The following is a 115343-nucleotide window of genomic DNA, read 5'->3' on the forward strand; positions in this document are numbered from 1 at the left end:
TGTTTCACGGTAGTCATTCTGGTTTATCTCCTAGGTGGTTTTCACCCTCACACACAAACCATTAGACACTCTCGATGGAGTCTCACGAACCGTTGACAATATCAATCCATACCTCGTGAGCGGAGACAATCAATATGTTTCTAAACGTAGCCATGTACTCTCGAAGCAACTCCCGAAGATGAGTTATGGCTCAAAACCGACCGACGGAGGGAACCTGATTCTCTCCGCTCACGAAGCGGAAGATGTTCTCACGAGACATCCCGAACTGTCCAATGTGGTCAAATTGTTTATCGGCGCAGACGAATTCATAAAAGGAACGGAACGCTTCTGCTTGTGGATTACCGAAGAAAACCATCACGAAGTCGCTAAAATTCCCGAGATAGAGGAGCGCTTAACCAAAGTAGCTCGGATGAGAACCGCAAGTACAAAAATCCCGACCAAAGAATTAGCTTCTATCCCATGGCGATTTGCAGAAGTACGTTACAAACCGACGGATTCCATCACAATACCGAGCCATACTTCAGATCAACGAGATTACATCCCAATCGGCTATCTTGATGCCAATGCGGTAATTTCGAATGCGTCTTTTGCGGTATACGACGCCGAGCCATGGCTGTTCGCACTACTTACATCGAAGATGCACATGGCTTGGGTCCGCGCGGTTGGTGGAAGGCTAGGAACAGGAATTCGATACGGAAATACCTTGGTCTATAACACTTTCCCCGTGCCAGAGTTGTCGGCGTCGTCGAAAGAAGAACTCACGAAACGCGCGCTACGCGTACTCGATGTACGCGAATACCACTGCGAAAAAACACTCGCGGAACTCTACGACCCGGACCTTATGCCACGCAACCTCCGCGAAGCGCACGAAAAAATTGACGAAGCGGTAGATAGACTTTACAAGAGCACCCCGTTCGCATCCGATGAGGAACGCCTCGCGGTGCTGTTCGCGAAGTATCAGCAGATGATCGAAGCAGAAGGGAAATAGCCGTGGCCACCGAAAACGTTGTGGACGTGACCTATGCGCAAACCGGGAAATCGGTTGCCACCGATGAGCTCGGAATGCGGGAAATGCAGGCTCGCGCCTATGAACAGCGCGCCTCCCAGTACCTGCTCATCAAGGCGCCGCCCGCTTCCGGGAAATCGCGCGCGCTCATGTTTATTGCGCTCGATAAGCTCTTCAACCAGGGCCGGCGCAAAGTGATCGTGGCGGTACCCGAACGCTCCATCGGTGCGTCCTTCGCGCCCACCGACCTCACCACCTACGGCTTCTTCGCGGATTGGGACGTCAAAGCCGCGAACAACCTGTGCACACCCGGCAGCAACGAATCGAAAGTCGCCGCATTCCTGCGTTTCCTGGAAGGGCCGGATGCCACGCTCGTCTGCACGCACGCCACCCTGCGTTTCGCCTTTGAACAGGCCAAACCCGAGGATTTCAACGGCTGCGTGATCGCGATTGACGAATTCCATCACGTCTCCGCAGACCTGGACAACAACCGGCTCGGCTCCGTGCTGCACGCCATTATGGAGCAGTCCGACGCGCATATCATCGCCATGACCGGCTCCTACTTCCGCGGGGACTCCGTGCCCGTGCTGGATCCGAAAGACGAAGCGAAATTCACGCCCGTCACCTTCAACTATTACGACCAGCTCAACGGCTACCAGTACCTGAAAACACTCGGCATCGGCCACCACTTCTACCAGGGCCGTTACACCGACGCCATCGCGGAAGTGCTGGACCTCGACAAGAAAACTATTCTGCATATCCCCTCCGTAAACTCCGGGGAATCCACTAAGGACAAGTATGAAGAAGTCGGGAAAATCCTCGACATTATTGGCGAAGTGCTTTCGCCCGAAGAGGTTACGCAGGTAGAGCCGCGTTTCCCTGGAGATGACTGCATGATCTTCGTGCGGCGGCGTGACACCGGTGCTGTGCTGCGAGTCGCGGACCTCGTGGACGATAGTGATGAGAAAGCGCGCGCTAAAACCCTGGTGTATTTGACCGATGTGGCAGCGAAGAATCGTGATGCTGCCGATATCATCATTGCGCTCGGGATGGCGAAAGAAGGTTTCGACTGGCCTTTCGCGGAACACGCCCTCACGGTTGGTTACCGTGCCTCGCATACCGAACTCATCCAGATTATCGGGCGCGTAACCCGCGATAGTCCCGGGAAAAGCCACGCGCAATTCACGAACCTGCTGGCTGAACCGGATGCCACCCAAAACGAAGTGACACTCTCCGTCAATAACGTGCTGAAAGGCATCACCGCGGCGCTGCTCATGGAGCAGGTGCTCGCCCCGAACTACAACTTCCGGGCCAAGCGCAACACCGACGAAACCCCGGATCCCGGCACCCTGGAAGTCAAGGGCCTGGTGGAACCGTCTACCAAGCGCGCCAAGGAGATTATCGCCACCGGTATCGATGATCTGAAGGCCAATATTTTGCAAGATGACCAGGTGGCGCGGGCCGCGGCCGGCGCTGCGGAACCCGAAGTCATTAACAAGGTGCTTATCCCGCGCATCATTCGCCAAACCTACCCGGACATCACCGAGAAAGAAGTCGAGCAAATCCGCCAGCATGTGGTGGTCTCCTCCGTGATCAAATCTGGCGAAGTGCGGACCGTGGGCGACCGGCGTTTCGTGGAAGCGGGGAACAAGTTCGTGGATATTGATGAGATCAACATCGACCTCATCGAATCCATCAACCCCTTCCAGAAGGCCTTCGAAGTGATGTCCAAGCAGGTCTCCAGCCCGGTGCTGCGCATCATCCAAGATGCCATTGCCGCTACCCGCATCACCCTGAAGCCCGAAGAAGCAATGGAAATGTGGCCCGCAATCACCGACTGGGTCAAGGTCAACGGCCGCCGCCCGGACGTGCGCAGCGACGACCCCACCGAGAAACTGTATGCCGAAGGTCTGCTCATCCTGCAACGCGAAAAAGCAAAGCATGATGCTGAGAAAGCGGCAGCTGAAGCGGCCGTTGAAGCTGGGGTTGAAGCTGGGGTGGAGCAGAGCGAACCCGCGGCAGTGCGCAGCAGCGGTAAGCATGCCGAAGATGTGCCGGTGCCGGCACGTTCCGCGAGCGCCGAGGCTTCCCAGGGAGATAAGAACTAATGGCTGATTTCGATTTTGAAGCAGAATTCGCGAAAATCCTCGCCTCGGATACCGAAGGGCTACTTGACGCACCTCCGGCTCCGCGGCGTTTCACCAGCGAAGACCGGCTAGAACGCGCCTTCCTAGAAATCGTGGACTTCCGAGCCAAAGAAGGGCGCGAACCCGATCCGCACACCCGCGCTATCGGGGAACGCAAGCTCGGGGCGCGCCTGGAAGGAATCCGTGCCGATCCTGAAAAGCTTGAGAAGCTCAAGGACCTCGACACTGAATTCGGGCTGCTCACCCGCGACGAAGCCCCGCAGAGCATTGATGATGTTCTGGCATCCGATGAGTTCAACCTCCTGGACGACGGATACGGCATCACCGATGTGTCCCGGCTCCCCGCTACGCCGCCGCGGACTAATGCAGCGCCGGACTACGTGGCTAAACGCGTGAAAGCGAAAGAGTTTGAGAAGTTTGAGCCGCTCTTCAAAGCGAAGCATGCACAGCTATCAGCCGGGATCGTGGAGCAGAAGCCTTATAAGAGCATAGAAACGGGAATCAACGTAATTCGGGACGGGCTGTACTTCGTCCTGAACGGGGTTATGGGATACGTCGAATCTGAAGGAGAAGACGAAAAAACTGTCACCAGTGCCGGCAAAACAATTACCAGGCAACGTCTTCGGGTTATTTTTGAAAACGGAACAGAATCTGATCTCTACCGCCAATCCCTCGCAGGACGAATGGCAGAAGAAGACGGCCGGATCATCACCCAACCCGCCGATGTTGCTTACGATCTTGCCTACGCAGAACCCTCGGCAGATGTTGAGGTGTCTGGTGAAATTACCAGCGAAGCTTCCTCGGACGAAACTCCAACTGGGTGGATCTATGTGCTACGTTCGCTCTCCACAGACCCGCAGATCTCCAGCCTACGCAACCTCCACAAGATTGGATTCTCGCGCGGGCCGGTAGAAAAGCGCATCGCCGGCGCCGAACAATCCTCTACCTACCTCATGGCGCCCGTCGAAATCGTGGACACGTACGTGACTTACGACGTCAATGCCGCGAAGCTGGAGCACCTGCTCCACCAGATCTTCGCGGACGTAAAAGTATCCCTCTCGCAAATCGACAGCGAAGGCAAAAACTACGACCCGAGCGAATGGTTCATCGTCCCGCGCGAAGCCATCGCCACCGCCGTCGACCTCATCCAAAATGGGGAAAACACTCGGTACCGCTATGACAAGGGGAGCGAGAGTTTCGTACCGGTACACCAATAAAGAACAACCGTGGCGGGGCCTGCCCGGTAGTACCCGAACAAGCCCCGCCACATACGGGAGATACGCAACCACTCTTCCGAACAATCCGTGCCGGAGTGTCCAGGAAAGCGGGAATAGCTTAGTTAGCCGCCTTCACCTCCTCTTCCTCCGCGATCTTCAGGTCAGCCTCGAAACGCAGGAACAGCGTGCAGATGAATGCAACGAGGAAACCGACCAAGCAGGAAATAACGAACAAAACGAAGCCGTTACCGAAGAACACCGGTAGCGTGGCAAGCGACGGAATCGCGAAGCCGCCAGCTTGTGCACCCGAAATACCTGCAATAGCGCCACCCACGCCACCGCCAATACACACGGCAATCATGGGAGTCTTCCGCGGAAGATTCACGCCGAACAACGCCGGCTCGGTAATTCCGAACAATGCTGAAATCACCGAAGAAGCACACACCGTGCGTGTCTTTCCGTTCTTCGAGCGCAGCAACACCGCCAAGGCGGCACCAGCCTGCGCGAAAATCGAAGGACCAAACAAAGCCAACACCGTATCGTGCCCCAACGCAGCAACATTATTCATCGACACCAGCATGATGCCCCAGTGCAGACCGAAAATCACCAGAAGCTGGAAACATGCACCCAGAACCAAACCCGCGGCAGCCGGCGAAAGATCGTATAAGAACTCGTACCCAGCCGCCAGGCCGTTACTAATCAGCGTGCCGATAGGCCCGAAAGCCATCAGCGTGACCAGCCCAACCAGAATCACCGAAATGAACGGGGTGAGGAACCCGCGAATCACCTCCGGGAAAATCCTGTCCAGGCCCTTCTCAACAAAGGCCAGCAAGCCGACCGTCATGAGAATCGTGATGACGCTGGAATGGTAGATCGCGCTAAATACCGGGATCCCCAGGAAGTACATCGTTGTGCCGGATTCCAGCGTCTGGTTCAAATCCGGATACAGAAGCACACCCGCGATCACCACGGCCGTATACGGATTAGCCCCGAACTTCTTAGCCGACGTAAATGCCAACAAGACCGGCAAGAAATAGAAAACGGCGTCGCCCATAGCAGCAAGAATCCGGTAGGTATCCGAAGCGTCACTCAACCACCCGGCCGCCACGCAAATAGCTAAAATACCTTTGAGAATCCCCGCGGCAGTCAGCAGATTAATGACGGGCAAGAAAATCGCCGCAACAGCGTCAATGATTTTATCGAAAGTCTTTTTCTCACTCATGGCTGTCCTCCTTTCGGTAGCCCGTGATTAATCAATCTCGCCCCGTGCCCACCGCACCAGGAATTCCCTCAGCTCATCGAAAGCAGGGCTCCGGCCCGCCCGAACATAGAAGCCCGAATTCGCTACCCCGAGAAGCAGCGATTCTTCGCTGGTCAGGCCAAGGGAGCGCCCGGTGAGGAACCCGGAGTTGAAATTATCCCCGCCGCCCGTCGTGAGCGTAGGATCGGCGCAATACGGCCCATCCACAGCCACATCCTCGCGGGCATTGCTGAGAACCGCGCCATCCACCGGATGAATAACAATCTCGCTAATTCCGACCTTTTCCCGCAGGAAACGCGCAAGCTCGTTAAGATTCGCGAAGTCATCCTTCGCTGCCCCGTAGCGGCTAGCCACCTCGTAGGCTTCCTTCTTATTGAGGCCGAGCGTGGTATCGAAGAACTCCTCGTACTTACGGATCGTTGCCATAACGCCGAGGACATCCTCAGTTGTGCGCTTGGTCGGATCAGAAAGATCGAAGAACATCATCCGCCGCTCGCGATTCGTCATCTTGGGAAGAACTTCCTCAGCAATCCCATCCCAGATACTGCCGACGTTAATCAGCAAGGTCCAGTCAGCGAAAGCTACAAGATCCGCACGGTCAAAGACCTCCACCAGGTGCTCAAGCGTCGTCGCCTCAAGAAGATTCTCCCAACTCACCATCTTGAGCGGCTCCAGCTGACTGGAAATCACTTTGCCGTCGGTAAATTCCAGCGCGTCAGAAACCCCGGGATTGGAGAAGGAAATAACCTCCTCAGCCATATTCGCAAAATCCTGGAAAACTGGATTCACTCCGCCCAGACCCAGCGCGCCCATATACGTCACCCGATTACCCAGGGTGGCAAGCGAATTCGCCAGAATCGTTGCCACTCCCCCGAGCTTGGTAGTAACAGGCACCATCTCAATATTCATGCTCAGTCCGGCGGCATCAATAAATTTTTGCCCGTATGCAGTGAGCGTTTCCACGCGCTGGTACTCATCCGGCCCGAGCCGTTTATCAACAACATGGGTAATACGGTCAATGAAACCGTCGTATCCAACTGGAATATTGGCATGAGGCGTCTTTGCCTCTAATTTCTTTGCCAGATCAATGATCGCTTCGTTGCTCATCATCTCACCTTTCTTGTGTTATAAATTTTCTCCGCGGCTGTGGATCACATCGCGGTACCAGAAAAAACTCTTCTTCCGAGTCCGTTTCCCGCTCCCGTGGCCTGCGTCGTCGAAATCCACGTGAACAAAGCCGTACCGTTTACTCATCTGCCCCGTTGATTCAGCAATAAGATCAATGCACCCCCACGTCATATACCCGCGCAGGTCCACACCATCGGCAAGCGCTTCTTTGAGTTGCTCGATATGTGCGCGCAGGTATTCGATGCGGTAGTCATCCTCGATACGCCCGTCTTCTGTCACAACGTCGACGGCGCCGAGCCCATTTTCAACGATGTACATCGGAAGTTGGTAGCGATCCCAGACCAGGTTGCAGGCAATCCGGATCCCAATCGGATCCACGAGCCAGCCCCACTCGCTTTTCTTGAGATACGGGTTGGGAACGCCAGCAAGATTATTACCCTCAACCCCGCCATGCCCTTCGGCGCTGATGCAGCTCGAGGAATAATAAGAGAAACCAATAAAATCAACAGTTCCCGCATGCAGCAGCTCGGCGTCCTCGGGCTCCATCGTGATGGAAATACCCTCCTCGGCCATATGGCGTTTCATATAACCGGGGTACTCCCCACGCACGGCCACGTCCGAGCAGAACCAGCACTCGCGCTGGAGAGACTGGAGATTCGCGAGATTATCTTCCGGTGAGCAAGTCAGGGGATAGCTCGCCGGGCCGGCAAGCATGCACCCCACGTGGTTGTCCGGGTCGATCTTCCGCGCCAGCTTCACCACTTTCGCGTTCGCGATGAAAATATGGTGCATAGCCTGGTATCGAGCCTGGAGGCGCTCGGGAGAATTCGTTTCCCGCGGGAACGGCCCTTCCGGCGGCAGGATGCCAGCTGATGTCGCCTCACCAAAAGCGGTCAGGGTCAGATTCACCTCGACGAATGGAATCCAGTACCGTACCTTCCCACGAAACTCACGCATGATTGTCTCGCAGAACTTCAGATAAAAATCGATGGTTTTCCGGTTCGACCAGCCTCCGTATTTTTGCGCTAAATACAGCGGCGGTTCGTACTGCGTGATCGTGACCATCGGGGTCATTCCACGCGCAATACATTCGTCAATCAGCGCGCGGTAGAAATCTAAACCTGCCTGATTGGGAGTTTCTTCATCACCCCGGGGGAAGATACGCGTCCAGCTGATGGAGAAACGGTAAACGTTAAATCCCATCTCGGCCAGGAGGGCAGTATCTTCACGCCAGTGGTGGTAGTGATCCGCCGCAACATGGCTCGGATAATGCTTGTGCGGATCAAGCGAGAGGGAAAACTCCCGCTTCGTTGTTCTACTTCCTACACTCAGATGATCCCCGATCGAGGGGCCACGCCCGTCCTCATTCCAGGCGCCTTCGCACTGGCTGGCGGACGTGGCCCCTCCCCATAGGAAATCTTCAGGGAAACGAGTGGTACTTACATGAGTCACTTTTCTTCCCTTGTCGAGCTGTCATATCTATTTACCCGCCGGCGGGTTAATACCAAGAACAACCGGCGTGGAGCGATAACCAACGCCCATACGGTCAATGCCAAGATCAATAAGTTCGAGGAAATGCTCGCGAGTGCGAATGCATCCGGCTCCCTTGACGGCGATCTTTCCCTCAGCAGCCTCGATCATGGTTTTCACGACTTCCACCGTCGCACCCTTGTTTTCAGCGCCGGTGAAGAACCCGGTGGAGGTCTTGATGAAGTCTGCGCCGGCGCGGATTGCTGCCTTCGTTCCCTCCGCAACCTGCTCCAAGTTCAGAGAGTCCGTTTCGATAATGACCTTGACCTTGGTATTCCACTTATGGGCCGCGGCGACGACAGGTTCAAGATCCTTGACAACGTCATCGAGACGGCCGGTGCGCAGCCAGCCGTAGTTGGCAACAATATCCAGATCCTCGATATCCCACTTCGAGCAGTAGTGCTCGGTGAGCATTTCCTTTGCCTCGGTTGTGGCGAGCCCGAAGGGGAAGTCTGCCACCACGCACAGACCGGTATCGGTTCCCTCGACCATGGGAGCCACAATCGGAAGGGATGCCGGGTTGATGCAGATCGTCTTGCACCCGAAATCGATGCCTTCCTGGGTGTATTTGCGAATATCATCATCGGTGAATTCGGGTTTGAGCACGGACTGATCGACGTAGCGTGCCAATTCAGCCTGGGTCATATCTGCGGCTTTGCGTGCGGGAATCATTATTTTCCTTTCAGTAGTAACAGGTATTGAACTGCATTGTTCTATACGTACCGTACTTTTATGTTTTAAAATAGCCCCGAAAACATCGCCTGTCTACGAAATTCGCGGTAATGTTAGCTTTGTACCGTACAAAGCTAGGAGACCGTTGGATACCCTCACTGCCATCGCCAGCCAGCCGCTGAATACCGAATCCGATCACCCGCTGTACCGGCAATTACAGGAACGGATCGTGCAGCTGATCGCCACCGGGTTTCTCACCGAGGGAACCGCGTTGCCGACCGAGCAATCCCTATGCGAGTCCTTTGGCCTTTCGCGAGCCACGGTACGTAAATGCTTCGAAGGTTTAGTGAAATCGGGGCGCGTGATCCGCAAACGTGGTAAGGGGACGTTCGTATCCAAGGGCAACGATAGGCCCGGCTTAGATACCGCCCTCAATTTTTCCGCTGAGATGGCTGGTTTCGGTAAGGCGCCGTCGTCCCACGTGGTGAGTTTCCAGCAAGTGGAAGCACCTGACTGGGTCAGCGAGCTGCTCGAATTGCAGGAGAGCAACGCGGTTTGGCAAATCGAACGAGTGCGCCTGGCCGACGATATGCCGCTGCTCCTCACCACCGCTTATATTCCGGTGGAGCTCTGCCCGGAATTGAGTGAAGAGGAGCTCGAGCATTCGCTTTATTCCGCGATTGCGCGCCACTCTGGAACGCTTCCGGAACGTGCGGACGAGGTGTATGAGGCGACGACGCTGAACGCCGTCCAAGCCAAGCAACTTCAGGTGCCCGCTGGTTCCCCGGCCTTAAGGATTCTCCGCCATTCCATCGATTCGCAGGGGCGGGTATTCGAACTTTCGGTCATTATCGCGCGTGCTGATCGCTATAAGCTCGCGGTGACAACCACAAGCCGGGGCGCTCGCCTGCGGAAAAATATCACGTGAGAACAGTGCGGATTATTGTCGCGACAGCAACGGAACTTAACATAACCAAGAGCCCTATCACCCCGCGGAGAATAAAGAGGGGCGACGCTTGCGCGCCGCCCCTCAACGGCCGGATCAAACAACCCGCTCACCTCAGGTTGAGTGATACACATGCCGTGGTGTGCACGCCAATATGGCGACACAGGTCCGTTAATGTAACAACGAGTGAGTACTTGTATAAGTCTAAACGCATGCGCAACAATGCTTGCGGTTTTGAGACACCCGCAGTCGTGCCATTACTCACATTCAACGGCAATTCAACGATATTCCGGCCGTGCGCCCATGCCTACATGCCCCGTGGGCTTCGTTTTCAGTGCGCCATACCGGAACTGAAATAAGCAATGCTACTTCCGCTCAGGAAATAACCGCTCACGCACCCTCGCGCTCACGTCCCTTCACCCTCGCGTTCGCGCTGCTGAGGCGCTCGCAAATCCAGGAAATGCGGGCCGCGTGCATCCAGCTCCTCCATATAGGCCGCACCCCATTGCATCCACGGGTCCTTGGAAAGATGGTCATTGGTGAAACGCAGATCGTCGGAAACTTCGGTGGCGCAAAAATCCGGAATTTTCAGGTCCACCACCGGCGCGCGCCGCTCCACTTCCGCGATAATCAACCCCGCGTTTTGCCCGCCAAAAGCATCGAATTCCCAGCCGTCCTCATCAATCCACAGGGAGAAACGATTTTTGAGGACCAGATCCACCGAGCGCCGCAGAATCTGCACGGCCACATCGGTATCAATTTCCATTTCCTTCTCGTAGCGTTCCGCACTCACCACCGGCGATTTCACCGCCACCGAGGCGCTCGCCGGGCATCCCGCCCCCAGCATCCGCGCGAGCGCACGGCGTTCGTAACCACCGCGGAAGTCGGCGGCGTCGTCGAACTCATCAAAAGGTACGAAAGCATCGGGGAAACGTACCCGCACCCGCACCGCGTAGCCGTCCTGCGCGAAAGTGTAAGCCTGGATGATGACCTGGGTGGAGGCGTGCTCGGCGACGTCGTCGGGGAGTTCGCGCACCAGGAATTTGCGTTCGAATTCGAAATCGGCGTCCGCGTCGACGCCAGGGCCGTGGCCGGGTTCCATCATGCTTCCATCGTAGACGTGCGCACCCACGTGGTGAAACAGCCACGCCATCGCGCCCGCATCCCGGCACAATAGGAGGATGACTGAATTACCTTCACCCGAGCTCATCGCCGCAGCCGCCCGCACCCTCGCGGGCACGGTGCGCCGCACCCCGCTGCAGCTATCCGAGCGCCTCAGCGCCGCCCTCGGCCGGCCCGTTTACCTCAAACGCGAGGATACGCAGGTCGGGCGCAGCTATAAAGTCCGCGGGGCATACAACGCGATTCACGCGCTCGGGGAGAAGGAACGCGCCGCCGGGGTGGTGTGCGCATCGGCCGGCAATCACGCGCAGGGCGTGGCTTACGCCTGCAATCACCTGCGGATTCACGGCAAGATTTTCCTGCCCGCCACCACGCCGCGCCAGAAACGCGAACGGATCCGCGATATTGGGGGCGCGTGGGTGGAACAGATTATTGGCGGGCCTACGTTCGACGCCGCAGCCGGCGCCGCCCTAGCGTACGCCTCTGAGCACGGTGCGACCTTCGTGCATCCTTTCGACGCCGCCCCGATTATCGCCGGGCAGGGCACCGTGATCGCCGAAGCTTTCGAACAGTGCGTGGAGCAAAGCGGGCTGGAGCCCGAGGCGGTGCTGGTGCCGGTGGGCGGCGGCGGGCTGCTGGCCGGCACCGCGATCTGGGTGAAAAATACGCATCCGCACACCCGGGTGATCGGGGTGGAGCCCACCGGCGCTGCGTCTATGCAGGCCGCGCTGGCCGCGGGCGGGCCGGTCACGCTCGATTCCGTCGATAATTTCGCGGATGGCACCGCGGTGGCGCGCGTGGGGGACCTCACCTACGCCGCAGCGCGCGACCTGGTGGACGGCTTTATCACCGTGCCCGAAGGCGCGCTGTGTACCGAAATGCTCAACCTCTACCAGGTGGATGGGATTATTGCCGAGCCGTCCGGCGCGCTCGCCCCGGCCGCGGTGGGGCGCCTGAACACCCTGGTCGAAACCCGCGTTAGTGGGAACGACGACGCCGCTCTCTCCGACAGCAGCGCCGATCCCGCCACCACTCCGCGCCCGCTCATCGCGGTGATTTCGGGTGGGAATAATGACGTCTCCCGCTACGCCGACATTCTGGAACGGTCCATGGTCTACGAGGGACTGCGCCACTACTTCCTGGTGACCTTCGCCCAGAAACCCGGGGCCCTCAAGGAATTCCTCGACCGCGTGCTCGTGGCCGACGAAGATATCGTGTACTTCGAATACACGAAGAAAACCAACCGCGAAACCGGCCCGGCACTGGTGGGCATCGATATTCAACACCCGGAAAACCTGGCTGACCTGCTGGATCGCATGGATCGCTCCGGGATTGATATTCACAAGGTCGAACCCGGCTCGCCCGAATTCCGCTTCTTTATCTAGGGCTTGGCACGTGACCACCGCGCCCGCGTTGCCAGACGGCGCGTGGCCGGCGCTGCGCCGTCGTACTTAAAAGCCCCGTGCAAGAAGCGGGTACAATACCGGCCAGACGCCACCCTCCGCGAAAGGACCCCCATGGCATTCCGTAGCGCCGCCGCGCGCATTTTCCGCGCCTGCTCCCGTTGGACCTTTGTGCACGAACCCATCGCGCCAAAAACGATCGTCATCGGCGCCCCGCATTCCTCTAACTGGGATGGTATTTACGACATTGTCGCGTTTTGGAGCTACGGGCGCTCCATGAAATTCCTGGTCAAAAATTCGCTGGTGCAGACCCCGGTGCTGGGGAAGATTGTGCGCGCCGTCGGCGGAATCTCGGTGGACCGCAACCACCCCAGCGGAATCGTGGGGTCGCTGCTGGACCAGGCCGAACGCAGCGAGGAATTCTGCGTGGCGCTCGCCCCGGAAGGCACCCGGAAGGACGTTCAGTACTGGAAATCCGGGTTTTACCGCATGGGCCTGGCCGGACGCCTGCCCATCACCCTCGGCTTTATTGATTCGCGCACCAAAACTTACGGGTGGTGGAAGCACCTCTACCTTTCCGGCGATGTAGAGGCGGATATGGATATTCTGCGCGAGTTTTACCGCGATTTTGTGGGGAAGAATGGCGTCAAGCGTTCGGTGCCGCGTTTGCGCGCTGAGGACGACGCCGCCGCCCGCGCCCACCTCCTCGACGGCATCGACCTGGAAGAAGCGCGTGCTTTTGCGATTCGCATGAATCGGGAAACCGGCGGGGTGGGGATTACCGAGTAGCGGCCGGCCGCGCGAGCGGGCCACGCGCCCGGGCTACCGCTTTAACGCGCCCCGGGCCACCCGCGCTACCGCCTACCGCTCCCGGTGCACCGCCTCAAGCAGCGCGTTAATCACGGTGTGCGGATCACGGCCCAATGCATCGTGCTGGTAATCGTCGCTGACCAGCGCGGTCAGGCCACGGATGCGCCCGGCGGTTTCCAGGGAAAGATCGGCCGGCACGTACATATCCTCGCGGAAAATCCACGCGGCCACGGGAACCTGGTTGCCGCCCAGCACATCCGGACGATACAGATCGTGCCAGGAGATGCGGAAGGCCAGCTCATTGGCGGCCCCGCGCAGCGGGAGCAGCGCCGGGTCCTGCTCGAATTGCCAGGGGAAAACACTCTCCCCGGAGAAGCGGAAGCCCAGCCCCTCCTTGCGCAGATCAGTTTCACCGACCCCGCCCATCGCGAGCGCGGGGATAGCAAATTCGGGGAATTCCCCGCGGACCCGGTGCGCGGCCCAGGCCAGCGGGCCGGTGCCCGATTGTGCATAAATGGCTTCCTGGAGCGCGAAATAGAGCGGGGCGCGCGCGGCGGACACCGCTTCGCCCACCCGCTGGAGGAAAGCGGGGCGCAGCCGGCGTTGCCCGCGGAAGGACCAGACCGGGTCTTCGAGCAGGTAGTGGAGCTGCTCGAAGCCGTAGGTGAAGCCGAGGCGCTGGCCGAGCTGGCGGAATCGCGCCGGGGTGAGGCGCTCCCCGGTGGGCAGGATTTCTTCCACGTCCGCCAGGTGGGTGGCGATATACCAGGCGGTGTCCTCATCATTCGGGTAGCGCTCGAAGTAGGCGCGGTGCCGGGCGGCCAGGCGCGGGAAAGTCTGCCGGTATACGGCTTGCGGGCCGCTATCCAAACTGGGCAGCCCGCCGGTGATCATGACTTCGCGCAGCCCCGCGGGCGCGTAGGAAAGATAGGATACCGCGGCGAAACCCCCGAAACTTTGCCCCAGCACGCTCCACGGTTCATCGCCTTGGAGGTGGCGGCGCAGGTGTTCGGCGTCGTTCACAATAGAATCCTGGCGGAAACAGGAGAGCAACGCGGCCTGAGCGGCGGGGCTGCCGGCCGCGGTAATGGTGAGGGAATCGAGCGGATACGAATTGCCGGTGCCGCGTTCGTCGAGCAGAACGAGGCGATAGTGGTTGAGCAGCAGATCCTGCCAGCCGCTCAGTCCCGCCGGGCGCGGTGCCGCGTGGCCCGGCCCGCCTTCCAGATACACCAGCCGCGGCGCATCCTCACGGCCAGCCCGCACAATTTCCCGCGCAAACACCGTGATGGTAGCGGGAACGTGGGCGATAGTATCGTCCGGGGCCAGCTGAGTGAACGCACCAAAGTAATCAAGGGGCACCTGGATGCGGTGCTCGATGAATGTATAACCCTGAAAACGATAGGTAACCGCGCTCATACCGTGAAGATTACCCGAGCGAGGGCCCGTTCTCGCCGGCTGTACGGTAGCTCTCATTTCTGCGGGGCCGCGAGCGCACCGGCGCGGATTTGGTTACAGCCAAAAATGCCATCGATTCGCTCTGAGCTGTGAGTAAGCCATCCGGCGCCGGGCGGGTGATTCGGGGCTTCCCAGTAGCTATAACAGCTACTCTCACATCTACTCTAAAGTACTCTAACATCCGGCGTGATAGTAGAAATCCGCGCCATAGCAACGTTTTCTCGGGGTACGCCGGAGCTACTCTAAAGCTACTCTAACAATGTTAGAGTAGCCGGCCGGGTGCCAGAGTGCAGCTGCGCCGTCGTACCTTCTGCAAGAATAGAGCCATGGCAACAATCCCGCTTCTTCCCCTCAATTCCGGCCACTGGATTCCGCAACTGGGCATCGGCACCTACCGCATGGACGATGCCACCGCGCGCCGGTCCGTGCGCGAGGCGCTCGCTATGGGCTACCGGCATATCGACACCGCGCAAATGTACGGCAACGAAGCCGCGGTGGGCCAGGCAATCGCGGAATCCGGCGTGGATCGCGAGGAGATTTTCCTCGTCACGAAACTCGATAATCCCAACCACGCCCCGCGTGCCGTGCGGGAAACCTTCGCGCGCTCGCTCGCGGACCTGGGCACCGATTACGTTGATCTTTTCCTCATTCACTGGCCCATGCTCAGCGGCGATTACGTGGAGGCGTACCAGGTCATGGAGGAATTCGTGGCCGACGGGCGCGCCCGCGCAATTGGCGTGTCCAATTTCGAGCGTCACCACCTCGAGGCCTTGCGTTTCGCCGCGCAGATCCAGCCCGCGGTCAATCAAATCGAAGCGCACCCCTATTTCCAGAACGCCGAGGTCACGCAGTACTGCACCGACGCTGGGATTCGCGTGGAAGCGTGGGCGCCGCTGGCGCGCGGCGCTGTGAACGACGACGCCGTGCTTGCCGAGCTGGCGGCCGCTAAGGGATGCACCGTTGCCCAACTGGTATTGCTCTGGCACCTCTCGCGCGGGAGGATCGTCTTCCCCGGGGCATCCTCCACCGCGCACCTGGCTGAAAACCTGGCCTGCCTCGATTTCACTCTTCTCAAAGAAGAAGCCGAGGAGATCGACAATATGGATCGTTTCGAAGCCGGGCGCACCGGGCGCCACCCCGATACCTTCCGACGCAACGGAGAATAGCGGCTGAGCTGGGCTGTACCGGGATGGACTGTACCGGGATGGTCTGTACCGTGCGGCTCTGAACCGTGCGGCAGCCCGGACGCGCGCACTGAGCTGGGCTAATGCCGGGGCTTTGGTGTCCAGCGCATAAAACGTCCAAAAAATATGTCGTAGCCCTTCGCTAGCATAGAAGTGGTGAAAGGCAGGTCACGCCCCGGTGGATCGGGGCGCAATATCAGGTGAACGTCACCGTGCCAGGAACCCGTAAGGAAAAGGAGCGGAATGTATTTTGCATACACCATCGCCGGGTCTGAAGCTACCGGCGGTGCTGGATTCCAAGTTGATTTGAAAACCTTCCAGCAGCTCGGGGTGTACGGCATGGGCACGCTCACATGTATCGTGTCCTTCGACCCGAAGAATAACTGGAACCATCGCTTCGTGCCCGTCCCTCCGGAAGTGATTAGCGCCCAGATGGAAGCCGCGCTGCGCTCCCAGAATATTCGCACCGCGAAGGTCGGCATGCTCGGCCACCCGGATACTATTGAGGCGGTGCGCGCCGGGCTCGCTTCCCAGGAATGGGACAATGTGGTGGTGGATCCGGTTCTTATCTGCAAGGGTCAGGAACCCGGCCAGGCGCTGGATACCGATAATGCGCTGCGCACTAAGATCCTTCCCTTCGCCACCGTCACCACCCCGAATAATTTTGAGGCCCGCACCCTTTCCGGCCTGGATAAGCTGGAAACCGAGGAGGACCTCATCGAAGCCGCCAAGCGCATCGGTGAGCTCGGCCCGAAGAACGTGGTGGTCAAGGGCGGAATTGATTTCCCCGGCCCGGATGCCGTGGATGTGCTCTGGGATGGCGAAAAGGCCACTGTGTACCGCGCCCCGAAGATCGGTGAAGAACGCGTCTCGGGGGCCGGCTGCACCCTGGCCGCCGCCATCACCGCGGAACTGGCCAAGGGCGTGGAGATCCACGAAGCCGTGCAGCGCGCTAAGGATATGGTGACCGCTGGTATTAAGGCCCGCGTGGAAGCCAATACCCCCTTCGCCACCGTGTGGCAGGGCGCTTACCGGGATCAGGACTAGGCCATGCCCGGCATTGATCCGGCCGTCCCGGTCATTATTGTGCTGGGCGGCCGGATCGTGCACACCCGCCTGGGTTACCTGCCCAGCGGGAGTTTGAAGCGCCGCCTCGCGCGGGCCCTGGCCGAATACCGCTACGCGCGCTCGCGCGGAGCACGCCCCGCCCTCATCTGCTCGGGCGGGCGGGCCTCACCCGGCGTGCCCAGTGAAGCCCAAGTTATGGCCGCCTGGCTCGCCGCCCGCGGGGTTCCGCGCAGTGCTCTTATCGCGGAAAGTCACTCGCGCACCACAGAAGAAAATATGGGAGATTGCGCCGCGCTGCTCCGCGGGCGGGACCCGGTTCCCGGCCTGCTCCCGGATGGCACCATCGCCGCGGTTATCGTGACCTCCTGGCAGCACGTGCCGCGGGCCCGGTACTTCGCGGTGAAATTCGGGTTCACCCCGGTTATGCGCGGGGCCAGCCTCGCGCCGGCCACCACCCCGAAAGCCCTCATCTGGGAATTGGGCGCGGTGGGGATTTACCTGGCACGGGTCGTGGCGCGCCGGGTGCGTAAGCGGCGTCGTCGTAACACTTAAGTACGGAAGGGAGCTAGCGTGGCGTGCCACAATAGAAACGTGACAACGAATCCGTACCTGCGCCCTGCCCTCGCGTTCCTGCGCGAGCACCTGGAAGGCGCCCCGGCCAGCGCGCGTGCCCGCCGCTACCGCTACGAACACTGTTTACGGGTCGCGGCCATCGGGCGCGGGGTGGCGATGTCCGAAGGTCTGGCGGTAGATACCCTCGAAATTGCCTGCCTCCTGCACGACATCGGGAAATTTGATTCCACGCGGCCGGTAGATCACGGGCGAGCCGGCGCGCGGCTCGTGCGCCCCTTTTTGGAAAGCCTAGGCATGCCGGAACCGGAGGTTGTGGAGATCTGCCAAGGCATCGCCATGCATACCGATGGCCACAGCGAATATCCCGAAGATTCCCCCGAATATCGCGGCCAGCGCGAATATCCGGCGGAGGCCAGCGTGCTGGCGCGGTCGGTCGGGGACTGCGATAACGTGGACCGTTTCAGCGTCTACCGCATCCATGACACCCTGCTGTATCACAATATGGACGCCATGCCGCTGCCCGAGCAACTCGATTTTATTGACGGATACCTGGCGCGCCTGGGGCGCGAACGCCACTACCGCTGCGCCACCCGCAGTGCGCAACGCCTGTGGATTGAAGCGCTGGAATTTCAGGAGTATTACTTTTCCCGGATGCGTGAGCAGCTAGCCAGCGCGCACCCGTATATGGACCTTGCCGAGGGAGAGTCCGTACCCTCGGCGCACTCAAGGAGGAATCCATGACAACATTCACGCAGGCGCGCGATTCCATCCGCGGCTCCTACGCCCCGGAATTCGCACGGGTGGTCGACGCTTTCGCCGCCTCGATTGCCACCAACCAGGATCGCGGCGGGCAAATCGCGGTGCTCTGGCACGGCGAACCCGTGGTCAATATTTACGGGGGCTGGAACCCGCCCGCCGGTGCAAATACCGGGGGCGGCGTGGCCGACGGCGCCGTCGTTGAAGACCCTATTAACGAGCGTACGCCCTACCCGGATAACGCGGTGCAGCTTATTTTCTCGCAAACGAAGGGCCTGACCGGGATCTGCTTCGCGGACTGCGTGGCGCGCGGGCTTATCGATCCGGACGCGCGCGTGGCCGAGTACTGGCCCGAATTTGCCGCCAACGGCAAGCAAGATATTCGGGTGAGCCAGCTGGCCAGCCACTCCGCCGGCCTGCCCGGTTTTGACCATATCCTGCCCGCGAGCGCGCTCTTCGATTGGGATCTTATTACCTCCGAGCTCGCCGCCCAGGCCCCGCGTTGGGAGCCGGGCACCAAGCACGGCTACCACGCGCTTTCCATGGGCTATCTGGCCGGGGAGCTGGTGCGGCGGGTATCCGGCCTCACCCCCAAGCACTACCTGGAAGAAAACTTCCGGGCGCCCCTCAACCTTTCCGTGTGGATCGGCTGCCCCGAATCTGAGCGCTCGCGCATCGCCAAGCATTTCTGGGGCCCGCGCACCCAAGGCTGGGGCGGGGCGCTGCGCCAGGCCCAGGCCGACCCGAACTCCACAACCTCCTACGCCTACCAATCCCCGAAGGATACCGATTCGGCCATTACCGACCCGCATTTCCTCGATGCGGAAATGCCCTCTATTAACGGGCATGCCGACGCGCTCTCCTTGGCGACCCTCTACGCGATGTTCTGCGATGGGCGCTATGCGCGCTACGATGCCGAGCTCATTACCGCGGTATCGGCCACCCGCGCCGAAGGCTTCGACGAAGTGCTCTGCGATTCGACCTCCCGCTACGGGCTGGTCTTCCAGCTGGGCAGCCAGCGCGAACCCATGCTCTCCCGCGGCAGCTTCGGGCACAACGGGCGCGGCGGCTGCCTTTCCTTCGCGGACCCGGGCACCGGCATCTCCTTCTCCTACGTGGAGAACCAGCTCTCCTCCGAGCCGCTCCCGCAGGCGCGCGTCTGTCGGCTGCTGGCCGCGGTGCGGGACAGCCTTGAGTTGGCGTAAAGCCACGGCAGAGTGCTGATGGTAGAGCGCCGGCGTTAGAGCCGGGCTGTAGAGCCCGGTGGTAAAGTGCCGACGGTAGAAAATAGTATTTTTGCGCGGGGGTGCGTTGCATATCGGCAGCGCGCCCCCGCGCTTCAGCCCACCCCCGCGGTTCAGCCCACCTACGCGGTTCTTTGGCGTTTAGTTATTGTCCGCGAGGTTCGCGAAACGCGCGTAATGGCCCTGGAAGGCCACTTCTACGGTGCCGGTAGGCCCGGAACGCTGCTTGCCAATAATGACTTCCGCCAGGCCGGCCTTCTCAGAATCCTGGTGGTACATATCATCGCGGTGGATAAGAAGGACGACGTCGGCATCCTGCTCCAGCGAACCTGATTCACGCAGGTCAGCCACCTGGGGGCGCTTATCATTACGCTTTTCCGAATCACGGTTGAGCTGCGCCACCGCAATAATAGGAATTTCCAATTCCTTAGCGAGCAACTTAATCGAGCGCGAAAACTCCGAGACTTCCTGCTGGCGCGATTCGGGAACTTTCCCGGCCGAAGCCAAGAGCTGGAGGTAGTCGATCACGATCATCTGAATATCGTGCTGCTGCTTGAGACGCCGCGATTTCGCGCGGATTTCCGGCAGGGTAAGATTCGGCGAGTCATCCACAATAAGCGGCGCGGTAGAAATACGTTCGACGGCGCCGGCGACCCTGTCCCAATCCTGCTGCGTCATCTCACCTTTAATCATGCGATCTTGGAAAACTCCCGCTTCGGCAGCGAGCAAACGCATGGACAGTTCCGTGCGGTTCATTTCCAGGGAGAAGTAGACCACCGGTTGGTGATCATGGATGGCTGCCTGCCGGCAAAAATCCATCGCCAGAGTGGACTTACCAGCGCCCGGGCGGGCCGCCACAATAATCATCTGCCCGGCACGCAGGCCGTTGAGCTTGGCGTCCAGGTCAATGAACCCGGTGGCCACACCCTCTAATTTGCCCGCGCGTTCTGCGTTCTTCTCGAGTTCGTCCAGGAGTCCGGGAACGATTTCCGCCATCGTGGCGTAATCTGTGGCCTCACGCGATTGCCCGAGGGAAAACACCTCCGATTGGGCCATATTAATGAGGCCCATAACATCCGCACCGTCGGTGGTGTAGCCGAGCTGGGCGATGCGGGTACCCACTTCCACCAAGCCGCGCAGCTGGGATTGTTCGCGCACAATATTCGCGTAATAACCGGCATTCGCGGCCGTGGGCACCGAAGCAACCAGGGTGTGCAGATACGGCAGCCCACCGATCCGCTCAAGATCCCCGCGTTTCTTGAGTTCCGCACCTACGGTAATGGCATCGGCCGGCTCGCCGCGCCCGAAAAGCTCCAGGATGACCGTGAAAACCGTGGCATTGGAGGGATGATAAAAATCATCGGCGGTCAGCACCGTCACCACATCGGCAATGGCATCTTTGGAGAGCAGCATTCCACCCAACACAGATTGTTCCGCCGAGAGATTTTGGGGAGGGGTACGTTCGAAAGATGACCCCTGCATCTTCGCACCGTTATTGACGACGGACATAGCTTCCCTTTCTCGGCGATAGTTCTCCACTGGCTTTCGTAACGCGTTTACGAGGTGAATTTCAAGTTAATTCTCCTGTGCGGATGTGTAAACACGCCGGTGGATCCGTGCATAACCGGTGGACAAACTGTGGATAGCTTGGGGATTGTTCACCATTTATGCCCAGATTCATCCACAGCTGTGGATGGAGTGGGGGAAATCCCCGCCATCCCGTCCCCAAGTTTGTCCACAACTGTGGATATTGTTCGGGAAAGTTCTCCACATCTTAACTACGTGACGTCACTCACGTTGAGGCTTTCCTCAAGTAGTCGCGGCCATGGGGTGAGGGGCCGCTGCGCGCCGCCGGTTCCGGATGTTATTGCCTGGCACCGCCGCGCCCGGCGGCCTCACCCGGGCTCGGCTAAGCTAGCGGACGTGACGACACCCGAGAAGCATCCTGACGGCCCCGCTGGGGACCACACCGGCACCACCGACTCCGGCACTCGCAGCGAGAACACCCCCACCACCAAGCACGCCATTGACCGCGAGATCGCGCGCCTGGCCCTGCCCTCCCTCGGCTCCCTGCTGGCCGAGCCGCTCCTCGTCGCCACAGATACCGTGATGGTCGGCCACCTGGGCACCGGGCCGCTCGCCGGCCTCGCCCTCGCCTCCACCATCCTCACCACCCTCGTGGGACTGTGCATTTTCCTCGCCTACGCCACCACCTCAGCCACCGCCCGCTACGTGGGAGCCGGGCGCATGAAAGCCGCCCTCTCCCAGGGCATGGACGGCCTGTGGCTCGCCGGAACGCTGGGCGTGCTACTCGGAGCGATCTTAGCCATCTGGGCACCCCAAATCCTCGCGCTTTTCGGCGCCGAGGGAGTCGTTATCACCGAAGGGGCACGCTACCTGCGTTTTTCTGCCGCGGGACTGCCCGGCATGCTCGTCGTCCTCGCCGCCACCGGAACCCTGCGCGGGCTCGGAAACACCACCACACCCTTCAAAGTTTCGGTGCTCGGGGCACTCGTCAATATTCCCCTCAACTTCGTTTTCATCTACCCCGCCGGGCTGGGCCTGGCAGGCGCCGGAATCGGTACGGCGGCGGCACAAACGGTCATGGGCGTGGTCCTTACCGGCGTCGTCGTACATCATGCACGCGAGCACCACGCGCCGCTCGCTCCGCGTGGAGTGGGTGTGCTACGCGCCCTCCACGATTCCGTACCCCTCATCGTGCGTTCCGCGGTGCTGCGCGTCCTGATCCTGCTGCAAATAACCGGGGCGACCCAACTCGGCACCGAAGCGCTGGCCGCGAACCAAATCACCATGACCATCTGGAATTTCGCCTCCTACGGGCTGGACGCCCTCGCCATGGCCGCCCAAATCCTCGTGGGCCAAGCCTCCGGGGCCGGCGACGAATCACGCCTGCGAACGGTACTCGGGCGCTGCCTGAGCCGCGGCATGAGCGTCGGCGCGGTGCTGGGCGCGGCTACCGTTCTAACCTCGCCGCTGATCGTGCGCATCATGAGCACCGCGGGGGACGTGCGCTGGCTGGCTTTCTGGGGCCTCCTCGTCATTGCGGTATTTTTCCCCATCGCCTCGGTGGCATTTATTCTCGACGGCGTGCTCATTGGCGCGGGCGACCTTAAAACACTGGCGTGGATGATGTTTATCCCCCTCGCCCTGTACGGGCCGATGGTGCTCGGGCTGCTGGAATGGACATCCGGGCAGACGGGATTCATCTGGCTGTGGATCGGCTATGCCGGGGTGTGCATGAGCGCCCGGGCGCTACCCATGTACCTGCGGGTACGCGGGGACAAGTGGGTGCAGCTGGGGAGCTAACGCGGTACCCCCGCAGCTAGCGCGGGCAGCACAAAGGCGGGGGAGACCATCAAGGTTCTCCCCCGCCTTCGCGTGCTGATCAGCTAGCTATCAGCTATTACTTCTTGGGTGCGCGCAGCACATCCACCTGGAGGGATGCCGTGACATCCTCATGCACCCGCACCTTAGCGGTGTAGCTGCCCAGGGACTTGATCGGCGAGGCAAGCGTGATCCAACGCTTGTCCACCGGCTTGCCCACGGTTTCGGTGGCGGCTTCGGCGATGTCCTTGGAGGTCACCGCGCCGAAGAGGCGGCCGTTTTCACCGGCAGCCTTCTTCACCTGCACCACGGCTTCGTTGAGCGCATCGCGCAGCGCGTGCGCGGCTTCCAGATCGGTGATGGAGCGCTTGCGGCGCGCTTCGGCCATCTGGTCGATCTGCTTCTGGGCGCCCTTGGTCCACGGAGTGGCGTAGCCGCGCGGCAGCAGGTAGTTACGACCGTAGCCGTCCTTGACGGTGACAACATCACCGGCGGTGCCGAGGCGTTCGACGTCGTGCGTAAGAATGAGCTTCATTATGTGCCTCCTTAGCGAGCGTTGCTCGAGTAGGGAAGCAGAGCCATCTCACGGGCGTTCTTAATCGCCTTGGCGATCTTGCGCTGCTCCTGAACGTTGACACCGGTCACGCGGCGGGCGCGGATCTTGCCGCGGTCCGAAATGAACTTGCGCAGCGTAGCGGTGTCCTTGTAGTCAATATTGCCGACCTTGATGGCCTTCACCGGAGCGGTCTTCCGCTTCAACGGCTTGCGAAGATGTCCCTTCGCCATAGTTTTCTCCTAATGTTGCTGCGACTCGTGCCTAACGCAATTCCCGCGAATCCCGCGCTTTTCCTGCGCGGCGCGCTGCGGGGCGGCAGCCCGAGTCAAAATGTCACTTATGGGGGTGTGCGTAGTCCCGAAAATCTAGAACGGAAATCTAGATGAAAATTTAGAACGGGGGCATATCGTCGAAAGCGGAACCGCCCTGCGGGGCTTGCGGCTGCTGGCTCCACGGATCGTAAGCCGAGCCGCCCTGCGGAGCGTTGTAGCTGGCCTGACCCCCGTAGGAGCCCTGCCCGCCCTGGCCGCTTGGCGCGCCCTGACCACCCGGGTTCTGGCCGTAGCCACCCTGGTTGCCGCGGTTGTAATTACCGCCGCCGCTGGTTTTGGTCACCTGAGCCTTCGCGTAACGCAGCGAGGGCCCAATTTCATCAACCTGAAGTTCCAGACCTTCGCGCTGTTCCCCGTTCTGGGTCTGGTAACGATTGACCGTGAGCCGGCCAGTTACCAGCACGCGCATGCCCTTGGACAGCGATTCGGCGACATTCTCCGCGTAGTCACGCCACGCCGAGCACCGCACGAACATTGGCTCGCCATCTTCCCACTGGTCAGTTTGGGCATTGCGCTTGCGCGGGGTGGAAGCAACCGTGAAGCTCGCGACCGCCACACCACCTGACGTGAAACGCATTTCCGGATCGGCGGTGAGGTTACCGACGATCGTAATGACCGGTTCGTTTGCCATAATCGCTCCTTTTACCCCGTTGTTTTCTCAGATTCGGTTCTTACGCTGGTGGTACGTTTACTTTTCGTCGCGACGCAGGAGCTTGATGCGGAGCACATCCTCATTGAGGCTGAGCTGGCGGTCAAGTTCGCTTGCGGTTGCGGGAGTCGCCTTCATATCGACGACGACGTAAATGCCTTCCGAGTGCTTGTTAATGTCATAAGCAAGCTTCCGGCGGCCCCAAATATCGACCTTTTCCAGTTCGCCGCCCTCATTGGGGACAACCTGGAGCAGCTTCTGAACGTTGGTCGACAGATTACGTTCGTCAACGTTCGGAGAAAGGATGATCATCATCTCGTATTCACGCATGTCTACCCACCTCCTCTGGTCTAAACGGCCGCGGTCCGTCCGCGGCAGAAGGGTTATGCGTTGACCCGCCCGTTCGCATGCTTGCGCCCGCGAACAGATAGGTCAGTCCCTCAGTCTAGCCGGTGCCGGCACTGTTTTCCAGATGGTTAAATATGGAGCGGCCCACGCCTTTTGGCCCGTATTTCCGTGAGAATCCCGGCCGAAACCGGGAGGTGACCGGTAGACTTTCCCTAGGTCGCTCCCCAGGTCGCTCCACCGCGATTGAGGCGGCCTACCGGGCACAAACACAGGAGCGAGCTATGAGTGAAGGTGAAGCACCCACCACGCGGGACAAGCTGCTGGATGCGGCCCGCGCGCAGCTTGACCGCGCCGGTGCCGAACAGCTTTCCATGCGCGCGATTGCTCGCTCCCTTGAGCTTTCCCCGGGTGCTCCCTACCGCCACGTGCGCTCCCGCGAAGAACTCCTCACCGCCCTGGCGGCCGAATCCTACCGTGATTTGGCCGGGGCGATGCGCCGGGCAGCGGACCAGAAAATATCGGGACGGGAACGCTGGGTGGCAGCCTGGCGCGCCGCCCACACCTGGGCCCTCGATTACCCGAATCGCTTCTCCCTTATTTACGGTGCCAGCGCTATTGATTTTTCCAATCCGGAAATGACCACGGCCGCGGCCCTGCGCGTGCCCCTCGAATTGGCTCGCATCGCCAAAGGCGGGCGTAACAAGGCCCTGACCGGCCCGGAAACCCGCGCGCTCGGGGTGGACCTGTGGCGGATCCGCATGACTTTCGGTTCCCTCGACGCGGAACTGGGCGACCTACCCGACGGCCTCATCGTCTCCGTGATCCGCGCGTGGACGGAACTGGTAGGCACCATCACCCTGGAGATGACCGAAAGGTACGCCGGCCTCTTCGACGACCACCTCGGCTACCTCGATACCGTCGCCAACCAGTGGGCGGGCACCCTCCAGCTCTAAGTCACCGTTCAGACCAGCGGCGGAGGCCGCCTCTAGGCCAGCAGCAGGCCAAGCAGCACGGGTCCAACTTAGGCAAGCGGCAAGCCGGACTCCGCTCCGGTCACGCGCGCGTGCAGCTCCACCACCTGGGCGGCGCGCCCGGTAGGAGCGGGCCCGAACGCAGCAAGGAAGCGCGTGGTGGCGTGGCCGGCGCGGGCGTCGTCGTACTGCGTCAACCACCGTTGCATGTTCTCGCGCGCAACCGGATCGCATAGCGCCGACGACGCATCGTACTCGGGCCAGCGCACGCTGGGCGCCGCCATCCCGACTCGCCAGGGTTTGGCGGTCAGGCGCGCCCGGTAGGATTCGTACACCTTGCACAGGCGCATATAAAGCGGGTCGGAACCGAGCTGGTTGAGGATCATCTGCGCTTCCCCGGAGTCCGCGGCGATGCCCTCCACCGCCACGATAACGCGGAAGCCTTTGAAGGTGCGGTAGACGAAAATCGGCCAGGCGGCATTGAGGCGCGCGAAGTGTTCGATGCGGTCGAAGGCGATGAGTTCGGCTTCGATCATGTACTGGCGCACCGGAGCCGTTTCGGTGATGAGCCCCGGGATGGCAGCGGGATCCGGTTCCGGTGCGGCGAGCGACGCGGTAGTCGGCGCGGGCTGCGGTGTGCGGGCCGGTTCCGGCGCGGGATCGAAAGCGGAGCCGGCAGTCCTCTCCTGCTGCTTCGCACCGAAACCGAAAAGCCGGGCAAAAAACCCGGGCTTGCCGGAGCCTGCCGCGCGGGCGCCGGCCAGGTTACGGCCGCGGCCGCGGGCGCGGGCCGCTTCTTCTAATTCGGGAACATCCACGTCCGCGATGAGGATATCGGAGGTGTTGAGGACTTCGGCTCCGTAGCGGTTCCGAGTGATCGCGCTGGTGGGGGTGCCGTTCGCTTCGCTGAGCACGGCGAGGATTTCTTCGCGCAGCGGGGTGCCCGGGTAGTATTCCGCGCGGGCTTGGCGTTCGCGCGGAAAATGACCGAGTTCAGCAATGCGATCAACAAGGCGATGCAGCCGCGCCCGCGCGACTTTGCGCGCTTCCTCTTCCGAGTTCGCGGACCAGCCCCATTGCGCCACCGTGGCCGGCCCCGAGGCGGTAGATACCGGGGCGCTTTCCCGCGCCCAGAAGGGATAGATCTTCATGGATCCAGTCTAAAACGCGGGTGGGTCACACTTCGAGAGTGCGGAGCGAACTAGCCCACTAGCCCGCACCGGAACCCCACTAGCCGCACTTACCCAACCGCACCGGGAACGCGCTCGCGTTCGGCCGGCTCGGTGGGCAGCGGGATGGTTTCCGTGGGCGGGGCGGGCATCCGGGTGGGCCGCAGCTCCGGGGGCACTGTTGCGCTCGGTTCGGGCTCCGGCTCCTCGGTGGCCGGCGCTGGCTGCTCGGTCGGCTCCGCGCTCGGTTCTGGCGTCGTCGTTACTTCTTCCACCGGTTCGGGGCGCGTGGGGCGGTAGCTGGGGCGCTTGTCCCCGATAAGTTCCGGTTCGGGGAACTTCGGCAGATCCATCTCGCCCGTCACAGCCTTCATGAAGTCCACCCACATATCCACCGGGTAGCCGTTCCCGCCGATACCCCACGGGTAGGCGCCCCAGCCGCCCAGCGATTCTTCCTCACCGTTCGGCCCGATCTGGAACATATTGACCGTGGTAATAATCTTCGGGTTGTAGCCCACGAACCACGCGGATTTCAGATCCGTGGAGGTGCCGGTTTTCCCGGCCACCTGGAAGCCGAGGCGCCCGGCCCGATCCGCGGTCCCGCGCGGGCCGGTGGGCTCCTGGAGCAGTTCGTTGAGATTATCGGCAACGCGCTGATCAAGCACCCGCTTGCCGGCGGTATCCGCGCGGTACACCACGGCGCCCTGCGCGTCGCGCACCTCGCTGACCAGATGCAGGGGCACACTCACCCCGCGGTTCGCGAAACCGGCGAAGGCCTGGGTGAGTTCCTTATTGGTGGGCGAGGCCGAGCCGAGCACATTCGTGAGGGAATTATCCAGGCCCGGCGTAGTTTCCGGGATCCCGGCTTCAATCGCGGCGGCGCGGGTATTACGCGGCCCCACTTCCTCGTTGAGCTGCGCGTAATACGTATTCACCGAGTTCGCGGTGGCGGTGCGCATATTGATCGTGCCCATATTGGCGTCGTCGAAATTACTGATGGTGATATCGCCAATTTTTAGTTCCGCGGGGGAATTGTAATAGGTGCCGTCGATGGATTTGCCCTGCTTGAGGGCCGCGAGCGCACCGAAGGGTTTGAATGTTGATCCGGCCTGGGCGCGATCCTGCGTGACGGTATTGCGCTGGCGTTCCTGGTAGTCCGCGCCGGCGTACATCGCGTAAATACCGCCGGTGGACGGATCTGCGGAAAGCATCCCGACGTAATTGTTTTCCGGGCGATCCTTGGGGAGCGCATTGACGACGTCGACCGCGGCCTGCTGCATGGTCGGGTCAATTGTGGTGACAATCGTATAGCCGCCCCGGTTGAGGCTGTCCTCGGTGAACTTCTCCGTGGCAATGAGCTCCTGCTGGGCGGCGGCCAAAAGATACCCGTTCGTGCCGCTGAATTGTTTGGCGGCAACGTAGTCGATGGTTGCGGGCATAGTGGCGGCCGCGGCCTGCTCGGCGGTGATATAGCCGTCCTCAAGCATGCGATTAATGACCCGGTCGAAGCGCTGGGCGGCCCGCTCCGGATCCACCGCCGGATCCCAGGCCGAAGGCGCCGGAATAACCGCGGTGAGCAGCGCGGCCTGGTCCAGGCTCAGCTGCGCGGCGGGAATCCCGAAGTAGTTCTGGGCCGCGCTTTCAATCCCGTAGGCCCCGCGCCCGAAGTAAATGGTATTGAGGTAGTTTTCCAGAATGTCCTGCTTGGAGGAGTTGCGGTCCACCTTGACCGCGAGCACGGCTTCTTTCACCTTGCCGATGTAATCGGTGGTGGTGCCCAGGTAGTAATTTTCGACGTACTGCTGGGTGAGGGTGGAGCCGCCCTGCCGCGCCCCGCCGCGAATATTATTAACGACGGCGCGCGCGATGCCACCCAGGTCAATCCCGGAATTGGAGTAGAAGGTGCGGTCTTCGGAAGCAACCACCGCATTCCCTATGTAATCCGGTAGAGATTCCAGCGGGACCGGGGTGCGGTTCACCTCGTACATGCTGCCCAATTCGGTGCTGCCATCGCGGTAGTAGAGAGTGGTTTTTTCCGCGGTCGCAATATCATCGGGGCTGGGCACGGGCAGGAAAATATAGAGGGTAACCAGGGCAACCAGGCCGCCGAAGCCCAGGGTGAAGAACAGCCCGAGCACGAAACGCCACGAGGGAATCCAGCGGTGAATCGGCCCCTTGCCGCGGCGCGGGTAATTCCATATTGACCGCTTGCGGCGCGTACCGCCCGGCCGCGTGCCGCCCCGGCGAGCCTCGGCCTGACGCGCGCCGGCGCGCCCCGCGGGAGCGGCGTTACGCCCAGTTTGCTTGCGTGCGCGCCTCTTCTGTGTCCGACCCGTTCGCGTTCCAGCCATCGTTACTCCCTACCGGCGCGTGGTCGCGCCGCGTATCTAGTCTGCCTCAGGTCACGCGCTCGTGGCTAACCCGCGTGGTCCAAGCTACCCGCGGATCCCTTTCTTACGACGCCGCGAAATCTTCCGCAGGTCCCGCATCTTGGTTCGCACCTCGGAATCCCGCGAGGTGAAATCCCGGTAGATCTCCCGCACCGGTTCATCAAGATCGTAAATGCCGCGTTCCGCCCGGGTTTTCGCATTCGATTCGGGCACCAGGAAAGCCTCCACCCAGCGCGAACGCGACGATGAATCCACGAAAATCGCCTTGACAAACAGGGTGAGCGGCACCGCGAGGATCGTTCCCAGCGGCCCGAGCACCACCGCCCAGAACAGCAGCGATAGGAAGGTCACGGTGGTGGACAAGCCCACCGCATCCCCCACGATCTTCGGCTGCAGCACGCCCTGAATCGTGACATTGAGGAAGGTGAAAATCACCAGAATCCACAGCGCGGTAGCTGGACCGCTATCCACCAGCCCCATAAGCGCCGGCGGGATCACACCGAGGATAAAACCAATATTCGGAATGTAATTCGTGACGAAGGTCCACAGCGCCCAGGCCAGCGCCAGCGGAATCCCCAGCCACATCATGACGAAATAATTGAGGGTGGAGACCAGCAACCCGAACAGCGTGGCCACCAGCCAATATTGGCGCACCCGGCCCTCGAAGGAGGCCAGGGCGCGGTACAGATCCGGGTCGTGATCACGCACAATATGGGCGCGCGCCGGCACGGAAAGAGTGTCAATGGTGATGAAGAAAATCGCGAGCGCCAGCACGAACATGAGGCTGCCCACGCTCATGAGCGCCCCGGATGCCTGGCTGAGCAGCGAAATAATCGTGTCCATATTGAGCACGTCGCCCAGGCGCTGGCTGAGCTGATCGGTGCTCAGCCCCAGGCTTTCCAGCCAGGTCATGGTGTCCTGGAAAAGCTGGGTGAATTTATCTTCGTAGCTCATGAGGGTGCGCGGCAGCCCGCCCAGCGACCACGCCGTCAAACCCACCACCGCGAGGAGCACCACCACAATAATGGAGACGGTCAGCGTTCCGGACAGCCACCGCGGCACGTGATGGCGCAGCAGCAGGCGATGCACCGGGCGCACCGTCAGCACCAGAGTGAGAGCCAGGAACACCGGCCCCACAAAATCGTGAATGAGGTAGAGGCCCACGCATACGATGGTGAGGAGCGCCGCCGCGTGCAGCAGCTTCACCCCGAAATCCCCGCCGCTACTCGAATCCGCGCCGCGGCTGGCTTCCGAGTTCCCGGAGCCGCCGTGGTCACCGCCACCGGAATGTTCCGTATCGCTTGCCTTGCCCAAGGCCGACGACGCCGCCCCTCCCGCGCTCTCCTCGCCACCGCTATCGCTACCCGCCCGGGAGCCCGCAACCTGAGTGGGCAGGGTGTTAATAGCCTGGGCAATGCGATCACGTGGAATATCACCTGGTCGAGTGGCGGCCATAGGATCCTCCGTCCTGGTGGGAGTCCCGGTGGCGGATGCGCGCCGGGTCGTGTACGTCTTTATCTTGCCAGTTTTCCGCGGCTCGCACGGATTCCCGCGCCCCGCGGGGAAAGGAGCACGCGGGCCGCGGTGGCGGCGTCGTACCACAAACGCGGCGACGCGAGCTAAACCGCGGCAGCTAGAACGGAACCACCGCAGTTAGCGCGGAACCACCGCGGCTAGGGCGTGACCGGGGCGGGCCGGCCGCCGCTGGCGCGCACGAACAGCGCGTACGCGCCGGCCACGCACCACACCATCACGATGAGGGCGAGCTGCACCTCGCGCGACCACCCGATGGTCGGCAGCACCAGAATCGCCACCCCGGCGGCGATGCATTCCGAGATATTGAACAGCACGTCGTAAATGGAGAAGGCGCGGCCGCGGAACTCATCCGCGGTATCGGATTGCACGATGGTATCCACCGCGATTTTGGCGCCCTGCACCCCGATCCCGAAAATAAAGAGCCCGGCCATCACCCAGGTCAGGTTCGTGGTGGCCGCGATGATTGTCTGGCCGGCGGTGCCGCCCACCAGCGCGCATACCACCCACCAGCTCGGGCTCATGCGTTCGTGGGCGAGGGGCGTGAGGATAATCGACACCCCGTGCCCGAGCACCATCATGCCCAGCAGCATCCCGAAATAGGCGATGCCGGCGTCGGCGTTGGCCGGGTCGGCGTAGAGGTTGCGGCCGGCCAGCACGATGGTGATGAGCTGCATTCCGTAGACGAAACGATGCAGGGACATGGTGGTGAGGGCCGCGGCCGGGGTGCGCCGGGCAATGAGGTAGCGCAGCGCCGCCACTAGATCGCGCGCCGCCGCCAAAAGCGCGGTGCCGAAAGAACCGCGCGGGCGGGTATGCGGGCCTAGCTCGTCGCGCCCCAGCAGGCTCGCCACCCCCGATCCGCCCAGGTAGAGCGCCAGCGCACACACCAGCGCCCCCACTTTTTGCATTTCCTCCCCGGGCAGGGCCAGCCGCAGGAAGAAGGCCAGAATCGCGCCCAGCGCGGTGGAGGCACCCCCGAGGGTCGGCACCAGGGAATTCGCCACCAGCAGCCGCTCGCGCGATTCCACCACATTCGGCAGCCCCGCGCTCATGCACGCCAGCAAAATCCGGTTGAGCCCGAGGGTCACGAGGGCCAGCACGTAGGTCAGCCACACAATATTGGCCAGCGTGGTCACCACCAGCGCCGCCGTGAGGGCGGCCCGGATCTGGTTGCCGTACACCAGGATTTGGCGGCGGCGCCACCGGTCAATAAAGGGACCGGTAAAAGGCCCCACCAGGGAGAAGGGCAGCAGCAGCACCACGAGGGACAGGGCCACCCCGTGCACATCCGCGCTCGCGGCCGGGTTGAAGAAGAAAAGCGAGGCCAGGCCGATTTGGAACATGCCGTCCCCGCACTGGGTGACGAGCCGGACCGAGAGCAGCTTGAGGAAGCCCCGCGAGCGGGCCAGGGAGCGCAGATCGCCAACGAGTTTCACTGGGCGTCCCACCATTCCAGCAGACGCTTTTCGGCTTCCTCCACACCCAGCGGGCCTTCGTCCAGGCGCAGGGAGAGGAGGTACTGGCGGGCTTTGCCCACCTGCGGACCGGGCTCGAGGCCGAGCAACTCCATAATGCGGGTGCCGTCAATATCGGGGCGCACCGCCTCGAGTTCCTCGCGTTCACGCAGCTCAATAATGCGGCGTTCCAGTTCGTCATTCGCGGCGTGCAGGCGCGCCACCCGGCGCCGATTCTGGGAGGTGATATCGGCGCGGATGAGGCGCAGCAGGCGCGGGAGGAGCTCCCCGGCATCGCGCACGAACCGCCGCACCGCGCTATCGGTCCAGTCGTGTTCGCCAAATCCGAAAGCCCGCAGGTGCAGCTCGACCAGCCGCGCCACGCTTTTCGTCGTCGTTTTATCAAAACGCAGTTCACGCATGCGCGCGCGCGTCATTTTCGCGCCCACCACATCGTGGTGGCGGAACGTGACCGAACCATCGCTTTCGAAACGGCGGGTGGCCGGCTTACCGATATCGTGGAACAGCGCGGCCAGGCGCAGGATGAGATCCGGCCCGGGCACCTCCTCATCCTCCAGCGCGATCGCGTTATCGACCACCTGGAGGGTGTGCTGGTAGACGTCCTTGTGGCGGTGCTGGGCGTCCACGGTATCGGTGAGCGCCGCGATTTCGGGCAGCACGCGCTCGGCCACTCCGGTGTAGACCAGCAGCTCAATGCCGCGGCGCGGGGCGGGCGCGGTCATGAGGCGTTCCAGTTCGGCGCGGATGCGTTCCTGGGAGACGATCTCCAAGCGCTCGGCGTAATCGGCCATGGCCCGCAGCACATCGGGAGCCACGTCAAAACGCAGCTGCGCGGCGAAGCGCGCGGCCCGCATAATCCGCAGCGGATCATCATCGAAAGACTGCGCCGCGGTCACCGGCGTGCGCAATTGCCCGGCGAGGAGGTCATCCACCCCGCCGCACGGGTCCACCAATTCGAGGCTGGGCAGGCGCACCGCCATCGCGTTCACGGTAAAATCGCGCCGGGTGAGGTCACCTTCAAGGTTGTCACCAAAATCCACATCGGGTTTGCGTGAACCGATGGTGTACGTATCGGAGCGGTACGTTGTTACTTCGACGACGACATCACCGCGCCGCGCCCCCACCGTGCCAAATTCCCGGCCGATATCCCAGGTGGTTCCCCACTGGGCGAGGAGTTTTTCGGTGGTTTCCGGGCGGGCGGAGGTGGTGAGATCGAAGTCGTGAATGGGGGCGCCGAGGAAGGCATCACGAACCGGCCCGCCCACGAGGGCCAATTCTTCGCCGTGATCTGAGAAGATAGAAGCTAGTTGCAAGATGTCGTCCGGGATATTCGCCAGGGCGCGCTGGCCTGCCAGGAGCAGGAGGGCGCGGCGCTGGCCCGGAGGCATATCGTCCGTTGTTGGAGTCTTCGGAGTCTGTTGAGAAGTGGTCACCCTTAAAGGTTGCCACATCTGGGGGCCCTGACTGTTAGTTGTAGTGTTAGAGGTATGTCGAAGTCAGCACCGTTGCCCTCCAAGTTCGGGGGCCGTAGATCCTGGAGGCGCGCCGCTGCCGTGCACCAGGCTTCTGCGCGGCGCCACTCTCTTCCGGTGGTGAACGAAACGAGTGCCGGGGGAATTGTGATCGGGGTGCGCGGCGGGAAGGCCTACGTGGCGGTGATCGCGCGGCGTAACCGCGGCGGGCGGCTGGAGTGGTGCCTGCCCAAGGGGCACCTAGAAGGTAATGAAACACCCGAAGAAGCCGCCGTGCGGGAAATCGCGGAGGAAACCGGGATTACCGGGCGGGTTCTCATGCATTTGGCCACCATTGATTACTGGTTCTCCGGCACCAACCACCGCGTCCATAAAGCTGTGCACCACTTTTTATTGGAAGGGATGTCCGGGCATATCACCGTTGATAACGACCCGGATCACGAAGCGGAAAAGGCCGAGTGGGTGCGCCTGGATCGGGTGGCCTCCCGCCTCGCCTATCCCAATGAACGCCGTATCGTGGCCTCGGCCCGCGCGATTCTCGCGGGGGAGGAATGATGTGGCGGGGCGCGCTGGCCGGGGCCGTGGCGGCCTGGGTTCCGCTGGGTGCTGTTGGGTTGGTGGGTGCGCAAGGTCTAGCCGCGCAACCAGAGCCCGCGCAGGTGGGGCCCGCGCAAAATTCGCCCGCGCACGTTCTTCCGGGTCAGGTTCTTCCCGCGCGTCCGGCGGCCGCACCTAGCGTAGACATCGTGGACGTGGGCGCCCCGGTTCTCGGTAAGGACGCCACCCTCACCCTCACCGCCACCGTGACGAATTCCACCACGGAAACCCGCCATCTCAATTCGGTTTCGCTCTATATCCAGCGCTATGTGCCGTCCTCGCGCAGCGCGGTGCTCAGCTTCATGCGCGCGGAACCCGCCGGCCTGGCCCTGTATGACACCCTCACCCCGGATGCGGATATTGCGCCGGGCACCTCCACCCGCGTCACTTTTTCGATTCCGCGGGAGCGGATTCCCGCCGAGTGGGGGCCGCGCGGGGTCCAGGTGAGTGCCGTGGTGGACGGGGAAACTGCCACGGACCGTAGTTTTATTGTCACTGCTCCTGGCGACGACGCCGCACCTGCCCCCATCAGCGCGATTGTGCCGGTCACGCGCTCCCTGAGCGATGTGGGCAGCGCCCCGGCTCTCGAGGAGCAGGTCTACACCAGCCTCACCGCGCCCTCGGCCAGCCCGCAGCCGCCGGCCGGCACACCTACACCGAGCACTCCGGCCGGCACACCTACGCCGAGCACTCCGGCCGGCACGCTCGCTTCGCCGCCGGGCGGACCAAGCGGCACCTCCACCACCGCGGGGAGCTCCGCCGCGCCGAACGCTATCGCACCGAACGCCACATCCGCTGCCGACCCGGCCGCGAGCGCCGCGCCTTCCGCACCGTCGGTTTCGCAGGGGGCGAGTTCCCCAGCTGCGCCGTCGGCCCCACATAAAGCCCCCACGGCTTCGGCCCCCTCTTCGCCTTCGGGTTCCGCGGCGGAGGCCGGGCAGTTGCCCCATCGCTTGCAGACTTTGAACTATTTCGCGCATCCGGGGGTAAGTGCCGCGGTTGATCCGCTGCTCATCGCGGGCGATCCGGAGCGGGCCGCGTTGCAAACTTTTGCGTCCGCGGCCGGGACCAGCGTGTTCTTCGGTTTGGGGGCGGACGTGGATGCCGCGGCGCTCACCCATGCGGGGCGCGCGGATAAGCTCGCCCTGGCGCGGCAGGATGCGGTGCAGGCGGCGCAAACGTCCGGATTTGCGGCGCGTTCCGATATTGCGGTTACGGCGCTCGGGGTGGATCGGGCCACCGCGCGGGCGCTGCGCGATGCCGGGGCCGCGGCGCTCATCACCACCGATGTGGATGCGGCGCACGCCTCGTGGCTCAGCCCGAGCGGGCGGGTGAATATTCCGCTCGCCGCGGACGGGAGTGATACGTGTTCGCTGAGCGAGGCTCGCGGTGATGAGGAGGATTCCGGGGCGGGTGCCGCGGGAAGCGCGGGTGCGGATGGCGCGGCCGATGTCAACGAAACCGCCGGTGCGGATGAAGCCGCGGCGCTGCGCGCGGACGGCGTGCTCTCCGCCCTGGTGCAGGGCTATTTACCCAGTTCAGACGAGGCAAATGTGCTGGCCTCCGGGGGTGGGGAAGGTTTGCCGGAAGCTGCCGGGAGCCGGCTCTCCGCCATCGATGCCCGCCAAACTGCCCTCGCGCTCTCGGCCGCGACCTACCGGGAACTGCCCGCCGCGCCGCGCGCCCAGGTGGTGCTGGTGGATCGGCCGGAAAGTGGGGCGCTGGCCCGCACCGGGGCGCTGCCGGATCGCGATATCGGGGCCGCGCTCGGGGCACTCACGAGCGCGCCGTGGTTGGCGCCCACCGCGGCCGGGGATCTTCTGGAGACGCCCGCGGCCGGGTGTGCCCAGCTTCCCGAGGAGCGCGTGCTGCCCGGGGAGATTTCCGCGGCGATGCTTGCCCGCGGCGATGCTCATGTCACCACAATTTCCACTACCGCTGCTCTTACCCCGGCACCCGCTACTATCACCGGGCCGGTCACCCATCACGCCGCGCAATTGGCGGGGGTGGCGCTCCGCGACCACCACGCGCAACGCGAGGAGCTATCCGCGCAGCTCACGCAACTCGCCGAGGAGATGGCCGGAGCCGTCACGGTCCAGCCCTCCTCCACGATTAACATCATTTCGGAAAACGCGGATCTGCCCGTGCACGTGCATAATTCGCTGCCTGTTCCGGTGGGCGCGGTGGTGGAATTGCGCGCCGAGGATTTCCGCATTGTGCCCTCCGATCCCGTTGCGGCAACGATCCCGCCGGCCGCCTCCGTCACGGTGGCGGTGCCGGTGCAGGCTTCCGGCTCGGGGAATGTGACGGTGACGGCCGCGGTCACCGACCCGGTGGGCACCGCGATTGGCGCGGTTCAAGATATTAATGTGCGAGTGCGCGCCGGCTGGGAAACCACGGGGACGTATATTATTGGCGCGCTCCTCGGGGTGCTCTTGCTCGGTGGGATCGCACGCAGCCTGCGTAGCGGGCGGCGTTCGGGCGGCGTCGACCCTGAAAAACATCTCCACAATTTACGTGAGGCTAGCGCGGCGGAAGAAGCCGGGCCGCGCGCCGTCGATAAACTGCGCGAGGAACACGAAATACCATAGGAGTAATGTGGCCGCGAGGCACGGCAAGGAGGAACTGTGAGCGCCATCGGAACCAGGGGCATGACTCTCGCCGGTCGCTACCGCCTGGAGAATTTGTACGAGGAGCAACTCGATATTGCGGGTACCGAGCAGTGGTACGCCGTGGATGACGCGCTCGGCACCGCGGTGCGGGTGCTGCTCATCGGGGATATTCCCACGCGCGCGGATGCGTTGGACGCGGCGCGGCGCACCGGGTTGCTCGACGATGCGCATATCGTGCGCACGCTCTCCGTCGGCGAAAATTTCGTGGTGAGCGAGATTCCGCTGGGCACCTCGCTGACCGGGTACGTGCACGGGGAGGGTTTTGCGCCCGAGCAGGCCAAGGCCGTGGTGTGCGAGCTCGCCGCGATTCTCACCCAGGTTTCTGGGCGCGGTATGCGGCATTTGCGTATTACGCCCTCGCGGGTGCGGGTGGGCGATGCCGGGGATGTGTACTTGGACGGTATCGGTATTGACGCAGCTCTAGCCGGTGCGCGCACGGATGAATACGATCCGGCCAGCCTCAATAACGCCGAGGCCGCGGACCTGGTGCTATTCCTGGCGACCCTGCTCGAGGGCGCCCAGGCGGATGAGACCACCCTCGAAGCCCTGGCCCGCGATGATTCGCTGCCCGATGATATTCGGGAAGTTTTCCGGCGCACACTTTCCCCGGAGCGCTTGCTTTCCCCCGGGGAGGTGTTGCGCAGCCTCGTGCCCTTCAACCGGCCTGACCTGCGGGAATTCCCCGATCCGGTGCTGGTGGCGCCGCAGCTGCCCGGCGGTGGGGATTCCCGTTTCGGTTTCGACCCGTTGGGCGGGCACGTGCGCGGGGGCGCGATTGGCCGCGTCACCTTGGGCTCCAGTCACGTTTCCTTCGGCGCCGAAGATTCTGAGAACGACGACGCCGCAGCTGCCACCAGTGCATCCGGCAAGGTGGGGGGCTTGAGCGAGGCTGGTGAAGCTGGGGACTTTGGCGGGCCGGGTGACTTTGGCGGGCCGGGAGAATCTGGTGACTCTGGCGAGGCTTACGAAACCGGCGAAAGATCTGATGATCTTGGTGAGCCAGTTGAAGCCGGCGAACGATCCGAAGCCGATGAAACATCGGAAGCTGATGCGATGCCCGTGGCGCCCTCCGCAGCATCGGCCTCCTCCGCTATCGGATCCCAAGAATTGGATCCCGAAGGTGTATCCGGGGCGAATTTCGAAGGCGATGTTGATACCGAATTAGGCATTACCGCAGCTCCGGAAGTGGAGCTTCACCCGCAGTGGGTCTCCCCGGAGGAATTCCGTGATGAGGAAACGGAGCGGGATGCCGAGGCAAGTTCCGATACTAGCTCCGAGGGTGATTCCGAAAGCGATTCCGAAGGTGGCGCTGTGCCTGGCGCTGACCTTCATGCCGAGCAATCTTCGGCACAGGATTCCCCCACTGAGGAATCCGAGGTAAACACTGTTTACGCTGATCGTGGTGAAACCAAGGCTGAGGAAACTCCCGCGATCAACATCGATAGCCACAGTGGTCATGCTGCCGGTGGCGGCGTCGTCGCTCAAGATGCTGCAACGCCGCGGTTCCAGCCGCACTTCCCCTCGCTACGCGAAGCGGAACGTGAGCTGGAAGAATGCGAACGTGAGGCGGCGGAACACGAAGCCGCCGCGCGTGCCGCTGCTGAACGCGAAGCCGCTCGACACGAAAGCGCAGAACGTGAAGCTGCCGCACCAGAACGCGAGCGCGATTCCGCTCCCACGGTTGCGATAAACAGTGTTCACAGCGGGGCGAGCCCGCAGCGGCGTTCTATTATGAACGTCGGTGATGAGGAGGATGCGCGCCAATCTGAGCGGGCGAATATAACCACCGCGGCGGCCGGAGCTGCTGCATCGGCCGTTCCCGCGTCCGCCACGGCTGCGTCCACCGCACCTCAGGCAGCGCCCCATATTCACCCGGTTTCGGCGGCCGCGCGCGCGAGCGCAGCTCCGGCGAAAGTCGCCGCCCGCACCCGCGGGGATCGCAAGCCGGCCACTCGGCCGCCCGCTCCTTCGCGTCCGATTATCGCCGACGAGGAAAACGGGCGGGCTCTCGGATCGCGCATTTTCGATTCCTCCAAGCTCATTGTTGCGGGCGCAATTGGCCTGGTCGCAGTGGCTTTGTACTTCGCGGTGACCACCTTCTTCCGCCCCACGGATGTGTCCACCCGCCCGCCGGTTATTTCCGCTGCGCCTTCTGCCTCGGCCGATGCGCAGGGTTCGGAGGCCCAGAGCGCCCAGCCGGGTGCGAGTGCCGCGCCCTCGCCCAGCTCCGCAACGCCGCAGATCGTTTCGGCGAATCTTCTCAACCCGCAGAAGAGCGAGGCGGATGAAGATTATCCGAAGACGCTCCCGCTGGCCATTGACAAGAATCCGGCAACGGAATGGGCCAGTTGGGAATACCTGCGCAATCCGAAGTTCGGCCTGCTCAAGGACGGAGTCGGGATTGAGCTGCGCTTGGCGAAACCGTCCACAGTCAAGGAAGTAACCCTGCAGCTGAGCGGCCAGGGCGGGAATGTGCAGTGGCGTGATACCACCGCGGATCAGCCCAGTGGTGGCACTGTGGTGACCGAAGGCCCGATGAGCGCGAAAACAACGCTTACTGCACCAACACCAGTAAACAGTGATCACGTAGTGTTGTGGTTCACTGAATTGCCGAAGAATGCGGCCGGGCAGTTCAAGTTGCAGATTTCTGAGATCACCGTGAAATAAACGGTGTTTACAGCCGGCGTTTATGGGCAGTGTTTACAGACAGCACTTATATGCGGCCGGGAATAGCCATGCACCCCGGGACGTTGTACCCAATGATGTGCCCGATGGGGAGCGGTGTGCTCGCGCAACGCGGCACGCTCACTCACAAGAACACAGGAGAAATATGACCGAGAGCGATATTCGTGACGTCATCATCGTCGGATCGGGGCCGGCGGGCTGGACCGCCGCGCTGTACACCGCACGCGCGGGCCTGAAACCGCTGGTGATCGGCGGCGCCATCGATGCCGGCGGCGCACTCATGACCACCACCGAGGTGGAAAACTACCCCGGCTTCCCGGATGGAATTTTCGGGCCCGACCTTATGGCCAATATGCAGCAGCAGGCAGAAAAATTCGGTGCCGAAATGGAGTACGACGACGCCCTCTCCATGGACCTGAGCGGCGATGTCAAGATCGTGCGCACCGATGAATCCGAATTCCGGGCCCGCACGGTCATCCTGGCTCTCGGGTCGGCCTACAAGAAGCTCGGCTTGGATGGCGAAACCATGTTCGCCTCCCGCGGGGTTTCCTACTGCGCCACCTGCGATGGCTTCTTCTTCAAGGATCAGGAAATCGCCGTGGTGGGCGGCGGGGATAGCGCCGTCACGGACGCCCTCTTCCTCACCCGTTTCGCGACCAAGGTACACGTGATCCACCGGCGTGACGAACTGCGCGCCTCGAAGATCATGGCGGACCGGCTCCTGGCCGACCCCAAGATCGTCATGCACTGGAATAGCGAAATCACCGATATTCGCGGGGAAGACGGCGGTTCCATGAACGCGCTCACCCTCCACAACAACGTGACCGGAGAAGATTCGAACCTCGATGTGACCGGCCTTTTCGTGGCCATCGGTCACCTCCCGCGTACGGAAATTCTTGGGGGGCAGCTTAAATTGGACGACGGCGGCTATATCGTCGTGAACCACCCGCACACCGAAACCTCGATTCCCGGAGTTTTCGCCTGCGGGGATGTCGTGGATCGGTACTACCGCCAGGCCATTTCCGCAGCTGGCACCGGGTGCCGGGCGGCTCTCGACGCGGAACGCTACCTTGAAAACCTCGCGGCTCAGCAGGCCGCCGCAGGTGGGAGCGCTGCCTAATTCCTTCTGTGAGGGTGCTGCGAGACTAGCGCTGTGTAACTCCTTTGGTGCGAGCGCTACGGGACTCCCACGGCGATCACCTCGTGCAACTCAGCGCGGGGTACCGCTCATTTATATATGTGGAACCGGCGAGGTGGATCAGATATCCACCTCGCCGGTTCGTGTTTAGGATGGTGGAGCTAGGGTTCCTACCCGCCCGGCCGGAAGGAGGTTCCATGGCCATGTATCGACCTGAGGTTCCAACTTTGCTCCTTTATACAGCTTCGTGGGTTCCCTATGATCGGCCAATGCGCGTGATTTTCGAGGAAAGCGTCGTCGACCTTCATCGTTTAATCCCGGACGTCAGCTTCGACGCATGGTGCGTGAATCTGGACGTTCTCACCCGGCCACCCGTGGGCCCGCGGCGCAACTCTGAAACCACCGCTGCTACCGGGGCAGATGCCGAGATGCAGCACATTCTGCCCGGTGGCGCTCCGGAACATCAGATCGACTTTTCCGAACTCACCGCGGAAGTCACCCGCGCAATTCAGCGGGCCCTGGGTTATGGCCGTATTGATCCGCTGGAGGATGAGCCGGCCGGTGGTGACCTCGCTGATAGTGACCCCGCGAATAGTGATCCCATCGTTAGCGACCCCGCACATACCGATTCCGGCGACACTCGCGCCACTGATACTGGTGCTTCGGATTCTGGTGCTTCGGATTCTCGCCCTGCGAATGGTGACGTTCCAAAAATTCGCTCGGCGAATCCGTGGGAGGAAGTCGCTTCTTTTATCCCGCGGCTCGAATGGCTGCCGACACTGCTCCTTGTTTACGAGGGCACGGAATATGCACGGTTTGCGGGGCTGGTTCCCAAACTTGAAATCCGCGCTGAACTTATGGCCCAGCTCCCCGGCCTCGCGAGACTTGCGAAAGTCGGGAAACTTGGGAAACTCGCGGCTTCCGAATAAACGCGGTGCTGACACGGGCCTTTCTTTGCGGGTACGCTACTACCCCATAGGGCTCACACGCCCGGGCCGGCGATAGTTCCGCGGGAGCACCGCGATAGTCCCGCGGTTATCTCGTGGTAATCCTGTGGTTGCCCCGCGATTGAGTGATGCGTGAAGCACACCGGCGGAGATTGTTTTATCGCAGCCCCGAGCGTGGCACACTTAGTGTGTTAAAAGAGAAGGAGAACGTATGGGCGAGCAGCACGCCGGTCCCGGATTTACCAGACTTGATCCATGGTACAATGTCTATGCTGATCGAGCTTTAGGAATGAAGCAATCTGAGGTTCGTCAGCTTTTCGCAGTTGCAAATCGCCCGGAAGTTGTATCTCTTGCAGGGGGAATGCCTAATATTAGCGGGCTACCTCTAGATTTCCTCGCGGATATGACCGCGCGCCTCATCCGGAATAATGGCGCTAAAATGCTACAGTACGGCGGTGGCCAGGGTACTGAAGAGCTGCGCGAAATGATCGTGGAAGTCATGCGGCCCGAAGGTATTCGCGCCCATCCGGACGATATCAATATTACTACCGGCAGCCAGCAGGTCCTCGATCTTGTTTCCCAAATCTTCATTAACCCGGGCGATGTTGTTATTGCCGAAGCTCCTTCCTATGTTGGGGCGCTGGGAACTTTCCGGGCTTACCAAGCCCATGTGGTGCACGTGGAGATGGATGCCAATGGCCTGATTCCCGAACAGCTTGAAGAGACCATCAAGGACCTGGAGGCCATCGGGAAGCCGATCAAGTTCCTGTACACCATCCCCAATTTCCATAACCCGGCTGGTGTGAGCCAATCCGAGGAACGCCGCCGGCGCATTGCCGAGATCTGCGATGAACACCATGTTCTTATCGTGGAAGATAATCCCTATGGCCTGCTTGGTTTCGACGGCGATCCGATTCCGGCTATCCAGACCTTCAACCCGGACGGTGTTGTGTACCTGGGCTCTTTCTCCAAGACCTTCGCACCGGGCTTCCGGGTAGGCTGGGCATTGGCCCCGGCTGCACTGAGCGCGCGTCTCACCCTCGCCGCGGAAAATGCGATCCTGTGCCCGACCACCTTCGGTCAGCTCGCTATCGCGGAATATCTGCGCACCTATGACTGGTATCAGCAGGTCAAGGAATACCGCGGCATGTACGCCGAGCGTGGGCAGGCCATGCAGGCCGCGCTCGAAAAATACATGCCCATGTGCAGCTGGAATAAGCCGCGCGGTGGCTTCTATACCTGGGTCAAGCTCCCAGGCGGCCTCAATGCGCACGAGATGCTCCCCCGCGCGGTGAAGAACCTCGTCGCGTATGTTTCCGGAACTGCTTTCTTCGCCGATGGCCAGGGTTCTGACCATATGCGGCTGTCCTTCTGCTACCCCACCCCGGAACGCATTACCGAGGGCGTGCGCAGGCTTGGCGAAGTTATTAGCCAAGAAAACGACTTGGTCCAGATGTTCGGCGTGGATGATTCCTCGCCACAGGCAACGAAATAATTCGATTGCTATCGGTTCTCATCAGTGATGAGTAGAGTGAAGTCCGGAGGGAAAATGGACAATATTCTTACCGTTGCTATTCTTGCCGGTGGTCTCACGCACGAACGCGATGTGTCGCTGAGTTCGGGGCGTCGGGTCGCCACGCTCCTGCGGGAGGCGGGCGCGCAGGTCAAGGTTCTCGATGTTGATGCAACTCTGCTTCAGCGCCTCAGCTCCATGAATCCCACGGTGGTGTGGCCTTTGGTACACGGCGCGACCGGAGAAGACGGAGCTCTTCAAGATCTGCTCTCTCTCAGCGGGTACCGTTTTGTAGGGTCGACGGCGAACGCCGCCCGAATCGCCTCTAATAAAACGGTGGCACAATCGCTTTTGCGCCACGCAGGGTTCGCGGTGCCGTGGTCAGTCAGCTTCCCGGAAGCCCTTTTCCGTGAGGTTGGGGTTGCACCCATTCTTGATCTTCTCGGGGAACGCTATGAATTCCCACTAGTGGTGAAGCCGAATTTGGGCGGATCAGCACTGGGAGTGACCATCGTTGACAAGCCGGGGGACCTTCCCCGCGCGATGGTCGATTGCTTCGCCTACGGGGAAGAAGCGCATGTCGAAACCTTTATCGACGGAACGGAAGTTTCCGTTTCGGTTATTGACGGGCCGGAAGGGCCTATCGCGCTTCCTCCGGTCGAAATCGAAACAGATGGGCCTTATGATTACGACGCGCGCTACTTCGCCGGCCGAGCTAAGTACTATGTGCCCGCTCGTCTCTCCGACGAGGAAAAGGCACGGGTTACCGAAGCCGCGCTCACGGCGCATACCACCCTCCGACTTCGCGATGTTTCCCGGACTGATCTCATCGTGAAGGAAGGCACTCCGTATATCATCGATGTAAATATCGCACCGGGAATGACGGAGACCTCGCTGCTTCCCCAAGCTGTTGAAGCATATGCGCGCGAGAATGGGACTAGCCCCGAATCGCTCTACCTGCAAATCCTGCACCGCGCAGCGGATCGGGACGTCAGTGAGCCGGAAGACCTCCCCGAAATGACGAAGTAGCAGCATAGGAAGTTCAGGCAAGTCTCCACCCAGCGGGCAATGTTTCACGTGAAACATTGCCCGCTTTTGTTTCCGCAATGCTAGGTGCACGTTCAATCTGCGCGATTAGCTCGGTGGTAATGACGCGTTACTGCCGGCAAAAATGCACATTCGACCTACCTTTCGCGCAATGCAGTATTCGCTGTAGTAGTCACTCAATCCGCTCGGATTCGAGCTACGTAGATGTGTGCGCCAGGATGTTTCACGTGAAACATCCTCCGCAGAACTTCACCTATCCAATTCTTCTCGGTTGGGCTACTTTTCGACCATTGGTCCTGGGCTACTTTTCGACTGTCGGTAACAGCACTGCAAACCGCCGCTCCGATCACTCCCCAAACCCACGAAAACCAAAAAACCGGGTCACTAAAGTTGCACGAGTCATGCGTTGTTTCTCCGTTAGTTTTCAGCCAGGCCTAACAGTAGCGACCCCGCATAAAGGATCTCTGTTTAAATAAGGAAGCGGGGCAATGTTTCGGGCTATAGGACAAAATGTGTTGGTTACGATACCGTAGGTATCCCTAGATTTAGCCCGCCGCGCAGGCCCCGACCCGAGTCGTACTCCCGTGCGTACACCGTTTCCTGCGCCCCGCACCGTTCGCATATGCAGCGGATTGACCCTCGGCAGGGTCCACCGTCAAGCGTGCGAATCCGTTGGTCTGCGGGCCAAACTGCGGCGGACGCCCCTCTGCGTACCCTGCCGCATACGGAGGGCGTGGGGGCGGCGAAACGCTCGTATACGCGGACGACGGCGCGCTTTGCGTACGCGCAGGGCTTGGGAGAGTGCTGAGCGGGAAAATGGGTGGAAAGCAGATCTTCAATCCGGGCTTTTCCGCGTCAGAATGCGGGAAAGTCGGGGTTGAACCAACACGTTTTGTCCATCCAAAAACTCGAGTCAAACCGAGTTTGAACCCGACTTTAGCCTGCTAGCAAGCCGAAAAGTCCGGATAAAACCAACACCAAGTGTCCTATAGGCCAATGTTTCACGTGAAACATTGCCCCGCAATTGAAAGATTCGCAGCCTATTCCTTGCCACTTTCCTCTTCAGGAATATCTACACCAGCAACATCCGGCGCCAGCACGCTCAAAATACGATTGAGATCCTCGAGGGAACCGAAGTCGATGCGCATAGTTCCCTTGGTTCGGCCCATATCGACCTTCACACGAGTATTGAGCCGGTCGCCCAATTGTGTTGCTACCGAAGTCAGTTCGTTTTCATAGCGCTTCACACGAACTCGGCGGACCGAAGCTGGGGTCGATTCATCACCAAGAGCAACGATCTCCTCAACAGCTCGGACAGATAATCCTTCTGCCACAATCCGCTGCGCCAGCCGCTCCATCGCACCAGCGTCGGCAAGACCGAGAAGTGCACGCGCATGCCCGGAAGACAGCACGCCCGCTGCTACCCGGCGCTGCACCAAAGCGGGAAGTTTCAAAAGTCGCAAAGTATTAGTGATCTGCGGGCGAGACCGAGCGATTCTCTTTGCAAGCTCGTCTTGCGTGCATTGGAAGTCTTCAAGCAACTGCTGATAGGCAGCTGCCTCTTCCAAGGGATTGAGATCAGCTCGGTGTAGATTCTCAAGAAGTGCATCACGAAGCAGATCCTCGTCCGAGGTGCGCCGAATAATGGCAGGAATACGCGTCAAGCCCGCCCGCTGGGTCGCCCGCCAGCGCCGCTCGCCCATAATGAGTTCGTATCGAGCCTCCGGATGGTTATCCAAAGGCTCACTAAGTGGGCGAATAACAATAGGTTGAAGAATGCCCACTTCCTTAATGGACTGCGCAAGTTCCTCTAAATCGTCATCATCGAAATTGGTACGGGGCTGCGCACGGTTGGGCACGATGACATTGACATCAATCTCGCCGTAGGTGGCACCCGGTACTGCAACAAGGTCATCTTCCGATGTTTCACGTGAAACATTGCTTGCCTGAGCTGCATCCGTTCCCGCGACACCCTTAGACTCCTTCGCACCGCCAGTCGCTTCAACAACGGAAGTTCCCTCGGTTACCGTAGTGTCCTTAACACCCTCAGCTTCACCAGCCTTCGCCTCGCTTATCACAGCCGGTGATTCGCCTACACCGTCCGGTGTCTCGACCGTTCCACTACTGGCCTGAGTCTTCTTGCCAACCACCTTCTTCTTAGGTGAGGCAGCCGATGGTTTCGAAGCCACACGCTGAGAACCGCCCGATGTTTCACGTGAAACATTCTCTCCCGCCGAGCCATATCCAAGATCGAGGGGATTAGCATCATCCTGCTGAGAATCGTCGTGCTGCCGCGAACCCGCAGCCTCCCGCGAACCCGAGTCCTTCTTCTTCACCGTACCGAAAAAGATATCGATGGGACTCTCGGTATTCTCTGCCTGTTCCGGTGGAATGAGGGCACCGAGTCCACTTCCTAAACCACGCCGTTTACGAGTTGCCACGATGGCTCCTAACTATGAGAGAGCTGAAAATTCTTTTGCTGCCGCAAGATAGGCAATAGCCGCCCGATTCCGGGGATCGTGGGTGAGCACACTCTTCCCAAAAGACGGCGCTTCCGCAGCAGCCACCGACCGAGGAATCTCCGTATGAAGCACCCGGTCACCAAAGTGTGAACGCACTTCTTCGGATACATCCTTCGCCAGATTTGTGCGGGTATCCACCATCGTCACAATAAACGCCGAGATATGTAGCTTCTCATTGCGAGACGAGCGCACATCCTCAACCGTCTGTACCAATTGGGCCACACCCTGGAGAGCATAAAACTCCGCCTGAATCGGTACCAACACCTCATCAGCAGCCACCAGCGCACTCACTGGCAACAGCGCCATACTCGGCGGGCAATCAATAAATACAAAGTCAAAAGCCTTGCCCTGCGCCGCGAAACTATCCATCGTTTCCCGGATCGCGTCGCGTAAAATAGAGTACCGCCCCGGCACCTGGCCTAACTCAAAATCAACGGCTGCTAAGGTAATACTCGAGGGAGCCACATAAAGATTCGGAATATCCTCGAGTTGAATAAGAACATCCTCGAGCCGTGCCTGGCCCTTAAAAACTTCGTAAACGTCGTTGCGTTCTTCCTGTGGGCTAATACCCAAACCGGTAGAAGCATTACCCTGTGCATCCGCATCAACAAGCAAGACCCGCATCCCGTTGAGAGCGAGGGCAGCCGCCATATTCACGGCAGTGGTGGTTTTACCGACACCGCCCTTTTGATTCGTCACTGCAACAACGCGGGTATGTTCCGGCTTCTGGAATTTACTCGCCTTCACCTTCTTGAGGCGCTTAAAATCCTCTCGAAGTTCGCGGGCGATCGGAGTGTCCCGATCCTGTGGTGCAGGCGAAGGTGCCGAACTCGGCGCAGCACGACGTCCAACTTTTTTACGGGGATCACTCATAAATAACGCCCTCCTTACCTCAGAACATTCTAGCCGGTATCAGGCCATCTCTGTGCCGCCGTCATCTGCATCACGCACGTTATCCACAAGCACCACCCACTACGAACACATGTTCGATACATGCGGCCAAACCAGACTGCGTCCCTTATAAAACCGGCACACGTCCTTTATGAAACCGGGCCACAGGGTCACACGACTAAGCCATGGACAGCAAAATCACGAACAACCAAGTTCAGAAGCCCAGTAACTCAGTAACCCAGCAACACGCCCGCCTGACTTACGAAGCTTTCTTGAGCACCTCGACCACCCGAGTAGCCTCGTCTGTTCCAAAGGGCACCACAGTATGAACCGCAACCTCCGCAGCTCCGTAACGCTGCAACTGCGCTGCGGCGTCGTCAATTTCTTGGGCGGCACGCTCGCCCTTGAGGGCAACCAAACGCCCACCGGGTTTGACCAGCGGCATCGTCCACGGTAGTAATTTCTTGAGTGCCGCTACCGCGCGGGCGGTCACAATATCAGCCGCGAACCGGCCTTTGAGTTGCTCGGCGCGGGCGGTCCGCACCTTGACGTTCCGCAAACCCAGCTCGCCCACCACGTAGCGCAGCCATTCGGTGCGCCGCTCCATGGACTCAATCAAGGTGACGGTCACGTCCGGCCGCACAATCGCCAACACAATTCCGGGGAAACCAGCACCGGAACCCACATCACCCACCGTGGCTTTCACCGGGATGAACTCCTCGATAGCGAGGGAATTGAGTAGGTGCCGGGACCATAAGCGGCCCAGTTCGCGCGGCCCTACGAGCCCGCGCACTTCGCCTTCTTCTTTGAGCAGGCGCGCAAAATGAAGCAAGGTTCCCCATGTCGCCGTGCCGAAATGCTCAGCACCGGCGGCAGGAGGAACCTCGATCATCGGATGTTCTTCCGCCATATATGCGTATTAATCCTCGCCTTAGTCTTCGTCCGCGGGCTTGATGACCACGTGACGCCCGGCGCCCACGCCTTCGGAATCGGAAACGAGCCCGGCGGCAGCAGCGGCGTCGTGCACAACCTTGCGCTCGAAGGGATTCATGGGATCCAGCTCGATTTCATCGCCGGTTTCCTGCACCTCGCGGATGGCTTCCGCGGCGATTTCCTCAATCTTGGCGCGGCGTTCATCGCGATAGCCCGCGATATCCAGCATGAGCCGCGAACGTTCCCCGGTCTTTTCCTGAACCGCGAGGCGGGTCAGATCCTGGAGCGCGTTGAGAGTGGCACCGTGCCGGCCCACCAGGCGGCGCAGCCGCTCATCGGCTTCACCCTCGGTGACAATGGCGATCGTGGCACGATCTTCGTCAATCGAGATATCAATATCGCCGTCGAGATCAGCAATATCCAGCAGTTCTTCGAGGTAGTCAGCCGCAATATCGCCTTCGCGATCAAGCTTCTTAATATCCTCAGACGTTTCGCTCATTCTTTCTCCTGGTATCCGGGGGATCCCCTTCTGGGGCTGCCAAGATTTTGCACAACCCGTCCGTTCCTTTTCTTTGACTAAGTTTAGCTTGTTCTACGCCGGTCGCCGGGTGTTATTTCCCGCGGTTTTTCTTATTCTTCTTGGCGCGGGCCCGGGCCCGTTCGGCCTGGCGGCGTTCGTAGCGCTTGCGGGCACGTTCTTCATCCGTCAAACCATCTTTGCCGACGACGGGCTTATCGTCCTCGCCGTCATCTTCCGGGCGCGGCATATACGCATCCGGACTCAGCCCGGCTTTCTTCGCGCGTTCCTTGCTCATCGGCTGGTAGCGCTGGCCGCCCTTCTGCTCCTGCTCTTCCAGTTCGGCAATTTCCTCATCGGTGAGACCCTTGCGCTTGCGCTTTTCCAGGATCCGTTTTTCCCGCTCAATATAGGCCCGCGAACCGGGCGTGGGATTATGGCGAATGAACCAGCTCTGCTGACCCATATTCCACAGGTTGCCAGCGCACCAGTAAATGAGCACGCCCACCGGGAACACCGCGCCGGAGAACACATAGATCAGCGGCATGCCGTAAAGCATCATGCGCTGCATGCGCAGAGCCGCGTTATTCGGATCCTTCTGTTCCGGCATATTCTTCGTCATGAGCTGCCGCTGCGTCCAGAACATACTGAGGATCATGATGATCACCAGAACGACGGCGACAATCCGTACCTGCGTGGCATTGGCAAATTGGCCCGCGGTTGAAATGGTGGCCGACATGGGGGCGCCGAAGAACGTGGTCTTCTCGAAGGACTGCGCCACCGACTGGGTGATCGGCCCGATGGGGCCGCGCTTGCCATTAGCGATGGAGGGGAAGTTGATAAGCACCCGGTACAGGGAGAAGAGAATCGGCATCTGCACCAGCATCGGCCAGCAGGATGCCATGGGGGAGGCCCCGTGTTTGCGGTAGAGCGCCTGCAGTTCTTCCTGCTGGCGCTGCATGGACACCTGGTCCCGCTTCCCCTTGTACTTCTTCTGCAGCTTCTGAATATCGGGTTGCAGCACCTGCATTGCCCGCGAAGCGCGAATCTGCCGGTTATACAGCGGCAAGATGAGCAGACGAACCACAATGGTCAGCCCGATAATGGCGCAGACCCACGCGGGCCCGGCGCCCTGGTTCATTCCCAGGAGTACGAGTCCTTCGTGGATGCCGTACATCACCCACGAGACCGCCCACATAAACGGAGCGAGAATTGTATCCACTTAGTTTCTCCTCACGCTGCTGGGTGTTCCCGCTGGGGATTGCCCGTAGCGTTGTTCGTATCGTCTAAGGCGTCTTCTTTGGCGTAAAGCTCGAGAAGCTCATCTTGGTCCAATGGTTTGCTTGGCCACTGACCCGGCGGTGGCACTCTATCTACGCCGCCCTTCGTCAACGGGTTGCACCGTAGCAAGCGCCACACGGTTAAAAGTGTACCTTTGCCGGTCCCGTGAATCTGTATGGCTTGTATCGCATAGGCCGAACAGCTCGGTGCGTAGCGGCATCGCGGGGGGCGTGCGGCTGAGATCGTGCGTTGATACCAGCGCACCGCCCGTACCAGCAGGCTTTCTTTGCCGTGCCGTTCCGGTTGTCCGCTTGCCGGCGTGTGCGTCATAACGCGTTCACCGCCCGCGTTTCTTGCGTGCCTGCTGTTCGCGTGTGCCCTGCTTGATCCGCACTTTGGTGCCCGCGTATTTCGTGCGTACGCACTGCTTGCGCCCGTGCCTTGGCAAGCGCGCGGTCCAGGTCCTCACCGAGTTGCGCGCTGCTGCTTCCTGCCGCGGCGGGAAAAGCTCGAACGACGACGAGATCGCCGTCGTCGAAAAAACTTAGGCGCGCACGCATGAGATGGCGCAGTTGCCGGTATACCCGATGCCGCACCACGGAATTTCCCACAGCTTTGGATACGACAAAACCGACCCGCACAGGGTGAGGGCCGGTTAGGGTCGATTCCGACTGGGAGCCGAGGATGACTTGGACGCGCCGGGCAGAGCCGCGCGCTCCGGAAAAGGCCGAGTCGAAATCCGCCGAACTCCGCATGCGGTGAACGGCTGGAAGCATTTACTGAGCCGAAATCTTGGCGCGACCCTTGCGACGGCGAGCTGCCAGAACAGCGCGACCCGCGCGGGTCGACATGCGCTTGCGGAAACCGTGTACCTTAGCGCGACGGCGATTATTCGGCTGGAAAGTCCGCTTAACCACGGTGATCCCCTCCACTAGATATTGACGGGCTTATCCACAAGCGGTGGCGGCCCTTCTTGACAAATAACGCGCGGCTGAACCACGCATGGACTAGATGACTTTACGCGAGATCAGGCCGGTGAGTCAAAGGTTTTTAGCGCGCGGTGACCGTTATCTCAAGGATGATCACTGTGAGAAAACACGTACCAAAGCAATTTTTTCGGCCTATACACATCTGTGGAAAAATCTGAGGATAGGTTTTTAAGGCTCCACAGCGCGTAAGTGACCTGTGAATAACAGAGATGTAATTTCCACAGGTGTGGAGAATCCTGTGGATAACTCGTTAGCGTGTTGCGCGTCATTCACCTACGATAGGCAGACAGATAGGGCATGGCCTCACCAGATACCGTGAAACTTACAGTCGTGATCATCAACGGCGCTCGGATCACCTGGCTGCGAGGCTCGCCCCCTTTTTCTTGAAAGAGTCCTCAGGAGGATGTCATGGCGGAGATGAACCCCGCGCGCGATGCTTGGCTTGCCGCCTTGGAATTGCTGCGTATGCAGGGCGATCTCTCCGATTCGCAATCCGCTTTTGTGCGTATGGCCCACCCGCTGGCCACCGCCGAGGACATTTTTATGATCGTGGTGGGATCCGAGTTCGTGAAGAACTGGATCGAGGAGCACGTTGCCGATCTCATGACCGGGGCGCTCTCCAATATTCTGGGCCACAGCATTCGCCTGGTGATTTCCATTGATCCGAGTGTGAATGAATCCCCGCTTCCGGCTACTGAGCGCCGCGAAACTCGGCCCGTTGAGGCTGCTCCGGCTCCGCGCCGGGCGGAAACTCCCACCGCGCTTTCCCCGGATTCGGAATGGAATAAATCCGCGACCTACCGGGATTTCACCCTGGAGGAACCGGGAGCTTTTCCTGATGCGCCGGGCGAGCCGGTGGCTCCAGCTGCGCCGTCGTCCCTCACTGCCACCCACGCAAGCGCGCCACATACACCGACATCGCACGTGCCGGCACCACACATAAACGCACCACATGCGGCCGTGCCGGTTGAAACAACCGAGCCGACCTCGCTCGCCACCCAAACGATGGCTTCCGGGGAAGAAAAGATTTACGGGAATTCGGCCGATCCTTCTTTCGCGGCGATGTCCACGGCTGCCGGGCTCAACCCAAAATACACTTTCGATAATTTTGTGATTGGGGATTCGAATCGTTTTCCCACCGCGACCTCGCTAGCGGTCTCGGAAGCGCCTGGGACTACCTATAATCCGCTGTTCCTCTACTCGGATTCCGGGATGGGGAAAACGCATCTTATGCACGCGATCGGGAATTATGCGATTTCGCTCTACCCAAATATTCACGTGCGCTATATCAGCGCCGAAGAATTCACTAACGCTTTTATTAACGCTGTGCGTGACGGGCGACAAAGCGAATTCAAGGATTCTTTCCGCAAGGTCGATATTTTACTGATCGACGATATTCAATTCATTGGCGGGCGCGATACCACCGTGGAGGAGTTCTTCCACACGTTCAACGCCCTGACGAATTCCAATAAGCAGATTGTTATTACCTCCGATGTGGCACCGAATCTGCTCAACGGTTTCGAAGAGCGGATGCTCTCGCGTTTCAATTCCGGGGTGGTGGCCAGTATTGACCGCCCGAATCTGGAAACTCGTATCGCTATTCTGGAAAAGAAAGCGCATGTGGATGGCATTAGCGTGCCGCGCGAAGTGCATGAATATATCGCCACGCATATGACCACGAATGTGCGCGAAATGGAAGGGGCGCTGCGCCGAGTCACCGCCTTCGCGGATCTGTCCAAACAGCCGGTGTCGCTCACGCTGTCCGAGATGGTCCTCAAGGATCTCATCACCAATCCGGACTCGGTGGATATTAAGTCGAGCCTCATCATGGCGCAGACCGCGAATTACTTCTCCATCACCATTGATGACTTGACCAGCGCGGATCGTTCTCGGATCCCGGTGACCGCGCGGCAGATCGCCATGTACCTGTGCCGGGAAATGACGGATCTGTCCCTCCCGAAGATCGGTTCGCTTTTCGGCGGGCGCGATCACACCACCGTCATGCACGCGTATCGCAAAATCGATAAGCAGATGGCCGAGCGGCAGACCACCTATAACCAGGTCTCCGAGCTCTCCGTGCGTATTAAGCAAGCCGCCAGCCAGGCGGAGTAGCGCTGTATCTTTCTAGCTCGCGTTTCGTCCGTGCGACATTTGTGGTGCGCCTTATTTATTTAGTACGACTTTAGTACGACGACGCCGCCACCTGACTAAACGGACTCCACGCCTCGAAGCGACTTTTCGGCTTATTCCAGCGCTTTCCCCGCGCTTTCCTGTACCGATCCGACGCGCCCGCCCGCGAAAACCTGACTAAATGAGCCAAGTCATGTTTCAAGTCTGGCACCTCATATGCCACGTGCGGCTCACAACCCGCTCACAGCCCGCTTCACCAGTACCCCTGTTTCCTCACCCACATTACCTGGGCGAACGCTATCCACAGGGCTTGCGGATAAGCTGTGGACACGGGCGTAAATTAAGCGGATCGGCGAGATCTAGCGGTGGATAGCCGAAAGCTCAAAGTGTCTCATCCCCCGAAAACCCATATTATCCACAGCACCGTCCACAGGCTCATCCACGGCCCAGATCCGCATGCTCACGCCGTTTCGAACACATTTCCACAGTGTCCACAGCACCTACTACTACCACTACCTATTAACACCCGCATGAACAACAAACGGTCGCCGAGGGCCGGTGCACCCGCACGCCGTAAATTACACTGGTGTAATTACAAAGCCGCTAAATTCTTTTCCTTCCGGGCCCTCCCTCGCGTAAAGTAGCCCTAGACGTTTCTTGTTATTGGGAGGAAGGTTCGCTGTGAAATTGCGGATTGAACACGATGTCTTCGCGGACGCCGTCTCGTGGACGGCACGCACTATCCCCACCCGCCCTTCGCTGCCCATCCTCTCCGGGATCAAAATCGAAGCCAAAGACACCGGCGTCATTGCGCTTTCCTCCTACGATCCTGATATTTCCTCCTACGCCGAAATCACCGGCGATGTGGAAGAAGCCGGCACCATTTTGGTGCACGGGCGCCTGCTGGCCGAATACGCCCGCGCCTTGCCCAATAAGCCCATTGACCTCACGGTTGAGGGCACCAAACTTGATCTGCAATGCGGTTCTTCGCGCATGGTGATGACCTCGATGCCGCTGGAAGATTACCCGGCCGCCCCGCCTCTCGATGGGGTTTCCGGCGTGGTGGACGGCGCCGCCTGGCAGCACGCGGTGGCCCAGGCCGTCACCGCCGCCTCCACCGATGACACTCTCCCACTTCTCGTCTCGGTCTGCATCGAAATCAACGGTGAAAATATTGCTCTCATGGCAACGGACCGCTATCGCCTGGCCATCGCTAACCTCACCTGGGAGCCGGAAGATCCGCAGATTTCCGCGCGTATCCTGGTGCGGGCCAGCCGCCTGTCCGATATCGCTAAGTCCCTCGGCTCGGTGGGTAATGTGCGTATGACCCTGGATACCAGCGGCCGTACCGGCCTCATTGGTTTCCGCGCCGCGGACCGCCAGAACGTGGCCCGCCTTATCGACGGGGATTACCCGCAGGTGCGGGCCCTCTTCCCGGATACCGTCAATGGGTACGCCGTGATTGATCGCCTTATGCTGCTCGATGCCATCAAGCGTGCGCGGCTCGTCGTCGAAAAAAATAGTGCGGTGCGCTTGAGTTTCAGCGAAGGCAGCGTGGTTTTGGATGCCGGTCAAAACGATTCGGCGCAAACTAGTGAAGCCCTGCCGGCCACCCTCACCGGGGAAGATATTGCGATGGCTTTCAACCCGGCCTACCTGCAAGATGGCCTGACCGCGGTGGATACGCCTTTCGTGCGCCTGTCCTTCACCAGCCCCACGAAACCGGCGGTTATTACCGGCCAACCCGAAGAAACCGGCTCCGATACGGATGAGTTCCGCCTCCTCCTCATGCCGATTCGCACCTACTCCTAAGGCGCGGGTGTGAGTGTACATCTCTGACTTAGCGCTGGCGGATTTTCGTAATTACCGGCGTGAAGTGGCTCGTTTCCGCCCCGGGGTGACCATCCTCGTGGGCGAAAACGGCCAGGGGAAAACCAATCTGGTGGAGGCCATCGGCTATCTGGCCACCCTCACCTCCCACCGGGTCTCCTCCGATAATGCGCTGATCCGCCAGGGCGCCGCCGCCGGCGTGGTGCAGGCGCGGGTACTGCGCGGCGAATCGCCCACCACCGTGGAAGTGGAAATTTATGCCGGGCGCGCCAACCGGGCCCGCCTCAACCGCGGGAACGTGCGCCCGATAGAAATCCTGGGCACTATCCGCGCGGTGCTTTTCGCACCCGAAGATCTCGCGCTTGTGCGCGGCGAACCGGCGGTCCGGCGCGCTTTCCTGGACGACCTCATGGTGCAGCTGCGCCCGCGCCTCGCCTCCGTGAAAAGCGAATACGAGCGGGTTATCCGCCAGCGCGCCGCCCTCCTGAAAACGGCCGGAGCCGCGCGCCGCCGCGGGAAAGCCGTGGACCACGCCGCGATTGATGTGTGGGACGAGCAACTGGCCGCGCTCGCCGCCCAGATCGTGGCCGCCCGCGCCGAATTGGTGGCGCGCCTGCGCCCGTACGTCACGGAAATGTACAACGTGGTCTCCGGAAACCGCGGCCACGCCCGCCTCGATTACGCGGCGAATGCGTGGCGCGGTACCTTCACCCTGCCCGATGCCGCCGCGCTTTTAAACGACGACGACGCCAGCTGCCACGTCGTCACTTCGCAGGAAGAAGCACTGCGCGATGTGGAAACCGCCCGGGCTTTGCTGCGCTCCCAGCTGGATGAACGCCGGGATCAAGAAATTGAGCGGGGCGTGAACCTCGTGGGCCCGCACCGCGATGACCTGCGCTTATCTTTGGGAACCCTGCCGGCCAAAGGCTATGCCAGCCACGGCGAAAGTTGGAGTTTCGCCCTCGCGCTGCGCCTGGCCTGCTGGAAATTACTGAGTGAGGACGGCGAACCCATCCTCCTCCTCGACGATGTTTTTGCCGAACTCGATGCCCGGCGCCGCGAACGCCTGGCCGAGTTGGTGGCCGGCGCCGAGCAGGTGATTGTGACCGCCGCGGTGGGCGATGACTTGCCCGAAAGCCTGCGCGGGGACCGCCTCCATATCGCGGCCGGCAGTATTACCGGGGAGGTTCGCGATGGTGCGGTGACTGAAGATGATTCTGGCAGCGCGATTCCCAAGGAGGCGGGCGATGGCGCGTGATGCGGGCGATCTTTTCGCGCTCCACGCCCTGGATGCCGCCCGGGAAGCGGCGTTCCGGCGCGGGGATGTGCGCACCCGCCGCCCCGCTGCCGCCCCTCGCTACCTCGCGGCGAGCGGTGCGGGCGCGCCCGGCGAAAACGGCGCGGCGGATCGCATCGGTGACCCGGTGGCCAGCCCCGGCCCGGGCTGGGGCGATGTGGGATCCGGAGCCCGGCCCTCCTGGCGCGACCCGCATCCAGTGGGCGAACTCCTGGCCCGCACCATCCGCGACCGCGGATGGCAAAGTCACCTCGATATCGCCTCCGTCTCCGCGCGGTGGGATGCGATTGTGGGACCGAATGTGGCGCGGCACTGCCGTATTGAAGATTTTTCCGACGACGGCGTCCTCACCCTGCGCGCCTCCTCCACCTCGTGGAAAACTCAGATGCGCGCGCTTCTCGCAACCCTCTCCGGGCGGATTGCCGCCGAAATAGGGGAGGGGATCGTCAAGGAGATTGTGATTCTGGGCCCGCATCGGCCCAGCTGGAAGCACGGGCCGCTCTCGGTTCCCGGCCGCGGACCCCGCGATACCTACGGATAGTACTGGATACTCACGGTTAGCCCGGCCCGCTTACCGGTAGGCAAACCCGCGCCGCCACCCCCGATATCCAGGGCCAGCCAGCCGCACCGATGCTGGCTATTCCCAGCCCAGGGCGTGCAGGGCGTCGTCGTCCAAACCATAAAAATGCCCGACCTCGTGGATAATGGTGACCCCGATTTCCTCCACCAATTCTTCGCGCGTTTCGCACCAGCGCATGAGCGGGCCGCGGAAAATAAAGATGCGGTCGGGAAGTAAGCCGGCGTCATCGCCGCGCTCGGTGAGCGCTACGCCGTCGTAAAAACCGAGTACCGCGGGCAGGCCGTCCTCATCGTAATCTTCCGGGCGGAGCATATCGGGTTCGGGTTCCTCCTCCACTAAAAACACCACATTGGGAAGGGAGGCGAGGAAAGCTTCGGGTAGCAGATCGATGGCATCGGCCACCGCCTCCTCGAATTCTTGCTCGGACATCTCCAGCACTGCGGTCCTCCGTCTCAGTTTCGTAGCTGCTTATAGGCTAGAATAGACGAGGGACTCTCCAGCGTAGGTACCTACCAGAACGGCGGTCAATGCGGGAGAGGCCCATTTTTGAGAGTTAGCCTGAAGGAGTGTTCCGCGCGTGTCGGAAACAACGAGTCATCCCGAACCGGTGCAGCAGCCGGAACAAAACCCGGCCTCGCAGCCGGAGCAGAATCCGGCCCCGCAGGGCCCTGCGCATCACGTCGGCGAAGTATCCCCCGATCAGTCCTATGACGCATCAAATATTACCGTCCTCGAAGGTCTGGAGGCGGTGCGCAAGCGCCCCGGTATGTATATCGGCTCCACCGGGGAACGCGGCCTGCACCACCTGGTCTACGAAGTTGTAGACAATTCGGTTGATGAGGCGCTGGCCGGCTACGCGGATACCATCACGGTGACCCTGCGTGAAGATGGCGGGGTGCGCGTGGAAGATAACGGGCGCGGTATTCCGGTGGATATGCATCCCACCGAAGGGCGCCCCGCGGTGGAAGTCGTCATGACCGTGCTGCACGCCGGCGGGAAATTCGGCCAGGGTGGCTACGCGGTGTCCGGCGGCCTGCACGGCGTGGGTGTATCCGTGGTGAATGCGCTGTCCACCCGGATGGAAACCATCGTCAAGCGCGATGGCTACGTATGGCGCATCGCCTACGAAAACGGGGTACCCACCCGGGAACTGGAACGCGGGGAAGAAACCACCGAAACGGGAACCACCCAAACCTTCTGGGCTAATCCGGATATTTTCGAAACCACGGATTATGATTTCGAAACGCTGCGCAAGCGTTTCCACCAGATGGCCTTCCTCAATAAGAACCTGCGTATCAACCTCATTGATGAACGCCGCTCCGCCACCTCGGAAGGCGATGAAGTCACCGGGGCGGAAGGGGAAAGTGCCGCGGAGGTTCCGGCGAAGCGCGAAGTGTCCTATTGCTATTCCGGCGGGCTGCTTGACTACGTCAAGTTCCTCAACTCGATGAAGAAATCGGACATCATCAATAACGACATCATCTACTTCGAAGCCGAAGATGATGAGAAGCAGATCGAAGTGGAAGTGGCCATGCAATGGACCTCGGCCTACTCCGAATCGGTCAATACCTTCGCGAATACCATTAACACCACCGAAGGCGGGATGCACGAAGAAGGCTTCCGCTCCGCCCTCACCTCGGTGATCAATAAGTACGCACGCGAACACGGGCTCCTCAAAGATAAAGACCCGAATCTTTCCGGTGATGATGTGCGCGAAGGTCTCACCGCGGTGATCTCCGTGAAATTGGGCAACCCCCAATTCGAAGGGCAGACCAAAACCAAGCTTGGGAATACCGAAGCGCGCACTTTCGTGCAGCAGCAGATGTACACCCAGCTCAGCGATTGGCTTGATTCTCACCCGGCGGATGCCAAAGAGATTATCCGAAAGGGCACCCAGGCTTTTGCCGCGCGCGCCGCGGCCCGCAAAGCCCGGGAAGCCACCCGCCGCAAATCCGTGCTGGAATCGGCCTCCATGCCCGGCAAGCTCAAGGATTGCACCTCGAATAAACCCGAGGAATGCGAAATTTTCATTGTCGAGGGTGATTCCGCCGGCGGTAGCGCGGTGAACGGCCGCGATCCGGAACACCAGGCGATTATGCCCATCCGCGGCAAGATCCTCAACGTGGAAAAGGCCCGCCTGGATCGGGCGCTTTCCTCGGATACCATCCAATCGCTCATCACCGCTTTCGGCACCGGCATCGGCGATGAATTCGATATCGATAAGCTGCGCTACCACAAGATTATTTTCATGGCCGATGCGGATGTGGACGGCTCGCATATCGCGACCCTCCTGCTCACCCTGGTGTACCGCTATATGCGCCCGCTGATCGAAGCTGGGCACGTCTTCCTGGCCATGCCCCCGCTCTACCGCATCAAATGGACGAACGCCCCGCATTCCTACGTGTTCTCGGATCGGGAACGCGATGAGGTGCTCGAAGAAGGTAAAGAAAAGGGCTGGCGGCTGCCCCGCGAAGAATCCCAGCGCATCCAGCGCTACAAGGGCCTGGGTGAAATGAACGCGGAAGAACTGTGGGATACCACCATGAATCCGGAATTCCGCACCCTCAAGCAGGTCTCCATCGGGGAGGCCGCCGCAACCGACGAAACCTTCAGTGTTCTTATGGGCGAAGATGTGGATTCTCGCCGCGGCTTCATTCAACGTAATGCGCACGACGCGCGCTTCCTCGATATCTAGGATTTGTCATCATTATGAGCGAAAGCGAAACGACGTCCACGTATAATCACGGCGCGATTATGGAGGTGGATCTCCAGCGCGAAATGGAGAGTTCCTACCTCGATTACGCCATGTCCGTTATTGTGGGTCGCGCGCTGCCGGACGTGCGCGACGGCCTCAAGCCCGTGCATCGGCGCGTTATCTACGCGATGTACGACGGCGGATACCGGCCAGATTCCTCCTTCTCCAAGTCAGCGAAAATCGTGGGCGATGTTATGGGGCACTACCACCCCCACGGCGACGCCGCGATTTATGACACGATGGTGCGCCTGGCCCAACCCTGGTCCATGCGCTACCCGCTGGTATCGGGCCAAGGAAACTTCGGTACCTCCGGTGATCTGGGGGCGGCCGCCCCGCGGTACACGGAAGCGCGTATGGCCCCCCTCGCCCTGGAAATGGTGCGGGATATCAAGGAAAATACGGTTGATTTCGAGCCGAATTACGATGGCTCGCTTATGGAACCGACCATCCTCACCTCCCGTTTCCCGAATCTGCTGGTCAACGGCTCCGAAGGTATCGCGGTGGGCATGGCCACCCGCATCCCCCCGCATAACCTGCGCGAAGTGAATGACGGCGTGCAGTGGTACCTCGCCCACCCGGATACTTCTCGGGAAGAACTCCTGGGTGAGCTCATGCGCCGCATTAAGGGCCCGGATTTCCCCACCGGGGCAACGATTCTGGGCACCCGCGGTATCGAGGATGCCTACCGGACCGGGCGCGGCTCGATCACCCAGCGCGCCGTGGTGGAAGTCGATGAGATCGGGGGCCGCACCTGCCTGGTCATTACTGATCTGCCCTACCAGGTCAATCCGGATCGCCTGCTGGACAAAATGGTGGAGGGCATTAAGGATGGCCGCCTCCCGGGCATTGCTGATATTCGCGATGAGACCTCCGGGCGGGCCGGCCAGCGGATCGTCGTCGTTCTAAAACGCGACGCGGTACCGAAGGTGGTTCTCAATAATCTTTACAAGCATACGCAACTACAAAATAATTTCCCGGCGAATATGTTGGCGCTGGTGGACGGGGTGCCGCGCACGCTTTCTCTGGACGGTTTCGTGCGGCACTGGGTCGCGCACCAGATGGACGTGATCCGCCGGCGCACCGAATACCGCCTCAACGAGGCGCTCAAACGCATGCATATCCTGGAGGGCTACCTCAAGGCTCTCGATGCCCTCGATGAAGTTATTGCGCTGATTCGGGCGTCGGCCACCGTGGATGTGGCCCGCACGGGCCTTATGGAGCTCCTCGATATTGATGAGGACCAGGCCAATGCGATTTTGGAAATGCAGCTGCGCCGCCTGGCCGCCCTGGAACGCCAGAAGATCCTGGATGAATACGAAGAAAAGCGGGCCCTCGTGGAGGATTACCGCGGGATTCTGGCTTCGGAGGATCGCCAGCGTTCCATTATTTCCGAAGAACTCCAGGCCATTACCGATAAGTACGGTGATGACCGGCGCACCACCATCCTTCCCTACGACGGGGAGATGAGTGTGGAGGACCTTATCCCCGAAGAGGACGTGGTGGTCACGGTCACGCGCTCGGGTTACGTCAAGCGCACCAAGGTGAGCGAATACCGCGCCCAGCATCGCGGCGGTAAGGGGATTCGCGGGGCTTCGCTGCGCGTGGATGATGTGGTCGATCACTTCGGGATTGCTTCCACCCACGATTGGCATTTGTTCTTCACGAACCTGGGGCGGGTGTACCGCCTTAAGGGTTACGAGCTTCCCGAAGGTGGGCGCGATGCCAAGGGCCAGCACGTGGCGAATCTGCTGGCCTTCCAGCCTGGGGAAACAATCGCGGCGGTGCGTTCGATTCGCAGTTACGAGGACGCGAAGTACCTGGTGCTCGCCACGAAGTCCGGGCTGGTGAAGAAGACCCCGCTCCAGGATTACGATTCCCCGCGCTCGGGCGGTTTGATTGCGATTAAGCTGCGCGAGCTGGCGGATGGGTCCAGCGATGAGGTAGTGGCCGCTTCCCTCGTGGATGAGGCCGATGACCTGCTGCTCGTTTCCCGCCACGGGATGTCCTTGCGGTTCACCGCGGATGCGGAATCGCTGCGGCCGATGGGCCGGGCGGCTTCTGGGGTGACGGGTATGAAATTCCGCGGGGATGATTCGTTGCTGACCATGGACGTTGTGCATGATGATTCCCAGGTGTTCGTCATGACCGAGCAGGGCTTTGCCAAGCGCACCAGCGCGGATGAATACCGGGTGCAGGGCCGTAACGGTATGGGTATTAAGGTGGCGAAGCTGACTGAGGCTCGCGGGGATTTGGTGGGTGCGCTCATGGTGTCCAGTGGTGACGAGGTGCTCGCTATTATGGAATCGGGCAAGGTGATGCGCGCCGCGGTTGATGAAGTGTCGCTCACCGGCCGCAACACCCAGGGCGTTACTTTCGTGCGGCCCGATAAGGGTGACAGAATTATTGCTGTCGCGCGTAATGCTGAGGTGGAGATCGAAGAAGAGGTCCCCGCCGCAGGCGAGCAGGCGGCAGCGGAGGCATCCGCGGAATCTTCGGAAGCCGCTGAGGTGACGGAACCTACGGCAGCTGCGGAAGTTACGGAATCTACAGAACCGGCCGCTGAAACCTTGGAGAACTGAGATGACAGATACACAACACACTCCGGAACGCGGGCCCGGCCGCGGGCGTGAGCGCGCGGGGCTGGAGGCCACCCGGGTGCGCGGGGCCATGCCCGCGGCGGCGGAGGGCCACACCGGTCCGGCTGCTTCCATTGCTTCCGCGCCGGCGCATTCAGCTATGCGGTACGACGGCGCCGCTGGCGCCCCGGGGCGGGCCGCCAGCGGGTCAGCTGGCCCGGCCGCGGGCGGGCCAGCTACCGGGCATCGGGCTAGTGCCTATCCTCGGGTGTCCGCCCCGGAAGGTGCTGCTCCCGCGAAGCAAACCGTGGGCATTCGCCGGATCCGGATGACCATCGCCAAGGTGGAGCCGATGTCCGCCATGAAAATCGGCTTCCTGCTGTCCGTGGCGATTGGCGTGATGATCGTGATCGCGATGATGCTCATCTGGTTCGTGCTGGACGGCATGCACGTGTTCTCGCAGATGTCGGATCTATTTGAGACCCTCGGCAATGAAGAATTGCTGCGGGTGGGCGAATACATGGAATTTGGCCGCTGGATGGCTTTCGCCGTACTGGTGGGGATTATTCATATTGTGCTTCTGACCGCGCTCTCCGCGATCGCGGCGCTGATCTATAACCTCTTCGCGGCTCTGGTGGGAGGACTGCGCTTGACAGTCACCGATGAGTAGGGCGCGCGCCCCGTGGTGGCTGTGGGTTATCCGCTACCTGGTGCTGGCCCTGGGCCTGTTCATTATGGGCTTCGGTATCCAGTTGGCTATTGCCTCCGACCTGGGGACCTCCCCGATTTCTTCCCTCCCCTACGTGGTTTCGCGCATGACGCCGATCTCGGTGGGCACCCTGACCGGGTGCATGCACGTGGTCTTCATCGTGATCCAGCTGGCGTTGCTGCGCCGTGAATTCCCGCCGCTGGAATTTCTGCAATTACCGATGGCCCTGCTCATGGCCACGGGTATCGACGCGGCCGGCGCGATCCTCGGCCCGATCACGTATTCGAGCTACACCCAGCAGTGGCTGCTGTGCCTGGGCGGGGTGGCGGTGCTCGCGGTGGGAATCTGCGTGGAGGTGAGCTCCGGGGCGGTCGTCAACGCCGGCGAAGGTGTGGTCATCGCGATCTACCGAAAAACAGTGCGCCGCTTCGGCGTGCATCGCTGGACTAATTTCGGCGCGATCAAGGTCTATAACGACGCCGCCCTGGTTGCTCTGGCCACCGCATTGTCCTTCGCGGTGCTCGGGGAGCTCGTGGGCGTGCGGGAGGGCACCCTGGCGGCGGCGGTGCTCACCGGCCCGGCCATCCGCCTGGTGACTCCCTGGCTCGGGGTGCCGCTGCGCCGCCTGCTCCGGCTCGCCTAGCCACCAGCCGGCCGGGCGCGCCGGCGTCGTCGTAAAAAATACGCGCGCAGATGCGGGTTCCTGGGCGTGAAAACGGCGTTTGCGCACGCCATCGGGCCGGTGTGACGCGAACCGCAAGCGAAACGATTTGGAAACGGCGGCTCGCCGGTGTAAACTCATGTGGTCACCGGGCCTATAGCTCAGTTGGTTAGAGCGCAGTCCTGATAAGACTGAGGTCGATGGTTCGAGTCCATCTAGGCCCACGGTTACGAGGAGGGTTATGAAACGGGTTGGTTTCTTCCTCGGTTCGCTTGCTGCTGGATGTTGTGCTGTCGCTGCCCTGGTGCACGTGATGGATGAGCATTCTCGTTGGCACCACGTTCCGGATCCCGCGCCGGAATCTTAGGGGCTATGGCGCAATTGGTAGCGCACCTGCTTTGCAAGCAGGGGGTTAGGGGTTCGAGTCCCCTTAGCTCCACCAGATTTTCCTTTGATGCTTGGCCTTTAGCCCGCCCGCAAAGTGTGCGTATGAGCACTGTTTTCTCTTGTTTTTGGGTGTCTTATACACACTTGGGCGCGCCCGCGCCGCTGGCGGCGGCCTGCCAGCCTACCGGCCTTGCCAGTTTCGTCAGCAAAATGTACGTGGGTGACAGTTTTCAGCTGGATTTATGTTCCTGACGTACATTTTGTGGCTCGCTAGGTCCGAAATGTACATTCTGTAAAGCCGGAAGCCGAGGCCCATTCAGGATAAACGTAACCCCGGCGATTCAGCCGAGGCTGGTGATCGTTCCGTGGTCTTCGCGAGCAATCCTACGGGAACTTCGAGCGAAGTCAACAGCATCATTTACGTCGGTAAAGCGCCAGGGTGGCCTGACTTGGCTCATTTAGTCAGACGGCATCGATATCAATCCTCCGCGACCACCCGCATGACCTCGTCCATGGAGTACCGAATTCCATCGTCTTGCTCCCGCGCCTGCCGATAGAATTCCGTATCAATAAATTCTTCGACGCGCTCCAGGGCTGACTCACGAACAAAATCCGAAAGGCTTTGGCCCAGCTTATTGGCGTACGCCTGAATCGACGCAAGTTCCCAAGGTTCGAAGTGGATGTCCACGGTGGATGTGTCCATGACTTACCTCTCCTACAACGTTGTGAAGCCAAGTGCTAAGGCAGCTATATCCAAGGATATCTTCAATGGGATCGCCCGCGTGCTACAAAGTGACGACTGCACCGCCCACAAACTGACGACTGGAATCCCCACAAACTGACGACTCGATTTCCCATAAACTGACGACTCTGGACTTTTGCCGCTAGGTATTGCGGTGCTTGAAAGGCGGTGACGGGAAACGTACTGCGTTTGTGGTACATACGCGGTACAGCTCGGAAAGAACATACCGGCTCCGGCGCTGCCCGGACCTTGCGTTCCGAATCCGCCCACGCCCACGCCCCGCACGCCTGACACCCACGCCTAGCGCGCGTGTCACCCACGCTTCACGTCCCGACGCACTCCCGCCCCCGCCAGCCCACCATCAGGCGCTTTCCAGCGCCCTCCCAGGCCGCGCGGTACCCTAGAGATGCCGGGCAAAGCAGCCCGGATCCGAACATAGATCCGAACATAGACGTCCAGGAAGCGATGGTGAGGAACCATGCACACCGAGTCCCCGGGCCTTGACCGCAATGCCCCTACTCCGATTTTTCGGCAGCTCGCCACCTGGATGCGTGAACAAGTAAGTACCGGCGCGTGGCGCCGCGGCGACCAGCTCCCCATGGAAATCACCCTCGCGGAACAGCTCAATGTGGCCCGGGGTACCCTGCGCAAAGCCGTGGACCAGCTCATCGACGAAGGTCTGCTGGTGCGGGTGCGCGGGCGCGGCACCTTCATCGCCCACGATATTGTGCGCTCGCCGCTCACCTCCTCCCTCACCACCCTCGCCGAAGAACTCAAGCAGCGCGGCATCGACTACACCACCCGGGTGCTCGCCCAGGAAGTCATCCCCGCCCCGCCGCCGATTGCCGCCGCGCTGGGAGTCGACGGCAATATTTTCCACCTGCGCCGCATGCGTGGCGACGCCGAAGGCTCCATCACCCTCCTCGATAATTGGGTGATCCTCCCCCCGCTGTGCGCGGAACGCGCCGTCCTCGTCAAGCAGGATTACGAGGCGAATTCCCTTTTCGGCACCCTGGAAAACGACCTCGGCATCGCCCTCTCGCACGGCAGCCGCACCATCTCCGCCGTCGGGGCCGACCGCAACCTCGCGCGCATCCTCGCAGTTCCGCACGGCTTCCCCCTCATCGACATGAAGCAGGTCACCTATGATGCCTCCGACCGCCCAGTAGAAACCTCGCGCATCTGGATCCGCCCGGACCGCCTGCGGATTCACTCCATCGTGCACCGCACCCCGCTGCCGTCATAAAGGCCGGCGCGCTTTTCGGGGTGTCCGTTGCGGCGGCGTCCCGTTGCCGCACGGTCACCATCCCGAGCCCGCGGCCCGCCGCCCGCGCGCCGCCCTAAACCTGTCCACTAGCTGTACCTACTTGTATATACTTGTTCACACTGCTACCCTCGCCTTAACGCACGAGTTCAAGGGGGAGCAATGCGAATACTTGTTGTCGGCGGCTACGGCGTCGGCCTGTCATTTTTCACCCAGCGCCCGCCCGCGGACGGAGAAACCATCTCCGGGGCGCGCTTCAGCCAGGAACACGGCGGCAAAGCATCCAACCAGGCAGTCGGGGTGGCCCGGCTGGGAATCCCGGTCAGCTTACTCACCGCCGTCGGCTCGGATTGGTACGCCCACGCCGCGCGCGAAATGTGGGCGGCCGAGGGCGTGGACGCCTCCGCCGTCGTCACCAAAGAAGGCGTCACCATGGTCGGTGTGATTATCACGGACGCCACCGGAGAAAATCGCATTATCCTCGCCAACGGGGTTTTAGACCAGCTCAGCCCGGCAGACATCGGCGCGCACGCCGCCATATTTGAAAGCGCGGATACCGTCCTTATTTCCTGCGAGATCCCCGCGCCCAGCGTAGCGCGCGCGATCACCTTCGGGCGCGCGGCCGGGGCGCGCGTTATCCTCAACCCGGCCCCGGTGCCACGCCTGCCCGAACACGTCTTGCGCCAGGTCGACGTCATCACGCCCAACGAAACGGAAGCGCTCGCGCTCTTGCAGATGTTGGGGAACGACGACGCCGCCACCGCGCTCGCGGCCCTCCCACCCCAAGAAAAAGCCGCCCGCATCGCCCAAGCCCTGGAATGCACCGTGGTGCTCACCCACGGAGCGGAGGGCTGCTACGTATGCGAAAGCGGGGGCCAGCCGCAGAAAATCCCAGCTGAGACGCCCCGCGCCGTTGTGGATACCACCGGGGCGGGCGATGCCACGAACGCGGCGCTCGCGGCGGCCCTCACCTGCGGGGCAGCGCCGGCGGAGGCGGCTCGCTTCGCGAATTGCGCCGGCGCTCTTACCGTAGAAGCGGAAGGAGTGCTGCCGGGTATACCCAGCATTGACGATCTTCACACCCGCTTCGGTGCCGAGCGCTGCGCCGTCGTACTTCCACGTAACTCATAACAATCCGAACGGAAGGATAAATAATGGAAAAACCCACGCGTATCGCGCCGGAAGATATTAAGAATCCACGCGATTTAGCCCCGTATATTCAACACACACTCATTAAGATCGGAACCACGCGGGCCGAATCGATCCGGCACGCGGAGCAGGCCATTGAATATGGATTCAACGCGGCGATGGTAGCCGGATCCCAGGTGCCCATTACCGCGAAGGTGCTGGAAGGTACCGGGATCGAGGTGGCCTCCGCACTCGATTTCCCGACCACCGGGGTGATGACCTCGGCCGGGAAAGCCGCGGAAGCCGAAGCGCTGGTGAAGGCCGGCGCCACCCAAATTGATATCGGGGTGCAGATCGGGTGGCTCAAGGACGGCGAATATGACAAGTTCCGCGAGGATATTGCCGGCGTCGTCGCCGCGGGCGTGCCCGTTAAAGTGATGCTCGAACTGCCGCTCCTCACCGAGGCCGAACGCCGCGCCGCGGTGGAACTCTCCGTGGAAGCCGGCGCGAAATACCTCAAAAATGCGTCCTCCGGATCGGTGGAAAAGGCGAGCGTTGAATCGATTAAGTTCTTGAAAAGCCTGGCGCCCGCGGGCGTTCTCATCAAGGGGTCGGGCGGCATCTCCACCTTTGACCACGCACTATCGTTGATCCGGGCCGGAGCGGCCCTGGTGGGATCCTCGAACTCGGTTGCCATTGTGACCGGGGAAAACGGCCACGAAAGTTACTAGGAGCACTCATGACGAAGGTACCTTTTATCCTCGATACCGATACCGCGCAGGACGATTGCGTGGCGATTCTTTTCGGCCTTCTCGATGAGCGGGCTGATTTGCGGGCCATCACCATGGTGGCCGGAAACGTTGGTTTTGAGCGGCAGATCAAAAATGCGCAGATGACGCTCAACGCTGCCGGTAAACTCGGCGCGGTCCCCATTCACGTTGGTTGCTCGCAGCCGATGTTGCGCGAATGGGTGTCCGCGGAGGACGTCCACGGTGACGGCACCGGCGGTTTGAGTATTGATTTTACGACGACGCACGTGGAGGACGAGCACGCCGTAGACGCTCTTCTGCGCATCACAGCTGCCCAACCGGGTGAGGTGAGCGTGGTGGCGATCGGGCCACTGACGAATATCGCGACCGCGGTGGTCAAGGATCGCCAGTTCGTGAAGAACGTCAAGAGCCTCTACATTATGGGTGGATCCAATAACGGCCGTGGAAATACGATTTCCGCGGCCGAATTTAATTTCTACGTGGATCCGGAAGCCGCCCAGATTGTGTTCACGGCCGGCTTCGAAGATATTCACGTGGTGACCTGGGATCCCATCACCCTGCGTGATGCCACGATCACCCGCGCCGAATACAATGCACTGGCCGACAAGGATACGACCCTCGCGAAATTCTTCAAGAAGGTCTGCGATACCACCCTGGACTTCAACGAATCGGTGGGGGTGGATGGCTCCACGCATCCCGATTCCATGACGGTGGCTACCCTCCTGCATCCGGAACTTATCCTCAGCGAAAACCGCTACCGGGTGGATATTGAAACCGGTTCGGAGCTCACCCGCGGGTACTCAGCCATGGCCTGGGAGAAATTCCCGCTCCCCGCGAATGCGTACGTGGTGGAAGAAGCCGATAAAAAGGCGTTCTTCGCGCGCCTGGATGCTTTGCTCGCGCTGGAAACCACCCCGAATCAGCCTTTTGCGGGCCTCGCATAGTTCTGCCGGATATCGGTTCATCATCTGTGAAGGAGAATTCCATGGCTGAACTTTTGAGGGGACAACCTCCGAGGGAACAACCCTCAAGGGAACAACCCTCCGAATATATTGAGGGGACCACGGTGCGCGCCGCCGGCAACCGCGCGATTAACCCGAAGCTGGTGCTCACCGCACTCATGCTGGTCATCGCGAGTTTCCAGCTCAATGCCACGATGCTGGCGCCGGCCATCGGCGATATGGCCAGCGCCCTTCAAACCAATGCCGGGGTGATTGGCTGGAGCTCCACGGTGTTCCTCGCGGTGGCCGCGGCGCTCGCGATTTTCTTCCCGCCGCTCGCCGATAAAATCGGGCGGCGCGTGACCCTGCTGATTTCCGTGAGCTTTATGGTGGTGGGAACGGTGCTGGTACTGGTGACCAGCAGTGTGGCCATGCTCATGGTGGGGCGCTTCCTCCAAGGTTTCTGCGGGGCCACCTTCGCCCTGGGTAACCTCACCCTGCGCGCCATCCTCCACCCGAAGAAATACGGTTTCTATATCGGTTTAGTTGCCGCGATTAATTCCGGGGTGGCCGGGATCGATACCCTGCTGGGCGGGGTGATCGTGGATCACGCCGGCTACAAGGGAATTTTCTGGACGATCCTGGCTCTGGAAGTCCTGGCCCTCATCTGCGTGGTGGCCTGGGTGCCGGAAACTCGAGTTCCGGCGGCTAGCCGCATGGACTGGGGCGGGGCGATGACCCTGACCGGCTCGCTATGGTCGGCGAATATGGCGCTCACCTTCGGCTTCGGTTCGCTGGGCTGGGGGAACACCTGGACCATTGCCGCGATTATCGCGGCGGTGGTGCTGGCGGTAGCTTTCGTGCTGGTGGAGCGCGGGGTATCGGATCCGCTGGTTCCGCTGAACGAGCTGGTCAAACGCCAAACATGGGGCGTGACCGGCACGGCCTTCTTCACCCTGGCTTCCGCTTTCTCGGTGCTCATGTATCTTATCCCGGCGGTATCCCAGGATGCGGAGAACGGCCTGGGTATGGGAGGCACGGAATCCGCGCTGCTCTACCTCACGCCGTTCTCACTGCTGGGCTGGCTGCTGGCGCCCTTCGTGGGCAAGTACGCTCCGCGGCTGGGCTACCGCGCGATCCTGCGCGCAGGCCTGCTGGGCAGCATCGTGCTCATTACCGGGGTGGTGGTTTTCGGCTTCGAGAATCGCTGGGTGCTCTTCACCCTGGCCTTCCTCATGGGCGCCACCTATACCGCGATGTCTAATACCACCCTCAATGCCATGGGCGTGCTTTATGCTTCGCCCACCCGGCCGGGGGTGCTCCCGGGCCTGACCTCCGCGGCCTTCAACCTGGGCGCGGGCGTGGGTACCGGGGTGATGGCCTCCTTCGTGGCCCGCAATGCGGTGGCCGGCGATATTACCGCCGGCTATTCCCAGGCTGCGATTGTTGGTTTGGTGTGCGCGGTGATCGCCTTCGCGATTTCGCTGGCGTTGCCGGCCCAGGAAACGACCGGGGGTGAGAAGATCTAGGCTGGCTTTCCCGGGTAGAGGCCGGGCTGCGGCCGGGTAGTTTCCGGTTCGCGTCTAGCTGGCTGACGAGAGCGGGGTCGCGGGTTTTCGGCCGTGCAGTTAGGCACGTTGCAGCGAGCCCGCGGCCCCGCTTTTCTCGGTAGGGTGGAAGCGTTAACACCGCATACATAAAGATCCGCACGCAAAGGATAGTTGTGACAACGCAGCACGTTTCCCGGCGCCGGCGCCCGCCGAGTTCGCGCCACTACACCGCCACCCAATTGCACCATGCCCGCCTGGCGGTGAGCGCGCTCTTCTTCACCAACGGCGCCATTTTCGCCAATATCGTGCCGCGCTTCCCCGAAATCAAGCGGATCCACGAGCTCGACAACGCCGTCTACGGCCTCGCGCTCGCGGCCTTCCCGGCCGGCGGCATTATCGCAGGTGTATTCGCCGCGCCCCTCATCCGTAAATTCGGCTCCGCGCCGGTGGCGGTGGCCGGCACGCTGCTCACCGCCCTCGGCCTTATTGTGGCGGGCGTGGGCCCCACGGGAATCTTCTTCGCGGCCGGCATGTTCCTCGGCGGCGCCTGCGATGCCGCCACCGACGTCGGCCAAAACGCGCACGGCCTGCGGGTCCAGCGCCATTACGGGCGCTCAATTATTAACACCTTCCATGCCACCTGGTCCGTGGGCGCGATGAGCGGCGGGCTCATGTCCGCCGCCGCAATCGGAATCGGATTATCGGTGCCCACGCATATGGTGCTGTCCGGAATACTGTGGGCCGCGGTTGCGCTGGTGGCCCGGCGCTTCTGTTTACCCGGGAACGACGCCGCAGACCCCGGGCCAAGCGGCACTCCCGCAGGTCACGTTGGTGGCGGGGCAGGCGATGCGGGGGAAGTGGCGGCGTCGTCGGCTCTTAATACGGATACGCAAGAAGCCGAGCCCACCGGATCAAGCGAGCCATCCGGGACTTCGGGGCCTCTTACGTTCCGCACCATGGCAATGCTGGGTGCGCTGGTGCTCATTGCCACGATGGGTGGGCTCATTGAGGACGCCGGGTCGAGTTGGGCGACGCTGTACGTGGGGCAGCTCGGCGCCGCGGGCTGGCTGGCCGCCGCGGGGTATGTGGGGCTGGTCGGCTCGCAGTTTGTGGGGCGGCTGCTGGGCGATGGCCTGGTGGATCGCTTCGGGCGGCGCACCGTGGCCCAGGGCGGGGCGGCGCTCATTACCGCGGGGATGGGGCTGGCGCTGCTGTTTCCGAGCGTGCTGGGCACGATTGCCGGTTTCGCGGTGGCTGGTTTTGGCTCGGCCACGCTGGTGCCGGCCGCGATTCAGCAGGCCGATGAACTTCCCGGCCTCAAGCCGGGCACGGGTCTGACCGCGATTTCCTGGCTGATGCGCATCGGTTTCCTGGTGTCTCCGCCGATTGTGGGGATGGTGGCCGATACGTTTGGGCTGCGTATCGGCCTGTGCGTGGTGCCTTTCGCCGGCATCACGGTGCTCCTCCTCAGCGGGACGCTGAGCCAGGGCGCGCGGGGCGCGCGGGAATAGCGAGCCGAACCGGGCGCGCGCGATGAGCGCGGGGAGCGGGGTGAGCGCGATAAGCGGCACATCCCCGCGCCGCCGCAGCCCAGCGTCCGGGAGGAATAGTGAGCGCCGGCGTTTAGCTCCCCGCGGGAGCGGCGGCGCCGTCGTTACTGCCTGTCGTTACTGCCCGTCGTTACCGCCGTCATTCAACTCCGCGAGGCGTGCCTCGAGGTCGGCCGGGTCAGCGCCGCGGAATCCCGCAATGGCGCTGAGCGGAGCGTCGCCCATGAGGGCGAGCATATCCACACCAAGGTCACCGCTATCAAAGGAACCGCGCACGAAGTCCTCGATAACGGCGCGCCCGCCGGGAACCGCCAGGGTTTCATTGACTGTGGAGAGCAGCGTGAGGTGAACCGGCGGCTCGTTACCGGCCAGCTCCACCTCGGCAACCAGCGGCAGATCGCGGCTGGAGGCCCCCGCCGAAATCCGGTACGTGCCCTTTTCCACTAGGAATTCGCCGTGTTCCACGGACCAGTAGGCCACATCGGCAGCACGCACCGTGATGGAAACAGTACGGGCCTCCCCGGGCGCGAGCTCCACCCCGGCAAAACCCTTGAGTTCACGCGGCACTCGAACCACGCGGGAATCGGGCACCGACACGTACACCTGCGCGACTTCACGCCCCGCCACCGGCCCGGTATTGCGCACGGTGAAGCTCACCCGAATATCATTGCCGGTAGCCTCGACTTTCAGATCGCTATAGTCGAAAGTGGTGTAGCTCAGGCCGTGCCCGAAGGGGAAAGCCACGTCCAGCGCCCGCGCATCGAAACCGCGGTACCCCACAAAAAGCCCTTCGCCGTAGCGCACCCCAGAGCGGTCGCCCGGGAAATGCGGGTAGGAGGGGCAGTCCTCCAGGCGCAGCGGAATCGTTTCGGTGAGCTTCCCGGAGGGGTTCGCCTTCCCGAAAATAATATTGGCGATAGCTTCGCCGCCGGCCTGGCCCAGCACCCAGGTTTCCAGAATGGCGGGAACTTTATCCGCGAAGGGAATCGTCACGGCCGCCCCGTTTGTTAGCACGACGACGACATTCGGATTCACCTCCAGCAAGCGCTCCAGGAACTCCAGCTGCGCGGCCGGGATACTGATTGTGCTGCGGTCGTATCCTTCTGATTCTTCGGCTTCGCCCAGCCCGAGGAAAGCCAGGCACACGTCAGCCCCGCGGGCCTGCTCCAGGCGCGATTCGTCCAGCGGGGCGTAGGTGGCCTGCGGGGCGAGCGCCTGGATGGCATCCCAGGCCGTGGCGACCCGGGTGGGGTTCACCAGGCTCGATCCGGCGCCCTGGTAGCGCGGACGCTGGGCGAATTCCCCGAATACCGCGATGCTGGCATCGGCGCGCAGAGGAAGTGCGCCGTCGTTCTTGAGCAGAACCACAGATTGTTCCGCAACCTTGCGGGCCAGATCGTGGTGGGCCGCGGCATCGAAATCCTCCCCGCGCTCGCGCGGTGCTTTTTCAATCAGCGCACTCACGCGCACGGCCGCGGTTTCCACCGCGCTCGGCTCCAACTCCCCGGCCTCCAGCGCGGCAAGGATTTCCTTTTCGTGGATGCGATGCGCGGGCATTTCCAGGTCGAGCCCGGCACGCAGCGCGGCGCGGCGGTCGCGCACCGCACCCCAATCGGACACAACCACGCCCTCATAGCCCCATTCCTCGCGCAGTACCGTGGTGAGCAGCCAGCGGTTTTCGGAAACGAGCGTACCGTTGAGGGAATTGTAGGAACACATAATCGTCCACGGGGCGGCCTCCTTGACCACCTTTTCGAAAGCGCGCAGGTAGATTTCGCGCAGGGTGCGTTCGTCCACCTGAGAATCGCGGCGCATCCGGTCCGTTTCCTGGTTATTCGCGGCGAAATGCTTGAGCGAGGTCCCCACTCCGCGGCTCTGCACGCCGCTCACGTAGGCCGTTGCCATAGACGTGGTGAGGAAAGGATCCTCGCTGAAATACTCGAAGTTGCGGCCGCAGCGCGGGTCACGTTTGATATTAATTCCGGGTCCTAGAACGACGCCGACACCCTGCGCCCGCGCCTCCTCCGCAATCGCGGTTCCCACGGCGCGCGCCGCTTCCGGGTTCCACGTGGAACCGAGGGCCACGGCGGGTGGGAAGCAGGTGGCCGGCAGCGAGGCGCCCGATCCGAGGTGATCGCCCTCGCCGGGTTGCACCCGCAGGCCGTGCGGGCCATCCGAGACCATAATCGCATGCCCGTACTCGTTCTCGTGGGTATGCCAAAAGTCTTTGCCGCCGGTGAGGAGGGCTGAGGTGTGGTGGGTTTGTTGGATTCGTTGGGTTTCTGGCGTTTGCTGTGGGTTTTGCAGGTTCTCTGTTTTCTCTGTCATGGTGTTGGCCTTTCTACGTCGTTGTAAGGAGGTGGGGAATCTATGACCACCATATTCGTAATGGTCTCTTTGTGATAAAACGGGGGCCTCCGGATTTCCCCAAACGGAAGGCCCCCGTTACGACTTCCCACGCGGAGAAGCCAGCTTTTTAGCTATGCACCTCCACCGGGGTGGTCAGCACCCGGCCTTCCGGCACAATCCGACGGTCGCCCACCAGGGTGATGTGCATCGGGCTGAGGCGTTGTTCAGAGGAGCTTCCGGCGGAGAGGAGAATCTCTCCCGGCTCCACAATGCGCTGCATATCAATGCCGGTGAAGGAGAATCGATCCGCGTGAATCCGGAACGTCACCTGCTTAGTTTCGCCCGCATCAAGGTGGACCTTCGTGAAGCCAATAAGTTGCTTGAGGGGGCGTACTACTTCCGCGTAGGGATCGGTGGCATATAGCTGCACTACATGTGAACCCGCCCGCTCACCGGTATTACTCACGGAGACGGTGTACGTAAGCTCACCATCAACCGGGACTTCCGTTGCGGACACCTGCGGATTACTCAAGGCAAACGAGGTATAGGAGAGTCCGAAACCGAAGGGGTAGAGCGGGCGGGGGTCTAGATTGGAGATTCCGTCAGAGAACCAGCCGAGCGCGGGAGCCAGATAGGTGCCGGGTTGTCCTCCCTTGGTGCGCGGGATAGCAATGGGAAGTCGGCCCGAGGGGTTCGTCTTTCCAGAGAGAACATCGGTCAGCGCTTGTGCTCCCTCCACGCCGGGCATAAAAGCCTGGATAATCGCCGCGCACCGATCAGCGTATTCTCCTAGTGCGTAAGGGCGACCCGTCACCAGTACTGCAACGGTGGGTGTTCCGGTGTCGAGAATTGCATTGAGGAGCTCGCCCTGGCGTCCGGGCAGAGACAAATCGACGACGTCGCACCCCTCGCCCGAGGTACCTCCCCCGAAAAGTCCCGCAATATCTCCTAGTGTCACCACCGCAATATCTGCCTCGCGGGCTGCCGCCACCGCACGGTCGAAGGCGTCGTCGTCCCCATCGAGGAAACCGGTTCCCTTCTCGAAAACAGGAGCCTGAGTGAAGATCGTGGGCAAAGTTTCCTCAAGGGAGTGAATATCAAGCCCAGTTCCCTGATCCTCGTACCGCGAGAGCACGTGATTGGGGAAGGAGTAGCAGCCGAGGAAGGAACGCACCTCCGCCCACGTTGGTCCAATAATCGCTGCCTTCTGGGACGGTTTGAGCGACAAAATATCATCGTTTTTGAGGAGAACAATGGATTCATCTGCTATCTCTCGCGCAATCTCACGGTTGTGGGGAGAGTCGAGATCACGTTCCTTATCAATGTGATCCTGGCTCCAGGGTTTGTCAAGTAGACCCAGCTCAATTTTTTGAGTTACAACGCGACGAACAGATTCATCGAGATCGGCTTCGCTGAGAAGGCCGGCACGAACAGCTGCCGGAAGATCGTTGTACGCTACCGTTTCCGGAAGCTCAACATCCAAACCGGCCCGCACCGCAAGTGCGGCAGCATGCGGAGAATCCTCCGCGACACGGTGCATAGTCTCGAGGAATTTAACAGACCAATAGTCAGAAACAACGGTTCCTGTGAAGCCCCAGCGCTGGCGCAAAACATCCGTGAGGAGGTGCCGTGACGCGGCTGCCGGTTCGCCGTCGATATCCGAGTAGGAGTTCATAACGCTGGAAACCTTGCCCTCGCGAACGGCCATCTCGAAGGAGGGAAGAATAATATCTTCAAATTCGCGCGGGCCGATGGATACCGGTGCGTGGTTGCGCCCCGCACGGGCGGCAGGGTAGCCGGCAAAATGCTTTAGCGTTGCGAGGACGCCGGCGGATTCCAGCCCACGCACATAAGCGGTACCGAGCATGCCCACAAGATAGGGGTCTTCTCCGCAGGTTTCCTCCACGCGTCCCCAACGGTAGTCACGCACCACATCGAGAAGAGGGGACAAGCCTTGGTGCACTCCGATAGCGTGCATATCCTGACCGATAGCATTCGCCATTTTCTCAATGAGTTCGGGATTCCACGTTGCTCCCCACGCGATAGCAGCGGGGAAAACGGTGGCTCCCAGGCAAGTAATACCCGTCAGGCATTCTTCATGAATGATCGCGGGGATATTGAAACGCGAGCGGGAGATAACTCCGCGTTGTAACCGATCCATTTTCTCGGCACCGTCCGAAACGGAAATGGGATCTGCGCCGTAAATTCGAGACAGGTGGCCAAGTCCGTAGCGAGCGGTTTCTTCCCAGCTCAGACGGTTCTGAGCGAATTCATGTTCCATTGGGGCAACATCCCCGGTAGCCGCCGTTGCCGTGGCTTCCGTCTCGATGTCATTATCGGGGTGGCCCGAGTTGAGAAGGGAATCCTCATCTTGTTTGCGTTCCCAATAACTACCGAGCTGTCCAGCTTTATCTTCCAGGGTCATCTCGCTTAAAAGAGCATCCACCCGTTCGGAAGTGGGGAGGCTTTTATCGTTCCATGGTTTCATGATGTGCTACTTTCCGAAGCCGGCGGTAAGGCCGGCAACCATCTGGCGGCGCCCGATCACGTAGGCGACGAAAAGGGGGATAACAGAGAGGACAACTGCGGCAAGGATGGCGGGAACATCCGCCGTGAATTCACCCTGATAGGTCCACAACGACAGGGGCAGAACCCGTTTACCGCTCGATTGCGTGAGGATCAAGGGGAAGAGGAACCCGTTCCACACGTTGAGTGCGTCGTAAATTCCCACGGTGATGAGCGCGGGAGCGGACATCGGTAAAACTAGCCGGCGCAGGATCTGCATATTGGTAGCGCCGTCAACCGTCATAGATTCGAAGAGTTCACGCGGAATATCGCGCATGAAGTTCGTCAAAATGAGGATCGTAATAGGAATGGCGAAGCCAACCGAAGGGAAGATCAGCGCCCACAGGGTGTCATAGAGTCCGAGCTGGACAATCATGAGGTACACCGGAACGATCGTGGCCTGGATCGGAATCGCGATTCCGAGGAGGAAGAAACGGAAGGTTCGGGTGATGCCGCGGGTGCGCCGTCGAATAATAACGAAAGACGCCATCACGCAAATCGTAAGGGTGACCGCTACGGTGATAATCGTGACGAAGAGCGAATTACCGAGGTACAGCCCGAAATCGTTCTGAATTACTTCGTTATAGGCGCGCAGGGATGGATCGCTAGGGAGCGCGAAGGCGCCTTCCTTGTAGTAATCCTCGCGTGGGCGTAACGAGGTCACGATGATGTAGTAAATAGGGATGATCGTGACGAATAGCCAGAGCCAGCCAAAGAATCCGGAAACGATGCGGGGCCGGTGCCGCGTCGACATTTTCTTGGTCGCGCGCATAATTTAGACTCCCTCCATCTGAGATTCCATGTTTTCCGCGCCGCTGAGCTTGTTCAGCGCCAAGGAAAATGCCAAACCCAACACCACGAGGATGACGCCGATAACCGCGGCCGCACCCATCTCGTAGGAACGGAATCCCGTGAGATACATATGAAGTGGCAAAATACGCGTTGCGTGACCCGGTCCGCCGTTCGTCATCACGAAGATGAGGTCGAAGTACGTAAGCGAACCAACGATCATAAGGGTTGACGAGGTCACAATCGTGTACTTCAACTGCGGGAGAGTGATGGTGAAGAACTGACGTATTGGTCCTGCTCCATCGAGCGTTGCCGCTTCGTACAACTGGATGGGAATCTGCCGTGCACCACCCTGATATAGCAGGGAATGCAGCGGAATAAAGCACCACGAGATAACGAACAGTACCGTGAAGAACGCGAGATTCGGGTCTCCCAGCCAATCCTGTTTGAGGAAGGGCAGTCCCAAGGTTGAAATACCGAAATTGGGATCAAGCAAGGCTTTGAAGGTAATACCTACCGCCGCCGATGAGAACAGAAGCGGAAGGAAATAAATAGCGGCAAGAACCGCACGATACCGCTGTTTCCCGGCCATGAAGACACCCAGAAGCAAACTAATGGGAGTTTGAATAAGCCAGGTGAGGACCGTGAGCAGCATGGTCAGTTTGAATGAATGCATGGTGACGGGATCGCTCAAAACGCGGCGCCACTCATCTAGCCCAACGAATTGCGGAGTTCCAAGGCCATCCCACTGGGTGAAGGACAGCACGAAAACACCAATCAGCGGTACAACAGCGAAAAATACGAAGAAGGCGAGAGCGGGGACCAGCAGCCAGAGCGAGGGCCCGTAGCCGCTGGTCCGCTTCGCGCGATGCGCTACAGCTTTCATAGCGTCGCATTCATATTGTCAACGAACTGCTGCGGGGTGAGCTGGAGTAGGAACACCTGGCTGAGGTTCGTGAGAAGAGCTTGGGATTGCTCGGAGGGAAGTGCTTGATCCCAGGAAAGCTGGAAGTGCTCGGCATCTCCGAGCGAGCTGTAGATAAAGGATAGGTAATCCGAATCCTTTGCCTTGGCGATCTTGTCATCAATTCCCTTCACTCCGGGAACCGCACCGATCTCGAGCAGATGATCAACATACGCATCATTGAGATTAATGGTGTTGAGGTAGTCGGTCACAGTCTTCTGCGCATCCTCGGAGCCCTTGGCGGAAACCGACCAGTAGTTTGCGGGGTTACCCACGAGATTCTTCGGATTTCCCTTTCCGCCAGCGATAGTGGGGAAGGTGGAATAAAGAAGATTGCCAGAGGAAGCAAATGTCGGGTTGTCTTCATGGAAGGAGGTCCACACCCACGCTCCCTGCAAAACCATGGCGGCCTTACCGGTATGAACCATGGCGATATCTCCACCCGCATCCGCTGTCACGGAGCCGTAAGCATCACCGAAAGCGCCGAGCTCAACGAGCTCCTGAATCATTTCGAGAGCCTTGAGAATTGCCGGATCCGACCATGCTCCCGGTTCACCATCGAGAACTCGCTGGAAGACTTCTGGACCACCGATGCGATCAGTGAGGTACTGGATCCACATGAGGTAAGGCCATTGCGATTGCCCCGCTAAGGCAATGGGAGTGACACCGGCAGCCTTGAGAGTTTTCACCGCGGTGAGAAGATCGTCCCAAGTTTGGGGAACAGAAAGCCCGTGAGCGTCAAGAACTTCCTTATTGAGGTAGAAGTACACGCCCTGTGCCTGGTTGACGGGGAGCGCGTAGACCTTACCGTCAACCTTTCCAGTTTCGAGGATTGCGGGGAAAAGCTTGTTTTGAAGTTCGGTGGTGGAATCCGTTAGGTCAACAACCATGCCGTTATTGACGTAATCACGCAGCGTGCCGCCACCCCAGCTCCACACCAAGGTGGGGGACTGGGGAGTATTGACCGCTGTGCGAATTTTCTCCTTGTACGCGTCGTTACCCATGTATTCCACGGCGATCTGACGGTCAGGATTATCGGAATTCCACTTATCAAACGCTGCGCGGACTACTTCTTGAGCTCCGCCGGTGAGCGCCCAGGCGCTTGCGCCGTCGGCACCTCCGGAAGGTTTGGCACCGCCACAAGCGCCTAATCCAAGTCCAAGGGCTGCCAGAGCGGCGACCCCTGCACGGAGAAGAGTACGTTTCATCGTTGAAACTCCTGTTCCGGGGATTGCTTTCAACCCTCGTTGGTCGAAACTGTTTCGCGAATCCACCATCAACATATTTAGTTTCTACCGAAAACAAAGTCCATTGCAAGAGACGTGGCTCACATTAGCTGTGGGGTGGGGTGTAGAAAATGCCGAAGAATCATTCGAGTGAGTGGATCAGATCTTTGCTTTTTACTCTTCACAAGTGCGAAACTATTTCGGAAGGAGGTGCGTGGTGTCAAAAAGTAATGTGCAGAGCGCTCGGGTGACACTTCATGATGTGGCCGCGAAAACAGGGCTGTCACGCGCAACAGTGTCCAAGGCCTTGAATGATCGCCCCGATGTTTCTGTTGCTACGCGCCTTGCGGTGCGAACAGCTGCGGAGGAATTGGGTTACTTGCGCTCCACCCAGGGAGGTCCCTCCACATTTCCGCACATTGCGCTAGTGTCGGATTCTCTTAAATCTCCTTACGCCATGGAAGTGATTTCCGGTGCCGCTGTGGAGAGCCAGCATATGGGTTTCGGCTTAACCGTGTGGCAATTGGATGAGACTCCAGATGATTCTCCTTCCACACCCCGCGCGATAGAACCACTGTCGGAGGATTGGCTTAGGCTCGTCGCATCGCGCGGATACGTAGGAATCGTTCTGGTAACCGCACCGATTTCCGAAAATCTTGTATCACTAGCCGGAGATCTCAATATCCCCATCGTCTCCGTTGATTCACCACAGGTTCCTCCCAGAGGTGTGCGTGAACTGGGTGCGACTAATTGGCGTGGCGGCAAGGATGCGACGGGTTATCTTTTCTCCCTCGGCCATCGCCGTATTGCTTTCGTTTCCGGACCGCCTCGATCTGTCCCCTCCCAAGACCGGATGCAGGGATATCTCTCCGCGTATCAAATTGCCGATGTGGCAGTGGATGACAAGCTTATTGTTGAAGGAGGGTTCACGTTTGAGTCAGGATTTACGGCTGGGCGGCAATTGTTTACCCTACCCCGCTCACAGTGGCCCACCGCGGTTTTCGCCGCTTCTGATCAGTCTGCATTAGGGGTAATCGAGGCTGCGCGAGCAACCGGTTTGCGGGTTCCGCGGGATCTGTCAGTTATTGGATTTGATGACACTCTCATGGCGTGGTCCTCATCGCCGCAGCTCACCACGGTGCGTCAACCCATTCGCCAGCTAGGTGCCCTGTCCATCCGCACTCTGTCCGATGCTCGTAAGGGTATCGATACGGGCGGTGCTCTTCAGCTCACCACCGAGCTCATCGTCCGCGGCACAACCGCGCCCATGCCTGAGCCGATGTAACCGCTGAGCCCATCGTGACGAATGGTTCCACCCGTTCCCGCCAAAAATCGTGTCGTAGCCGCCCGGTAAACTGATGGCATGAGCGACAACGGAGCCCCCATTCGGCAAGAACCCTGCAGCCGTGCCACCCGCACGTCCCTGATTGCGGCACTTCTGGTGCTTGTACTTGGCGTGGCCGGAGGGCTCTGGTGGTGGTTCAATGGGCGAACTTCTTCAACCCCGGCGGCTGGCCCTTCGGCTACCGCATCGGCATCGGCTGAGGCGGGCGGAGCGGCAGGTGCGGCGTCGTCGCCCACTATCACGGCGGAAAATAGCCCCGCGCCGGTGCCCGGCCCCACGGACAAAGAAATGCGCAACAGCACGTACATCCTTCCGGATGTGTGTTACACCAAACGCAACCCGCCCGCGCCCGTGACCGTGGCGCACGGGAAGATTCTTCCGGATCGCGAAACAGGGATGCAGCCGGGAACCATTCACCTCACCGAGCCGCTGGTGCTCGAAGGCGTGGAATATCGCGCGGTCGCGATGTCCTGCGGGGTGGGGGACCCGACCATCGGTGCCATCGGGATTTACGACGCGAACCTCAAGCTCGTTTCCTCCATCGGGAACCGCACCCACGATGATGGCGAAAACATTCGCGGCACCCACATCGCCCAAGATCACGACGGCCTGTGGTCCTTCGACATGAGTTCCATGGAATTTGAGGCCGGCCAGGCGCGCATCACGTACACGTCCTATACGCCCGTCGGCGGCGTAACTCGGGCAATGGAACGCGCGTATCCGCCGCATTCCACCACCGTGAATTTCGTGTGGAACGGCTCCGAATTCGTGCAAACCGGGGAGGTATCCTTCCAGTTCGACGGCGGGCATTCCGTGACCGCACCCACCGAAGAACGTGCGCAGGTCGACCGGCAAACCCTCGCCGCGGCAGGCGCGGAATGGGAAGATCTGCTCCCCGAACTCACCAGCGATCCGCGCCTCGCGGATGAAGAACAACGCACCGCCTCGGCCGCCGCACACCCCGTCTTCCGCGGGTGTAACGCGCGCGAACCGCTGAGCACCACCGTCAGCGGCGGGCACGTGAAAGACACCGGCGGGTACCTGAGAGAAACCGACCGCTTTAGTGGAAAAGTGCTCGGCGAAGGCGATATCGAACCGCGCCCCACCGACATCCTCTGCGTCTTTTCCGCGGACAACCCGGCTGTTGAGAATGGCGTAGCGAACTACACCTACTACCTTGTGTACGACGGCGCAGCTACCGGCACCCCGCCTCTCATCAACGTAGGCGTGCGCCCCTAGGTGCGCTGAGCTCCAGGATTCGCTGGAGGAGTTCGGGCGTATCCGTGGCGGCAGGTTTCGCGGGGGCCTAACGGCGGGTTGCCACGATATTCGCCGGCCAATCGGCCAGCTCCAGGCGTTGCCCGAAAGCCAGGCCACCCGGCTCCAGCAGCGCAGCGTGCTCGGAGCTAAGCTCCACCGGATCAAAACCAATCGCATCAATAAAAGCGGCCACCCGGGAACGCGCGGCGGCGTCGTTCCCCGCAACGGCCACCGTGCGCCGCCCCGGCGCCCCATGCGGGCGGGCCTCCGCGCTCAACTCCGTATACCCCGCATGATTGAGACTCTTGACAATAGCCAGCTCCGGATAACGCGCTTGCAGCACGGCGGTGGTGTGCTGCGCGGGCGTGGTGTTGGTATTCGCGGTTGCCTGGTCAGGTGCGGTGCTGGTAGCTGAAGCGCCGTTAGCCGAGGCGCTGTTGTCAGGTGTGCCATCAGTCGCCGCCCAGGCATTCGTGGCATCAACAACAATGCCGCTCACCCCGCTTAAATCAATCGAAGCAAGCGCAGGCTGCGGCAGCGCCAGGATGAGAATATCCGCGGTGCGGGCCAGCTCCCCAAAAGGCACCAGGCGGGCGGTCGGCAGCAAAGTCGGCAAGGTGAGATCGTAGAGCGGATTACCCGGGCGCACGCTCACCGCCAACGGGAAACCCGCCTCCGCGGCCAAGCGCCCGATAGCAGTGCCGAGCTTGCCCGCGCCCAGCAGGCCAATCAAGTCGCGGTCATTTTGCGCAGTGGTGTTCATGAAGAAAGAACGGAAAGCGCGCGGCGAAGTATTCCCGGGTGCGCGCAGCACTCCGTATACCGGCAGCGGAACGCACCCCAGACCGCCCGAAAATAAAACACATTATATCTAAGTGAGCGTAGCCTGACCTTCCTATCTTTTCCGCACGACCCGCATAACAATGGGAATGGCAACGCAACTAACGGAGGGGATTGTTATGGAGAAGTGTGCTATTGAAGCATATGAATTTAAGCATAGCGACACGTGTCGCGCAGATGCCAGCGATACCGCCCCGGGCATACCGGGAGTGCGAGGTGCCGAGGCTATGAATCGGCTCCGGGCTGGCGTGCTCGGCGCGAATGACGGCATCGTCTCCGTGGCTGCGGTGGTCATCGCCATGGGTGGCGCGCGGGCCTCAAGCACCGCGATTTTACTGGCCGGGCTCGCCGCCCTCATTGGCGGAGCGGTATCCATGGCCCTGGGTGAATACATTTCTGTCTCCTCGCAACGCGATGCCGAACTCGATGCGCTGCGGCGGACTGGTGGGGTGTGTCGGACCTTCGAAGCACTTGGAACGCCACCCGCCGAGCGTGACATCGTCTCCCCCTTCGGCGCGGCCTTCTCCTCTTTCTTTTCCTTCCTCGCCGGGGGCGCGGTTCCCTTCGCCGCCAGCTTGCTCGCCCCGCTCGGCGCCATCGCCCCGATCTGCTTCGTGGTCACCGTGGCCGCGCTGGCGCTCACCGGCTGGATCGCCGCCTGGATCGGCCAGGTCCCGCCACTGCGCCCCACCATACGCACCGCCGTGGGTGGCACGCTCGGCCTCGCCCTCACCTTCGGCATCGGAGCAATCTTCGGTCAAGTAGTGTAGAGTTCAATCAGTGGGTGAATCTGGTCTGTTATATCGCTAAGCTCGGACCAGTAGCGCACCCCCGGCCCACCGGCTCTCACCCGGCCCTCGAAAGGACCTGATATGACCTACACCTTCGGAATCGATACTTTTGGCGACGTCACCGCCGACCCCTCCGGCACCAAGCTCAGCCACGCCCAGGTGGTGCGCAATGTGGTGGCCGAAGCGGTGCGTGCCGAAGAGGTCGGCGTCGACATCTTCAATATTGGTGAACATCATCGCGACGATTACGCGATCCCCGCCCCCGATGTGGTCCTCGCCGCGATTGCCGCGCGCACCCAGCGCATCCGCCTTTCCTCCGCGGTCACCGTCCTCAGCTCGGACGACCCGGTCCGCGTGGTCGAACGTTTCGCCACCGTGGACGCCCTCTCCAACGGCCGCGCCGAACTCATGGTGGGCCGCGGCTCCTTCACCGAATCCTTCCCGCTATACGGCTACGACCTGGCCGATTACGAAGATCTCTTCAACGAAAAACTCTCCCTGCTCACCGAGCTGCTCGCCCGCAACGGCCAACCGGTCACCTGGAAAGGGGGCCCGCACACGCAGGCACTCAGCGCCGTGACCCTCTACCCGCCGCTCGAACACGGCCCGCTGCCCACCTGGGTCGCCGTGGGCGGCAGCCCGGAATCGGTGGTGCGCGCCGCGCATTACAAACTCCCGCTCATGCTCGCCATTATTGGCGGCCCGACCTCGCGTTTTGTTCCGTTCACGGATCTGTACCGGCGCGCCTGGGAGCAGTTCGGGAACGACGGCGCAGCTGAAGTCGGCTACCACTCTTACGGTTATGTTGCTCGCACCGATGAGGAAGCCGTGGCTGACTTCTTCGACTTTTACGTGGAAACGAATTCCCGGCTCGGGCGGGAGCGCGGCTGGCGCCCGCCGTCGCGGGAGGCGTACCTCTACGAGGTGAAGAACGGGGCGCTCGCGGTGGGTTCACCGGAAACGGTGGCTCGCAAAATCGCCACCGGCATGCGCGAACTGGGTGCCACCCGCTACGACCTCAAGGTGTCCTACGGCTCGCAGCCCCACGAGCAGAACCTTTCCTCCATCGAGCTCTTCGGCACCGAGGTGATCCCGCGGGTCAAGGAGCTCCTGGCCGGCGAATAACGGGGTCCGGAGTAGCTGACTTGCAGCACCTGCGAATATAAAGCAGATATAAAGCAGCGCGGCCCGGGCTGTTCTATGCCCGAGCCGCGCTCGCTACTGCGGCTACTGTGGCTACGCCGCTACCGCCGCTCTAGTTTTCGCGAAGGTGTAAGCCCTCCAGGAGGTGTGAGCCTTCCCTGAAAACGCTACTTCTCCGCGATATCTTCGACGATGTCCTTGGCCTGGTCAGCGGCGTGCTGCGCAGCTTCCTTGGCCTTATCCGCAACATCCTCGGCCGCATCCTTGGCTTCGTGCGCGCCTTCCTTGACGGCATCCTCAGCCCGGGAGCCAGCACGCTTGGCCTTATCAGCCACGTCGCCAGCTGTGCTTGCGGCGTCGTTCACAACATCTTCCGCAGTTTCCGCAACCTCATCGGCACCGGCTTGCACGGAATCTTTCGCATCTTCCGCGGGAGCCTTTACGCCGTCCACATCCTCCCAGTAGGCCTCCGCCCAGGGATCCTCCGTGGGCTGCGAGCGCTTCCACAGGTAGTAGACCGCAACACCGAGGCCGCCAACCAGCGCGATGGTGCCGAAAACCCGGCCCTTCCCGCGGGACTTCTTCACCGGTTCGGGAGTCTGAATCTCACGCGAAGCCACCCGCGCGATCTTCTGGCCGCGTTCGGCCACGGTGCCTTCACCCTTGGCGGCCTCCGCCGCGGCATGCAGGGCACGCTGGGCGCGCGGGAGGTAATCATTGCGGACGTTCTCCACGAACTCCGAAGCATTATCGCGGGCCTGCTCCACGTAGGGCTTGGCCTTCTCCGCAAGATCATTGCCCACGGCCTTCGCCTGTTCCACGTAGGGCTTCGCCTTTTCGGCCAGCTCCTGGGCGCGTGGTGCCGCCCATTCGTAACCCTGATTGGCGTAATCGCTCAGGCGTTCGCCGGCCTGCTTCGCGTAATCCTGGAAATCAGAAGCGGCGCTCTTCGCCTTGTGCTCCCACTTCTTCTGATTCCGCTTCCCCTTGAGCTGGGCTTTCTTTGCGGTGCGTTCGGCCTGGCCACGCAGCTCATCGATCTTCGCCATAATGGCGTCAACCTCCCGCTGCGCTTTCTTGGCCCGCTTGTCCGCGCGGCTTCGTCCACAAGCCATCGTTGACCTCCTACCGTTGAACCACAGAATTCTCCTGCGATTGAGTACCCCTCTATTGTTTCACTTTTCGCCCCCCATTTGTCACGTGAATCACGTTTGCTTTTCGCGTGGCATAAAACCATGAGGTGTGCGAGACTTGAGCGCATGGAAGCAATTTTTCACACAAGCGAAGGCGATATTCGCGTCGAACTCTTCCCGAACGAAGCGCCCGAAACGGTCGCTAATTTCACCGGACTAGCTCGCGGTGAACGCGAATGGACCAATCCCGCCACCGGTCAGGCTTCGACCGATCCGCTGTACAACGGAACGATCTTCCACCGCGTGATCTCCGGTTTCATGATTCAGGGCGGGGATCCGCTCGGTAACGGCACCGGTGGTCCCGGTTATACGTTCGACGACGAAATCGCTCCCGGCCTCAACTTTGACTCCCCCTACGTGCTGGCCATGGCCAATGCCGGGACCCGCTTCGGCAAGGGCACCAACGGTTCGCAGTTCTTCATCACCGTGGCTCCCACCCCGTGGCTGCTCGGCAAGCACACCATCTTCGGGAAGGTTGCCGATGAGGAATCCGTCAAGGTTGTGGATAAGATCGCCGCGGTTCCCACCGGCGGGAATGATCGCCCGCTCAATGACGTGGTGATTTCCTCCGTCGAGGTTATCGACTAAGCGATACGCAAAATTCCGCATACGTGATGAGCGGGGTGGTACCCAGGTACCGCCCCGCTTTTGTGTGCTCTGCCTGCCGAGCTGCGGGCCGTGCTTCCTGCCGCGCACCGGAACACTCACTCAACACTCATCCCAACACTCAACTTAACACTCACATACATGAGTGTTGAGTTGAGTGTTAAGTTGAGAGCTCGTAGGATGGCGCTATGCGCATCCCCACAACAAGCGAGGAAACGGGTCGCCTTATTGAGGGTTTTCGCCAGCAAGGGCGCGATTCTCAGCACATTGAAGTGAAAGCGGCCGCCCACGGCTTGCCCAAAAGTATCGTGGAGACCCTCTCGGCATTCAGCAATGGTTCGGGTGGCTTGATTGTTCTTGGACTCGATGAGGCCCGCGGCTTCACACCGGTTCCTAAGTTCCCGGCAGCGCGGATTTACGATGCGCTCGCGGGGGTATGCAGCGATAGTCTCACGCCTCCGGTTCGCGCGGATATCGCCATGGTTCCCTATGGAGACACCGCTGACGGCGACACCACGCTGGTCATGGCCACGATCCCGCCGCTCCAGCCGCGCGATAAACCCTGTTATGTCACCGCCCGCAATGTGTACGGCGGATCCTATATCCGCACCGGCGATGGAGACCGCAAACTTTCCGCCTACGAAATTGATCGCCTCCTGGAAAATAAAACGCAGCCGCATTGGGATACCGACCTGGTGGAAGAAGCCGGTCTCGATTCCCTGGACCCGGATCTCCTCCACGCGGTCCTGGAACGCGAACGCCTCAACCACCCGCGCATTTTCGGGAAACTCCCGGACGAAACCGCGATGGAACAACTGCGCATTATCGGCACCGGCCCGGACGGGCAGCGCCATCCCACCCTGGCTGGCCTGCTCTGCTTAGGCACGTATCCCCAGGAGTTCTTCCCCCGCCTCACGGTCACCTACGCGGTGTACCCGGGATCAACCAAAGCTTCGTCGCTTTCCGGGCAGCGGCATCTGGACTCGGGGACGCTGGCGGGTCCCATTCCCGCCCTGGTGGCCGACGGTGTCGGCGTCGTCGCAAAAAATATGCGGGTGGGTGGCGTGGTGCGCGGTGCTTTCCGGCATGACCTGGTGGATTATCCGCTCGTTGCGGTGCGTGAGGCGCTCACGAATGCGCTTATGCATCGCGATTATTCGCCGGTGGCGCGCGGCACCCAGGTGCAGTTGAACCTTTACGCGGATCGTTTGGAAGTGATCAATCCGGGCGGGCTATTCGGCACGGTCACCATCGATTCCCTGGGCACAACCGGGCTGTCCTCCACACGCAATCAATTTCTGGCGCGGCTGCTGGAATCCACGCCTTTCGAGGAGGGCGGTTTTGTGGCGGAAAACCGGGGGAGTGGCTACCAGGAAATCATGACTCAGCTGGAGCGGGAAATGCTTCCGCCGGCGCGGCCCGTCGACCGGTTGGATAGTTTCAGCCTCACCTTCGAGCGCCGCCGCATGACCCCCGCGGAGCAGGGCGCCGCGGCGGGAACGTCCTCACGTGAGCGCGTTCTCGATTATCTGCGCACCCACGCCAGCGCTACCAGCCGCGAACTCGCGGGCGCTGCCGGGATTAGCCTGGGCGGAACCCGAGCCGTGCTCAATACCCTGGTGACCGAGGGGCAGGTGCAGCGCACCGAGCCTAAGACAAGTCCAAAGCAGCGTTACCGCCTCGCTCGACCTGGTGCTTAGGTGCGCTCGCGGCCCTCTCCACCGGAACACTCACTCAACACTCATCCCAACACTCAACTTAACACTCACATACATGAGTGTTGAGTTGAGTGTTAAGTTGAGAGCTCGCGGGGTGCGCCCGGTTCCACCCGGCCTCGCCTCTATCCGGTTCCGCCCCTACCCGGTTCCGCCTCTATCCGGTCCCGTCCACCCGGTCACACCCGCGCGCCGTCCGGTACGCTTGATTCAGAGTTGTCGAGCGGGATGACCGCGCAGAGAGGCCGAAAGTGCACAACGTTCCCAAGAAGCGCCGTCTTCAGATCCGCAAACCCGTCCCCTATGTCACCATCACGCTGATCGTGGTTAACGTGGCGGTTTTGCTGGCCCAATGGCTCGACGCGCGCGTGGGGCAAATCCTCATTTTCGCCCCCGGCATCGCCCACGAGGAGCCCTACCGCTTCATCTCCTCCACGTTCATGCACGCCGGCTTCACGCATCTGCTTTTCAATATGTATGCGCTGTGGCTGATCGGTTCGGTGCTCGAGCGCATGATCGGCTGGTGGCGTTTCCTAGGGTTGTACCTGCTCAGCGCGGTGGCCGGCAACGTCATGGTCCTCTACACCGTCTCCACCGACATCGACTACTACACCGGCACCGTCGGCGCATCCGGCGCCGTCTTCGGCATTTTCGCGGCGATGTTCGTGGTGCTGCGGCGTTTCGGCGGCAGCTTCACCCAAATGGCCGTGGTCATCGCCATCAACCTCGCGATCAGTTTCCTGCCCGGCACCAATATTTCGTGGCAGTCCCACGTGGGCGGACTCCTCATGGGCGCGCTGCTCATGGCCGTGATTTCGCGCAGGCGCCACGTCTCCCGCGCGCTCACCGCCCGCGATATTGCGGTCTTGCTGCTCGGTGCGGCATTCCTGGTGGCCGCGATTTTCTTCGGGTACCGGTAGGGGCACGCCAAGCTGCGCCGTCGTTCTTTCTTTTTACGACGACGCCGCCACTTCGCAATCCGCACCCAAATAACATCGATGTAATTATCCACAGGGTTATCCCCGGTTGGGGATAACGGGCCGCTTAGCTGGGTGTGTGCGCCGGGCTGTGCTGGCCTGGGCGTAAGCGCGCTCCGGCGAGTGGGCCGGGCGGTGTGCTGACCGTGCCCCGCGACTTCGCGACAGTGCGCAGGGTCACTTATTTTTGAATGTGTATGCATATATTCTGAAAATTACCTGGGAGCATAGCGCTGATCGAAGGAGACATATATGCGCACAACAGCACTCATGTTGGCGGGAACGCTTCTCGCCCCGCTGGCAGTCCATGCCCTGCCGGCCGCCACCCCGAATGAGCCAGCCCGGTTGGTCTGCAATGCGGGGATGATGTCACCGGACCAGCTGCGGGCTTGCCTGGCGAAAGCGATTCAAGATCGCGATGCGGTCGTCGCCGAATTGGAAGCCAAGGGAATTGACGTGGCCGAAGCGCGCGAGCTCGCGCAGGAATGGGCCAAGGCTGAGATGGAGCGCAGCACCTGGGAAGCGCGCTATGTCCCAGAAAAGCTTGCGGTCGAAAACTATGATGAGATCAAGAAGAAATACGATGACGCCGTTGCCAAACTAGCGGCAGCGCAGCGTGCATTTGACCAGGCCCAGGCAGAATACGATGCAGCTACCCAGCCTGATCCGGCGGCCGTGGCCGCGGCGCAACGGCAGATGGATAGCGCGAATGCTGCCCTCGAAGCCTCCAAGAAGGAAGCCCAGAACCGCTGGAACCGCGGATCGCTCGGATTCTTCGAGGCCATGGGCGATACTGCTGCGGTCGAAGTGTTTTCTGAAACGGATACCATCAACGATGTTCCGATTCCGCAATACACCCGTTTTGGACAGCCCGGGGATGCCACTAATCTGGACCTCATGCGCGACTCGATTCAGCGCGTGAATAAGCTCAATGAACTGCGGGCGCGCCACGGGCTCGCCCCGCTCAAGATCTCCTCCGCTCTTATGGCTCGCGCCCAGGTCAATGCCAATGTGAATGTGCACGGTGGCTTCTTCGATCACGTGGGTGGTTTCAATTACGGCGAGAATATCGCCGCCATGCCCAGCCGCAGCGGGGATCCCTTCACCATGTGGTATGACCAGGAGAAAGCGGAGTATGACCGGGGCGTGCGCGATTATCCGAAGATTGGGCACTACCTCAATATTATTCAGTCGGAATATGTGGTGACCGGCTTCGCCATCGCGGATTACGATGCGCATCCCACGTACTTCTTTGGCAATACTTTCGGGCGTGGGGATCGGTTTAGCCAGAGCTACCTGCCCGGATACACCACCGCGGAGTACCTGGCTCGCCTGGACGGATACATCGGTAGCGCCCGGGAAAATATGACCCACGGGACCCCGGAGGCGCGCCGCGCGGTGGTGGAAGCGCAGGACGCTTTCCAGCGCGCGAACGCCGGCAAGGAAGACCCGGCCGCGCGGGCCAAGCTCGATGCCGCTCGTTCTCAACTTGAAACTGCTCGCCTCGTCCATGTTGTTGTGAAGCCCGAATATGATGGCGCGGTCAAGGCAAAGAAGAATCTCCCGGAAACCAAGAAGGCCTGGGAAAAGGCCGTGGCGCGTTTCAAGGAAGTTGATGCCAAACTTGCCGAGGCCGGTGATCTCATCACCAAGCTCGCCAAGGCCGAAGCTGAGGTACTGCGCGCTCAGGAGCGGGTGAACCAAACCAGTACCCCGGTTCCGGTGCGTCCGGCCGATACCGGCAACGTCTTCTACGTATCGAATGACTGGACATCCACGCAGGCTTCCTCGGTATTCTCCTACGGCCGGGCGCGCGATGAGGTGCTCGTCGGTGACTGGAACGGGGATGGCACGGATACCTTCGCGGTGCGCCGCGGGAACATGATCTACGTGAAGAACTCCGTGGACGGCGGCGCCGCCGATATTGCCTTCAGCTACGGGCGCGTGGGCGATGAGATCCTCGTGGGTGATTTCGACGGCGATGGCCGCGATACCTTCGCGGTGCGGCGAGGCAACACCTTCTACGTCCTCAATTCCCTCCACAGCGGGAACGCGGATCAGGTTATTAACTACGGCCGCTACGGAGACACCGTGTACGCCGGCGATTTCAACGGCGATGGCATCGATACTTTCGCCGTGCGCCGCGGGAGCACCTACTTCGTGAAGAACCACATTGCCTCGGGAATCGCGGACCATGTATTCGCCTACGGGCGTGCTGGCGATGCCACCATCCTGGGTGATTTCGACGGCGATGGCCGCGATACCTTCGCGGTGCGCCGCGGCAACACCATCTACGTCAAGAACTCGCTGGGTGCCGGGAACGCCGATTCCGTTCTCAGCTACGGGCGCGTGAGCGACGAACTGTACGTGGGTGATTGGGACGGCAACGGAACCGATACCCCGGCGGTGCGGCGCTAAGTTCGCCCGCGTGGTGCCGGCCGGGTCTGCGCCCGCCGGTGCTACCCACGCCGGCCTGCGCTGAGTACACCAACTAACCGCAAACACAAAAAGGGGGCGGCCCGCCAATCGGCGCGGCCGCCCCCTTCATTCGTACGTAGTATTCCTAAAGCGCCTCACCCAGGCTGGTGCCGACGGCGCGCGCCGCGGCCACCCAGGGGTGATCCACCGGGACCAGCTTGTCCTTCCCGGCTACGTCCTCCAGCGGCACCGGCACCGCCTGCCCGTTCTGGGAGGCGATCATCACGCCGGATTTCCCGTGCGCCACCACATCGGCAGCCGCACTTCCCAGCACGGTTCCCAGCAGCCGGTCGGCGGCGTCGGGAATCCCCCCGCGCTGCACGTAGCCGAGGATCGTCACGCGCGCTTCCAGCCCGGTGGCTTCCTCCAGTTGCTGCGCCACCAGGAAAGTCGATTCGCGCTCGTTTTCCTCAATGGAACGCCGGTGGCTCTTCGCCGCCTCCTTCGCCTCCGGGGTGGGGGCGTGGCGCACCAGGTCATTCGCGGCGGCCAGCTGCGCGGCCACCGGAATCGAATGCGCGCCTTCGGCCACGGCCACCACGGAGAAAGGCCGCCCGTTTTCCGCCCGCCGCCGAATCGACGCCGCGCACGACTCAATCGAATACGGAATCTCCGGGATGAGAATAATATCGGCACCCCCGGCAATCCCGGCGCCCAGCGTCAGCCACCCGGCGCGATGCCCCATAAGCTCCACCACGATAATGCGGTGATGAGAGTGGGCGGTGGAATGAAGCCGGTCGATAGCATCGGTGGCGATGGACAGCGCCGTCGAAAAACCGAAGCTGGTGTCCGTGTGCATAATGTCGTTATCGATGGTCTTGGGCAGGTGGATCACGGGAAGCCCGGCCTGCGCCAGCCGGTTCGCGTTCTTCGCGGTCCCGCCCCCGCCGATGCACACCAGCGCGTCAATATGCTCATCTTCGAGGTTCTGGGCGATCTGCGGGATCATATCCACGTACCCGCCGTTGCCGTCCGGGAACTTATGGACCTTATCGCGCGAAGTCCCCAGCATGGTGCCGCCCTGCGTCAAAATCCCGGCCAGGGAATCCGAATCCAGCGGCATATAGCGGTTATTGACGAGCCCGGTAATACCGTTGCGGTATCCCACCAGCTCCATGCCGTATTTACCCATCGCGGCTTTTCCGAAACCGCGGATGGCGGCATTGAGCCCGGGGGCGTCACCGCCGGCAGTGAGGATACCGACCCGTTTCACTGCTTTCCCCATCGGCTACTTCCACCCCATTGTCATGAGGAAGCCCACGATCATGAACCCGAAGCCGAGGAAAAGATTTCCGTTATTCCACCCCGGAATGGGGAAACGGCCGCCGGTCACGTAGGCCAGCACCACCACGATGAGCCCGATAATCATGAGCGTGCACATCACCGGCGCCCACCAGCTCGGCGAGCGGCGATCCTTCTGCGCGACCTTGTGGGAGCGCTTGGCTGCTTCCTTTTCCCGGCTGGCCTGCGCCTCAATATCGCGCTTGGTGCCGGGGCGGCGCACATTCTTCGCCGAGGGCGCAGCGCTCTTGCGCGACTTCCGAGCCGGGGCAGCGCTGCCGGCGGCTTCCGAAAGTTCGGGTTCGTCGTACTGTTGATCTGTCATGTTCTACCTTCCGCGGATCCTTCCGCCCCTAAGCCTAACGAAGTAGCGCGCCCGGTGGCGCACCATATCGCCCGATTCCTCTGGTATTTTTTCACAAAAGCCGGCGCGTGGCCATGTGCGCGGGCGCTCGCGAGTGGCGCGCGGGCGCGGGGCGGCGTCGTCGTAAAAAATGAGGGGAGTTATCTCACCGCATTTTTCGAGCCGGAACCACTATTCTGTTTCTAGTACGAATCCGGTGGCAGTGGAAGGTGATACTATGCGCGAACAGCAGCCCGAACGAGGGCGTCGTGCGGGGCGGCGTGCGGCGGAAGGAAACGCTGCTCGCGCTCCGCGGCACGAAGCTGTGGGGCGCTACCGTCCGGCTACCGCCGGTGCCGGGACGCCCGGTGCAGGTGCAACCGGTGTTGGTACGACGGCGCAGCTTCCCGCGCAGGCCGCCACCGCCACTCTCACCGCAACCCGGCCGGCCGCGCCCGCGCGGCGCCGCGGCGGCATCCTCAACGCGATTATCGGCGTGATTGGCGAGCTGCTCATTACCGCGGGAATCGTGGTGGGCCTCTTTATTGTGTGGCAGGTCTACTGGACTGACCTGGGCGCGAACCGCGATCAGGCCCAGCAGATCGAGAACGTCAATAAGCAGTGGGGCGATCCGCGGGGGGCCAGCAAGGTGGGGACCCCGCGCACGGATGCCCCGCCGGCCGCGGACCACGTGAATCGCACCGGGGACCTGGAAGGCATTATTTACATCCCGCGCTTCGGCGCCGACTGGCGTTACACCGTCAAATACGGCGTGGACCTGGAAGCCGTGGTGGATACCGGCAGTTTCGGGCATTACCCGGATACCCAGTACGTGGGTGAGGTCGGCAATTACGCGATTACCGCGCACCGGCAGACCTACGGCGCGGCCATGCGCGATGTGCCCGAGCTTCAGCCCGGCGACCCGATCATCGTGCAAACCAAGAACGCCTACTACGTGTACAAGGTGGGCGAACACGAGGTGGTGCCGCCCACGCAGGTCGGCGTGCTGGCCCCGGTGCCGAATCATCCGGAAGAGGCACCCACGCAGCGCATCCTCACCATCACCACCTGCCATCCGCCCTTTGTGTCCAGCGACCGCTGGATCACCTACGCCACTCTCGATCATTGGGTCGACGCCGCCGAGGGCGCCCCGGCGGAGCTGGTGAAGTAGGCGGCCGGCGCCCATCAAGAATCTTTCTCGTCAAGAGCAGAGAAACGGAGCACGTAATGTACGGATTTATTTGGCGGCACTTGCCCGGCCCGACGTGGCTGAAGGTCATCGAGGCCCTCATCATCATCGCCGCGATTGTTTTCGCGCTGTTCGAGTGGGTCTTCCCCTGGGTGAATACCGTGTTCCGCCCGCAGGACACCACCATCAGCCAGTAGCCCGCGCGAGTCTGGCTCCAAGTCGGTGCTAAGGCGGCTCAACTCGGCGTCGGACCACCCCTGGAAACAAAGTGGTACTGGAGCTACAACCAACGGCCGGTTTTCTGTTCTGGAGTACCACTTTCTTTTCCGGGCCGAGCCGGCGGCCTAAGGAGGGAACAAACCGTGCATTCTGGACCGTTAGGGGTGCAGAATGTACATCCCTGACAATAAAACAGGGAAAAACTGTCGCCCACGTACATTTCGTTGGCTAGCACAATGCCTACTTCTTCCCCAGGAGTATACAAGCGTAGACAGCTCCGGGGAGGTGCTCGCAAAATGCAACCTCTCGGCGTTGGCACCGACAAATAGCAACACCACAACGCCAGGGCTCACAGAATGCAACCTCTCGGCGCGGAAGCTCTCAAAAAGCAACGCCTCGACACGGAGGATCTACAGGATGCAACGCTGTGGGCCGGGAGCGCACAAAAAGCAACGCCAGTGCATGATTCAAAAAAGTTAATGTAGCTGTGGTTGCTTTTTGCGGACTAGGCCGTTCGGAACCGCGCCGTGCCTGACCTGACATAGAGCTAGGCCGTGCTGTCCGAAACCGGCCGCTAGCTACCCGTACTTACCCGTTTCCCTGGCCGGTGGGAGCGGGATTGGGATGGGCGCCGCCGCCCGAACCGCCGGAGCCACCCGATCCGCCCGAGCCGGAGCCGCCGGAACCTGAGCCGGCCGGCGGAGTGCTCGGGGTGGGAGTGGGCGCCGGGGCGATGCCCACGGTAATGCGCATCTCGGTATCGCGCTGCACCACGGTGCCCGGGGCGATGCTCGCATCCACAACCTTGCCAACCTTGGCCGGGTCGCTGACTTCCTGCTCGCCTTGGCCCACCACTGTGAGGCGAGCATCGCGCAGCGCCGCCCGCGCCTCATCCACGCTCATTCCGCGCACATCCGGAACTGCCACATTGCCGCTGGCTACCTGCAGCTTGACGGTGCTGCCCGGCTTCACGCTTTCACCCACATTCGGGCTGGTGGACACCACCCGGTCGCGGTCCTCGCTCGGATCATTGACCTGCTCCATGCCGCCCACGGTCAGCCCGGCCGCGCGCAGCGCCTGGGAAGCCTGATCCGTGCTCATCCCCACCACATCGGGAACCTGCACGGCCGAGGGTCCGGAGGAGAAGTGCAAGGTCACCCGGCTACCCACATCCACGGTGCTCCGCATTGCCGGGTTGGAGGACACGACCAGCCCCTTGTCCACGGTATCGCTGGACACATCCGTGCCGCGCACGAATTCCAGGCCCAAGCTAGTCAGTTGCTGGCTGGCCTGCACCTCGGTCCACCCCGTCATATCGGGGATCGTCACCTGCGCCACCGCGGTCTCGGTGGGCTGCGGCTCGGCAGAGTCGCCCCGGCCGGAGAGGAAGAACCAGCCCAGAATCCCCAGGGCGATAACAAGCAAAGCCACCCCGCCCCAAATGAAGGGCGCATTGGACTTCTTCTTCACCGGCGGTTGTGCGCCGGTTGCCGCCGGGTCATAGCCCGGATAGCTCCCGGTGGGGTAGCTGCCCGTGGGGTAAGCCCCAGGATAGGCGCCCGTCGGGTACCCGCCCGGGTAGGTGGGCGCGCCGCCCGGCTGCGTCGTCGTACTAGAAATTGCACCGGCACCGGCGCCTCCGTGTCCGCCGGCACCCGCACCGCCCGCGGCACCGCCGGGGCTTCCGGCAGTCGCGGTGGGATAAGCAGTAGTGGAAGCGGGGCGTGTATTAGCGGCCGAATAAGCTTGCGTGGCTGCGGTTGCGGCATTCGCGCCGGCGGCACCGCCAAGGCCCGCGGCGCCCGCGGCACCCGCCACACCGGCTCCCGCAATAGCACCGGCCCCGGCGCCCGCGATACCAGCCCCCGCCCCGTAGGCGTTCCACGAGGAAACCGCCGGGGCGTCCACGCCTTCCCCGCGCGCCGCCGCCAGCAGATCCGCGCGGAATTCGGCGGCGTCCTGGTAGCGGTCCTCGCGGCTCTTCGCCAGGGATTTCATGACCACCCGGTCGATGGCGTCGGGAATATCGGAAGCGATCTGGGAGGCCGGCTTCGGGGTTTCCGAGACGTGCTGGTAGGCCACCGCCACCGCGCTATCGCCCACGAAGGGCGGCCGCCCGGTGAGGAGCTCGTAGAGCACGCAGCCGGTGGAGTACAGGTCCGAGCGCGCGTCCACCACTTCGCCGCGCGCCTGCTCGGGGGAGAGGTACTGGGCGGTGCCCACCACGGAATTGGTCTGCGTCATGGTGGCGGCGGAATCGGCGATGGCGCGCGCGATCCCGAAGTCCATGACCTTCACCTTGCCGCCGGTGGTGAGCATAATATTGCCCGGCTTGATATCGCGGTGAATGATGCCTTCGTGGTGGGAGTATTCCAGCGCGGAGAGCACGCCCACCACGATCTGCACGGCCTCGCCGATGGGCACCGGGTCCCCGCCGTGCAGCAGGGAGGCCACGGTGCGGCCCTTGACGTACTCCATCACGATATAGGGCAGCGCCAGCTCGGTGCCGCCCGCGGAGGTCACGGTTTCCTCGCCGGTGTCGTATACGGACACGATGGAGGGGTGGTTGAGCGCGGCCGCCGATTGGGCTTCGCGCCGGAAACGGGCCAGGAAGGTGGCATCCTGCGCCAGGTCGGTGCGCAGGATCTTAATCGCTACCGTGCGTGAGAGCCGGGTATCGTAGCCGAGATGTACTTCGGCCATACCGCCTCGACCGATGATGTCGCCCACCTGGTAGCGGTTGCCGAGTACGCGGGGGATATCATTCACGTCGCGTCACCTTTCTGCTGAGCATTTGCTTAGTTCACCTTAGCTTCAAGTACTGTGCGGGCAAGGGGTGCGGCAACGGAGCCGCCGTCGCCATTCCACACCGCATTGCCCGAATTTTCCACGATCACGGCCACGGTATAGGCCGTGTCCCCGATGGTCGCATTCCCCACGAACCACGCGTGCGGGGGGATATCGTTCGTGATTTCCGCGGTCCCGGTTTTCCCGGAAGTTTCAATCCCGGGGAGCGTGAAGAGGTACCCGGTGCCGTGCTTGACCTCATCCACCATCATCTGGTGCATAAAGCCGGCGGTTTGCTGGCTCATCGCCCGGGAGAGCACTTCCGGTTCGCTTTCGCTCACGGGTTCAAGATCCGCGGTGAGGGTGCGGCGCACCAGATTCGGTTTCATCACGACGCCGTCATTAGCAATCGCCGCCCCAACCATCGCCATCTGCATCGGGGTGACCCGAATATCGCGCTGCCCGATGGAATCCATGGCGAGCGCGGCGGCATCTTCCGGCGCGGGGAAACGCGAGGCGGACACAGGTAGCGGCGTGGCAAGCTCGCTATTGAAGCCGAATTTTTCGGCCTGCGCCACCATTTTTTCCGGGCCCACCTTGATCCCGCCAATCGCGAACGGGGTATTGCACGATTGCGCGAAAGCCTCGGTGAGTTTCACCTGCCCGGAGCCGTCCCCGCAGGCGGCCTGCCCGGGATTCCACATATCGTGCGTGGTTCCCGGCGGCACGAACGTGCGCGGGGCCTCCACCAGCGAATCGGGGGTGAGCCCGAGGTTTTCGATCATCGCGGTGGCGGTGAGGAGTTTGAAGGAGGAGCCGGGTGCGTATTGGTCGCCGCCGGTGGCCCGGTCGATGAGCGGCGTGGTGGGGTCGGCTTCGAGGGCCTGGTAGTTCTCGCGCGCGGCCGCGGTATCGTGCGTGGCTACGCCGTTCGGGTCGAATCCGGGCGTGGAGACCTGCGCCAGAATATCTCCGGTGCGGGAATTAAGTACGACGACGGCGCCGCGCTGGTTACCCAGCGCGGCGGCTGCGGCCTCCTGGAGCTGGGGGTCGATAGTGAGCTCAACGCCCCCGCCCTGGGGTTGGGAGCCGGTGATGAGTTCTTCGATACGCTGACCGGCCAGGGAGGAATCCGAGCCGCCCAGCACGGGGTTCATGGCGCGTTCCAAGCCCGTCATCGAGTTATGAGCGATGGAGTAGTAGCCGGTGAGGTTCGAGTAGATCTCCGGGCGCTCGTAGACGCGCAGGTAATTGTAGGCATCGTCGATGGGTTGGGAGGAGACGATGGATTCCCCGGCCACGATAATGGGACCGCGCTGGGTGCCGTATTCGCGGTAGAGCGTGCGCACATTCCACGCGTTGGCATTCAGGCTGGCGGCCTGGAAGAACTGGATTGCGGTGGTCGAGCCGGCCAAGCCTAAGAACATGACCGCGATGACCGCGACGAGCTGGCGGATAGGGCGATTCACGGGCGCACCACCTCCGTGCGAGCGCCGCCGGCCGAGCTTCCCGGGCCGCGCGGGGCGCGGCGCGCGTCGTCGTCGCCCTCACCATCGCCCTCATCAGCGTTCCCACGCAGGATCGCGAGTTCGTCGGTGGTGGGCAGCGGGCGGGCTTCTTCGGGGCGGCGCGCGGTGTGCGACATGCGGATAAGCAGCGCGATAATAATCCAATTCGTCAGCAGCGCCGAGCCGCCGTGCGCGAGGAAAGGCAGAGCCAGGCCGGTGAGCGGGATAATGCGCGTCACCCCGCCGATGACGATGAAGCATTGCAGCCCGAGCACGAAGGAAAGCCCGGAGGCGAGGAGTTTGCCGAAGCCGTCGCGTGATTCCAGGGCGACCCGCATGCCGCGGCTGATAAGAAGCAGGTAGATGCACAGGATGGCGCCCACGCCCACCAGCCCGAGTTCCTCGGCAAAGGAGGCGTAAATGAAATCGGAATGCGCCGCGTACACCAGGTTCGGGTAGCCGCGCCCGAGCCCCGCGCCGAAGAGCCCGCCGGAGGCCATGCCGAAGAGCCCCTGAACCACCTGGTAGGAGCCGCCGACGGCATCATAAAGTTCGGGGTCGAAGGGGTTGAGCCAGATGGCGAAGCGCGCCTGCACGTGGGAAACCGTGGTGGAAATGAACCACACGCCGCCCACGGTGAGGAGGCCGCCGATGGCCAGCCAGGAGACCTGCTCGGTGGCCACCCACAGCATCGCCACGAACAGCCCGAAGAAGAGCAGCGCGGTGCCGAAATCGCGTTCAAAAACGAGGACGCCCATGCACAGCGCCCAGGCGATGAGCACCGGGAGGATATGGCGGGCTTTGGGCAGGCGAATCCCCAGGACTTTCGGGCCGGCCAGCGCCAGGTTATCGCGTTCGGTCACGAGGTAGGCCGCGAAGAACACCGCGAAACAGATTTTCGCGACCTCCGCCGGCTGGAAGGACATCCCGCCCACCGCGATCCACAGGCGCGAGCCGTTGAGGGTGCGGCCCAGCGGGCTGAGCGGCAGCAGGAGCAGCACCACCCCGGCGATGAGGGAGGTCCACATGTAATTTTGCAGCACCCGGTAATTACGCACCGCGAGGATGGTGATGGCGAAGAACACCAGCGCCCCGGCCGTGAGGATGAGCTGGCTGCGGGCGTGGTTGGTATCCGCGGCGGCGTCCACCCGGTAGATCATGGCCAGGCCCAGCCCGTTGAGCGCGATCGCGCAGGGGAAGAGCACCGGGTCGGCGTAGGGGCACAGCGCGCGAATGAGCAGGTGACAGGCGAAAACCAGGGCGGCGCCGGCGCCCACCACCAGCGCGAAGCTCGGCGGCAGCGCGGCAGTACCCGCTCCGGCAGCATCCGCTCCTGTAGCAGGCGCTCCGGCATTGCCCGCGCCGGTATTACCCAGCCCGGTCCACACCAGGTAATAGGCACCCACCCCGATGGCTCCGGCCAGGAGCAGCAGGGTGATCTCGGGCCAGCGGCCGCGGCGCGTGCGCGGGGGAACCACCGTGCTCATCGGTTCTCTCCCGGGTTCGCGGGGGCGGGGGCGTTTGCGGCGGGTGCCGGCGCCGGCTGTTCTGGCGCGGGCGCGCTCTGCCCGGGTGCCGGGGTGGTCGCTCCCGGTGCCGGCGCGGCCGAAGCGCTGGGCGCGGGGCTCGCGCTCGCGGGCGCTGGCGTAGCTTCGTTGTTCTGGGCTTTTTGTTCACGCAGGGCGGCGACGACGGCGCGCGCTTCGCGCAGCGAAGCGCGCGTGATGGGTGTGGCTAGCCGATCTTGGGCCACCGGGGTGAGGTCACGGACCTGAAGATCAGTAGCTTCCGCTGCGTGGGAGAATTCCAGCGGGCCGAGCCGCTGCGGGATTCCCCGGTAAATCGTGACGATGCCATTGTTATTGGCCACGTAGTAGCGGCTTTGGGTCCAGCGGTAAGCGCCAAAGAGGCCGGCCACCGCCAGGCCCAGGATGGTCAGAATAACAGCCAGGCGTGCTCCCCAGCGCGCGCGGGGCGCCCCCTCCGCCCCCGAGTTTCCGCGGCCTGCACCGGATCCGCGGCCGGCATTACCTGCATCAGTCGCGGAGCTATTTTTCGCGTTTTTCTTGGCGCTTACCTTCGGGTGGGCACTTCCGGGCGCGGCGGTGGAATCGCTTGAGCTGTTGGACACCCCGGGAGTTTCACTATTGCCGGCATCGTTGTGGCTACCCGCACTAGCGCCGCCCGCAGCACCAGCCGCATCAGCGCCGCCAGCCCCGGCACCTGCGCCAGCCCCGACATTCGCATTCCGCGTCAGCGTCGCCGCTTTGGCGGCCGCGGAATTCCCCCCGCGGGTGGGCCGCCGGTAATCGCGCGCCGCCGAACCCACCACGATCGGCTGGGAGGGCAGCGGGCTGGTAAGTGCGGCGTCGTCAATAACATCCGCAAGAATAACCGTGACGTTATCGGGCGCGCCGGCCGCCAGCGCCAAATCAATGAGATGTTCGCCCAGCTGGTGCAGATCCGGGATCGCGCACATGGCGTGCTCGATGGTGTCATGCGCGACCACGCCGAACAGGCCGTCCGAACACAGCAGCCAGCGGTCCCCCACCCGCGCTTCCCGCACGGATTCATCCAGCTCCACCTCGCCGGGAGTATCCCCGAGCGCCCGCATAATCACATTGCGCTGCGGGTGGTGCTCAGCTTCCTCCGGGGTGAGCCGGCCGTGATCCACGAGGTACTGGACCAGGGTGTGGTCATGCGTAACCTGCCCGAGCTTCCCATCCCGCAACAAATACGCCCGCGAATCACCAATATGCACCATCGCGAGCTTATTCGAGGCGCGCAGCATCGCGATACAGGTGGTGCCCATGCCCGCCATTTTCGGGTTCTCCGCCACGAGCGCGAGCATATCGTCATGCGCGGCCTCCACCGCGCGGCGCAGCAGCGGCAGCAAATCATCGGCGGCGTGCACATCATCCACCGCCACCAAATGACCCACCGTCACCGACGAGGCGATATCCCCGGCGGCCGCCCCGCCCATCCCATCTGCCACCACGAGCAAATGAGGCGAGGCGTAGCCACCGTCCTGGTTATTGGAACGAACCAGGCCGACATCGGAAAACGCCGCGTAGCGTAGCTGAATACTCAAACTTGTAGCTCCATCGTGGTTTCCCCCACCTGAATAACAACGCCGGGGTCCAGCGCGGCCGAGCCGTTAATGCGGATCCCCCCTACCAGGGTACCGTTTGTTGAGCCCAGATCCTCCACCCAGCGCCGGCCCTCCGCCGCGAAAATCCGGGCGTGATGCCCGGAAGCATACGTGTCATCCAGGACGAGCGTGTTATCCGGGGCGCGCCCGATATAGACCGGTTGCGAGCTGAGCGGCACCGCGGTTCCCAGCAGCGGACCGCCGGTCACCACCAGGTAGACGGGCCGTTCGACGGGCGCGGCAGGCGCTGCGGGGGAGTCGTTTTCCGCGGGGGCGGGCGCGTGGATGCTGCGGCGTCGTGCCGAAAGAAGAGAAGAACGACGGCGCACGTCCGTTCCCAGCACATCGCGGCGCACCGTCAGCACGACGGCGAAAATGAACAGCCACAGCAGCGCTAGAAAACCGAAGCGCAATAAGGTTATTGCGAGATTCATGAGGCGGAGGCCGTTCCGGTCCAAAACATAATGTGGGTGCGGCCGATGGTGATGGTATTGCCGTCCACCAGGGTGGCCGCGCTAATGCGGTGGCCCTCCACGAAAGTGCCGTTCGTGGAGTTGAGATCCGTGGCGATCACGCCGTTCGGGGTGACCTGGAGTTCGAGGTGGTGGCGGGAGATGCCAGAATCGTCCACGCTGATATCGCAATCGGAGCCGCGGCCGATGATTGCGGTGGTGCCGGTGAGGAGGTAGCGGTCCCGGCCCACCTGGATGAGCGGGTTTTCCTCCGTGCCGGCGCTGCGAGTGGCCGGGGCGATGGCGCCGCGCTGCGTGGTTGTCCGGGTGCGTGCTGTTCCTTCGCGCAACTGGGGATCCTCCTCGAATGTGATCTCAATCGGGCCGACGAAAAGATAGTCCTGTTCGGTGGCGTATTCCACCGCGGAACGGGCGAGTTCCTCGCGGAGGGCTTCCTGGCCCCAGGAATCCACCCGGGCCAGATCCGCCGGGGCGAGCGCAACAGTAAAAACATTCGGGGCGACGGTGCGGTCGCGGGACAGCTCCGCGGCATCGCGCGTCATGGCCTTTTTGATGTCGGTGAGGATTTCCACCGGCTTCAGCTCGGACTGGAAAACGCGGAACGCCCCGGCGACGGCGTTCTCCACTCCTTTTTCAAACTTCCCGAGGGCGCCCATGGCCCTGCCCCTTCCCTATTCCTGTTCGCTTCTGTAGCTTCTCAGCCTTTGTAGCTCGTCAAGCTTCCGCGGCCGCTGAAGCTTCGTGAGCCTGTGTAGCTTCGTGAACCGTTGCGGCTTCTCAAGCTTCTGTAGCGCTCAGCCTGTGTAGCTCGTCAAGCCTCCGCGGCTTCTATAGGCGACTGTAATCGCCCGCGCCGGTGCGCCGCTACCTTCCGCGCCGTGAGCGGAGCGGGTAGTGGGGCGACGACGCCCAGCTGGCAGTGCGGCGCTGCGACGCGTCTCACGTAAATTCGTGCTGCAAAAACTTGGACTAATCGGGGATGAGACGATAAGCTCATACGTGCACTTGCTCAAGTGGCGGAATAGGCAGACGCGCACGGTTCAGGTCCGTGTGCCCGTGAGGGCGTGGGGGTTCAACTCCCCCCTTGAGCACCACAGTTGATATGAGCTCCGCTGGCATTGCCCATAGCGGTTTTGGCGATATCGCCCCAAATGTCATTACCCGGCATGACCCCTAATTTTCCATTGCGCTCTACAGCGTTGTGCCGTACAGTTATCGCCGGATAGTTCCTTTCTTTCATGGGAATATCCTTTCCGACAGAGACCCCGGCGCTCTCACCGCCGGGGTCTTTGATTTCAACTCTGGACGGCAGCACCGCGGGTTGAAAGATCAATAGCGATCCCACAACAGGGTGCAAATCTACGCACCATTTTGGCCCGATTTCTGCTCTGAGTTTGCACTACGCAGCCCCGACCGTCCGGAATTTGCACTATGTTTGCCCTTGACTTGGTGACGAGCCTTCATCGCGAACAAAGTGTACGTGGGTGACAGTTTTTCCCTGTTTTATTGTCAGGGACGTACATTCTGTGGCCGGTACGGTTCAGAATGCACGTTTTGTTGCCCCGCTGGGGCATCGTCGCACCGCGGCCGGCGGGGCGGGTGGTGTGTTTTCCGGAGTGTACTGCGGATGTTGTACAAGCGAAGTACAGCTCTGACAACACATGCCTCCTCCCCAGGGACTGGTGTGAATCCTGAGGTTCGAGTTATAGGGGCCTATAGGGCACCCGGCGCTCGCTCAACTCGCGAAACGCATGGCTTACGGGGCGCTCGGCGCCCGGAATTTCTGTGCTACGATTCCACCCATGGGCATTCAACTATTCCTGTAGATCGGCGTGGCGCCTCGCGTTGAAGCGCGGCAGTCACGCCAGGTCACGCACGCAGCACTCACCGGTAGGTACATTGGCGCACTCGCGCTCACTCCGCGTACCCCCGCAATTTTCGCGTGCTCCGCTCCCGATCAGCTCCACCTAAGCTCGGTGCACCGCCAGTTCAGAACCGGCTCTAGCTCAGCTCCGGATCCTGATCCAGCTCCACGGAATATTCGAACCACAGCATCTTGAGGAATCCCATGACCCAGCCCTCGGCCGCGTCCGCCACGCACCCAAAACCCACCCCGCATATCTCCCGCTTCGCTGCCTTCCGCCCGTGCTCGCTGCGCTTCTCCGAGGAACACATCCACGCCTACCCGAATCGGCCCCTCGCGTTCCTCCTCGCCATTACCCGCGAAAACGCCGGGCTGATCGCGCTGACCACGCTGATCGCCTGCCTGACCTCGGTGGCCAGCGTGGCCCAAATTCACTTCGTTGGGAAAATGCTAGATTCCGGGCTGGAGCACGGCATCACCGCCGAGCTCCTCGCTCCGGCAGGGGCCTTCGTCGTCGCCACTCTTATTCTTGCCCTCACGCTCTGCACGGAAATCCCCGAGAACGTGCTGTGGATGCGGGCGATGATCCATCCGCAGCGCACCCTCGCCGCCCGGCTTTTCCCGCGCCGCACTGATCTGGAGATGCAAACCGGCGACGTCGTCTCCGTGCTCAACTCGGATACCTACATGGTCGGGGCCATGCTCATCAACACCCCGTCCACCCTGGCCTCGCTGCTGTCCTTCGCGCTGGTGGCGGTGCTCATGATGCGGATGAGTGTGCCGCTTGGCCTCGCGGTGATTATCGGCCTGCCGCTGGTGATGGCGGTTGTCTCCTGGATTTCCCGCGTCATGGCCAAATGGCGCGAGCCGCTGCGCGAGGAACAGGGCAAACTCACCACATTGGCCACGGACGGCGTGGTCGGGCTGCGGGTGATGCGCGGCGTCGGCGGAGAAGATTACTACAATGCGCGCTACCGCGAACAATCGGAAGCGGTCAAAAAGGCCGGTTTCGACGCCGCCCCGTCGCGTGCCCTCATGTCCACCGTGACCAACGGCGGCCCGCTTATTTTCCAGGCGGTCATCGTGACGGTGGGCGTGAGCATGCTACTTAGCGGGCACCTCACCGCCGGCGAACTCTTCGCGTTCGCCGGCTATTGCGCCATCCTCTCCATGCCCATCATCATGTTCTCCAGCTTCGCGACCAGCGCGGTCGCGGCCTGGGTCAGCGCCAAAAAAATCACGCGCGCGCTCGCGGCCGAACCGCTGCTGCCCGATACCGGCACTGTGATTCCGCCGGACTGGCGCGCGGTTTCGCTGTACGACGCCGCGGCGGACTTGCACATCGAAGCCGGGCGCTTCACGGCCGTGGTGGGTGCGAACGTGGAGGAGGGCACCGCGATTGCGGCGCGGCTCGCGCGTATGAACGACGACGCCGCCATCCGCCTGCGCTGGCCTGCCCCGCCACCTAACGGCGAGCCGGGCGGGGCGCCCGCTCCGGGCGAAGCCCGCGCCGCGGATATCCCGCTGGACGAACTCCGCGCCCACATCCGCTACTCCGGTCCGGTCGCCGATCTTTTCGCCGGCACCCTGCGTGAGAATCTCCAGGGCGAGCACGCTCCGGCTGTTCCGGCCCGCACCCTGCCCCAGCTGTTCGAGGATTATTCGAGCGGACAGGCCGGCCACCAGCACGCCCCGGCGGATACCAGCGCCGATGACCAGCTCAACCGAGCGCTGGCCGCCGCCCAGGCCCGCGACGCCGTGGAGTCGCTGGGCGGCCTGGACGGCACCGTGACCGAGCGCGGCCGCAATGTTTCGGGTGGCCAGCGCCAGCGCCTGGTGCTGGCCCGGCTGCTGGCCTCCGACCCGGAGATCGCCATCCTCGTGGACCCCACCTCCGCGGTGGATTCCCACACCGAGGCCCGTATCACCGCTGCCTTGGCCCAGGCCAGGAAGGGGCGCACCACCGTGGTTGTCTCGGCATCCCCGCTGGTGCTGGGGGCAGCTGACGTCGTCGTTCTTATTCGCGACGGCAAAGAAATCGCGCGCGGCACGCACGCGCACCTACTCGACCACCCGGACTACCGCCGCATCGTGGTGCGGGAAACCGGAGAAGAACCGCAACCCGGAGAGGAGCCGGCATGATCCTTCCCATCGCATCCCGCCGTTTTTCCGTGCGTGCCCTGGCGCGCATTGTCCGCGGGCGCCTGGGCGAATTCAGCCTGGTCGTCGGGCTGCAATTGGTGGCGGCCATCGCGGCCGTTATTTCGCCCATCGTGATCGGCCGCGCTATCGACATCGCCGGCCACCCGGAAGCCGCCGCCCGCGCGGCCACGCTCATCGCGCTCATGCTCGGGGCGGTCGCGGTCCACACGCTGTTCACGTTCCTCGCGGATCTGCGCGCGGAATACTTTGGCAACCGGGTTTTCGCCCAGCTGCGCGACGGCGTGGTGCACGGTATCACCCACTTGCCCCTTGACCTGGTGGAAAGCGCCGGCTCCGGCGACCTCCTCGGCCGCACCACGGACGATATCACCCGCGTGCAATTCTTCATCCAACGCGGAATTTCCAGTCTCGTGGTGCTGGTGACCACCGTGTGCGTCTCGCTGGGTGCGGCGCTGCTGGCGGCCCCGGCCCTCGGCTGGACGCTGTTCCTCACGGCGCTGGTCACCGCGGTGGTGCGCTGGTTCCTGCGCCGTATCGTCCCGGTTTTCCAGTCGGGGAGCGCGGTGCGCGCGGCATTTGCCGGCTCGGTTTCCGAAACCGTCACCCAAAAAACCACCGTCGACGCCCTCAATCTGGGGCGGGTGCGCCTCGGGCGCCTGGGCACCTTCATCGAGGAACACGTGCGCGTGGAAACGTACGGCGCGGGAATCGTGTGGCTGTTCCGCGCCGGCGTGGCGCTGTCCGTGTGGCTGCCGGTCCTGGTCACGCCGCTGGTAGGCGCGCTGCTCATCCCGCGCGGCGCCGCGACCCTCGGCCAGGTCATCACGGTCACGATGCTCGCGATCCAACTGGCCGGCCCGCTCGAAGAACTCGGCTGGTTCATCACCGAACTCCAGTATTCCCTGGTGTCCTTCGCCCGCATTTTCGGGGTGGATACGGTGCCGCCGGAGTCGCGCCCCGACGTGCCGCGTGGAACCGATGTGGAATTGCGCGGCGTGCGTTTCCGTTACGGCCGCACTATTAACGACGACGCCGGGCCTAGCGAGCCACGCGCCTACGCGCTCAAGGGCGTTGATCTGGAGGTGCGCAGCGGTGAGCACCTGGCGATTGTGGGGCCGTCCGGGGCCGGGAAATCCACGCTGGCCCGGCTGATTGCCGGAATCAACCGGCCCGAATCGGGCGCGGTGCGGATCGGCGGGGCGGATGCTTCCCGGATTCGGGAGGATCACCTACATGCCACGGTATCGCTGGTCACGCAGGAGCACCATGTGTTCGTGGGAACGGTGGCCGATAACCTGCGCATGGCCCGCGCCGATGCCAGCGAGGCGGAGATGCGGGCCGCGCTCGCGGCGGTGGAATTGGATCTGCCTTTGGAAGAGCGGTTGGCGGGCGGGGCGCGCGAGCTTTCGCCCGCGCAGGCCCAGCAGTTGGCGCTGGCCCGCATTATTGTGCTGGACCCGCAGATCCTTATTTTGGACGAGGCCACCGCGATGCTGGATCCGAATGCGGCGCGCTCGGCGGAGCGCGCCCTGGCGCGGGTGCTGGAAGGGCGCACCGTTATTTCCATCGCGCACCGCCTGTATAGCGCCCATGCAGCGGACCGGGTGGCCGTGATGATCGACGGCCGGGTTGCCGAGCTGGGCAGCCACGATGAGCTGGTCGAACGCGGCGGGGAATACGCCCGGCTGTGGGAGATGTGGCAGGCGGTGGATGCGCCGGAGGTGTGAGGATGAAAGGGTGAGGCGCGAGTGCGTTCCGGGAGCCATTATGCGCATATGAAATGTGTAAAGATGCAGGTCAGTGGCTTGTGAGTAGGTGATCTGGCGGTTGGGTGCGGGGTGGCGGGTGAATAGTGGTGTCTTTCTCTTAACAAATATGCAAGGAAATCGGTTAAGGTATGTGTTTGAAGGCCACTGGATGGTGGTTGTTTCACGCGCCAACAGATAGGGATTGCCGGGAGGGCTTGGTTTTTCGCGGTTTTCTTGGTGTTGGTTGGATTCTAATCAAGCTTGGTGCTTGGTACTTGTGGAAAGGTTTGTCTTGATGTTCAAGATTGGGAAACGGGTTGCGGCGTCTGTTGCTGCGCTCGCTGTTGTGACGGGGGGGGGGTAGCGTCTTATAGCTTTGCGGCCGAGCATATGGTGAAGGACCTTGTGGTCGCGGTTGTGGCTGATGGTACCCCTGACTTCAGCCAAGAAGCAGGCCCTGGTAAAGATACCGGCCCGAAGAATGGGGTTGTGCGTTCGCTGGATACTGTTGATTATGAGGTGTCCTGGCAGGTCACCGAGGATGGTGACTATACGCTTGAGGCGGACTTGCCTGCTGGTGTGGAGTTTGCTCCGGGTTCTGATTCTTTCTGTAAGAACGCGGGCAGCGCGATCAAGAATGATTTGACGTACCAGAATAAGAACACGCTTCGCTGTGAGCTGTCGGGTACGGCTGGGCAGTCGGTGAAGTCGGCGGTGAAGGTGTTTGTGCGCCGGGCCGCGAATGACTCGGTGATCCCGCTCCAGTTCACGGCTGGTGGTGTTACCTCGAATACGGTGTCGACAAAGGTGTCGGCAAAACCAGACTTCACCGTAACCCATACCCCTATTCACTCTGTGCAGTATGAGCAGGTAGATGGGCTAATTTGGGGCTCAATGGGCGTTTCTATTAATGCTCCTCGCCCCTCTCAGGGGTTGAATAAAGGTCTTGAAGCACTCAGTGGTGACTATCGAGTGAGCATCCCGGTGAAACTACCGGAAGGCTCTATCGTCAATTGCTCAAACGAATCGCATTCACCATTTTGGCCATACAACTATTTGAGAAACGACCCGAAGGTTAGTGAAGACAACTCATTTAGAAACTCGGGTCAGTGCACTAACGGTACGTATCGTGATGGTATTTTTTCTTTTGATGTAACCGGGGCTGATCTTACCGCATCATCGTGGCCGACCCGTGAGAATACTGGTGGGCAGTGGGGTCTGGGCCGAACCGAAATATCTCAAGTTCGCATTAATATTAATATTCCCGTTGCGGCGGCTGCTACTCAGCGGACTATCGAGTGGGGTGAAGCTAGCATCGTTGCTAAAACCCTGAATAACGAAGAATACGCGATGGAATCAGCGGCGTATTCTCAAGGAATCATCGATCCTAATAAGCCATCTGTTGGTCGCGATCCTATCTCTTTCTATCCGAGTGTAGACAGGTTTTCTCCAGGAGAAAGCCTTGCTTTAGGTGAAGAAAAGAAAGCGTTCATATGGTCGCGATGGCATGTGCTTGGGGTGCACCAAGGCAAGGGTGTAACCGCATGTTTCGCTGCTAATCCCCAGCAACTCCAATTTGCGCCCCACGGTCAGGGCACAGCATTTAACTTGAATGATGGAAGCGGTAATAAATTAGCGGAGAGCTTTGAGTATTACCGTGGTGACGATGATTCACTTTCGGAGTCTTTTACCTGTGGCGCGTATGGGGATAGTGCGCCGGGGTGGAGCACTGATGCGGGTGACATGTCCACGGTAAAGGCTGTTCGCGTTCGTGTAACAGATAAGGCAAAAGCCGATCAAAGTTGGAGCTTTACCGCTGCGGTACATCGCCCCACCACTTATACAACCCAGGTTGGAGCGCGAATCCCGGTCAAACATATTACTGTGCTTGACGGAACCGAGCGCGTGTTCCGTTCAAACTCGTATTTCACTGCTGTTGATGGAACCTTTGGTTTGAATCCGGCCTGGGATAAGGCGGATGGTTTGTTTGGTCAGGTCCGTAACCTGAATCTTGGTTTCACCGCTAAAGACGGCCTAAACGAAGGCACGGTCACGGCTACGCTTCCGGCGTGTTTGAAAGTCACCAACCCCGGCACCGGGGAACTAACCCCAGCCACGGGTGATGTGGATCGGGAGAATTGCGGTATTCCTGGGGATACTGTCACCTTCCCCGTGGTGGATGGTAACCCGAACTATGTAGTGCAGGCCCAGGTCATGGCTAAGTCACCGCAAACCGGGACCACGAAGGTTATCCTGGACTCTCCTCAGCAGCCACTGAGCGAGGTACGCCGTTCTAAGAGCATCTCGTTCACCACCGGTCTGGTTGAGCAGGCCACCGCGTCCGTCTCTACCAGCGCTCCGGAAAACACAGTGACGTTGGAGAACGGGACGGCGGCGATTCCGTTCACGCTTGCGTGGGGTAACGCCACCACCGGTAATGCCACGGGCGAGCTTGTGTGGTCAGTGCCCGAGAACGTAGTCCTCGCATCCGTAGGTACCCCGTCCGACGACGCGTCAGTGCAATGCACGACTCAAGATCGCACCGAAGTAACAACCGCTCTTGCGGCTGATAAATCCGGTAAGACTCTCTCGTGGTCGGACTGCCCGGCAGATCCCGCGACTGTGACGGCTGTAAAGGTTTCTACCGGTGATCTGGCATCTACTGCGACCGGTACTCTGCCCGTGAGCGTTACCGCCAACACGGTTGGTGACGTGAATACGTCGTTCACCGCGGGTGTCTTCACCACGGCCGGGGACGGCAAGGTTGATTTCACTGAGGCTACCCCGCTCTCGGTGTATGTCCGTACACCCGCCCCGGCAGATACAGTGACCGAGGGCGCGTGGGAGGATGCAACCGATGCTTCCGCCAAGGATTGTGACACGAAGCAGGTAACCCAAACTCGCACCGTGACCACGACCCCGCACAAGTGGGACCCGGCCGGAAAGCAATGGGTTGCTGACCCGGATCACGCGACCACGAAGACTGAGACTCAGACTCGTGCTATGACCGATAGTGAGCTTCAGGTTTGTACCCCCAAGCCCGCCGATGACGTGAAGACAGCCGAGTGGGTGGATCAAGATGGCGCGGACGCGAAGAACTGTGCTGCTAAGACCGTCACGCAGACTCGCAGTAAGACCACAACCCCGTATAAGTGGGATACCGTCTCTAAGACGTGGGTTTTGGATGCGGATAAGGTGAAGGTTGAGTCTGAGACTCAAACCCGCCCCATGACAGACACGGAACTCATGGCGTGTGCGATTCGCCCCGCCGACAAGATCGATACCACCGAATGGGTAGACAGTACTGAGGAGGATGCGAAGGATTGCGCTACCGGTAAGGTGACTCAGACTCGCTCGAAGACCACAACCCCCTATAAGTGGGACACCGTGGCTCATGAGTATGTGCTGGACACCGAAAACTCAGTAACTGTAACTGAGACCCAGACTCGTGACATGACCGACGCTGAGCTGCAAGTCTGTACCCCCAAGCCCGCCGACAAGATCGACAACACGGAGTGGGTGGATTCGACTGATGAGGGTGCTAAGGATTGCCAGACCGGTAAGGTCAAGCAGTCACGTAGCGTGACGACCACGCCCTATAAGTGGGATGCCACTAGCAAGAAGTGGGTGGCGGATACTGACAAGGCCGTGACCACGACTGAGACCCAGGTTCGGGATATGACAGATAGCGAGCTGCAGGTCTGCACGCCTGCACCCGCCGACGATGTAAAGACCACGGAGTGGGTTGACTCGACTGATGAGGGCGCTAAGGACTGTCAGACCGGTAAGGTCAAGCAGTCTCGCAGCGTGACGACGACTCCCTATAAGTGGGATGCGGCTACCAAGAAGTGGGTGGCGGATACTGAGAAGGCCGTGACTACGACTGAGACTCAAACTCGGGATATGACAGATAGTGAGTTGCAAGAATGCACCGTGAACCCCGGCCTCAAGGTTGAAGAAACCGAATGGACTGACTCGGCTGAGGACGGTGCGAAAGACTGCGCTACCCGCAAAGTCACCCAAACCCGGACTGTGACAACCACGCCTTATAAGTGGGACAGTGTCTCGAAGAAGTGGGTGCTTGATCCGGAGAACGCTACTACTAAGACCGAGTCTCAGGTTCGGGATATGAACGAGGACGAGGTAAAGGTCTGTATGGCTGGTACCGGTGTCCCGGTCTATCCGGATCCGACTCCGGTTCCCCCGAACGGGAGCGTGACTATTGATCCGATCAACGGGCCCGATAACCCTGCCCAATGTGAACCCACCGGTCCTATCACGCGCGCTGACGGAGTGACCATTACGGTGGATAAGGATTGCAAGGTCACCATCACTATCCCTGAGGGCAAGACTCCCGGTCTGTTGACTCCGCCTGTCGAGGTGACACCGAAATACCCCACCCCTGATAAGCCGGTGGTTACTGTACCGGTGAAGGTGATTGATACACCGGATTGGGATGATACGACCACGACCCCGGGCACCCCGGTAACCGTTGAAAAGAAGAAGGGCGAGGTACCTGAGGGGACCACGACCGAAGTAAACGGTCCTGGTACTGCGGTGTTGAACCCTGACGGGTCTATCACGGTTACCCCGGGTGAGAGCGCCAAGCCTGGTGAGACGATCACGGTCAAGGTTGTTGATAAGGTAGGCAACCCCCTCGATAACATCACCGTGACGATTACGGAGCCGGCACCCGGCCCGGACTGGGACGACTCGATCACTGGGCCTGGTAAGAAGATCACCGTACCCAACAAGGGCGGTGACGTACCTGGTGGCACCACGGTGACGGTGAACGGCCCGGGAACAGCAACACTCAATCCGGATGGCAGTATCACTGTCACCCCGAATGAAGACGCGAAGCCTGGTGAGAAGATCACCATCACGGTTAATGACGGTAAGGGTAAGGCCTTGGATTCGTTTACCGTGAAGATCGGGAAACTCAAGACCAGCGCGAAGAACCTGCCCGTGACTGGTGCGACTACGACGGGCATGGCTGGCCTAGCGGCAGTGTTCATGTTGGCTGGTGGGCTGATGGCCTGGCGGCGTCGTCGTAACTAAACAAAATAAGAGCCATATCGGCTAGCCCCGCCAGTGTGTAGGGGCTGGGGGTGGTAGGTGAATGTACGAAACTGGTTTACCTACCACCCCCATTTATTTTCATTGCGCCAGCCGTGCAGTTGTGGTGGCGCTAGGCGTGCAATTCGTATTGCGCTGGGTGTGCATTTTTTCGTTGCGTTGGGGTGTTGTGGTGAGGCTTGAGTTATTAGAAACCCTCGTATCGTATTCGAGGCTTGGGACGATGGACGCGGTAGCCCGCCAGTGTGGGTGTACCACCGCGGCGGTTGTGAAGCGTATCCAGTTGTTAGAAGAAGAAGTAGGCTATCGGCTCACCCAAAGAGCCGGGCGGGGTAGCGAGCTCACGCCCGCGGGTTGGCATCTGGTGGAGCGTTCTATCCAGATTCATGGGTTGGTGGATAAAACCGTGAGCGAGATACGAGGGGCGGTGGATGACCCACGCGGGCGGATCGTGATTGTGGGACGCGAGTCCGCTGCCCTGGAGAGTCTCGCAACTGTGATGGGGCGGGTGCGGCAGGAGTATCCGGGGATTAGTTTCGAGGTAGTGGCGTGTGGGCGGGAGCAAGCGGCTCGCATGCTCAGTGAGGGTGGGGCGTCTTTCGCGGTGTTGGATGCCTCGTGGGAGTGTGAGTCTTGGGAGACACTGAGCTTGCCGGGTGAGGACCGGTGGGGACTACTCGTGAGGGCTGGTAGTGATCTGGCGGGCAGAGAAGCAGTGCGGCGTGCGGATATTACGAAGCGGGCGTTGGTATTGCCGCATGAGGGTAGCCGGGAGCTTGGGTATTGGTTGGATAAGGAAAACCAGTTGGATGTGGTGGGCCGGTATGGGTCTGGGCGGGTGGCTTGCCACCTGGTTGAGGCCGGGGTTGGTGAGGCTATTGTCTTGGAGAATGCCGTTGCGGAGAACGCGGGCATGATCGGGGCAGCGAA

The 115343-nt window shown here is 61.4% G+C and carries 91 protein-coding genes, 3 tRNA genes and 3 pseudogenes (1 of these 97 running past the window's edge); 55 read left to right on the forward strand and 42 right to left on the reverse strand.

The genetic code is table 11. From position 1 onward, the window contains the following. The first annotated feature begins 115 nt into the window (after nt 1–115). The 3 genes from ACRQHG_RS04915 to ACRQHG_RS04925 are packed head-to-tail and all read left to right on the forward strand — an operon-like array spanning nt 116 to nt 4370. The gene (locus ACRQHG_RS04915; protein WP_435719624.1) at nt 116–988 is read left to right on the forward strand and encodes a type IIL restriction-modification enzyme MmeI; all 873 of its coding nucleotides are present in this window, start codon (nt 116–118) and stop codon (nt 986–988) included. 2 nt (nt 989–990) lie between these two features. Continuing rightward, on the forward strand, nt 991–3114 hold the full coding sequence (locus ACRQHG_RS04920) for a DEAD/DEAH box helicase (protein ID WP_435719625.1): 2124 nt from the start codon (nt 991–993) through the stop codon (nt 3112–3114). Continuing rightward, nucleotides 3114–4370, forward strand: a complete 1257-nt coding sequence (locus tag ACRQHG_RS04925; RefSeq protein WP_435719627.1) for a GIY-YIG nuclease family protein — start codon at nt 3114–3116, stop codon at nt 4368–4370. The genes ACRQHG_RS04920 and ACRQHG_RS04925 overlap by 1 nt, the downstream gene beginning before the upstream one ends. A gap of 118 nt (nt 4371–4488) precedes the next feature. Here the strand turns inward: ACRQHG_RS04925 and ACRQHG_RS04930 are convergent, their stop codons facing one another. From ACRQHG_RS04930 to deoC (ACRQHG_RS04945), 4 genes are read right to left on the reverse strand one after another with little or no spacing between them, the layout of a single operon-like run. After that, nucleotides 4489–5592 carry a PTS transporter subunit EIIC gene (locus ACRQHG_RS04930; protein ID WP_284889923.1) on the reverse strand — a complete coding sequence of 368 codons (1104 nt, stop codon included), beginning with the start codon at nt 5590–5592 and terminating at the stop codon, nt 4489–4491. Between the two features lie 27 nt (nt 5593–5619). Then, the gene (locus ACRQHG_RS04935; RefSeq protein WP_435719628.1) at nt 5620–6741 is read right to left on the reverse strand and encodes a PfkB family carbohydrate kinase; all 1122 of its coding nucleotides are present in this window, start codon (nt 6739–6741) and stop codon (nt 5620–5622) included. 15 nt (nt 6742–6756) lie between these two features. Next, nucleotides 6757–8211 carry a glycoside hydrolase family 1 protein gene (locus ACRQHG_RS04940; RefSeq protein ID WP_435719629.1) on the reverse strand — a complete coding sequence of 485 codons (1455 nt, stop codon included), beginning with the start codon at nt 8209–8211 and terminating at the stop codon, nt 6757–6759. A 27-nt stretch (nt 8212–8238) separates the two neighbouring features. Next, complete coding sequence (gene deoC / locus ACRQHG_RS04945) at nt 8239–8961, reverse strand: deoxyribose-phosphate aldolase (RefSeq protein WP_435719631.1); 723 nt, start codon at nt 8959–8961, stop codon at nt 8239–8241. 145 nt (nt 8962–9106) lie between these two features. On the opposite strand from deoC (ACRQHG_RS04945), the gene ACRQHG_RS04950 reads away from it, so the two are divergent. Next, nucleotides 9107–9889 (forward strand): GntR family transcriptional regulator, encoded by a 783-nt coding sequence (locus ACRQHG_RS04950; RefSeq protein ID WP_435719632.1) that lies wholly within the window; start codon nt 9107–9109, stop codon nt 9887–9889. Nucleotides 9890–10313: 424 nt separating this feature from the next. Here ACRQHG_RS04950 and ACRQHG_RS04955 read toward each other — a convergent pair whose 3' ends face one another. Further along, complete coding sequence (locus ACRQHG_RS04955; protein WP_435719633.1) at nt 10314–11012, reverse strand: CYTH domain-containing protein; 699 nt, start codon at nt 11010–11012, stop codon at nt 10314–10316. 76 nt (nt 11013–11088) lie between these two features. Between ACRQHG_RS04955 and ilvA the strand changes: the two genes are divergently transcribed. Both ilvA and ACRQHG_RS04965 read left to right on the forward strand, forming a co-directional pair. Then, nucleotides 11089–12414 carry a threonine ammonia-lyase IlvA gene (gene ilvA / locus ACRQHG_RS04960; protein WP_435719634.1) on the forward strand — a complete coding sequence of 442 codons (1326 nt, stop codon included), beginning with the start codon at nt 11089–11091 and terminating at the stop codon, nt 12412–12414. A 132-nt stretch (nt 12415–12546) separates the two neighbouring features. After that, nucleotides 12547–13221: a 1-acyl-sn-glycerol-3-phosphate acyltransferase gene (locus ACRQHG_RS04965; RefSeq protein ID WP_435719636.1), complete on the forward strand. Its 675-nt coding sequence runs from the start codon at nt 12547–12549 to the stop codon at nt 13219–13221. 72 nt (nt 13222–13293) lie between these two features. On the opposite strand, the gene ACRQHG_RS04970 is transcribed toward ACRQHG_RS04965, so the two are convergent. Continuing rightward, a complete protein-coding gene (locus ACRQHG_RS04970; RefSeq protein WP_435719637.1) occupies nt 13294–14661 on the reverse strand; it encodes an alpha/beta fold hydrolase in 1368 nt (455 codons plus the stop codon). A gap of 365 nt (nt 14662–15026) precedes the next feature. Here ACRQHG_RS04970 and ACRQHG_RS04975 point away from each other — a divergent pair, with 365 nt between their 5' ends. From ACRQHG_RS04975 to ACRQHG_RS04995, 5 genes are all read left to right on the forward strand, one after another. Continuing rightward, complete coding sequence (locus tag ACRQHG_RS04975; RefSeq protein WP_435719638.1) at nt 15027–15866, forward strand: aldo/keto reductase; 840 nt, start codon at nt 15027–15029, stop codon at nt 15864–15866. A 261-nt stretch (nt 15867–16127) separates the two neighbouring features. Beyond that, entirely contained in the window at nt 16128–16931 is an 804-nt protein-coding gene (gene thiD / locus ACRQHG_RS04980; protein ID WP_435719639.1) for a bifunctional hydroxymethylpyrimidine kinase/phosphomethylpyrimidine kinase, read from the forward strand. 3 nt (nt 16932–16934) lie between these two features. Further along, nucleotides 16935–17504, forward strand: coding sequence for a YdcF family protein (locus ACRQHG_RS04985; RefSeq protein WP_026428890.1), 570 nt, complete (start codon nt 16935–16937; stop codon nt 17502–17504). A 39-nt stretch (nt 17505–17543) separates the two neighbouring features. After that, on the forward strand, nt 17544–18266 hold the full coding sequence (locus tag ACRQHG_RS04990) for an HD domain-containing protein (RefSeq protein WP_435719641.1): 723 nt from the start codon (nt 17544–17546) through the stop codon (nt 18264–18266). After that, nucleotides 18263–19486 carry a serine hydrolase domain-containing protein gene (locus ACRQHG_RS04995; protein ID WP_435719642.1) on the forward strand — a complete coding sequence of 408 codons (1224 nt, stop codon included), beginning with the start codon at nt 18263–18265 and terminating at the stop codon, nt 19484–19486. Before ACRQHG_RS04990 ends, ACRQHG_RS04995 begins: the two co-directional genes overlap by 4 nt. A 180-nt stretch (nt 19487–19666) precedes the next feature. Here ACRQHG_RS04995 and dnaB read toward each other — a convergent pair whose 3' ends face one another. Next, on the reverse strand, nt 19667–21034 hold the full coding sequence (dnaB, locus tag ACRQHG_RS05000) for a replicative DNA helicase (protein WP_026428893.1): 1368 nt from the start codon (nt 21032–21034) through the stop codon (nt 19667–19669). Between the two features lie 414 nt (nt 21035–21448). Between dnaB and ACRQHG_RS05005 the strand changes: the two genes are divergently transcribed. After that, complete coding sequence (locus tag ACRQHG_RS05005; RefSeq protein WP_435719643.1) at nt 21449–22852, forward strand: MATE family efflux transporter; 1404 nt, start codon at nt 21449–21451, stop codon at nt 22850–22852. Nucleotides 22853–22949: 97 nt separating this feature from the next. On the opposite strand, the gene rplI is transcribed toward ACRQHG_RS05005, so the two are convergent. The 4 genes from rplI to rpsF all read right to left on the reverse strand — a co-directional run bounded on the left by rplI (nt 22950) and on the right by rpsF (nt 24737). After that, nucleotides 22950–23405, reverse strand: a complete 456-nt coding sequence (rplI, locus tag ACRQHG_RS05010; RefSeq protein ID WP_016442030.1) for a 50S ribosomal protein L9 — start codon at nt 23403–23405, stop codon at nt 22950–22952. A gap of 11 nt (nt 23406–23416) precedes the next feature. After that, nucleotides 23417–23656, reverse strand: a complete 240-nt coding sequence (rpsR, locus tag ACRQHG_RS05015; protein ID WP_016442031.1) for a 30S ribosomal protein S18 — start codon at nt 23654–23656, stop codon at nt 23417–23419. Between the two features lie 160 nt (nt 23657–23816). Continuing rightward, nucleotides 23817–24389: a single-stranded DNA-binding protein gene (locus ACRQHG_RS05020; protein ID WP_016442032.1), complete on the reverse strand. Its 573-nt coding sequence runs from the start codon at nt 24387–24389 to the stop codon at nt 23817–23819. A 57-nt stretch (nt 24390–24446) separates the two neighbouring features. Beyond that, the gene (rpsF, locus tag ACRQHG_RS05025) at nt 24447–24737 is read right to left on the reverse strand and encodes a 30S ribosomal protein S6 (protein ID WP_026428896.1); all 291 of its coding nucleotides are present in this window, start codon (nt 24735–24737) and stop codon (nt 24447–24449) included. Nucleotides 24738–25036: 299 nt separating this feature from the next. Between rpsF and ACRQHG_RS05030 the strand changes: the two genes are divergently transcribed. Further along, nucleotides 25037–25708, forward strand: a complete 672-nt coding sequence (locus ACRQHG_RS05030) for a TetR/AcrR family transcriptional regulator (protein WP_284889900.1) — start codon at nt 25037–25039, stop codon at nt 25706–25708. 68 nt (nt 25709–25776) lie between these two features. Here ACRQHG_RS05030 and ACRQHG_RS05035 read toward each other — a convergent pair whose 3' ends face one another. The 5 genes from ACRQHG_RS05035 to ACRQHG_RS05055 form a co-directional block, all read right to left on the reverse strand. Then, nucleotides 25777–26877, reverse strand: coding sequence for a hypothetical protein (locus tag ACRQHG_RS05035; protein ID WP_435719644.1), 1101 nt, complete (start codon nt 26875–26877; stop codon nt 25777–25779). Between the two features lie 89 nt (nt 26878–26966). Continuing rightward, nucleotides 26967–29246, reverse strand: coding sequence for a transglycosylase domain-containing protein (locus ACRQHG_RS05040; RefSeq protein WP_435719645.1), 2280 nt, complete (start codon nt 29244–29246; stop codon nt 26967–26969). Nucleotides 29247–29330: 84 nt separating this feature from the next. After that, nucleotides 29331–30740 (reverse strand): AI-2E family transporter, encoded by a 1410-nt coding sequence (locus ACRQHG_RS05045; RefSeq protein ID WP_435719646.1) that lies wholly within the window; start codon nt 30738–30740, stop codon nt 29331–29333. 218 nt (nt 30741–30958) lie between these two features. Then, nucleotides 30959–32257: an MFS transporter gene (locus ACRQHG_RS05050; protein ID WP_435719648.1), complete on the reverse strand. Its 1299-nt coding sequence runs from the start codon at nt 32255–32257 to the stop codon at nt 30959–30961. Further along, entirely contained in the window at nt 32254–33747 is a 1494-nt protein-coding gene (locus tag ACRQHG_RS05055; RefSeq protein WP_087070171.1) for a CCA tRNA nucleotidyltransferase, read from the reverse strand. The genes ACRQHG_RS05050 and ACRQHG_RS05055 overlap by 4 nt, the downstream gene beginning before the upstream one ends. A 36-nt stretch (nt 33748–33783) precedes the next feature. Here ACRQHG_RS05055 and ACRQHG_RS05060 point away from each other — a divergent pair, with 36 nt between their 5' ends. The 7 genes from ACRQHG_RS05060 (at nt 33784) to ACRQHG_RS05090 (ending at nt 44349) form a co-directional block, all read left to right on the forward strand. Continuing rightward, entirely contained in the window at nt 33784–34323 is a 540-nt protein-coding gene (locus ACRQHG_RS05060) for an NUDIX hydrolase (RefSeq protein ID WP_435719649.1), read from the forward strand. Further along, entirely contained in the window at nt 34320–36956 is a 2637-nt protein-coding gene (locus ACRQHG_RS05065; RefSeq protein ID WP_435719650.1) for a DUF6049 family protein, read from the forward strand. Before ACRQHG_RS05060 ends, ACRQHG_RS05065 begins: the two co-directional genes overlap by 4 nt. A gap of 36 nt (nt 36957–36992) precedes the next feature. Further along, the gene (locus ACRQHG_RS05070; protein WP_435719651.1) at nt 36993–39704 is read left to right on the forward strand and encodes a protein kinase family protein; all 2712 of its coding nucleotides are present in this window, start codon (nt 36993–36995) and stop codon (nt 39702–39704) included. A gap of 163 nt (nt 39705–39867) precedes the next feature. Continuing rightward, complete coding sequence (trxB, locus tag ACRQHG_RS05075; protein WP_435719653.1) at nt 39868–40842, forward strand: thioredoxin-disulfide reductase; 975 nt, start codon at nt 39868–39870, stop codon at nt 40840–40842. 287 nt (nt 40843–41129) lie between these two features. Then, entirely contained in the window at nt 41130–41789 is a 660-nt protein-coding gene (locus tag ACRQHG_RS05080) for a hypothetical protein (protein WP_435719655.1), read from the forward strand. Between the two features lie 229 nt (nt 41790–42018). After that, complete coding sequence (locus ACRQHG_RS05085) at nt 42019–43302, forward strand: aminotransferase-like domain-containing protein (RefSeq protein ID WP_435719656.1); 1284 nt, start codon at nt 42019–42021, stop codon at nt 43300–43302. A 27-nt stretch (nt 43303–43329) separates the two neighbouring features. Further along, nucleotides 43330–44349 (forward strand): D-alanine--D-alanine ligase family protein, encoded by a 1020-nt coding sequence (locus tag ACRQHG_RS05090; protein ID WP_435719657.1) that lies wholly within the window; start codon nt 43330–43332, stop codon nt 44347–44349. A 1058-nt stretch (nt 44350–45407) separates the two neighbouring features. Here ACRQHG_RS05090 and ACRQHG_RS05095 read toward each other — a convergent pair. The 8 genes from ACRQHG_RS05095 to rpmH form a co-directional block, all read right to left on the reverse strand. Continuing rightward, the gene (locus tag ACRQHG_RS05095) at nt 45408–46808 is read right to left on the reverse strand and encodes a ParB/RepB/Spo0J family partition protein (RefSeq protein WP_435719658.1); all 1401 of its coding nucleotides are present in this window, start codon (nt 46806–46808) and stop codon (nt 45408–45410) included. 12 nt (nt 46809–46820) lie between these two features. Next, entirely contained in the window at nt 46821–47762 is a 942-nt protein-coding gene (locus ACRQHG_RS05100; protein ID WP_435719659.1) for a ParA family protein, read from the reverse strand. A 277-nt stretch (nt 47763–48039) separates the two neighbouring features. Then, entirely contained in the window at nt 48040–48690 is a 651-nt protein-coding gene (rsmG, locus tag ACRQHG_RS05105) for a 16S rRNA (guanine(527)-N(7))-methyltransferase RsmG (RefSeq protein ID WP_435719660.1), read from the reverse strand. Between the two features lie 21 nt (nt 48691–48711). Beyond that, nucleotides 48712–49212, reverse strand: coding sequence for a Jag family protein (locus ACRQHG_RS05110; RefSeq protein ID WP_016442050.1), 501 nt, complete (start codon nt 49210–49212; stop codon nt 48712–48714). Nucleotides 49213–49324: 112 nt separating this feature from the next. Continuing rightward, the gene (gene yidC, locus ACRQHG_RS05115) at nt 49325–50452 is read right to left on the reverse strand and encodes a membrane protein insertase YidC (protein WP_435719661.1); all 1128 of its coding nucleotides are present in this window, start codon (nt 50450–50452) and stop codon (nt 49325–49327) included. A gap of 11 nt (nt 50453–50463) precedes the next feature. Beyond that, nucleotides 50464–50841, reverse strand: a complete 378-nt coding sequence (gene yidD, locus ACRQHG_RS05120; RefSeq protein ID WP_435719663.1) for a membrane protein insertion efficiency factor YidD — start codon at nt 50839–50841, stop codon at nt 50464–50466. After that, nucleotides 50838–51287, reverse strand: coding sequence for a ribonuclease P protein component (rnpA, locus tag ACRQHG_RS05125; protein ID WP_435719664.1), 450 nt, complete (start codon nt 51285–51287; stop codon nt 50838–50840). Before rnpA ends, yidD begins: the two co-directional genes overlap by 4 nt. Beyond that, complete coding sequence (gene rpmH / locus ACRQHG_RS05130; RefSeq protein WP_039898524.1) at nt 51288–51428, reverse strand: 50S ribosomal protein L34; 141 nt, start codon at nt 51426–51428, stop codon at nt 51288–51290. A gap of 480 nt (nt 51429–51908) precedes the next feature. Between rpmH and dnaA the strand changes: the two genes are divergently transcribed. The 4 genes from dnaA (at nt 51909) to ACRQHG_RS05150 (ending at nt 57298) form a co-directional block, all read left to right on the forward strand. Next, complete coding sequence (gene dnaA / locus ACRQHG_RS05135; RefSeq protein WP_435719666.1) at nt 51909–53612, forward strand: chromosomal replication initiator protein DnaA; 1704 nt, start codon at nt 51909–51911, stop codon at nt 53610–53612. A gap of 699 nt (nt 53613–54311) precedes the next feature. Next, nucleotides 54312–55442 (forward strand): DNA polymerase III subunit beta, encoded by a 1131-nt coding sequence (gene dnaN / locus ACRQHG_RS05140; protein ID WP_435719041.1) that lies wholly within the window; start codon nt 54312–54314, stop codon nt 55440–55442. A gap of 13 nt (nt 55443–55455) precedes the next feature. After that, nucleotides 55456–56718: a DNA replication/repair protein RecF gene (gene recF / locus ACRQHG_RS05145; RefSeq protein WP_435719040.1), complete on the forward strand. Its 1263-nt coding sequence runs from the start codon at nt 55456–55458 to the stop codon at nt 56716–56718. Then, nucleotides 56708–57298: a DciA family protein gene (locus tag ACRQHG_RS05150; RefSeq protein ID WP_435719039.1), complete on the forward strand. Its 591-nt coding sequence runs from the start codon at nt 56708–56710 to the stop codon at nt 57296–57298. The genes recF and ACRQHG_RS05150 overlap by 11 nt, the downstream gene beginning before the upstream one ends. Nucleotides 57299–57394: 96 nt before the next feature. Here the strand turns inward: ACRQHG_RS05150 and ACRQHG_RS05155 are convergent, their stop codons facing one another. After that, nucleotides 57395–57766, reverse strand: a complete 372-nt coding sequence (locus ACRQHG_RS05155; RefSeq protein ID WP_231366691.1) for a metallopeptidase family protein — start codon at nt 57764–57766, stop codon at nt 57395–57397. A gap of 148 nt (nt 57767–57914) precedes the next feature. Between ACRQHG_RS05155 and gyrB the strand changes: the two genes are divergently transcribed. The 7 genes from gyrB to ACRQHG_RS05190 all read left to right on the forward strand — a co-directional run bounded on the left by gyrB (nt 57915) and on the right by ACRQHG_RS05190 (nt 64480). Further along, entirely contained in the window at nt 57915–60032 is a 2118-nt protein-coding gene (gyrB, locus tag ACRQHG_RS05160) for a DNA topoisomerase (ATP-hydrolyzing) subunit B (protein WP_435719667.1), read from the forward strand. Between the two features lie 14 nt (nt 60033–60046). After that, complete coding sequence (gene gyrA, locus ACRQHG_RS05165) at nt 60047–62671, forward strand: DNA gyrase subunit A (RefSeq protein ID WP_435719668.1); 2625 nt, start codon at nt 60047–60049, stop codon at nt 62669–62671. A 1-nt stretch (nt 62672) separates the two neighbouring features. Then, nucleotides 62673–63338, forward strand: a complete 666-nt coding sequence (locus tag ACRQHG_RS05170) for a DUF3566 domain-containing protein (protein WP_435719669.1) — start codon at nt 62673–62675, stop codon at nt 63336–63338. After that, nucleotides 63331–64020: a YczE/YyaS/YitT family protein gene (locus ACRQHG_RS05175; protein ID WP_435719670.1), complete on the forward strand. Its 690-nt coding sequence runs from the start codon at nt 63331–63333 to the stop codon at nt 64018–64020. The genes ACRQHG_RS05170 and ACRQHG_RS05175 overlap by 8 nt, the downstream gene beginning before the upstream one ends. A 168-nt stretch (nt 64021–64188) precedes the next feature. Further along, nucleotides 64189–64262: transfer RNA gene (locus ACRQHG_RS05180), tRNA-Ile, on the forward strand. Between the two features lie 17 nt (nt 64263–64279). Continuing rightward, on the forward strand, nt 64280–64405 hold the full coding sequence (locus ACRQHG_RS05185; RefSeq protein WP_257960159.1) for a hypothetical protein: 126 nt from the start codon (nt 64280–64282) through the stop codon (nt 64403–64405). After that, a tRNA-Ala gene (locus tag ACRQHG_RS05190) sits at nt 64405–64480 on the forward strand. The genes ACRQHG_RS05185 and ACRQHG_RS05190 overlap by 1 nt, the downstream gene beginning before the upstream one ends. Nucleotides 64481–64903: 423 nt before the next feature. On the opposite strand, the gene ACRQHG_RS05195 is transcribed toward ACRQHG_RS05190, so the two are convergent. After that, nucleotides 64904–65128, reverse strand: coding sequence for a DUF6290 family protein (locus ACRQHG_RS05195; protein ID WP_435719672.1), 225 nt, complete (start codon nt 65126–65128; stop codon nt 64904–64906). Between the two features lie 517 nt (nt 65129–65645). Here ACRQHG_RS05195 and ACRQHG_RS05200 point away from each other — a divergent pair. From ACRQHG_RS05200 to ACRQHG_RS05225, 6 genes are all read left to right on the forward strand, one after another. Beyond that, nucleotides 65646–66413, forward strand: a complete 768-nt coding sequence (locus tag ACRQHG_RS05200; RefSeq protein ID WP_026428923.1) for a GntR family transcriptional regulator — start codon at nt 65646–65648, stop codon at nt 66411–66413. Nucleotides 66414–66593: 180 nt separating this feature from the next. After that, nucleotides 66594–67562 carry a ribokinase gene (locus ACRQHG_RS05205; protein ID WP_435719673.1) on the forward strand — a complete coding sequence of 323 codons (969 nt, stop codon included), beginning with the start codon at nt 66594–66596 and terminating at the stop codon, nt 67560–67562. Nucleotides 67563–67585: 23 nt separating this feature from the next. Continuing rightward, nucleotides 67586–68290, forward strand: coding sequence for a deoxyribose-phosphate aldolase (gene deoC, locus ACRQHG_RS05210; RefSeq protein ID WP_435719674.1), 705 nt, complete (start codon nt 67586–67588; stop codon nt 68288–68290). Between the two features lie 8 nt (nt 68291–68298). Further along, nucleotides 68299–69273, forward strand: coding sequence for a nucleoside hydrolase (locus ACRQHG_RS05215; RefSeq protein ID WP_435719676.1), 975 nt, complete (start codon nt 68299–68301; stop codon nt 69271–69273). Between the two features lie 41 nt (nt 69274–69314). Further along, complete coding sequence (locus ACRQHG_RS05220; RefSeq protein ID WP_435719677.1) at nt 69315–70799, forward strand: MFS transporter; 1485 nt, start codon at nt 69315–69317, stop codon at nt 70797–70799. Nucleotides 70800–70993: 194 nt separating this feature from the next. Further along, nucleotides 70994–72331, forward strand: a complete 1338-nt coding sequence (locus ACRQHG_RS05225; protein ID WP_284901162.1) for an MFS transporter — start codon at nt 70994–70996, stop codon at nt 72329–72331. 156 nt (nt 72332–72487) lie between these two features. Here the strand turns inward: ACRQHG_RS05225 and ACRQHG_RS05230 are convergent, their stop codons facing one another. The 5 genes from ACRQHG_RS05230 to ACRQHG_RS05250 form a co-directional block, all read right to left on the reverse strand. Beyond that, on the reverse strand, nt 72488–74698 hold the full coding sequence (locus ACRQHG_RS05230; protein ID WP_435719679.1) for a glycoside hydrolase family 3 C-terminal domain-containing protein: 2211 nt from the start codon (nt 74696–74698) through the stop codon (nt 72488–72490). Between the two features lie 148 nt (nt 74699–74846). After that, nucleotides 74847–77207, reverse strand: coding sequence for a glycoside hydrolase family 3 N-terminal domain-containing protein (locus ACRQHG_RS05235; protein WP_435719680.1), 2361 nt, complete (start codon nt 77205–77207; stop codon nt 74847–74849). 6 nt (nt 77208–77213) lie between these two features. Beyond that, nucleotides 77214–78056 carry a carbohydrate ABC transporter permease gene (locus ACRQHG_RS05240; protein WP_435719681.1) on the reverse strand — a complete coding sequence of 281 codons (843 nt, stop codon included), beginning with the start codon at nt 78054–78056 and terminating at the stop codon, nt 77214–77216. 3 nt (nt 78057–78059) lie between these two features. Beyond that, complete coding sequence (locus ACRQHG_RS05245) at nt 78060–78959, reverse strand: carbohydrate ABC transporter permease (protein ID WP_435719682.1); 900 nt, start codon at nt 78957–78959, stop codon at nt 78060–78062. Then, nucleotides 78956–80245 carry an extracellular solute-binding protein gene (locus ACRQHG_RS05250; protein ID WP_435719683.1) on the reverse strand — a complete coding sequence of 430 codons (1290 nt, stop codon included), beginning with the start codon at nt 80243–80245 and terminating at the stop codon, nt 78956–78958. The genes ACRQHG_RS05245 and ACRQHG_RS05250 overlap by 4 nt, the downstream gene beginning before the upstream one ends. Before the next feature lie 280 nt (nt 80246–80525). Here ACRQHG_RS05250 and ACRQHG_RS05255 point away from each other — a divergent pair. The 3 genes and pseudogenes from ACRQHG_RS05255 to ACRQHG_RS05265 all read left to right on the forward strand — a co-directional run. Next, a pseudogene (locus tag ACRQHG_RS05255) lies at nt 80526–80636 on the forward strand (LacI family DNA-binding transcriptional regulator); the annotation flags it as partial. Between the two features lie 54 nt (nt 80637–80690). Next, complete coding sequence (locus tag ACRQHG_RS05260) at nt 80691–81548, forward strand: substrate-binding domain-containing protein (RefSeq protein WP_435719698.1); 858 nt, start codon at nt 80691–80693, stop codon at nt 81546–81548. 78 nt (nt 81549–81626) lie between these two features. Next, entirely contained in the window at nt 81627–82847 is a 1221-nt protein-coding gene (locus ACRQHG_RS05265; protein WP_435719685.1) for a hypothetical protein, read from the forward strand. A 67-nt stretch (nt 82848–82914) separates the two neighbouring features. Here ACRQHG_RS05265 and ACRQHG_RS05270 read toward each other — a convergent pair whose 3' ends face one another. Beyond that, entirely contained in the window at nt 82915–83631 is a 717-nt protein-coding gene (locus ACRQHG_RS05270; protein WP_435719687.1) for an NADPH-dependent F420 reductase, read from the reverse strand. Between the two features lie 304 nt (nt 83632–83935). Here ACRQHG_RS05270 and ACRQHG_RS05275 point away from each other — a divergent pair, with 304 nt between their 5' ends. After that, nucleotides 83936–84478 (forward strand): VIT1/CCC1 transporter family protein, encoded by a 543-nt coding sequence (locus ACRQHG_RS05275; RefSeq protein WP_435719688.1) that lies wholly within the window; start codon nt 83936–83938, stop codon nt 84476–84478. Between the two features lie 102 nt (nt 84479–84580). Continuing rightward, entirely contained in the window at nt 84581–85624 is a 1044-nt protein-coding gene (locus ACRQHG_RS05280; protein WP_435719689.1) for an LLM class flavin-dependent oxidoreductase, read from the forward strand. A gap of 185 nt (nt 85625–85809) precedes the next feature. Here the strand turns inward: ACRQHG_RS05280 and ACRQHG_RS05285 are convergent, their stop codons facing one another. Then, nucleotides 85810–86757 (reverse strand): hypothetical protein, encoded by a 948-nt coding sequence (locus tag ACRQHG_RS05285; protein ID WP_435713197.1) that lies wholly within the window; start codon nt 86755–86757, stop codon nt 85810–85812. 144 nt (nt 86758–86901) lie between these two features. Between ACRQHG_RS05285 and ACRQHG_RS05290 the strand changes: the two genes are divergently transcribed. From ACRQHG_RS05290 to ACRQHG_RS05305, 4 genes are all read left to right on the forward strand, one after another. Beyond that, nucleotides 86902–87423, forward strand: a complete 522-nt coding sequence (locus ACRQHG_RS05290) for a peptidylprolyl isomerase (protein WP_435713196.1) — start codon at nt 86902–86904, stop codon at nt 87421–87423. 206 nt (nt 87424–87629) lie between these two features. After that, on the forward strand, nt 87630–89141 hold the full coding sequence (locus tag ACRQHG_RS05295) for an ATP-binding protein (RefSeq protein ID WP_435713195.1): 1512 nt from the start codon (nt 87630–87632) through the stop codon (nt 89139–89141). Nucleotides 89142–89407: 266 nt separating this feature from the next. Continuing rightward, a complete protein-coding gene (locus ACRQHG_RS05300; protein WP_435713194.1) occupies nt 89408–90076 on the forward strand; it encodes a rhomboid family intramembrane serine protease in 669 nt (222 codons plus the stop codon). Nucleotides 90077–90385: 309 nt separating this feature from the next. Beyond that, nucleotides 90386–92551: a CAP domain-containing protein gene (locus ACRQHG_RS05305; RefSeq protein ID WP_435719691.1), complete on the forward strand. Its 2166-nt coding sequence runs from the start codon at nt 90386–90388 to the stop codon at nt 92549–92551. A 145-nt stretch (nt 92552–92696) separates the two neighbouring features. Here ACRQHG_RS05305 and ACRQHG_RS05310 read toward each other — a convergent pair whose 3' ends face one another. Then, nucleotides 92697–93836 (reverse strand): 6-phosphofructokinase, encoded by a 1140-nt coding sequence (locus tag ACRQHG_RS05310; RefSeq protein WP_026428940.1) that lies wholly within the window; start codon nt 93834–93836, stop codon nt 92697–92699. A gap of 3 nt (nt 93837–93839) precedes the next feature. Then, the gene (locus tag ACRQHG_RS05315; protein WP_435713192.1) at nt 93840–94217 is read right to left on the reverse strand and encodes a cell division protein CrgA; all 378 of its coding nucleotides are present in this window, start codon (nt 94215–94217) and stop codon (nt 93840–93842) included. Between the two features lie 256 nt (nt 94218–94473). On the opposite strand from ACRQHG_RS05315, the gene ACRQHG_RS05320 reads away from it, so the two are divergent. Together ACRQHG_RS05320 and ACRQHG_RS05325 are read left to right on the forward strand one after the other, a co-directional pair. Further along, nucleotides 94474–95406: a class E sortase gene (locus ACRQHG_RS05320; RefSeq protein ID WP_435713191.1), complete on the forward strand. Its 933-nt coding sequence runs from the start codon at nt 94474–94476 to the stop codon at nt 95404–95406. Nucleotides 95407–95462: 56 nt separating this feature from the next. Next, nucleotides 95463–95621 (forward strand): hypothetical protein, encoded by a 159-nt coding sequence (locus tag ACRQHG_RS05325; RefSeq protein WP_016442087.1) that lies wholly within the window; start codon nt 95463–95465, stop codon nt 95619–95621. A gap of 610 nt (nt 95622–96231) precedes the next feature. Here the strand turns inward: ACRQHG_RS05325 and pknB are convergent. From pknB to ACRQHG_RS05355, 6 genes are read right to left on the reverse strand one after another with little or no spacing between them, the layout of a single operon-like run. Then, nucleotides 96232–98412: a Stk1 family PASTA domain-containing Ser/Thr kinase gene (pknB, locus tag ACRQHG_RS05330; protein WP_435713190.1), complete on the reverse strand. Its 2181-nt coding sequence runs from the start codon at nt 98410–98412 to the stop codon at nt 96232–96234. A gap of 29 nt (nt 98413–98441) precedes the next feature. After that, nucleotides 98442–99899, reverse strand: a complete 1458-nt coding sequence (locus ACRQHG_RS05335) for a penicillin-binding transpeptidase domain-containing protein (protein ID WP_435719692.1) — start codon at nt 99897–99899, stop codon at nt 98442–98444. Next, the gene (locus ACRQHG_RS05340; protein WP_435719694.1) at nt 99896–101425 is read right to left on the reverse strand and encodes an FtsW/RodA/SpoVE family cell cycle protein; all 1530 of its coding nucleotides are present in this window, start codon (nt 101423–101425) and stop codon (nt 99896–99898) included. Before ACRQHG_RS05340 ends, ACRQHG_RS05335 begins: the two co-directional genes overlap by 4 nt. Then, on the reverse strand, nt 101422–103029 hold the full coding sequence (locus tag ACRQHG_RS05345) for a PP2C family protein-serine/threonine phosphatase (protein WP_284897469.1): 1608 nt from the start codon (nt 103027–103029) through the stop codon (nt 101422–101424). The genes ACRQHG_RS05340 and ACRQHG_RS05345 overlap by 4 nt, the downstream gene beginning before the upstream one ends. Continuing rightward, nucleotides 103026–103523, reverse strand: a complete 498-nt coding sequence (locus ACRQHG_RS05350; RefSeq protein ID WP_087070128.1) for an FHA domain-containing protein FhaB/FipA — start codon at nt 103521–103523, stop codon at nt 103026–103028. Before ACRQHG_RS05350 ends, ACRQHG_RS05345 begins: the two co-directional genes overlap by 4 nt. Further along, nucleotides 103520–104218 (reverse strand): FHA domain-containing protein, encoded by a 699-nt coding sequence (locus ACRQHG_RS05355; protein WP_087070127.1) that lies wholly within the window; start codon nt 104216–104218, stop codon nt 103520–103522. The genes ACRQHG_RS05350 and ACRQHG_RS05355 overlap by 4 nt, the downstream gene beginning before the upstream one ends. Nucleotides 104219–104569: 351 nt before the next feature. On the opposite strand from ACRQHG_RS05355, the gene ACRQHG_RS05360 reads away from it, so the two are divergent. After that, nucleotides 104570–104656, forward strand: a tRNA-Leu gene (locus ACRQHG_RS05360). Here the strand turns inward: ACRQHG_RS05360 and ACRQHG_RS05365 are convergent. Further along, nucleotides 104635–104802, reverse strand: coding sequence for a hypothetical protein (locus tag ACRQHG_RS05365; protein ID WP_284897468.1), 168 nt, complete (start codon nt 104800–104802; stop codon nt 104635–104637). The two genes, ACRQHG_RS05360 and ACRQHG_RS05365, sit on opposite strands and share 22 nt — an antisense overlap. An 828-nt stretch (nt 104803–105630) precedes the next feature. Here ACRQHG_RS05365 and ACRQHG_RS05370 point away from each other — a divergent pair. From ACRQHG_RS05370 to ACRQHG_RS05395, 6 genes and pseudogenes are all read left to right on the forward strand, one after another. After that, a complete protein-coding gene (locus ACRQHG_RS05370) occupies nt 105631–107568 on the forward strand; it encodes an ABC transporter transmembrane domain-containing protein (RefSeq protein WP_284897467.1) in 1938 nt (645 codons plus the stop codon). Continuing rightward, nucleotides 107565–109316: an ABC transporter ATP-binding protein gene (locus tag ACRQHG_RS05375; protein ID WP_284897465.1), complete on the forward strand. Its 1752-nt coding sequence runs from the start codon at nt 107565–107567 to the stop codon at nt 109314–109316. The genes ACRQHG_RS05370 and ACRQHG_RS05375 overlap by 4 nt, the downstream gene beginning before the upstream one ends. A 411-nt stretch (nt 109317–109727) precedes the next feature. After that, nucleotides 109728–110033: pseudogene (locus tag ACRQHG_RS09365) on the forward strand (hypothetical protein); the annotation flags it as partial. Between the two features lie 1188 nt (nt 110034–111221). Then, complete coding sequence (locus tag ACRQHG_RS05385) at nt 111222–114395, forward strand: Ig-like domain-containing protein (protein ID WP_284897462.1); 3174 nt, start codon at nt 111222–111224, stop codon at nt 114393–114395. A gap of 61 nt (nt 114396–114456) precedes the next feature. Next, a pseudogene (locus ACRQHG_RS05390) lies at nt 114457–114756 on the forward strand (helix-turn-helix domain-containing protein); the annotation flags it as partial. Between the two features lie 63 nt (nt 114757–114819). Then, a protein-coding gene (locus ACRQHG_RS05395; RefSeq protein WP_435719699.1) for a substrate-binding domain-containing protein crosses the window boundary here: on the forward strand, nt 114820–115343 show its 5' portion. It continues 151 nt past the right edge of the window; the window shows 524 of its 675 coding nt (coding positions 1–524); its start codon is at nt 114820–114822; its stop codon lies off the right edge, out of view.

The organism is Actinotignum vesiculae (genome assembly GCF_051267215.1).
Classification (GTDB): domain Bacteria; phylum Actinomycetota; class Actinomycetes; order Actinomycetales; family Actinomycetaceae; genus Actinotignum; species Actinotignum schaalii.

Excerpts from the sequence above, each read along its gene's own strand:
- ACRQHG_RS04925 (WP_435719627.1), top strand. The coding sequence starts at position 3,114 with ATGGCTGATTTCGATTTTGAAGCAGAATTCGCGAAAATCCTCGCCTCG.
- ACRQHG_RS04930 (WP_284889923.1), bottom strand. The coding sequence starts at position 5,592 with ATGAGTGAGAAAAAGACTTTCGATAAAATCATTGACGCTGTTGCGGCG.
- ACRQHG_RS04935 (WP_435719628.1), bottom strand. The coding sequence starts at position 6,741 with ATGATGAGCAACGAAGCGATCATTGATCTGGCAAAGAAATTAGAGGCA.
- deoC (WP_435719631.1), bottom strand. The coding sequence starts at position 8,961 with ATGATTCCCGCACGCAAAGCCGCAGATATGACCCAGGCTGAATTGGCA.
- ACRQHG_RS04955 (WP_435719633.1), bottom strand. The coding sequence starts at position 11,012 with ATGATGGAACCCGGCCACGGCCCTGGCGTCGACGCGGACGCCGATTTC.
- ilvA (WP_435719634.1), top strand. The coding sequence starts at position 11,089 with ATGACTGAATTACCTTCACCCGAGCTCATCGCCGCAGCCGCCCGCACC.
- ACRQHG_RS04965 (WP_435719636.1), top strand. The coding sequence starts at position 12,547 with ATGGCATTCCGTAGCGCCGCCGCGCGCATTTTCCGCGCCTGCTCCCGT.
- ACRQHG_RS04970 (WP_435719637.1), bottom strand. The coding sequence starts at position 14,661 with ATGAGCGCGGTTACCTATCGTTTTCAGGGTTATACATTCATCGAGCAC.
- ACRQHG_RS04975 (WP_435719638.1), top strand. The coding sequence starts at position 15,027 with ATGGCAACAATCCCGCTTCTTCCCCTCAATTCCGGCCACTGGATTCCG.
- thiD (WP_435719639.1), top strand. The coding sequence starts at position 16,128 with ATGTATTTTGCATACACCATCGCCGGGTCTGAAGCTACCGGCGGTGCT.
- ACRQHG_RS04985 (WP_026428890.1), top strand. The coding sequence starts at position 16,935 with ATGCCCGGCATTGATCCGGCCGTCCCGGTCATTATTGTGCTGGGCGGC.
- ACRQHG_RS04995 (WP_435719642.1), top strand. The coding sequence starts at position 18,263 with ATGACAACATTCACGCAGGCGCGCGATTCCATCCGCGGCTCCTACGCC.
- dnaB (WP_026428893.1), bottom strand. The coding sequence starts at position 21,034 with ATGTCCGTCGTCAATAACGGTGCGAAGATGCAGGGGTCATCTTTCGAA.
- rplI (WP_016442030.1), bottom strand. The coding sequence starts at position 23,405 with ATGAAGCTCATTCTTACGCACGACGTCGAACGCCTCGGCACCGCCGGT.
- rpsR (WP_016442031.1), bottom strand. The coding sequence starts at position 23,656 with ATGGCGAAGGGACATCTTCGCAAGCCGTTGAAGCGGAAGACCGCTCCG.
- ACRQHG_RS05020 (WP_016442032.1), bottom strand. The coding sequence starts at position 24,389 with ATGGCAAACGAACCGGTCATTACGATCGTCGGTAACCTCACCGCCGAT.
- rpsF (WP_026428896.1), bottom strand. The coding sequence starts at position 24,737 with ATGCGTGAATACGAGATGATGATCATCCTTTCTCCGAACGTTGACGAA.
- ACRQHG_RS05030 (WP_284889900.1), top strand. The coding sequence starts at position 25,037 with ATGAGTGAAGGTGAAGCACCCACCACGCGGGACAAGCTGCTGGATGCG.
- ACRQHG_RS05035 (WP_435719644.1), bottom strand. The coding sequence starts at position 26,877 with ATGAAGATCTATCCCTTCTGGGCGCGGGAAAGCGCCCCGGTATCTACC.
- ACRQHG_RS05040 (WP_435719645.1), bottom strand. The coding sequence starts at position 29,246 with ATGGCTGGAACGCGAACGGGTCGGACACAGAAGAGGCGCGCACGCAAG.
- ACRQHG_RS05045 (WP_435719646.1), bottom strand. The coding sequence starts at position 30,740 with ATGGCCGCCACTCGACCAGGTGATATTCCACGTGATCGCATTGCCCAG.
- ACRQHG_RS05055 (WP_087070171.1), bottom strand. The coding sequence starts at position 33,747 with ATGTGGCAACCTTTAAGGGTGACCACTTCTCAACAGACTCCGAAGACT.
- ACRQHG_RS05060 (WP_435719649.1), top strand. The coding sequence starts at position 33,784 with ATGTCGAAGTCAGCACCGTTGCCCTCCAAGTTCGGGGGCCGTAGATCC.
- ACRQHG_RS05065 (WP_435719650.1), top strand. The coding sequence starts at position 34,320 with ATGATGTGGCGGGGCGCGCTGGCCGGGGCCGTGGCGGCCTGGGTTCCG.
- trxB (WP_435719653.1), top strand. The coding sequence starts at position 39,868 with ATGACCGAGAGCGATATTCGTGACGTCATCATCGTCGGATCGGGGCCG.
- ACRQHG_RS05080 (WP_435719655.1), top strand. The coding sequence starts at position 41,130 with ATGCGCGTGATTTTCGAGGAAAGCGTCGTCGACCTTCATCGTTTAATC.
- ACRQHG_RS05085 (WP_435719656.1), top strand. The coding sequence starts at position 42,019 with ATGGGCGAGCAGCACGCCGGTCCCGGATTTACCAGACTTGATCCATGG.
- ACRQHG_RS05090 (WP_435719657.1), top strand. The coding sequence starts at position 43,330 with ATGAGTAGAGTGAAGTCCGGAGGGAAAATGGACAATATTCTTACCGTT.
- ACRQHG_RS05100 (WP_435719659.1), bottom strand. The coding sequence starts at position 47,762 with ATGAGTGATCCCCGTAAAAAAGTTGGACGTCGTGCTGCGCCGAGTTCG.
- rsmG (WP_435719660.1), bottom strand. The coding sequence starts at position 48,690 with ATGGCGGAAGAACATCCGATGATCGAGGTTCCTCCTGCCGCCGGTGCT.
- ACRQHG_RS05110 (WP_016442050.1), bottom strand. The coding sequence starts at position 49,212 with ATGAGCGAAACGTCTGAGGATATTAAGAAGCTTGATCGCGAAGGCGAT.
- yidD (WP_435719663.1), bottom strand. The coding sequence starts at position 50,841 with ATGACGCACACGCCGGCAAGCGGACAACCGGAACGGCACGGCAAAGAA.
- rnpA (WP_435719664.1), bottom strand. The coding sequence starts at position 51,287 with ATGCTTCCAGCCGTTCACCGCATGCGGAGTTCGGCGGATTTCGACTCG.
- dnaA (WP_435719666.1), top strand. The coding sequence starts at position 51,909 with ATGGCGGAGATGAACCCCGCGCGCGATGCTTGGCTTGCCGCCTTGGAA.
- ACRQHG_RS05150 (WP_435719039.1), top strand. The coding sequence starts at position 56,708 with ATGGCGCGTGATGCGGGCGATCTTTTCGCGCTCCACGCCCTGGATGCC.
- ACRQHG_RS05155 (WP_231366691.1), bottom strand. The coding sequence starts at position 57,766 with ATGTCCGAGCAAGAATTCGAGGAGGCGGTGGCCGATGCCATCGATCTG.
- gyrA (WP_435719668.1), top strand. The coding sequence starts at position 60,047 with ATGAGCGAAAGCGAAACGACGTCCACGTATAATCACGGCGCGATTATG.
- ACRQHG_RS05170 (WP_435719669.1), top strand. The coding sequence starts at position 62,673 with ATGACAGATACACAACACACTCCGGAACGCGGGCCCGGCCGCGGGCGT.
- ACRQHG_RS05175 (WP_435719670.1), top strand. The coding sequence starts at position 63,331 with ATGAGTAGGGCGCGCGCCCCGTGGTGGCTGTGGGTTATCCGCTACCTG.
- ACRQHG_RS05185 (WP_257960159.1), top strand. The coding sequence starts at position 64,280 with ATGAAACGGGTTGGTTTCTTCCTCGGTTCGCTTGCTGCTGGATGTTGT.
- ACRQHG_RS05195 (WP_435719672.1), bottom strand. The coding sequence starts at position 65,128 with ATGGACACATCCACCGTGGACATCCACTTCGAACCTTGGGAACTTGCG.
- ACRQHG_RS05200 (WP_026428923.1), top strand. The coding sequence starts at position 65,646 with ATGCACACCGAGTCCCCGGGCCTTGACCGCAATGCCCCTACTCCGATT.
- ACRQHG_RS05205 (WP_435719673.1), top strand. The coding sequence starts at position 66,594 with ATGCGAATACTTGTTGTCGGCGGCTACGGCGTCGGCCTGTCATTTTTC.
- deoC (WP_435719674.1), top strand. The coding sequence starts at position 67,586 with ATGGAAAAACCCACGCGTATCGCGCCGGAAGATATTAAGAATCCACGC.
- ACRQHG_RS05215 (WP_435719676.1), top strand. The coding sequence starts at position 68,299 with ATGACGAAGGTACCTTTTATCCTCGATACCGATACCGCGCAGGACGAT.
- ACRQHG_RS05220 (WP_435719677.1), top strand. The coding sequence starts at position 69,315 with ATGGCTGAACTTTTGAGGGGACAACCTCCGAGGGAACAACCCTCAAGG.
- ACRQHG_RS05230 (WP_435719679.1), bottom strand. The coding sequence starts at position 74,698 with ATGACAGAGAAAACAGAGAACCTGCAAAACCCACAGCAAACGCCAGAA.
- ACRQHG_RS05235 (WP_435719680.1), bottom strand. The coding sequence starts at position 77,207 with ATGAAACCATGGAACGATAAAAGCCTCCCCACTTCCGAACGGGTGGAT.
- ACRQHG_RS05240 (WP_435719681.1), bottom strand. The coding sequence starts at position 78,056 with ATGCGCGCGACCAAGAAAATGTCGACGCGGCACCGGCCCCGCATCGTT.
- ACRQHG_RS05245 (WP_435719682.1), bottom strand. The coding sequence starts at position 78,959 with ATGAAAGCTGTAGCGCATCGCGCGAAGCGGACCAGCGGCTACGGGCCC.
- ACRQHG_RS05250 (WP_435719683.1), bottom strand. The coding sequence starts at position 80,245 with ATGAAACGTACTCTTCTCCGTGCAGGGGTCGCCGCTCTGGCAGCCCTT.
- ACRQHG_RS05265 (WP_435719685.1), top strand. The coding sequence starts at position 81,627 with ATGAGCGACAACGGAGCCCCCATTCGGCAAGAACCCTGCAGCCGTGCC.
- ACRQHG_RS05270 (WP_435719687.1), bottom strand. The coding sequence starts at position 83,631 with ATGAACACCACTGCGCAAAATGACCGCGACTTGATTGGCCTGCTGGGC.
- ACRQHG_RS05275 (WP_435719688.1), top strand. The coding sequence starts at position 83,936 with ATGAATCGGCTCCGGGCTGGCGTGCTCGGCGCGAATGACGGCATCGTC.
- ACRQHG_RS05280 (WP_435719689.1), top strand. The coding sequence starts at position 84,581 with ATGACCTACACCTTCGGAATCGATACTTTTGGCGACGTCACCGCCGAC.
- ACRQHG_RS05285 (WP_435713197.1), bottom strand. The coding sequence starts at position 86,757 with ATGGCTTGTGGACGAAGCCGCGCGGACAAGCGGGCCAAGAAAGCGCAG.
- ACRQHG_RS05290 (WP_435713196.1), top strand. The coding sequence starts at position 86,902 with ATGGAAGCAATTTTTCACACAAGCGAAGGCGATATTCGCGTCGAACTC.
- ACRQHG_RS05295 (WP_435713195.1), top strand. The coding sequence starts at position 87,630 with ATGCGCATCCCCACAACAAGCGAGGAAACGGGTCGCCTTATTGAGGGT.
- ACRQHG_RS05305 (WP_435719691.1), top strand. The coding sequence starts at position 90,386 with ATGCGCACAACAGCACTCATGTTGGCGGGAACGCTTCTCGCCCCGCTG.
- ACRQHG_RS05310 (WP_026428940.1), bottom strand. The coding sequence starts at position 93,836 with ATGGGGAAAGCAGTGAAACGGGTCGGTATCCTCACTGCCGGCGGTGAC.
- ACRQHG_RS05315 (WP_435713192.1), bottom strand. The coding sequence starts at position 94,217 with ATGACAGATCAACAGTACGACGAACCCGAACTTTCGGAAGCCGCCGGC.
- ACRQHG_RS05320 (WP_435713191.1), top strand. The coding sequence starts at position 94,474 with ATGCGCGAACAGCAGCCCGAACGAGGGCGTCGTGCGGGGCGGCGTGCG.
- ACRQHG_RS05325 (WP_016442087.1), top strand. The coding sequence starts at position 95,463 with ATGTACGGATTTATTTGGCGGCACTTGCCCGGCCCGACGTGGCTGAAG.
- ACRQHG_RS05340 (WP_435719694.1), bottom strand. The coding sequence starts at position 101,425 with ATGAGCACGGTGGTTCCCCCGCGCACGCGCCGCGGCCGCTGGCCCGAG.
- ACRQHG_RS05350 (WP_087070128.1), bottom strand. The coding sequence starts at position 103,523 with ATGAATCTCGCAATAACCTTATTGCGCTTCGGTTTTCTAGCGCTGCTG.
- ACRQHG_RS05355 (WP_087070127.1), bottom strand. The coding sequence starts at position 104,218 with ATGGGCGCCCTCGGGAAGTTTGAAAAAGGAGTGGAGAACGCCGTCGCC.
- ACRQHG_RS05365 (WP_284897468.1), bottom strand. The coding sequence starts at position 104,802 with ATGAAAGAAAGGAACTATCCGGCGATAACTGTACGGCACAACGCTGTA.
- ACRQHG_RS05370 (WP_284897467.1), top strand. The coding sequence starts at position 105,631 with ATGACCCAGCCCTCGGCCGCGTCCGCCACGCACCCAAAACCCACCCCG.
- ACRQHG_RS05375 (WP_284897465.1), top strand. The coding sequence starts at position 107,565 with ATGATCCTTCCCATCGCATCCCGCCGTTTTTCCGTGCGTGCCCTGGCG.